At 61.3% G+C, this 113,607-nt stretch carries 102 protein-coding genes and 1 tRNA gene (1 of these 103 running past the window's edge); 55 read left to right on the top strand and 48 right to left on the bottom strand.

Annotated features, from left to right (window positions below):
- Both JKA62_RS10005 and JKA62_RS10000 read left to right on the top strand, forming a co-directional pair.
- Positions 1–306, top strand: partial view of a MerR family transcriptional regulator gene (locus JKA62_RS10005; RefSeq protein WP_003179985.1) — the 3' portion only. Its footprint begins 51 nt before the window's first position; 306 of the gene's 357 nt are visible here — the last part of the coding sequence; its start codon lies off the left edge, out of view; it ends in the stop codon at positions 304–306.
- Between the two features lie 89 nt (positions 307–395).
- Positions 396–472, top strand: a tRNA-Pro gene (locus JKA62_RS10000).
- Positions 473–560: 88 nt separating this feature from the next.
- On the opposite strand, the gene JKA62_RS09995 is transcribed toward JKA62_RS10000, so the two are convergent.
- Together JKA62_RS09995 and rtcR are read right to left on the bottom strand one after the other, a co-directional pair.
- Entirely contained in the window at positions 561–818 is a 258-nt protein-coding gene (locus JKA62_RS09995) for a hypothetical protein (protein ID WP_201817670.1), read from the bottom strand.
- A 339-nt stretch (positions 819–1,157) separates the two neighbouring features.
- The gene (gene rtcR / locus JKA62_RS09990; RefSeq protein WP_201817667.1) at positions 1,158–2,759 is read right to left on the bottom strand and encodes an RNA repair transcriptional activator RtcR; all 1,602 of its coding nucleotides are present in this window, start codon (positions 2,757–2,759) and stop codon (positions 1,158–1,160) included.
- Positions 2,760–2,964: 205 nt separating this feature from the next.
- On the opposite strand from rtcR, the gene JKA62_RS09985 reads away from it, so the two are divergent.
- The 5 genes from JKA62_RS09985 (at position 2,965) to JKA62_RS09965 (ending at position 8,248) form a co-directional block, all read left to right on the top strand.
- Positions 2,965–4,512 carry an RNA-binding protein gene (locus JKA62_RS09985; RefSeq protein WP_201817665.1) on the top strand — a complete coding sequence of 516 codons (1,548 nt, stop codon included), beginning with the start codon at positions 2,965–2,967 and terminating at the stop codon, positions 4,510–4,512.
- Between the two features lie 237 nt (positions 4,513–4,749).
- A complete protein-coding gene (locus JKA62_RS09980) occupies positions 4,750–5,976 on the top strand; it encodes an RtcB family protein (protein WP_201817662.1) in 1,227 nt (408 codons plus the stop codon).
- 39 nt (positions 5,977–6,015) lie between these two features.
- Entirely contained in the window at positions 6,016–6,804 is a 789-nt protein-coding gene (locus tag JKA62_RS09975) for a nucleotidyltransferase domain-containing protein (protein ID WP_201817645.1), read from the top strand.
- 8 nt (positions 6,805–6,812) lie between these two features.
- Complete coding sequence (rtcA, locus tag JKA62_RS09970) at positions 6,813–7,841, top strand: RNA 3'-terminal phosphate cyclase (protein ID WP_011333398.1); 1,029 nt, start codon at positions 6,813–6,815, stop codon at positions 7,839–7,841.
- Positions 7,842–7,918: 77 nt separating this feature from the next.
- Positions 7,919–8,248, top strand: a complete 330-nt coding sequence (locus tag JKA62_RS09965; protein WP_011333399.1) for a hypothetical protein — start codon at positions 7,919–7,921, stop codon at positions 8,246–8,248.
- A gap of 57 nt (positions 8,249–8,305) precedes the next feature.
- Here JKA62_RS09965 and JKA62_RS09960 read toward each other — a convergent pair whose 3' ends face one another.
- The 4 genes from JKA62_RS09960 to JKA62_RS09945 form a co-directional block, all read right to left on the bottom strand.
- Positions 8,306–8,719 carry a VOC family protein gene (locus tag JKA62_RS09960; RefSeq protein ID WP_011333400.1) on the bottom strand — a complete coding sequence of 138 codons (414 nt, stop codon included), beginning with the start codon at positions 8,717–8,719 and terminating at the stop codon, positions 8,306–8,308.
- Between the two features lie 160 nt (positions 8,720–8,879).
- Positions 8,880–9,824 carry an alpha/beta hydrolase gene (locus JKA62_RS09955; RefSeq protein WP_011333401.1) on the bottom strand — a complete coding sequence of 315 codons (945 nt, stop codon included), beginning with the start codon at positions 9,822–9,824 and terminating at the stop codon, positions 8,880–8,882.
- Between the two features lie 112 nt (positions 9,825–9,936).
- Entirely contained in the window at positions 9,937–10,935 is a 999-nt protein-coding gene (locus tag JKA62_RS09950; RefSeq protein WP_201817644.1) for an NAD(P)H-quinone oxidoreductase, read from the bottom strand.
- 63 nt (positions 10,936–10,998) lie between these two features.
- Complete coding sequence (locus JKA62_RS09945; RefSeq protein ID WP_011333403.1) at positions 10,999–12,219, bottom strand: YbfB/YjiJ family MFS transporter; 1,221 nt, start codon at positions 12,217–12,219, stop codon at positions 10,999–11,001.
- Positions 12,220–12,330: 111 nt separating this feature from the next.
- Between JKA62_RS09945 and JKA62_RS09940 the strand changes: the two genes are divergently transcribed.
- A complete protein-coding gene (locus JKA62_RS09940; RefSeq protein WP_011333404.1) occupies positions 12,331–13,206 on the top strand; it encodes a LysR family transcriptional regulator in 876 nt (291 codons plus the stop codon).
- Between the two features lie 65 nt (positions 13,207–13,271).
- Here the strand turns inward: JKA62_RS09940 and JKA62_RS09935 are convergent, their stop codons facing one another.
- Positions 13,272–13,994, bottom strand: a complete 723-nt coding sequence (locus JKA62_RS09935) for a pirin family protein (RefSeq protein ID WP_011333405.1) — start codon at positions 13,992–13,994, stop codon at positions 13,272–13,274.
- Between the two features lie 211 nt (positions 13,995–14,205).
- Here JKA62_RS09935 and JKA62_RS09930 point away from each other — a divergent pair, with 211 nt between their 5' ends.
- The gene (locus JKA62_RS09930) at positions 14,206–15,156 is read left to right on the top strand and encodes a GlxA family transcriptional regulator (protein ID WP_011333406.1); all 951 of its coding nucleotides are present in this window, start codon (positions 14,206–14,208) and stop codon (positions 15,154–15,156) included.
- A gap of 90 nt (positions 15,157–15,246) precedes the next feature.
- Entirely contained in the window at positions 15,247–16,719 is a 1,473-nt protein-coding gene (locus tag JKA62_RS09925; protein ID WP_011333407.1) for an ATP-binding protein, read from the top strand.
- Here the strand turns inward: JKA62_RS09925 and JKA62_RS09920 are convergent.
- Positions 16,681–19,467 (bottom strand): ATP-binding protein, encoded by a 2,787-nt coding sequence (locus JKA62_RS09920; RefSeq protein ID WP_201817641.1) that lies wholly within the window; start codon positions 19,465–19,467, stop codon positions 16,681–16,683. The two genes, JKA62_RS09925 and JKA62_RS09920, sit on opposite strands and share 39 nt — an antisense overlap.
- Before the next feature lie 333 nt (positions 19,468–19,800).
- On the opposite strand from JKA62_RS09920, the gene JKA62_RS09915 reads away from it, so the two are divergent.
- A complete protein-coding gene (locus tag JKA62_RS09915) occupies positions 19,801–20,370 on the top strand; it encodes a flavodoxin family protein (protein WP_064378889.1) in 570 nt (189 codons plus the stop codon).
- Positions 20,371–20,377: 7 nt separating this feature from the next.
- Here the strand turns inward: JKA62_RS09915 and JKA62_RS09910 are convergent, their stop codons facing one another.
- The gene (locus tag JKA62_RS09910) at positions 20,378–20,779 is read right to left on the bottom strand and encodes a helix-turn-helix domain-containing protein (RefSeq protein ID WP_064378890.1); all 402 of its coding nucleotides are present in this window, start codon (positions 20,777–20,779) and stop codon (positions 20,378–20,380) included.
- Positions 20,780–21,028: 249 nt separating this feature from the next.
- On the opposite strand from JKA62_RS09910, the gene JKA62_RS09905 reads away from it, so the two are divergent.
- The 7 genes from JKA62_RS09905 to ycaC all read left to right on the top strand — a co-directional run bounded on the left by JKA62_RS09905 (position 21,029) and on the right by ycaC (position 27,457).
- Entirely contained in the window at positions 21,029–22,012 is a 984-nt protein-coding gene (locus tag JKA62_RS09905; protein WP_201817638.1) for an MBL fold metallo-hydrolase, read from the top strand.
- A 45-nt stretch (positions 22,013–22,057) separates the two neighbouring features.
- The gene (locus tag JKA62_RS09900) at positions 22,058–22,981 is read left to right on the top strand and encodes a LysR family transcriptional regulator (protein WP_011333412.1); all 924 of its coding nucleotides are present in this window, start codon (positions 22,058–22,060) and stop codon (positions 22,979–22,981) included.
- 315 nt (positions 22,982–23,296) lie between these two features.
- Complete coding sequence (locus tag JKA62_RS09895; protein WP_201817635.1) at positions 23,297–23,674, top strand: DUF6124 family protein; 378 nt, start codon at positions 23,297–23,299, stop codon at positions 23,672–23,674.
- A 166-nt stretch (positions 23,675–23,840) separates the two neighbouring features.
- Entirely contained in the window at positions 23,841–24,257 is a 417-nt protein-coding gene (locus tag JKA62_RS09890; protein WP_074687718.1) for a DoxX family protein, read from the top strand.
- Entirely contained in the window at positions 24,250–24,876 is a 627-nt protein-coding gene (locus JKA62_RS09885) for an antibiotic biosynthesis monooxygenase (protein WP_201817634.1), read from the top strand. Before JKA62_RS09890 ends, JKA62_RS09885 begins: the two co-directional genes overlap by 8 nt.
- Before the next feature lie 45 nt (positions 24,877–24,921).
- Positions 24,922–26,760, top strand: a complete 1,839-nt coding sequence (locus tag JKA62_RS09880; protein WP_011333416.1) for an amidohydrolase — start codon at positions 24,922–24,924, stop codon at positions 26,758–26,760.
- A 70-nt stretch (positions 26,761–26,830) separates the two neighbouring features.
- Positions 26,831–27,457 (top strand): isochorismate family cysteine hydrolase YcaC, encoded by a 627-nt coding sequence (gene ycaC / locus JKA62_RS09875; protein ID WP_011333417.1) that lies wholly within the window; start codon positions 26,831–26,833, stop codon positions 27,455–27,457.
- 58 nt (positions 27,458–27,515) lie between these two features.
- On the opposite strand, the gene JKA62_RS09870 is transcribed toward ycaC, so the two are convergent.
- Together JKA62_RS09870 and JKA62_RS09865 are read right to left on the bottom strand one after the other, a co-directional pair.
- Positions 27,516–28,943: a mechanosensitive ion channel family protein gene (locus tag JKA62_RS09870; protein WP_011333418.1), complete on the bottom strand. Its 1,428-nt coding sequence runs from the start codon at positions 28,941–28,943 to the stop codon at positions 27,516–27,518.
- Positions 28,944–29,006: 63 nt separating this feature from the next.
- Positions 29,007–30,023, bottom strand: a complete 1,017-nt coding sequence (locus JKA62_RS09865) for an alpha/beta hydrolase (protein WP_007956098.1) — start codon at positions 30,021–30,023, stop codon at positions 29,007–29,009.
- A gap of 162 nt (positions 30,024–30,185) precedes the next feature.
- Here JKA62_RS09865 and JKA62_RS09860 point away from each other — a divergent pair, with 162 nt between their 5' ends.
- A complete protein-coding gene (locus tag JKA62_RS09860; protein ID WP_011333419.1) occupies positions 30,186–31,085 on the top strand; it encodes a LysR family transcriptional regulator in 900 nt (299 codons plus the stop codon).
- Positions 31,086–31,234: 149 nt separating this feature from the next.
- Here the strand turns inward: JKA62_RS09860 and JKA62_RS09855 are convergent, their stop codons facing one another.
- The 3 genes from JKA62_RS09855 to gspG all read right to left on the bottom strand — a co-directional run bounded on the left by JKA62_RS09855 (position 31,235) and on the right by gspG (position 33,598).
- Entirely contained in the window at positions 31,235–31,891 is a 657-nt protein-coding gene (locus JKA62_RS09855; RefSeq protein ID WP_236676494.1) for a hypothetical protein, read from the bottom strand.
- Positions 31,892–31,967: 76 nt separating this feature from the next.
- Positions 31,968–33,155 (bottom strand): type II secretion system F family protein, encoded by a 1,188-nt coding sequence (locus JKA62_RS09850; RefSeq protein WP_201817631.1) that lies wholly within the window; start codon positions 33,153–33,155, stop codon positions 31,968–31,970.
- A gap of 14 nt (positions 33,156–33,169) precedes the next feature.
- On the bottom strand, positions 33,170–33,598 hold the full coding sequence (gene gspG, locus JKA62_RS09845; protein WP_011333421.1) for a type II secretion system major pseudopilin GspG: 429 nt from the start codon (positions 33,596–33,598) through the stop codon (positions 33,170–33,172).
- 203 nt (positions 33,599–33,801) lie between these two features.
- Here gspG and JKA62_RS09840 point away from each other — a divergent pair, with 203 nt between their 5' ends.
- The 22 genes from JKA62_RS09840 to relB (JKA62_RS09735) all read left to right on the top strand — a co-directional run bounded on the left by JKA62_RS09840 (position 33,802) and on the right by relB (JKA62_RS09735) (position 57,676).
- Positions 33,802–34,413, top strand: a complete 612-nt coding sequence (locus tag JKA62_RS09840) for a lytic transglycosylase domain-containing protein (protein WP_011333422.1) — start codon at positions 33,802–33,804, stop codon at positions 34,411–34,413.
- 201 nt (positions 34,414–34,614) lie between these two features.
- Positions 34,615–40,449, top strand: coding sequence for a manganese-oxidizing multicopper oxidase MnxG (mnxG, locus tag JKA62_RS09835; RefSeq protein WP_201817630.1), 5,835 nt, complete (start codon positions 34,615–34,617; stop codon positions 40,447–40,449).
- 75 nt (positions 40,450–40,524) lie between these two features.
- Positions 40,525–42,447: a YncE family protein gene (locus JKA62_RS09830; protein WP_201817629.1), complete on the top strand. Its 1,923-nt coding sequence runs from the start codon at positions 40,525–40,527 to the stop codon at positions 42,445–42,447.
- A 13-nt stretch (positions 42,448–42,460) separates the two neighbouring features.
- Entirely contained in the window at positions 42,461–43,111 is a 651-nt protein-coding gene (locus JKA62_RS09825; protein WP_011333425.1) for an SCO family protein, read from the top strand.
- Positions 43,108–43,734: an SCO family protein gene (locus tag JKA62_RS09820; RefSeq protein ID WP_011333426.1), complete on the top strand. Its 627-nt coding sequence runs from the start codon at positions 43,108–43,110 to the stop codon at positions 43,732–43,734. Before JKA62_RS09825 ends, JKA62_RS09820 begins: the two co-directional genes overlap by 4 nt.
- Positions 43,735–43,743: 9 nt before the next feature.
- Positions 43,744–45,294, top strand: a complete 1,551-nt coding sequence (locus JKA62_RS09815) for an ABC transporter substrate-binding protein (RefSeq protein WP_085655714.1) — start codon at positions 43,744–43,746, stop codon at positions 45,292–45,294.
- A 15-nt stretch (positions 45,295–45,309) separates the two neighbouring features.
- Entirely contained in the window at positions 45,310–46,263 is a 954-nt protein-coding gene (locus JKA62_RS09810) for a peptidylprolyl isomerase (protein ID WP_201817627.1), read from the top strand.
- Positions 46,264–46,499: 236 nt separating this feature from the next.
- Entirely contained in the window at positions 46,500–47,033 is a 534-nt protein-coding gene (locus JKA62_RS09805) for a response regulator (RefSeq protein ID WP_007956122.1), read from the top strand.
- Between the two features lie 83 nt (positions 47,034–47,116).
- Positions 47,117–48,838 (top strand): GspE/PulE family protein, encoded by a 1,722-nt coding sequence (locus JKA62_RS09800; protein ID WP_011333429.1) that lies wholly within the window; start codon positions 47,117–47,119, stop codon positions 48,836–48,838.
- A complete protein-coding gene (locus JKA62_RS09795; protein ID WP_041475198.1) occupies positions 48,819–49,622 on the top strand; it encodes a hypothetical protein in 804 nt (267 codons plus the stop codon). The genes JKA62_RS09800 and JKA62_RS09795 overlap by 20 nt, the downstream gene beginning before the upstream one ends.
- Position 49,623: 1 nt before the next feature.
- Positions 49,624–50,169, top strand: coding sequence for a PilN domain-containing protein (locus JKA62_RS09790; RefSeq protein WP_011333431.1), 546 nt, complete (start codon positions 49,624–49,626; stop codon positions 50,167–50,169).
- Complete coding sequence (locus JKA62_RS09785) at positions 50,156–50,704, top strand: GspMb/PilO family protein (protein WP_011333432.1); 549 nt, start codon at positions 50,156–50,158, stop codon at positions 50,702–50,704. Before JKA62_RS09790 ends, JKA62_RS09785 begins: the two co-directional genes overlap by 14 nt.
- Complete coding sequence (locus JKA62_RS09780; RefSeq protein WP_007956134.1) at positions 50,704–51,222, top strand: hypothetical protein; 519 nt, start codon at positions 50,704–50,706, stop codon at positions 51,220–51,222. The genes JKA62_RS09785 and JKA62_RS09780 overlap by 1 nt, the downstream gene beginning before the upstream one ends.
- The gene (locus JKA62_RS09775; protein ID WP_011333433.1) at positions 51,219–53,066 is read left to right on the top strand and encodes a secretin N-terminal domain-containing protein; all 1,848 of its coding nucleotides are present in this window, start codon (positions 51,219–51,221) and stop codon (positions 53,064–53,066) included. Before JKA62_RS09780 ends, JKA62_RS09775 begins: the two co-directional genes overlap by 4 nt.
- Positions 53,067–53,068: 2 nt before the next feature.
- The gene (locus tag JKA62_RS09770) at positions 53,069–53,542 is read left to right on the top strand and encodes a type II secretion system protein (protein WP_011333434.1); all 474 of its coding nucleotides are present in this window, start codon (positions 53,069–53,071) and stop codon (positions 53,540–53,542) included.
- A 5-nt stretch (positions 53,543–53,547) separates the two neighbouring features.
- Positions 53,548–53,922 carry a type II secretion system protein gene (locus JKA62_RS09765; protein ID WP_011333435.1) on the top strand — a complete coding sequence of 125 codons (375 nt, stop codon included), beginning with the start codon at positions 53,548–53,550 and terminating at the stop codon, positions 53,920–53,922.
- The gene (locus JKA62_RS09760; protein ID WP_201817625.1) at positions 53,897–54,436 is read left to right on the top strand and encodes a type II secretion system protein; all 540 of its coding nucleotides are present in this window, start codon (positions 53,897–53,899) and stop codon (positions 54,434–54,436) included. Before JKA62_RS09765 ends, JKA62_RS09760 begins: the two co-directional genes overlap by 26 nt.
- Positions 54,433–54,825, top strand: a complete 393-nt coding sequence (gene csgE / locus JKA62_RS09755) for a curli production assembly/transport protein CsgE (protein WP_011333437.1) — start codon at positions 54,433–54,435, stop codon at positions 54,823–54,825. Before JKA62_RS09760 ends, csgE begins: the two co-directional genes overlap by 4 nt.
- Positions 54,822–55,253: a curli assembly protein CsgF gene (locus tag JKA62_RS09750; RefSeq protein WP_007956141.1), complete on the top strand. Its 432-nt coding sequence runs from the start codon at positions 54,822–54,824 to the stop codon at positions 55,251–55,253. Before csgE ends, JKA62_RS09750 begins: the two co-directional genes overlap by 4 nt.
- Positions 55,254–55,282: 29 nt before the next feature.
- Entirely contained in the window at positions 55,283–56,143 is an 861-nt protein-coding gene (locus JKA62_RS09745) for a CsgG/HfaB family protein (RefSeq protein WP_039769045.1), read from the top strand.
- Positions 56,144–57,031: 888 nt separating this feature from the next.
- Positions 57,032–57,412, top strand: a complete 381-nt coding sequence (locus JKA62_RS09740) for a DUF6124 family protein (RefSeq protein ID WP_011333439.1) — start codon at positions 57,032–57,034, stop codon at positions 57,410–57,412.
- Between the two features lie 72 nt (positions 57,413–57,484).
- Positions 57,485–57,676, top strand: a complete 192-nt coding sequence (gene relB / locus JKA62_RS09735; protein ID WP_085748461.1) for a type II toxin-antitoxin system RelB family antitoxin — start codon at positions 57,485–57,487, stop codon at positions 57,674–57,676.
- Positions 57,677–57,756: 80 nt separating this feature from the next.
- On the opposite strand, the gene JKA62_RS09730 is transcribed toward relB (JKA62_RS09735), so the two are convergent.
- The 6 genes from JKA62_RS09730 to JKA62_RS09705 form a co-directional block, all read right to left on the bottom strand.
- A complete protein-coding gene (locus tag JKA62_RS09730) occupies positions 57,757–58,002 on the bottom strand; it encodes a type II toxin-antitoxin system RelE/ParE family toxin (RefSeq protein ID WP_442962196.1) in 246 nt (81 codons plus the stop codon).
- Positions 58,003–58,030: 28 nt separating this feature from the next.
- Complete coding sequence (relB, locus tag JKA62_RS09725) at positions 58,031–58,237, bottom strand: type II toxin-antitoxin system RelB family antitoxin (RefSeq protein ID WP_085712084.1); 207 nt, start codon at positions 58,235–58,237, stop codon at positions 58,031–58,033.
- Positions 58,238–58,504: 267 nt separating this feature from the next.
- Positions 58,505–59,956, bottom strand: coding sequence for a curlin (locus JKA62_RS09720; protein WP_011333441.1), 1,452 nt, complete (start codon positions 59,954–59,956; stop codon positions 58,505–58,507).
- A gap of 26 nt (positions 59,957–59,982) precedes the next feature.
- Positions 59,983–60,447, bottom strand: coding sequence for a curlin (locus tag JKA62_RS09715; protein WP_011333442.1), 465 nt, complete (start codon positions 60,445–60,447; stop codon positions 59,983–59,985).
- 70 nt (positions 60,448–60,517) lie between these two features.
- Entirely contained in the window at positions 60,518–62,752 is a 2,235-nt protein-coding gene (locus JKA62_RS09710; protein WP_201817620.1) for an Ig-like domain-containing protein, read from the bottom strand.
- 35 nt (positions 62,753–62,787) lie between these two features.
- Positions 62,788–64,134, bottom strand: a complete 1,347-nt coding sequence (locus JKA62_RS09705; RefSeq protein WP_011333444.1) for a hypothetical protein — start codon at positions 64,132–64,134, stop codon at positions 62,788–62,790.
- 319 nt (positions 64,135–64,453) lie between these two features.
- Here JKA62_RS09705 and JKA62_RS09700 point away from each other — a divergent pair, with 319 nt between their 5' ends.
- The 5 genes from JKA62_RS09700 to JKA62_RS09680 all read left to right on the top strand — a co-directional run bounded on the left by JKA62_RS09700 (position 64,454) and on the right by JKA62_RS09680 (position 72,962).
- Entirely contained in the window at positions 64,454–65,902 is a 1,449-nt protein-coding gene (locus tag JKA62_RS09700; protein WP_201817618.1) for a sensor histidine kinase, read from the top strand.
- Positions 65,903–66,061: 159 nt separating this feature from the next.
- Positions 66,062–68,869: a multicopper oxidase domain-containing protein gene (locus JKA62_RS09695; protein ID WP_041475523.1), complete on the top strand. Its 2,808-nt coding sequence runs from the start codon at positions 66,062–66,064 to the stop codon at positions 68,867–68,869.
- A 17-nt stretch (positions 68,870–68,886) separates the two neighbouring features.
- Positions 68,887–69,957 (top strand): SCO family protein, encoded by a 1,071-nt coding sequence (locus JKA62_RS09690; protein ID WP_373423142.1) that lies wholly within the window; start codon positions 68,887–68,889, stop codon positions 69,955–69,957.
- A 106-nt stretch (positions 69,958–70,063) separates the two neighbouring features.
- The gene (locus JKA62_RS09685; protein WP_011333448.1) at positions 70,064–71,557 is read left to right on the top strand and encodes a sensor histidine kinase; all 1,494 of its coding nucleotides are present in this window, start codon (positions 70,064–70,066) and stop codon (positions 71,555–71,557) included.
- A complete protein-coding gene (locus tag JKA62_RS09680; protein WP_011333449.1) occupies positions 71,526–72,962 on the top strand; it encodes a sigma-54-dependent transcriptional regulator in 1,437 nt (478 codons plus the stop codon). The genes JKA62_RS09685 and JKA62_RS09680 overlap by 32 nt, the downstream gene beginning before the upstream one ends.
- On the opposite strand, the gene JKA62_RS09675 is transcribed toward JKA62_RS09680, so the two are convergent.
- Positions 72,953–73,321, bottom strand: a complete 369-nt coding sequence (locus JKA62_RS09675) for a hypothetical protein (RefSeq protein WP_011333450.1) — start codon at positions 73,319–73,321, stop codon at positions 72,953–72,955. The genes JKA62_RS09680 and JKA62_RS09675 overlap by 10 nt on opposite strands.
- Before the next feature lie 163 nt (positions 73,322–73,484).
- Between JKA62_RS09675 and JKA62_RS09670 the strand changes: the two genes are divergently transcribed.
- Positions 73,485–74,291 carry a class I SAM-dependent methyltransferase gene (locus tag JKA62_RS09670; protein ID WP_201817614.1) on the top strand — a complete coding sequence of 269 codons (807 nt, stop codon included), beginning with the start codon at positions 73,485–73,487 and terminating at the stop codon, positions 74,289–74,291.
- Between the two features lie 12 nt (positions 74,292–74,303).
- On the opposite strand, the gene JKA62_RS09665 is transcribed toward JKA62_RS09670, so the two are convergent.
- The 18 genes from JKA62_RS09665 to JKA62_RS09580 all read right to left on the bottom strand — a co-directional run bounded on the left by JKA62_RS09665 (position 74,304) and on the right by JKA62_RS09580 (position 92,840).
- A complete protein-coding gene (locus JKA62_RS09665) occupies positions 74,304–74,612 on the bottom strand; it encodes an addiction module antidote protein (RefSeq protein ID WP_011333452.1) in 309 nt (102 codons plus the stop codon).
- Positions 74,613–74,614: 2 nt separating this feature from the next.
- A complete protein-coding gene (locus JKA62_RS09660) occupies positions 74,615–74,908 on the bottom strand; it encodes a type II toxin-antitoxin system RelE/ParE family toxin (protein WP_011333453.1) in 294 nt (97 codons plus the stop codon).
- 148 nt (positions 74,909–75,056) lie between these two features.
- On the bottom strand, positions 75,057–75,749 hold the full coding sequence (locus JKA62_RS09655) for a GNAT family N-acetyltransferase (RefSeq protein ID WP_201817612.1): 693 nt from the start codon (positions 75,747–75,749) through the stop codon (positions 75,057–75,059).
- Positions 75,750–75,866: 117 nt separating this feature from the next.
- Complete coding sequence (locus tag JKA62_RS09650; RefSeq protein WP_041475200.1) at positions 75,867–76,655, bottom strand: ChbG/HpnK family deacetylase; 789 nt, start codon at positions 76,653–76,655, stop codon at positions 75,867–75,869.
- Positions 76,627–77,814 (bottom strand): GNAT family N-acetyltransferase, encoded by a 1,188-nt coding sequence (locus tag JKA62_RS09645; protein WP_201817610.1) that lies wholly within the window; start codon positions 77,812–77,814, stop codon positions 76,627–76,629. Before JKA62_RS09645 ends, JKA62_RS09650 begins: the two co-directional genes overlap by 29 nt.
- 4 nt (positions 77,815–77,818) lie before the next feature.
- Positions 77,819–78,508, bottom strand: coding sequence for a GNAT family N-acetyltransferase (locus tag JKA62_RS09640; protein WP_011333457.1), 690 nt, complete (start codon positions 78,506–78,508; stop codon positions 77,819–77,821).
- 67 nt (positions 78,509–78,575) lie between these two features.
- Positions 78,576–80,495, bottom strand: coding sequence for a hypothetical protein (locus JKA62_RS09635; protein ID WP_201817608.1), 1,920 nt, complete (start codon positions 80,493–80,495; stop codon positions 78,576–78,578).
- Positions 80,492–81,811: a lipopolysaccharide biosynthesis protein gene (locus tag JKA62_RS09630; RefSeq protein WP_201817606.1), complete on the bottom strand. Its 1,320-nt coding sequence runs from the start codon at positions 81,809–81,811 to the stop codon at positions 80,492–80,494. The genes JKA62_RS09635 and JKA62_RS09630 overlap by 4 nt, the downstream gene beginning before the upstream one ends.
- Positions 81,808–82,809, bottom strand: coding sequence for a polysaccharide deacetylase family protein (locus tag JKA62_RS09625; protein ID WP_201817604.1), 1,002 nt, complete (start codon positions 82,807–82,809; stop codon positions 81,808–81,810). The genes JKA62_RS09630 and JKA62_RS09625 overlap by 4 nt, the downstream gene beginning before the upstream one ends.
- Positions 82,810–82,822: 13 nt before the next feature.
- Positions 82,823–83,959, bottom strand: a complete 1,137-nt coding sequence (locus JKA62_RS09620) for a glycosyltransferase (RefSeq protein WP_201817602.1) — start codon at positions 83,957–83,959, stop codon at positions 82,823–82,825.
- Complete coding sequence (locus JKA62_RS09615; RefSeq protein ID WP_011333462.1) at positions 83,952–84,920, bottom strand: glycosyltransferase; 969 nt, start codon at positions 84,918–84,920, stop codon at positions 83,952–83,954. Before JKA62_RS09615 ends, JKA62_RS09620 begins: the two co-directional genes overlap by 8 nt.
- Positions 84,917–86,287 carry an O-antigen ligase family protein gene (locus JKA62_RS09610; RefSeq protein ID WP_011333463.1) on the bottom strand — a complete coding sequence of 457 codons (1,371 nt, stop codon included), beginning with the start codon at positions 86,285–86,287 and terminating at the stop codon, positions 84,917–84,919. Before JKA62_RS09610 ends, JKA62_RS09615 begins: the two co-directional genes overlap by 4 nt.
- On the bottom strand, positions 86,284–87,336 hold the full coding sequence (locus JKA62_RS09605) for a glycosyltransferase family 4 protein (RefSeq protein WP_373423143.1): 1,053 nt from the start codon (positions 87,334–87,336) through the stop codon (positions 86,284–86,286). The genes JKA62_RS09610 and JKA62_RS09605 overlap by 4 nt, the downstream gene beginning before the upstream one ends.
- A 35-nt stretch (positions 87,337–87,371) precedes the next feature.
- Positions 87,372–88,964, bottom strand: coding sequence for a GumC family protein (locus tag JKA62_RS09600; RefSeq protein WP_011333465.1), 1,593 nt, complete (start codon positions 88,962–88,964; stop codon positions 87,372–87,374).
- Between the two features lie 17 nt (positions 88,965–88,981).
- Positions 88,982–90,007, bottom strand: a complete 1,026-nt coding sequence (locus JKA62_RS09595; RefSeq protein ID WP_011333466.1) for a polysaccharide biosynthesis/export family protein — start codon at positions 90,005–90,007, stop codon at positions 88,982–88,984.
- Positions 90,008–90,028: 21 nt separating this feature from the next.
- Positions 90,029–90,676, bottom strand: a complete 648-nt coding sequence (locus tag JKA62_RS09590) for a CpsD/CapB family tyrosine-protein kinase (protein ID WP_011333467.1) — start codon at positions 90,674–90,676, stop codon at positions 90,029–90,031.
- On the bottom strand, positions 90,676–91,422 hold the full coding sequence (locus JKA62_RS09585) for a sugar transferase (RefSeq protein WP_011333468.1): 747 nt from the start codon (positions 91,420–91,422) through the stop codon (positions 90,676–90,678). Before JKA62_RS09585 ends, JKA62_RS09590 begins: the two co-directional genes overlap by 1 nt.
- A gap of 65 nt (positions 91,423–91,487) precedes the next feature.
- Positions 91,488–92,840 carry a UDP-glucose dehydrogenase family protein gene (locus JKA62_RS09580; protein WP_011333469.1) on the bottom strand — a complete coding sequence of 451 codons (1,353 nt, stop codon included), beginning with the start codon at positions 92,838–92,840 and terminating at the stop codon, positions 91,488–91,490.
- A 390-nt stretch (positions 92,841–93,230) separates the two neighbouring features.
- Between JKA62_RS09580 and JKA62_RS09575 the strand changes: the two genes are divergently transcribed.
- The 7 genes from JKA62_RS09575 (at position 93,231) to JKA62_RS09545 (ending at position 100,346) form a co-directional block, all read left to right on the top strand.
- Entirely contained in the window at positions 93,231–94,928 is a 1,698-nt protein-coding gene (locus JKA62_RS09575) for a sulfatase-like hydrolase/transferase (protein WP_011333470.1), read from the top strand.
- A gap of 50 nt (positions 94,929–94,978) precedes the next feature.
- Positions 94,979–95,632: an ABC transporter ATP-binding protein gene (locus JKA62_RS09570; RefSeq protein ID WP_011333471.1), complete on the top strand. Its 654-nt coding sequence runs from the start codon at positions 94,979–94,981 to the stop codon at positions 95,630–95,632.
- 20 nt (positions 95,633–95,652) lie between these two features.
- Entirely contained in the window at positions 95,653–98,100 is a 2,448-nt protein-coding gene (locus tag JKA62_RS09565; RefSeq protein ID WP_236676493.1) for an FtsX-like permease family protein, read from the top strand.
- A complete protein-coding gene (locus JKA62_RS09560) occupies positions 98,090–99,157 on the top strand; it encodes a lipocalin-like domain-containing protein (protein WP_201817596.1) in 1,068 nt (355 codons plus the stop codon). Before JKA62_RS09565 ends, JKA62_RS09560 begins: the two co-directional genes overlap by 11 nt.
- An 87-nt stretch (positions 99,158–99,244) precedes the next feature.
- Positions 99,245–99,487 carry a hypothetical protein gene (locus tag JKA62_RS09555; RefSeq protein WP_041475203.1) on the top strand — a complete coding sequence of 81 codons (243 nt, stop codon included), beginning with the start codon at positions 99,245–99,247 and terminating at the stop codon, positions 99,485–99,487.
- Between the two features lie 11 nt (positions 99,488–99,498).
- On the top strand, positions 99,499–99,678 hold the full coding sequence (locus JKA62_RS09550; RefSeq protein ID WP_064378946.1) for a hypothetical protein: 180 nt from the start codon (positions 99,499–99,501) through the stop codon (positions 99,676–99,678).
- An 83-nt stretch (positions 99,679–99,761) separates the two neighbouring features.
- A complete protein-coding gene (locus tag JKA62_RS09545; protein WP_108560944.1) occupies positions 99,762–100,346 on the top strand; it encodes a hypothetical protein in 585 nt (194 codons plus the stop codon).
- 327 nt (positions 100,347–100,673) lie between these two features.
- Here the strand turns inward: JKA62_RS09545 and JKA62_RS09540 are convergent, their stop codons facing one another.
- Entirely contained in the window at positions 100,674–101,495 is an 822-nt protein-coding gene (locus JKA62_RS09540; protein ID WP_201817593.1) for a glycosyltransferase family 2 protein, read from the bottom strand.
- A 244-nt stretch (positions 101,496–101,739) separates the two neighbouring features.
- Between JKA62_RS09540 and JKA62_RS09535 the strand changes: the two genes are divergently transcribed.
- The gene (locus tag JKA62_RS09535) at positions 101,740–102,561 is read left to right on the top strand and encodes a VanW family protein (protein WP_201817796.1); all 822 of its coding nucleotides are present in this window, start codon (positions 101,740–101,742) and stop codon (positions 102,559–102,561) included.
- 48 nt (positions 102,562–102,609) lie between these two features.
- Here JKA62_RS09535 and JKA62_RS09530 read toward each other — a convergent pair whose 3' ends face one another.
- From JKA62_RS09530 to JKA62_RS09495, 8 genes are all read right to left on the bottom strand, one after another.
- Entirely contained in the window at positions 102,610–103,041 is a 432-nt protein-coding gene (locus JKA62_RS09530; protein ID WP_201817591.1) for a hypothetical protein, read from the bottom strand.
- Between the two features lie 36 nt (positions 103,042–103,077).
- Positions 103,078–103,695: a hypothetical protein gene (locus tag JKA62_RS09525; protein ID WP_201817588.1), complete on the bottom strand. Its 618-nt coding sequence runs from the start codon at positions 103,693–103,695 to the stop codon at positions 103,078–103,080.
- A gap of 60 nt (positions 103,696–103,755) precedes the next feature.
- On the bottom strand, positions 103,756–104,130 hold the full coding sequence (locus JKA62_RS09520; RefSeq protein ID WP_201817585.1) for a hypothetical protein: 375 nt from the start codon (positions 104,128–104,130) through the stop codon (positions 103,756–103,758).
- A gap of 672 nt (positions 104,131–104,802) precedes the next feature.
- A complete protein-coding gene (locus tag JKA62_RS09515) occupies positions 104,803–105,147 on the bottom strand; it encodes a hypothetical protein (RefSeq protein WP_201817582.1) in 345 nt (114 codons plus the stop codon).
- Complete coding sequence (locus tag JKA62_RS09510) at positions 105,144–109,967, bottom strand: RHS repeat-associated core domain-containing protein (protein ID WP_236676492.1); 4,824 nt, start codon at positions 109,965–109,967, stop codon at positions 105,144–105,146. The genes JKA62_RS09515 and JKA62_RS09510 overlap by 4 nt, the downstream gene beginning before the upstream one ends.
- Positions 109,964–110,707, bottom strand: coding sequence for a DUF4123 domain-containing protein (locus JKA62_RS09505; protein ID WP_201817579.1), 744 nt, complete (start codon positions 110,705–110,707; stop codon positions 109,964–109,966). Before JKA62_RS09505 ends, JKA62_RS09510 begins: the two co-directional genes overlap by 4 nt.
- The gene (tssI, locus tag JKA62_RS09500; protein WP_201817570.1) at positions 110,697–112,739 is read right to left on the bottom strand and encodes a type VI secretion system Vgr family protein; all 2,043 of its coding nucleotides are present in this window, start codon (positions 112,737–112,739) and stop codon (positions 110,697–110,699) included. Before tssI ends, JKA62_RS09505 begins: the two co-directional genes overlap by 11 nt.
- 131 nt (positions 112,740–112,870) lie before the next feature.
- Entirely contained in the window at positions 112,871–113,386 is a 516-nt protein-coding gene (locus tag JKA62_RS09495; protein ID WP_003226246.1) for an Hcp family type VI secretion system effector, read from the bottom strand.
- Positions 113,387–113,607: the final 221 nt, after the last annotated feature.

Below are 113,607 nucleotides of genomic sequence, written 5' to 3'. Positions count from 1 at the left end.
TACTTCACCATCGGTGAAGTCAGCGAGCTGTGTGCGGTTAAACCGCATGTGCTGCGCTATTGGGAGCAGGAGTTTCCTCAGCTCAACCCCGTCAAACGGCGCGGAAACCGCCGGTATTATCAGCGCCAGGACGTGCTGATGATCCGGCAGATCCGTGCGCTCCTTTACGATCAGGGGTTCACCATCGGCGGCGCGCGCCTGCGTCTGTCCGGCGATGAAGCCAAAGACGACACCACCCAATACAAGCAAATGATCCGCCAGATGATCGCCGAGCTCGAAGACGTTCTGGTGGTTCTCAAGAAATAATTTCCTGCTTTTAAATACTTCCAGTTTTCAAAAGCTTGCGATATATTCTTGAGCGTTCTTCGAGATGAAGAACGAGTTTCAAACCTAGTCGGGGCGTAGCGCAGTCCGGTAGCGCACTAGCATGGGGTGCTAGGGGTCGAGTGTTCGAATCACTCCGTCCCGACCATTATTCCTGAGTAGAATCAGACACTTAAGCCGATCAGCCAGATCGGCTTTTTTGTGCCTGCGCAAAACTCCTGGTGCAGCAAAATCGTTCAAGGTTTTCTTTCTTCAGCTTCATTCTTAGATCCGCTGGATGTTTGCGCATCCTTCTCGGTCTCATGGGCCTCTGCACCGGAGTTCGACCCCGAGGCTTCTTCACCCTTCTTGTCGGCCTTGTCTATCCTGGATTCGGTGCCTCCCTGGTTGACCCCGGGAATACCCGTAGGCGGAACGGTGCTTCCCGCCATCGCCAACGGTGCGGTGGCAGATAAAAGACTTCCAAGCATGAGGGCTGCAATGGTTCTGTTCATCGTCGGGCTTCCGCGTCAGGTGGATAGACGTTGGAAGTTCTGACGCGGGGTAAAGTGCCGGTCAACTGACGGGCGGGAACTCATAGCTATTTGTTCACGGACGCCCGCTATAGATGTGGTTCAGCAAGAACAGCTCGATGATCGCCACAAAGACGCAGGTCACGACAAATCCGCGGGTGAAGACTCTGCGAGGCTTTTGGCCGGACGTCTCGAAGCTGCACAGTGATAGCAGGTCTGAGAAAAACTCCAGTAAGCTCATCCGTGTCTGTCCTTCGCTTGATGTTTGTATCGCGGTGTGGCGCAGTTTATCTCAACGGCTTAGTCGATTGCGGCCGCGCTTCACTGCTCACGCAACTGGTTCCATTCAATGCCGAACCTTCCAAGATACTTCCTCAATCGGTCCGCATCGTTGGGCTGTGCTTTCGCCTGTCGCGACACGCCGAACAGTCGTCTGCCGGCATCCGACAAGCTGTCTGCCTGTCTGCAAACCTCCAGAACCGCCTTCAATTGCAATCGATCGAACAGGTCCAGCGTCTCGGCATCGCCCGGCAGGTCACTTGTCGCACCGGCCGGTTGCGCCAGGCCCCACGCATACCTCAGCCGATCAATTTCCTCTTCCACTTGCGCTGCATCGATTCGCCCGCTGTCGGCCAGCGTCGCCATGCGCGTGATCGAGGCCGAGAGTTCACGGAAATTACCCAGCCACGCAGCTTCCCGTGAGCTGGCGAAACTCAGGTAGCGCCGTCGGGCTTCAAGATTGAAACGCACCAGTTGGCCGTATTCGCGTGCGTGACGTTCAAGCTCGAAATCGATATTGGGTTCGATGTCTTCGCGGCGTCCGGCCAAGCCTGGCAGGTCGAACGTCCAGAGGTTGATCCGTGCGTAGAGATCTTCCCGGAACAGACCTTCGGCGACGCGACTGCGCAGGTCGCGGTGGGTGCCGGCGATGATCAGGAAGTCGCTGTCGACTTCCTTGTCCGAGCCCAGCGGGAAGAAGCGCTTCTCTTCGATGGCCTTGAGCAGCATCGCTTGTTCATCTGCCCCCAGTTCGCCGATCTCGTCGAGAAACAACATGCCGCCGTCAGCCGCTCGCAGCAGGCCGTCGCGAGCGTTTTGTGCGCCGGTAAAGGCGCCTTTGACGTGGCCGAACAGCGCGGACATTGCGCCGTCGCCACGCAGGGTCGCGCAGTTGACTTCAACGAAACGCCCCTGCATTTGATGGCGACTGCGTTTGAGCTCATAGATGCGTCGGGCAAGAAAGGACTTGCCGGCGCCGGTCGGGCCGATCAGCAGCATCGGCGCTTTGGAGCGCACGGCCACGCGTTCGATCTGCTCGATGGAACGGTTGAACGCGGTGTTGCGAGTGGCGATGCCGGACTTGAGAAACTCCAGGCCTTCCAGACGTTTGTGGGTGAATCGTGAGGCAATCCGGTCGTAGCGCGACAGATCAAGGTCGATCAGGGCGTGGGTGCCGGTGGCCGGCTCTTCTTCGCTCTTGCGACGGGCGGGGGAGGTCTGGATCAGGCGTGCCGGCAGGTAGCGCGCCTCGGTCAGCAAGAACCAGCAGATCTGCGCGACGTGGGTCCCCGTGGTGATGTGCACCAGATAGTCCTCACGCTCGGTATCGAAGGTGTATTCGGAGGTGAAGTCGTGGAGTGCGCCGTAGACCTCTTCGAAATCCCAGGGGTTGCGCAACGCCATCGGGTGCAGGCGTACCTCTGTGTCCGGCGATACCTGACGGATGTCCTCGCGAATGCGTTCGGCCAGGCTTGCGTCCCGTGCATCTGTGCCGTGTATCAGTTCCAAGCGATGGATCAAGACGTCCGGTTGCTGGCACAGGCCGACGCTAGGCCGCCAATGGCTCCAGCGATTGGCGCCTTTGCCGACGCGATCGAGGGTGGCGCCGATGAAACCGATGGCGACAGTGCGCTTGCTGGGCATGGATTATCCTGAAAGATAAATGACGATAACCAATGATAGTATTCGAGGGCGTTATTTGTCGTGGCGAAAATTCAGGGATGCTCGTTGTTAGAACAAAACCCTTTAAAATCAACTAGATAAAAATATTTCGCGAACGTTTTCCAAAACTGGCACAGCGGCTGCAATACCTGTCACAACGAACAGGACAACACAGCGAGACGCCACGATGGCCAACTTCAACCTCTTCAACACGCAATCGAAAAACCTGCCGGCGTGCGACACCTTGAATGCTTCCGGGGCTGCGGCTTATGCCTACACGCCCAAGCATCAGCTGGCCCAGCTGGCAGTCACCGGTTGCCTGAATTCGACCTTTTACGCAACGGCTCAAAGCCAGTTGGATCAGGTGCTGAAGCTGGTGGCGGAGCTGGACAGCCGTTTCGTGGCAAATGCCGCTCTTTATGCTCGCCAGAAAGGACACATGAAAGACATGCCGGCGTTGTTGCTGGCAGCGCTGACGGCTCAGCGTTCGGCTCTGGTGCCGGAGGTGTTCGGGCAGGTCGTGGACAGCGGCAAGATGCTGCGCAATTTCGTGCAGATCCTGCGCAGTGGCGCCACCGGTCGCCGATCCTTGGGCTCCCAACCCAAGCGTCTGGTGCAGAACTGGCTGAACAGCGCGACCGAGCGACAGCTGCTGCAGGCATCGATCGGCAATCAGCCTTCGCTGGCGGATGTGGTGAAGATGGTTCACCCAAAACCGTCCGAGGCCTGGCGTGAAGCGTTTTTTGCCTGGGTGATCGGCAAGCCGGTGGATGCAAAGGCGTTGCCCGCACTGACTCGCGATTTGCTGGCCTTTCGCAGCGGTGCGAGTGAGCAAGTGCCTGAAGTGCCTTTTCAATTGCTCGGTAACGAAACCTTGAGCAAGGAACAATGGGCAGCTCAGGCGCGGAACATGGGCTGGCAGGGACTGCGCATCAACCTCAATACGCTGGCGCGCCATGGTGCTTTTGACGTGCCGGGTTGCACCGAATACGTGGCCGCGCGGTTGGCGGATCCCGAAGCCGTTGCGAAGGCGCGGGTGTATCCGTACCAGTTGCTGGCAGCGTACCGGATGGTCGGCGATGACGTGCCGGCGCTGATACGCGAGGCTTTGCAGGATGCGCTGGAGCTCTCATTGACCAATGTGCCGAAGCTGCAAGGTGCGGTGGTGGTTTGCCCGGATGTTTCCGGCTCGATGGGCAGCCCGCTGACCGGGTATCGTCAGGGCGCGACCACGGCGGTGCGCTGCATCGATGTGGCGGCATTGATTACGGCGGCGGTGTTGCGTAAACAACCGACGGCACGGGTGATGCCATTCGAATGGAAGGTGGTGGATATCACCCTCAACCCGCGCGACAGTGTGATCAGCAATGCCGAAAAGCTTGCAGGCATTTTCGGCGGCGGAACCTGCTGCTCGGCGCCGTTGAAGAAACTGGCGGACAGCAAGGCCAGGGTCGATACGCTGATCATGGTGTCGGACAACGAATCCTGGATCGATGCGCGACGTCAGGGCGCCAGCGAGACGATGCTGCAATGGGAGCGGATAAAGCGCATCAATCCCCAGGCACGCCTGATCTGCATTGACCTGCAACCGGGTTGGGCGACACCGGCGGCGGATCGTGACGACATCCTGAATGTCGGCGGTTTCAGTGACGCGGTGTTTGATGTGATCGAGCAGTTCACTGCCGGTCGGTATGGGCCGCAGCACTGGGTCGAAGCGATTGAACGCATGGGGTGAGGCGATGAGCCGCCCAAAGATTTGATTTGTCACGGGCACTGAATGCCGGTGGGACTACATCCAAGACGTCTCACCAAACCCTTGTCAGTGCGCGTGACGGCACGAATGCCGATGGCTGTACATCTGAGGCCGGCTAACCCCGGTGCGTGGCAACGCGCAACAGTCATCAATCTTTGTCGTGCCACCTTTTTGAATCCGCCGGCGAATGCCGGTGGAACTACCTGAAGAATCGAGATGATGAAAGAACACACTTACCAACTGCTGAAAGTCGCCAACGGCAAACCGATCAAGCTCTGGACCGAAGGCGTCCCGGTGGAAAACGAAGCGCGCGAGCAGTTGATGAACACGGCGAAGATGCCCTTCATCTTCAAGCACCTGGCGGTCATGCCGGACGTCCATCTGGGCAAGGGCTCGACCATCGGCAGCGTGATTCCCACGGTCGGCGCGATCATCCCGGCAGCGGTCGGGGTGGACATCGGTTGCGGCATGATTGCCGCGCGTACCTCGCTGACGGCGGCCGATCTGCCGGACAATCTGCATGGCCTGCGCAGTGCCATCGAACAAGCGGTGCCCCATGGCCGCAGTTCGACCCGCTCGCGCCGTGACAAAGGCGCCTGGGACGAGATTCCGCAACAGGCCGATCAGGCCTGGGCGGCGCTGAATCCACGCTTTAAGGCGATCACCGACAAGTACCCGAAACTGGCCAACACCAACAACCGCGGGCATCTCGGAACACTGGGCAGCGGTAACCACTTCATCGAAGTGTGCCTGGATGAGGTCAACCGGGTCTGGTTCATGTTGCACAGCGGCTCGCGCGGTGTCGGCAACGCCATTGGCAACCTGTTCATCCAGATGGCCCAGGCGGATATGCGTCAGCATATCGCCAACCTGCCGGATCGTGACCTGGCGTACTTCGAAGAAGGCAGTCGGCACTTTGACGATTACGTGGAAGCCGTGGGCTGGGCCCAGGATTTCGCCAAGCAGAACCGTGCGCTGATGATGCAAGCGGTGATTCAGGCCACGCGGCAGATCATCCGCAAGCCGTTCGAAGTCGCGCTGGAAGCGGTGAACTGCCACCACAACTACGTGCAGAAAGAGCGGCATTTCGGCGAGGACATTCTGGTCACCCGCAAAGGTGCGGTGTCGGCGAAGAAGGGCGAGTTGGGGATCATCCCCGGTTCGATGGGCGCCAAGAGTTTCATCGTGCGCGGTCTGGGTAACGAGGAATCGTTTTGCTCCTGCAGCCACGGTGCCGGTCGGACCATGAGCCGTACCAAGGCCAAAAACACCTTCACCGTCGAAGATCAGATCCGCGCCACCGCGCACGTCGAATGTCGCAAGGACGCTGCGGTGATCGATGAAATTCCGATGGCCTACAAGGACATCGACAAAGTCATGCACGCCCAGCGTGAGCTGGTTGAAGTGCTGCACACCCTGCGTCAGGTGGTGTGCGTCAAGGGATAACGCGTGCCGCAAGGCACGCCGGAACAAGGATTGAAGGACATGAAATTCGAAGAGCGTCACCCGCTGTGTAGCGTCATGCGCGGCCGGGTACTGGAAGAACTGGCGCGCATAGAGCGCGAACGCAATGTCACGGTGCTGTATGCCTGCGAATCGGGCAGCCGGGCCTGGGGATTTGCCTCGCCGGACAGTGATTACGATGTGCGCTTCGTTTATGTGGAGAAACCGGAGTGGTTCGTCCAGGTCGATGCACCAAGTGATGTGATCGAGCGCCCGCTGGATGACGAGCTGGATGTCAGTGGCTGGGAGTTGCGCAAGACCCTCGGGCTGTTGCGCAAATCCAACCCGACCTTGCTCGAATGGCTCGACTCCCCGCTGGTTTATCGCAGCGAGACTGCAGCGGTTTCTCAGCTACGGGCACTGGCCGAGGCATTCTACAGCCCGCCAGCCGCGCGCAATCATTATCTGTCGATGGCGAAAAAGAACTTTCGTGGTTATCTGCAAGGCGAAAGCGTGCGGTTCAAGAAGTACTTCTATGTACTGCGGCCCTTGCTGGCGGTGCGCTGGATCGATCAGGGACGGGGTCGGCCGCCGATGACGTTCAGCGATCTGCTGAGTACCGTCGATGACCGAGTCTTGCTCGATGAAGTTGATGAACTGCTCGCGCTCAAGCGCAATGCCGATGAGAGCGCATACGGTCCTCGTCGTCCGGCGCTGCATGCGTTCATCGAGGCGGAGCTTGAGCGTGCGGTGCCGACATTGCCCAGAACCCGGGAGGATTCGCGGCAGCTCGATCGATACCTGCGGGAAACCGTTGGTCTGTACGCCTAAGGAAAAAAATGAAACAGGACGTGATTGAACTGGACGGCGCCATCGGCGGTGGCCAGGTGTTGCGCAGTGCGCTGAGTCTGTCGATGGTGACGGGCCAGGCGTTTCGAATAGTGCGGATTCGGGCCCGGCGCAGTCGTCCGGGCCTGTTGCGCCAGCACCTGACCGCCGTGATGGCGGCGGCGCAGGTCTGCGGTGCAAAGATCCAGGGGGCTGAACTGGGCTCGCAGACATTGAGCTTCGAGCCGGGGCCGATTCGTGGCGGCGATTATCGCTTTGCCATTGGCACCGCCGGCAGTTGCACCCTGGTGTTGCAGACCTTGCTGCCCGCCTTGTTACTGGCGCCGCAAGCCAGCCGCGTGCGGATCAGCGGCGGCACTCATAATCCGCTGGCGCCACCGACCGATTTTCTCAGCCGCAGCTGGTTGCCGCTGCTGCGACGGATGGGCGCGGAGGTTGAACTGACGTTGCTGCGCCACGGGTTTGTACCGGCCGGCGGCGGTGAAATTGACGTCAGGGTGCAACCATCGAAACTGTCAGCACTGCACCTGTGTGAGCGCGGCTTGCCGCTCTCGCAACAGGCGTTTGCGCTAACGGCCGGACTGGCGCCGAGTGTCGGTGTCCGCGAGCTCGAAAGGGTGGCCCAGCGATTGAACATGGCGTCAGCAGAATTGAACACCGTCATCCTTGATCCGGCCTGTGGCCCGGGCAATGTGCTGCTGCTGGAATATTCGTTCGAACACGTCACGGAGGTTTTCAGCGCTTTCGGTCAAGCCTCACTGCGTTCGGAGAAGGTTGCGGACGCCGCGATCGATCAAGCGACCGATTGGCTGCACAGCGGTGCGGCGGTGGCAGAGCATCTGGCCGACCAGTTGCTGTTGCCGATGGTGCTGGCCGGAGGTGGATCGTTCACCACACCCAGGATGACCGAGCATTTGCACAGCAACATTTTGGTCATCGAGCGTTTTGTACCGATCACGATCCAGTGTGAGGAAGAAGGTGCAGACCGGTTGAGGGTTGAAGTTCGAACCAAGGAGTAACAGGCGGCAAATTGCTGGCCCCCGAATGTTTCAAGTCCCGGCAAACTCGCTTTTTTTCAAAAGGTTAGGTGGGCTATATGCGGACGATTGTCATCACCGTAGCAACGCTTTCCCTCGCTCTGTTCGCGGTGCAGGCCCAGGCCAGGGAGCTGAGCAAGAGCCATCGTTTTGCGTGTACCTGGGGTTCGGACATTGCCGCCGGTGCGCAACAGTCGAAGCTGTCCGGGATTTCCCTCTATGGCGCGCGCAAGCGCTTGCAGGCGCGCAAGTTCCAGCAACCGTGGATGCGCATGACCGCCATGGGCATCACCGAGCAGACCTACGACAGCGCGTCGCGGCTCAAACCGGCGGCCGTCAAGCAGACCTATTACGAACAGTGCATTCGCCACGAATTGGCCCAGCGTTGAACGAAAAAGCCCGACCTGAAAAGGTCGGGCTTTTTCATGTCCGGCGCAATGACAGCGTCACTTGTCACTTTCGCAATTGACCATCCACGACACGCCAAAACGATCCACCAGCATGCCGAATCGTGCGGCCCAGAAGGTGGCTTCCAGCGGCATGTCGACGCGACCGTCTCTGGCCAGGGCGTTAAATACCCGCTCGGCCTCGACGATGCTGTCGACATTCAGCGAAATCGAGCAACCGCTCATGCCTTGGGTCGGGCGGTCGGGGGTGGTGTCCGAAGCCATGAGCATCTGATCACCGACTTTCAGGCAGGTGTGAATGATCAGGTTGTGGTGCTCTTTCGGTACATGTTCGGCGGCTGGCGTTTCGCCGAAGGTCATCATCGCTTCGAGCTTGCCTTGCAGGCATTGCTCGTAAAACGTAAAGGCTGCGCGGCAGTCGCCGTTGAAGATCAGGTACGGGTTGATTTTCATGGTGGTGCTCCCGAATAGGCAGTGGAACGCTGCGCGGCCGGGTGTGCCGAAGCAGCGTCATGGATTGACTCCATCCAGCAAAGCGTCAGATCGCCGAATTTCCAGCCGATGCTGCAAGAATTTCCTTTCGGGGTGACCGATGGTCTGCGGGGGAGGGACGTCAGGAATCGCGCGGATTCTTTTGCACCGCAGCGCCGGCCACCCGGGCGGCAGGTCGGGTTTGCATCAGCGCATCGATTGCCTTGCGATAGTTCTGTCCGCCCAGCGCCATGCTGTTGTTGTGCGTTGCGCCGGGCACCAGCAACAGGCGTTTCGGCTGCCGGGCGGCGGCGAACAGTTGTTCGCTGAAGCGTGACGGCACGAATGCGTCGGCCAGGCCGTGTACCACCAGCAACGGCATGTGGATCTCGGCGATCTTGTCGATGGAATCGAATTTCTGCGACAGCAACCAGCGGACTGGAAGGGAGGTGTTGGCCACGGCTGCCGCAACATCCGCCAAGGAGGTGAAGGTGGATTCGATAACCAGTCCGCGCACCGGCAATGGGGTGTGGTTTCTGGTGGCGTCGCGACCGAGTTCGGCAGCCAGATCGATGGCGACCGCGCCACCCAATGAATGCCCGTAGATCAGGCGTTTGTTCGGATCGGGTTGCAACAGCTGGAAGCGTTCCCAGGCTACCCGGGCATCTTCGTACACCGTGCTTTCCGACGGCAGATCGCCACGGCTCTGGCCGAAACCGCGATAGTCGATGGCCAATACCGAATAACCTGCCGCGCGCAATTGTTCGATACGAAACAGTTGCCCTGTCAGATTCCAGCGTACGCCATGCAAATAAAGAATGGCCGGTGCATCGGCGCGCTCTGCCGGCCACCACCAGGCGTGAATGTTTTGCCCGGCCTTGAAGCTTTTCGGTTGCAGGTCGAGTTCCTGCACGCTGCCGGGCAAACCGTGATACCAGCCGGCGGTGCCCGGTTCGATGCGAAACAGAAGCTTGCGCTCTGTGTGTTCCAGCACGGCACAACTCGCCGGCACGCCGACGATCAGGGCGGCCATGCAGGCGAACGCCAGACGGCGGCGTCGAACTCGGGTCATGAAGGCCAGGAACATTAAACGTTTCACCACCGCGTGGACAAAGAACGCTTTTTACCAGAAGCCTGGACACGCGCGTGACATTTTCGACCGCCGCCCACCCGCAACGATTACAAAATGCTGCAACGACTCAGTCGATCTTCAGCACGATCTTGCCGATGTGGTCGCCCGCTTCCATGTGCGCATGGGCCTTGGCTGCTTCGGCGAGCGGATAGACCTTGTCGATGATCGGCAGGCAGCGTCCGGCGGCCAGCACCGGCCAGACGTGTTCGCGCAATTGATCGGCGATGGCGGCTTTTTCCGCCGAGGTACGGGCGCGGAGGAGGGAACCGGTGACCACCGCACGTTTGCCGAGGATCGCCAGCAGATCGATGTCATTGGCTCGCGCGCCGCCGAGGAAACCGAGCATCACCAACCGTCCATCCATTCCCAAGGCGCTGATGTTCCCGTTGAGGTATGAGCCGCCCATGATGTCGAGGATCACATTCACGCCCTGGCCGGCGGTTTTCTCGGCGATGACCGCCGCGAACTCCTGTTCCCGGTAGTTGATCGCGTCGCCGCCCAGATTGCGGATCGCTGCACATTTATCGGCGCTGCCGGCGGTGGCGAAAGCTTCGATGCCAAACTCGCGGCACAGCATGAGCGCGGTGGTGCCGATGCCGCTGGTGCCGCCGTGGATCAAGGCGCGCTGACCACGGCTGGCGCCGCCGAGGCCGAACAGGTTGGCCCACACAGTGAAAAAGGTTTCAGGAATAGCCGCAGCCTGAATCCAGTCGAGCCCGTCGGGAATTGGCAGAGTCTGGCCGGCCGGGACCGTGCAGTATTCGGCGTAACCTCCGCCATTGGTCAGCGCGCAGACCCGGTCACCGACCGCGAATGTGCTGACACCGCTGCCAATCGCCACGACCTCGCCGGCCACTTCAAGGCCCGGAATCGGGTTCATGCCGGGCTTCATCGGGTACTTGCCGGCGCGTTGCAGGGCGTCCGGGCGATTGACGCCGGCGGCGTGCACGCGGATCAGAACTTCGCCTTCGGCGGCGACCGGCAGCGGCACGCGTCGGGATTGCAGAACCTCGGGCCCACCCGGTTCGGTGATTTCGATTCGGGTCATTTCATTGGGCAACGTCATTTTCGATTCCTCTTGAAAAAGTGATCAGTAGATGGGAACGCAGTCAGGGCGCAATGATTCCCGTCATTCGGCGCAGCAGCGTTGTTCGACGGAGGAGGGCAGCAATTTCATGGCGTACTCAAGTATCAGAGCGATCAAGATGGCACCGCCGGCTATCACGAAGAGCAACACATGCTGTCCGCCCGTGGCGTTGAACAGCGCCGAATAGGCGAACCCGGCCAGCGCCTGAAACGTGGCGAACGACACTGTGGCCCGGCTCCACGCCACCTGTTGGCGATGGTGATCCGGCACCAGCTCATGCACCCGAGCCAATGCCAGCGGCACAATGCCCGGTGGAAAGGAACCGAGGACCACCGCCAGCAGCGCCAACGCCAGGAACGAATGCGAAACCGCCAGCAAACCCAGGGTGATCGCCTGCACCACCAGCACCACACGAATGCCGGTCCGCGCGCCGAGGTGGTCGGCGAGAAAGCCATAACTCACCGGGCCGACGATGGCGCCCAGACCGTACATGACCCAGATCAGCGCGCCGACGTGCGCCCCGGCGCCCAGGCCACGGGCGACGTAATCCACCAGAAAGACCATGGCCGGTACCAGCCCGGCAGCCATGAATGCGTACTGGGCAAACAGCAGATAAACAGCGGGCGGTGTCGGCTCGACCGGTTCCACCTGAGCCGTTGCGGTGGTTGCATGGGGCAGCTCCGAGGGCCAGCCGAACCAGCTCAATGCCGTCAGTGCCAGCGACAAAGCGCCCAATCCCAGCCACGTTGCTTGCAAGCCCAGGCTCAACAGCAGCGGAACGATCGTGCCCGAGCCGGCGATGCCCAGACCGATGCCGAGGAAAATCGCCCCACTGGCCAGGCCTTTGCGCGCGGCCGGTACATGGGGCAATACAGTCGCAGCCACCAGCACCATGATCGCGCCGCCCGCGATTCCCGACAGCAGGCGCCAGCCGAAATACCAACTCACCGACACGGGGTACGCACAGGCAAAAAACGCCACGGTCACCGCCAGCATCATCAGGCGCAGAGCGTTTCTCTGGGTAAGCCGGCGTGCCAGCGGGCGGCCGAGGAGGGCGCCGATCAGGTAACCGACCAGATTGGCCGCGCCGAGATAGACCACATCATGGGCGGAAAACCACTGCGCCTGAATCAGCGAAGGGATCAGCGGTGTGTAGGCGAAACGCGCCAGACCGATGCTGACCAGGCTGGCGCAGAGTCCGGCGAAGATCGCCAGCCAGACACTTGTGTCCGGACGTTCGGGCGAAGCAATTGAAGTGTGCATCACGGCAATCCTTTGAAAGGTTTATGGCGCCCAGCATATCGGCTATCGTTGCTGCGTTAATGCAGCGAGTTTTCGTGATAGTGATGCGTTTATGCATCAATGGAGAACGCTATGAACTGGGATGATGCAAGGGTGTTTCTAGCGGTCTGCCGCGAGTCGACATTGCGCGGGGCCGCGCGTGTACTGGGCGTGGATCAGGCGACAGTCGGGCGCCGCATCACGGCACTGGAAAAGTCGCTGGGCGCGACCTTGTTCCTGCGCACCTCCGAGGGCTATGCACTGACGGCAGTCGGCGAAGCGGCGCTCAAGTCGGTGGAAAAAATGGAGCATTCGGCGCTGGAACTGGAGCGGCGTATCCAGGGCCTGGACGACCGCCTGACCGGCAGTGTGCGGGTCAGCACCACCGATTCGCTGGCCATCGACTTTCTGATCCCGGCGATGGCGCAGTTGCACGAACAGCATCCCGACGTGCGCGTGCAACTGGACGCCTCCACACAGATCCTCAGCCTGGCCAAACGCGAAGCGGACATCGCCGTGCGCAATACCCGTCCAGACAATCCGGACTTGATCGCCCGGCGCATCGCGCGTTGGCCGGTGGGGCTGTTTGCCTCGCAGGCTTATGTCGACAGCCATGGCGTACCGGCACCGGGCAGTTCGTTCGAGGGCCACGATCTGGTGGTTTACGAGCCGTATCTGCAGGGCAACAAGGATCTGACCCTGGTGTCCGAGCCCATGACTCGCGGGCGGATCGTCGCCGGTCTGAGTTCCAGTCTGCTGGTGCGGCGCTCGATTGCCGCCGGTCTGGGTGTAGGAGAAATCCCGGTCTACATGGGCGAGCGTGATGGTCTGGTCAGGCTGTGGCCGGAACGTACGCGGCCGTTACCTTATGAAGTGTGGCTGGTGACCCATGCGGATTTACGCCACACCGCGCGGGTCAGGGCGGTGATCGAACACATCGTCGAGGCCTTTATGTCGGAAAACGAGTAGTTGTTCTGCCAATAAAAAACGGCCTTCAGTGAAGGCCGTTTTTTGTGGGCGCCGAAACCTGCCCCTCATGGCATTTCCGGCAGTTCCTGCGGCCGCAGGTCAAACACCAGGACTTCGGCATCCTGGCCATTGCTCAGGGTCAGTGCCTGTTCTTCACGAACCCTTACGCCGTCGCCTTCCTTCAACTGCATGCCGTTCAGTTCAACGCTGCCGCGAGCAACGTGCACATAGGCGTAGCGGTTGGCGGGCAGTTCGAGTGTCGCGCTTTCCTGGCCATCGAACAGTCCGGCATACACCCGTGCGTCCTGCCGTACTTTCAGCGAGCCGTGGCTGCCTTCGGGCGAAATGATCAGTTGCAGGCGACCGCGTTTTTTCTGTTCGCTGAAGTGCTCTTGCTGGTAACGCGGTTTCGCGCCGCTGACGTCCGGCACGATCCAGATCTGCAGAAAGTGCACCGGCTTGGTTGCCGAGTGGTTGAACTCGCTGTGGGCCACGCCGCTGCCGGCGCTCATCAGTTGCACATCGCCGGGGCGGATCACCGAACCGGTGCCGAGGGTGTCCTTGTGTTCCAGCGCACCTTCGAGCACATAGGAGAAAATCTCCATGTCACGGTGCGGGTGCTGGCCGAAGCCTTTGCCAGCGGCGACGCGGTCATCGTTGATGACCAGCAGGTCGGAGAAACCCTGTTCACGCGGGTCACGGTAGCTGGCGAAGGAAAAGGTGTGGAACGACTTCAACCAGCCATGATTGGCCAGACCACGGTCGGAAGCTTTGCGAAGGGTCAGCATGATGAAATCTCCTTTCAGGACGTTGATTCGTCCGAGTGAGGAGAAGGTTACTGGTTACCCTGCGATGCAATAAGTAGATGAAAATTGAAATACTGTCCCTTTATGGTTGACAGTTGTGTGGGCTGGATCACGCATTCTTTTCCAACGATTTCGCCTGTTCCGGCCATAATGCGCAAACTTATGACTTTGCATGGATTTTGGTGATACCCCCATGAAGACCGTGGCCATGGTGCTGTTTCCCGATTTTCTGCTGCTCGACATGGCCGGGCCGCTGGAAGTGTTTTCGGTTGCCAACCGCTACCTGAAACCGCAATCCCACTATCACCTGACCACCCTGGGCACCGAGCGCGGGCCGTTGCGTGCGTCCAATGGCGTGCTCGTGCACACCGATCGGCACATCGACGAAGCCGATGAGCGCTATGACTTGCTGCTGGTACCGGGCGGCCCCGGCGCCTACAACGAAAAACACCCGCCGTTGCTCGCCTGGCTGCAAGGCGCGGTCACGCGCGCCGGGCAATATGGCTCGATCTGTACCGGCGCCTTCGTGCTGGGCCATGCCGGACTGCTCGACGGCTATCGTGTGACCACCCACTGGAATTACACCGAACGCTTGATCAAGGGCTTTCCGAAGGCAAACGTCGCGACCGACCAGATTTTTATTGAAGATCGCAACCTGATCACCTCCGGAGGTGTCACCGCCGGGATCGATATGGCGTTGGCGGTGGTGGCTCGCGATCATGGCAAAAAGATTGCCCAGGATGTGGCCAAGGTGCTGCTGGTCGTCATGAAACGTCAGGGCGGGCAAGCGCAGTTCAGCCCGTTGATGGCGGCAGTGGCGCCCCAGGAAACCCCGATCACCCGGGTGCAGAACCATGTGCTGGAGCACCTTGAAGAAGCTTTTACCGTCGAGCGCATGGCAGGGCTTGCGAACATGAGTGCGCGGCATTTTGCCCGGGTGTTTGCCCGTGAGGTCAACATGACGCCCATGGAATTCCTGCAAAGTGCGCGCATCGATTGCGCGCGCAATCTGCTGGAAACCAGCGATCTGCCGTTGAAAACCGTGGCCTACAAAAGCGGTTTCGGCAGCGTGCGGCACATGCGTTTTCTGTTCGGCGAAAAGCTTGGGCTGACCCCGACGCAGTATCGCGAACAGTTCAGCTAGAGCGGTTCTGTCCGTTACGGGCATCCGGATGTCCGTGCTGGACCCCGCGTGGTGGTTGTACCGTCATCGAGGCCTGCGAAGATAACGGACATGAACAGCCTCAACGAATTGAACTCGGCGTCGGTCCTGCGTTTCGGGCCGTACGCCTTCCATTTGCGCCAACGGCTGATCCTCGAAGGGGATCGGCAATTGCGCATGGGCGGTCGTGCGCTGGACATTCTGCAAGTGCTGGTCGAGCGCGCCGGCCAGGTGGTCAGCAAAGAACAATTGATCGCGCTGGTGTGGCCGACCTCGGTGGTCGAGGAGATCAACCTGCGGGTACACATCGCCGCGCTGCGCAGGGCCCTCGGAGAGGGTGAAAACGGTCAGCGCTACATCGTCAATGTGCCGCAACGCGGGTACAGCTTCGTGGCTCCGGTGCAGGGCGACAGCGTCACCCAAGTGGTGTTCGAAAACCTGCAAGCGCCCCAGCACAATTTGCCTGCACGACTGACGCCGGTCACCGGGCGCGATTCACTGGTCGGCGGTCTGGTGCGGCAACTGCCGTTGTCCCGGCTGCTGACGGTGACGGGGCCTGCCGGTGTCGGTAAGAGCACCGTGGCGCTGCGCGCAGCGGAACTGCTGCTGCAACATTTTCGTGACGGCGTGTGGCAGGTGGATCTGTCGCTGATCGATGAAAACATCCCGCTCCTCGATCACTTGCTGAAAACCCTCGACCTCGATTTCCCCACTCTGGCAGCGCGCCATGCCTTGCTGGTGCTGGACAACTGCGATCACCTGCACCAAGCCTGCCGGAGCCTGCTGCAAACATTGCTTGATGCCGCGCCCCGTCTGTCGATCCTTGCCACCAGCCGCGAGCCGTTGCGTCTCGCTCTGGAAGTCCTGCAGCCGCTGGCGCCCCTGACCCTTCCCAAAGCTTCGGCCCTCAACAGTGTCGCCGAGGTCATGGGCTATTCGGCGGTGCAGCTGTTTGTCAGTCGTGCCCGCGCCCGTCAACACGGCTTCAGTCTGCGTGAGCAGGATCTGGAAACGGTGCGCGATATCTGTCGCCGGCTCGACGGTCTGCCGCTGGCGATCGAGTTGGCAGCCGCGCAGATCGATGCGCTGGCGCTGGTCGGATTGCAGACGCAACTGGACCAAGGCCTGCAAGTCCTGAGTCACGGTCGCCGCACCGCCGTGCCGCGCCACCAGTCAATGAAGGCTGCGCTGGACTGGAGCTATCAACGCTTGAGCGAGCAGGAACAGCGCGTGCTGCAACGCTTGTCGGTGTTCAAGATGGCATTCACCCTGGATGCCGCCATCGGCGTGATCAGTTGCGCGCAATTACCACCCTCGACACTGGTGGCTGTGGTCGAACAGCTCGCGGCCAAGTCGTTGCTGACCACAGATCGATCCAGCGGGACGCTGCGCTACCGAATGCTCAACATCACGCGCCGCTATGCCCGCGAACAGCTGGAGCAGGGCGGCGAACTCAATGATGTCGAGCGTCGGCACGCGCGTTACCTGGGCCGTACCCGACCCGTCTCAAGCGGCCGACTGACCGCGCAGTTCGTCGAGCAGTAAGCGCACTTTGCGCAAGTCCGGGGTGGCATAGCCTTCGGTGAAGCGCTGGTAGACCGGCGCCAGCAATTCGATAGCCTCACGATAACGCGACTGGCGCTGCCACCACTGTGCCAGCGAAGTCGCGCTGCGCAACTCCCAGGCCAGGGCACCTTGAGTCCGGGCAATCTTGAGCGATTGCTGCAAGGCGCTTTCGACCGTGTGATGACAGGGCGATTCACCGGCCAGCAATCGCTCGGCCCGGGCCCGCAAAATCTCCGCAGTACTCCAGCCGGCCGCGCCGCTTTGTGCTCGTTCAAGCAGGGCATCGTCAACGAAGCCTGGATCCAGCGTGACCATGATTTCCCTGACCAGACCGCTGTCGGCGGGCGGGATGGCGGGGGATTTGTCGGCGTCGATCACCTGTGCGTAGTGCCGCGCCCACGTGTAGAACAGCAGCACCGAATGCTTCTGCGCCTGTTCGAGCAACAGTTGCAGCAGCGCCCGGGCGTTCTGTGTATCTCCGTTGTAATGGGCGATCAGGCACGAAGCGAGTGCCAGGGTGTAGCAGATCGAGGTGCCGTGATTGATCTGCACCGCGATGTCCAGCGCCTGCCGTGCTGTACGCCAGGCTTGCTCGGGGAAACCTTGCAACCACAGCACACGGGCAAGGACGGTCAGCGAAGCGACGCTCTGGTCGTATTGCACGCCGAAACCGTGAGTGAAGCGGTTGAGGTGGCCGCTGTGGGCCATGCGCTGAATGACTTGCTCGGCGTGGATTCGCGCCTGGTGCTGATCGCCGGCGTAATGCAGCGCGAGCACCCGCAAGCGGTGGGTACTCAGGGACAGCTGCGCATCGCCGTGCACTCCGAGACTTTCGAATTGCTCGCTCTGCTCCAGTGCCATCCGGTAATGCCCGCAACTGAGATTGACCGCCATGTGCCCCGACACGGCGCGCAACTGACCGGCCATGTCGTCGTGCTGTTGTGCCAGCAGCCGGGCGCTGACGAAGGCCTCGATGGTTTCCGGCGTGCCGCCCCAGGTGTGGTAACAGGCGCTGCCCAGGGCCAGTTTCAAGGCGATTTCCAGTCGCGGGCAGGGCTCGTCGGATGAAGCCAGCAGCGCCAGTGCCCGGCGCACATGAACGCCGTACTCCTTGAGCAAGGACAGTTCCTGCCACAACGGCGCCGAGGTCGCCGTCAGTCGAACGCCGAGCGCGCGCGAGCCTTCGTCATTCAGCGTCCACTCAAGGGCCGCCCGCAAGTCTTCAAGGCCACGGGCGTAACGCTCGATCCAGACTTCAGTCGCCGTGTTCTCCCAATCGGCCTGGGCCTGATACATCAGCGCCAGGCTGCGTTCGGCATGGCGTTCGCGGGTTTCGCCGAGTTCGGCGGCCTGGTCGAGTTTTTCCAGCGCATAGCGGCGGGTGGTGTCGAGCAGGCGATAGAACACTTCTTCATCGCCGACCTCGACGTTGAGCAGCGACTTGGCGACCAGTTGCGTGATCGAAGCGAAGACTTCGTTCGGCTCGATGTGCTGACCGACGATAACCGCCGCCGCCGATTCCAGCGTGAACGCGCCACGGAATACACCCAGTCGGCGCAGGCCGGTCTGTTCGCAGGCATTGAGCAGATTGAAGCTCCAGTCCAGCGTAGCGCGCAGGGTTTCATGCCGACCGAGGCGAGTCTGGTTGCCAGCCGGCAAACGCCCCTGGAGCTGACTCAGCAAACCCTCCAGCCCAAGACCCGCGACCTGCGCAGCGGCCAGTTCCAGTGCCAGCGGGATGCCGTCCAGTCGCCGACAGATGTCGATGATCAAGGGCAGGTCGGCATTACCCGGCTCAAAATGTTCGTGGGCCGCCATCGCCCGTTCGACGAACAACTGCAGCGCGGAGAATTCCATCGCCTGATCGCGATCCAGCACCGCAATCGGCGGCGGGCAGTCGAGGGATTCCAGGCGCTGCACATACTCGCCCTCGGCACGCAGGCTTTCGCGGCTGGTGGCCAGAATGTGCACCTGCGGTGCGCCGCGCAGAATGTTTTCACTCAGCATCGCCACGGCGTCGATCAAGTGCTCGCAGTTATCGATCACCAGCAGCATCTGCCGCTCGCGCAGGCTGTTGATCAGGCAGGCCATCGGTTCACTGTCGTGCAGCGAAAGGTCCAGCAGGGCGGCGAGGTGCGAGCAGATCGAGCCCGGATGTTTGAGCGGGGCCAGATCCAGCAGACGAATACCGTCGCGATAACGGCCGATCAGTTGCTCGGCGACACGCAGGGCCACGGTGGTCTTGCCGATGCCGCCGGGGCCGACCAGGGTGATGCAGCGCTGGCGCGGCAGTTGCGTCATCAGGCTGTCGACCACCGACTGGCGCCCGATCATCCGCGTGCGGCGCAGCGGCAGGTTATGCCGGCCGAGGTTGGCGGTGGTGGGACGTTGTTCAATCGATTGCAGCACGACCGGCGCGACGAAACTGTATCCGCGCTGCGCCACCGTGACGATGTAGCGCTGCCCGGCCTGACCGTCGCCGAGGGCCTTGCGCAGCGCGGCCATGTGCACCCGCAGATTGATGTCTTCCACCACACTGTCCGGCCAGACACCGGCGATCAGCTGCTGCTTGCTCACCACCTCGCCTGCGTGGGCCAGCAGGATCAGCAGAATGTCCATGGCGCGCCGGCCCAGGCGCAAAGGCTGGTCGCCTTCAAGCACCAGCCGCTGGCCGGGGTGGATCCGATAGGGGCCGAAACCGATGGCCTGATTCGGGGAAAGACTCAACCGCTCACTCCTTCGACGCTTTTTATGATCCTGATCCGTCAGGGTGAAGAATCCGTGACGGGCAGGGCGAATAGAGGCTTGAGGGGCACGCAAGCCGTCTGATCCGCAGTATCCGAGCATATTCCTCAGGATTTGACGCCAGCGCAACTTTCGCGAAGGACTCGGGCCTTTGCATCACTCGGCATCCAGTACCGTCACCACTGTATTCAAAGGCCGGAACCCGTGCCGTTTTGCCCGATAGCCGGGGAAAATTAACAACGATTAACTCGTCCGCGTCGGCTTCAGAGCCAAAACTCCACGGCAATGGAATGCATACGTCCGGAGGACGCTGCGATGAGCAAGGTAGTAGTGGTTTATCACAGTGGCTACGGGCACACCCGCGTCATTGCCCAGGCTGTGGCCCAAGGTGTGGAGCGCCACATGGGCAGCACCTGCCTGTTGCTGGCGGTAGAAGACGTGGAAGCCCACTGGGATGACCTGCATCGCGCCGACGCCATCATCTTCGGTGCGCCGACCTACATGGGCAGCGCTTCGGCGGCGTTCAAGCAATTCATGGAGGCCACGGCCTCGTTCTACCTCGCCCGGCCGTGGCGCGACAAACTCGCGGCGGGCTTCACCAACTCCGGCAGCCTGTGCGGCGACAAGCTCAATACCTTGCTGCAAATGGCGGTGTTTGCGGCCCAGCATTCGATGATCTGGGTCGGGCTCGATCTGTTGCCGGCGCGTGCGTGCGCAGGTGTTTTCGACGGGCAATTGAATCGCCTCGGCAGCTCCCTCGGCGCCATGTCCCAGTCCTGTGTCGAGCAACCGCCCGAGCAGGCGCCGCCGCTGGAAGACCAACAAACCGCCGCGCACCTGGGCGAGCGGGTGGCGCGACTGGCCCAGCGGATGGCTCGAGGGTGAAACCGCCTCAGCGGTTTTTCATGACCTGACAACGCCACGCAAACGGGTTGATCCCTTCGCTGCGGGTGAAGATGTGGCAGAAGTGCGCCTGATCGCAAAAGCCGCACTCCAGGCTGATCTGCGTGAGGCTGTGGTTGGTGTGTTGGATCAACTGCTTGGCTCGGGCAATGCGCTGGGTGCGGATCCAGTCTTGCGGCGAGTACCCTGTGCTGCATTTGAACGCCCGGGAAAAATGGCTGCGCGAGAGTGCGCAGGCATTGGCCAGTTCGGTGACTTCAAGGCTGTCGCCGAGGCGTTCGAGAATCAGCTGTTTCACCAGCCGTTCCCGTTGCGGGCTGAGGCCGCCAGTGCTGGGCTTGCGGGGTTCGCTGGCAGGGGCGAGGGCGACGGTTTGCTGTGAGTGAGCCATGGCCAAGGTCCGTGTCGGTGGGGAACGCACGGTCAGCGCTTTCCCTCAGGTCAAAAAAACAACGCTGCGCAGAGGGATTCATTGTTTGGCGAGGGGCGGGTGCTGACGAGTTAAACGTTGTTAATTCCACCGTCGGCTGCAACTCAGCACACCGCTGCAAGTCCCCATGACGGGAACCGGGCAGGATGGCGACGATTGGGGGCGGGCCATAAGGGGCCGCAGAATCGGGCTCGGGCGAGGGGCATGCAGATGAAAGATTTGGTACGCGGCGTAATCGGCTTGGCGTTGGTCGGTGTGATGTCCAGCGCCATGGCGCAGGCACCGCAGGTCGGCACGCAGGCGCCGGGTTATTTCCGGCTGGCGCTGGGCGATTACGAGGTGACGGCGCTGTTCGACGGCTACAACGATTTGTCGCCGAAGCTGTTGCAAGGCATGAGTCAAAGCCAGATTCGCGCGCTGCTGGCCCGGCGCTCGATTGAAACGCCGGGCGTGCAGACCGCGTTCAATGCGTTCCTGGTCAACACCGGCAAACAACTGATTCTCGTGGATACCGGCGCGGGCCAGTGCATCGGCGCCACCGCCGGCCAGCTCTCGGCGAACATGCAGGCAGCGGGTTACAAGCCTGAGCAGGTCGACGCGATTCTGCTGACGCACCTGCACCTGGATCACGTCTGTGGGCTGGTCGACGGCCAGCAACGGCCGATCTTTGCCAATGCCACGGTTTATGCAGCCAAGGCCGAAGCCGATTACTGGCTCGATCCGCAGGCCGAGGCCAAGGCGCCGGCCGGTGCCCGGGAGTTTTTCAAGATCGCCCAGGATTCCACTGCGCCTTACGTGGCGGCCGGGCGCTTCAAGACGTTCGCAGAGGGCCAGTCGCCTTTGCCGGGTGTGGTCGTAGCCACACTGGAAGCCGGGCACACGCCGGGCAGCACCACCTACCGCTTCACTTCGCAGAACCAGAGCATCGTGTTCATGGGCGACCTGGTGCACAACCTGGCGGTGCAGTTCGACCACCCGGAGGTGTCGATCCGCTTCGACGTCAACGGTCAGCAGGCGATCAAGAGTCGTAACGCCGTGTTCAGTGCAGCGGCGGCCAGCAAGACCTGGGTCACGGCCGCGCACTTGCCATTCCCGGGCATCGGCCACATCACGGCGGTCGACAAGCACTTCCAGTGGGTGCCGGTTGAATACGGCCCCTACAAACGCGCGGCCAAAGTGCCGCTGATCGAGTAAAGTTCCCACCTTTCACGTCAGGCTAAAACAAGGAAAACGTGCCCCATGAACCGTAACGATCTGCGCCGCGTCGACATGAACCTGCTGGTGATTTTCGAAGCGCTGATGTTCGAAAAGAACCTGACCCGCGTCGCCGAAAAACTGTTCATGGGCCAACCGGCAGTGAGCGCGGCGCTGGGGCGTCTGCGCGATCTGTTCGATGATCCGCTGTTGCTGCGCAATGGTCGGGGCATGGAACCGACGGCGCGGGCGCTGGCGATTCTCCAGGAGCTGCAACCGGCGATGGACGTGATTTCCGGCGCGGTCAGCCGGGCCAAGGAATTCGATCCGGCGACCAGTTGCGACGTGTTTCGCATCGGCTTGTCGGACGATGCCGAATTCGGTCTGTTCCCGCCGCTGCTGCGCCAGTTGCAGGAAGAGGCGCCGGGGATTGTCGTGGTGGTACGTCGCGCCAATTACCTGCTGATGCCGGGGTTGCTGGCATCGGGGGAGATCTCCGTCGGCGTCAGTTACACCACCGATCTGCCGGCCAACGCCAAGCGCAAGAAACTGCGTGACATTCCCTGCAAGGTCCTGCGCGGCGACAACCGCCCGGGCCCGCTGACGCTCGACGAATACTGCGAGCGGCCTCATGCGATGGTGTCGTTCTCCGGAGACCTGAGCGGCAACATCGACATGGACCTGGCCAAGGTCGGTCGCAGCCGCCGGGTGGTGCTCGGTGTACCTCAGTTCAGTGGCCTGCGCGCGCTGCTGGCCGGCACTGAGATGATCGCGACCGTGCCGGATTATGCGGCGTGTGCATTGGTCGAAGGGTGTGCGTTGCGGGCTGAAGATCCGCCGTTTCCGATTGATGCGGCGCAACTGTCGATGGCGTGGAGCGGGGTGCATGACAACGACCCGGCGGAGAAATGGCTGCGGTCGCGGATCAGTCAGTTCATGTCGGTGACGCTGGATATTCCGGCGGTTTAGCGCGGTGTTGAAAGGTGTTTAGCGTTACTTCCGGTAAGCCACAACGCCTTGCGCCTTTGCCTACGTGTACGCCAGAATCCGCCGGCTTGTGCGCTCTTGGGGTGGGTCTTATCGTTTCCGGGTCGCTGACGAATCAGCGATCGGGTCTCGCAGCCCGCGATCTCTGGACGCACAACATCCTCCGGTTTTATGGCGGCTGTACGTGGGAGACCTTCGGGTCTGCCGGTTCTAGAGTCCCGGTCTGCGACCCGCGTATGGCTGCCACCCCTTCGTATCGCAGCGAATCGTGGCCGCTCAATGACTCTGGAGATTCGCATGATCAAACCTACGCCAAACCCGCCTGAAACCGACACTACCTCGCCCTACGAAACCCTCGACTCCAAGAAATTCCACGAAGCCGCCGAACGCGCCCTCGATCATTACCTCAATCCGCTCCTCCCCAGAAAACCGCTGCTCAAACCCAACGCCCGCTACCTCATCGCTCCCGGCATCGACAGCGAAGAACTGCTGGCCGACGCCTGCGAAACCCTGACCTCGGCCAAGGTCATGGCCAATGACTTCGCCGGGCTGGTGGACGGCCCGCAGCGGCATGTGCTGTTGGGGATTGCGCAACTGATCATGCTGGGGGAACTGGCGGTGAATCGGGTGCTGGATAATCTGGAAGTGAAGACTGAGGCGTCCGCTGTAACCTGATCACCTAGTCACCCTGTTCACTTGCTCACCTGATCGTTCCCACGCAGAGCGTGGGAACGATCTACGTGGGAGCGATCGTTCAAGAGCAAAGAGAGCACACCCATCCAATTTCCCCCCCGGTCAATCGTTGCACCATGGCCTGCAATGATTGATCAAGGGTGGGCCCATGAACGCTGTACAACGCAATGACCAGGCGCAAGATCTCGGCCTGCTGTTCCTGCGGGTCGCCGGCGGACTGTTTCTGCTGTTCGTCCACGGCTTGCCCAAGCTGCTGGACTTCACCGCGCAGCTGCAACTGATCGAAGACCCGTTCCACCTCGGTGCCCACCTCACTTTGATTCTGGCGATCTTTGCCGAAGTCCTCTGCCCGCTGCTGATCGTCGCCGGGGTGCTGGCGCGTCTGGCGTGCTTGCCTATTCTCTTTGTGCTGCTGGTGGCGCTGCTGCTTGTGCATCCGCAATGGAGTGTGGCCGAAGGGCAGTTCGGCTGGTTGCTGTTGATCTTGTTTACCACTGTTTTGATCGCCGGGCCGGGACGGCTGGCGCTCAATGTTCGTTTGCCCGGAGTGCTCCGTTATGCCTGATGCCCAGACCCCGAAAAAACCGGGACCCGAAGAAACCGTGACGCTCATCGTCAAGCACCGGGTCAAGGCCGGTTTCGAACAGCCGTACGAAGCGTGGCTGCGCAATATCGTCAGCGTGGCGGGGCGCGAAGAAGGGCATCTGGGCGTGGACGTGATGCGCAGCCAGCAGGACGGGCTCGCGCTGTTCACCTGCGTGCTGCGTTATTGCTCGACCGACGCGATGCAGCGCTGGCTCGACTCGCCGCAGCGTCAGAAACTGATCGATGAAGCCGCGCCGATGCTCGCCGACGGCGATCAGACCGAAGTCAACGCAGCCAACGAATTCTGGTTCACGCCGACGGCCGAGGCCGGATCGCCGCCACCACGCTGGAAGCAGGCCGTGGTGACGCTGCTGGTGATCCTGCCGCACACCTTGCTGGTGCCGCTGATCTGGGGGCCGCTGCTGCAACTCAACGCCTTTCTCTCCAACTACGTGGTCGCCACGTTCCTGATCACCCTGACCATCGTGGTATCGGTGGTCTACGTGTTCATGCCGCCGGTGACCCGTCTGTTCGCGCCGTGGCTGGAAGCCGGTCAGTCACACAAACACCTCGATTCCAATGCCAATCCGCCGCGCTGAAGCGGCGGGTCCGGGCTCCGTTTCACTTATCTCGAAGGAACTGCGATGAACGCCGATCTGATTCTGTTCAATGGCCAATTTCATACGGTAGACCGCGAAAAACCCCTCGCCAGCGCCGTGGCAATCAAGGACGGGCGCTTCGTCGCCGTCGGTAACGATGCCGAGGCGATGGCGCTCAAGGGCGCCGGCACTCAAGTGGTCGACCTCAAGGGCCGCTGCGTGATTCCCGGCCTCAATGACTCGCACTTGCACTTGATCCGTGGCGGTCTGAACTACAACCTCGAACTGCGTTGGGAAGGCGTGCCGTCGCTGGCTGATGCGCTGCGCATGCTCAAGGATCAGGCCGACCGCACACCGACCCCGCAATGGGTGCGCGTGGTCGGCGGCTGGAACGAATTCCAGTTCGCCGAAAAACGCATGCCGACCCTCGAAGAAATCAACCAGGCCGCGCCGGACACCCCGGTGTTCATCCTGCACCTGTACGACCGTGCGCTGCTCAACCGCGCCGCGCTGCGCGTGGCCGGCTACACCCGCGACACGCCGAACCCGCCGGGTGGCGAGATCGTGCGCGATGCCAACGGCAACCCGACCGGCATGCTGGTGGCGCGGCCGAACGCGATGATTCTGTATTCGACGCTGGCCAAGGGGCCGAAGCTGCCGCTGGAGTATCAGGTCAACTCGACCCGTCAGTTCATGCGCGAACTCAATCGCCTCGGCCTGACCAGCGCCATCGATGCCGGCGGCGGTTTCCAGAATTACCCGGACGATTATCAGGTGATCGAACAGCTGGCCAAAGACGACCAGTTGACCGTGCGCATCGCCTACAACCTGTTCACCCAGAAGCCGAAAGAAGAGCTGACCGACTTCCAGAACTGGACCGGCAGCGTCAAGTTGCATCAGGGCGATGACTTCCTGCGCCACAACGGCGCCGGGGAAATGCTGGTGTTCTCGGCAGCGGACTTCGAAGACTTCCTCGAACCGCGCCCGGACCTGCCGCAGACCATGGAACAGGAATTGGAGCCGGTGGTGCGCCACCTGGTCGAGCAGCGCTGGCCGTTCCGTCTGCACGCCACCTACAACGAATCGATCAGCCGCATGCTCGACGTGTTCGAGAAGGTCAACCGCGACATTCCGTTCAACGGTTTGCCGTGGTTCTTCGATCACGCCGAAACCATCACCCCGCAGAACATCGAGCGGGTGAGGGCGCTGGGCGGCGGCATCGCGATTCAGGATCGCATGGCGTTCCAGGGCGAATACTTCGTTGACCGTTACGGCAAACAAGCCGCCGAAGCCACACCGCCAATCAAGCGCATGCTTGCCGAAGGCGTGCCGGTCGGCGCGGGCACCGATGCCACTCGGGTGTCGAGCTACAACCCGTGGACTTCGCTGTACTGGATGGTCAGCGGTCGCACCGTTGGCGGTCTGGCGCTGTACGAAGAAGGTTTGCCACGCAGCACCGCGCTGGAACTGTTCACCCATGGCAGCGCCTGGTTCTCGTCCGAGCAGGGCAAGAAGGGCCAGATCAAGGTCGGGCAACTGGCGGACCTGGCAGCGCTGAGCGCGGACTTCTTCAGCGTCGAAGAAGAAGCGATCAAGTGGATCGAGTCGGTCATGACCGTGGTTGGCGGCAAGATCGTGTACGCCGCCGGCGACTTCGAAGACCTCGGCCCACGTTCATTGCCGGTGCTGCCGGACTGGTCGCCGGTAGTGAAAGTCCCTGGCCACTGGCGCCCGAATTCGCCCTTGCAGGCCCAGGTGCACCAGTGCAGCGGCCCGTGCGCAGTGCATACCCACAGCCATGAAAAAGCGCGGATGTCGAATGCGCCGGTCAGCGATTTCGCCGGTTTCTGGGGCGCGTTCGGCTGTTCCTGCTTCGCGTTCTGATCCTTTTGAAAAAAGCGCCGCTCTGCGTGAGCGGCGCTCCCCGCAACAACCATCCATCGAGGAGTTTCACATGAGCAACGTTCCTTACAAACGCTTGAACAAAGACGATGCCGTTGTGCTGTTGGTCGACCACCAGACCGGTCTGATCTCGCTGGTGCAGGATTTCTCGCCGAACGAGTTCAAGAACAACGTGCTGGCCCTGGGCGACATCGCCAAGTTCTTTAACCTGCCAACCATCCTCACCACCAGCTTCGATTCCGGCCCGAACGGCCCGATCGTGCCTGAGCTGAAAGAGCAATTCCCGGACGCACCGTTCATTGCCCGTCCTGGCCAGATCAACGCCTGGGACAACGAAGACTTCGTCAAGGCCATCAAGGCTACTGGCCGCAAGCAACTGATCATCGCCGGTGTGGTGACTGACGTGTGCGTGGCGTTCCCGACCCTGTCGGCCATCGCTGAAGGCTTCGAAGTGTTCGTGGTCACCGACGCTTCCGGCACCTTCAACACCACCGTGCAACAAGCGGCGTGGGCGCGTATGTCGGCTGCCGGCGCACACCTGCTGAACTGGTTTGCTGTGGCCTGCGAGCTGCAGGGTGACTGGCGCAACGACATGGAAGGCCTGGCGAATCTGCTGTCGCAGCGCCTGCCGAACTACCGCAACCTGATCAACAGCTACACCAAGTTCACTGCCAAGTAAGCTTGTAACGAAGAGGCCCGCCAAAATGGCGGGCCTCTTTTTGCCTTCAGAAAAGGGCTCAGCGCTTTTGCAACCAGCCCAGAAATCCACCTTTTTTCACCGGTGCCGGTTTGGCCATCAACGCCAGCCGACTGTTCTGCTGCCTTACCGCCTGCAACTTGTTCAACGCCCGACCCACTTCACTGCGCTGTTCCATGCACTGGCGAGTCAGGTTCTTGTCGAGGCGATAAATGATCGAAGACGTCAGTGCGGTAAACGTCGCTTGCGAAGGCGTGTCCGCGAGGATGCTTTGCTCACCCATGACCTCACTCGGCCCCATGCGTCCGGCCTCGGTGAAACCATTGCCATCCGGCACGCTGGCGCTGACCACACCGGTAGCGATCACGAACAGGCTGTCCGGCACTTCCTCCAGATCGAGCACCACCTGCCCGGCGCTGTACTGCTGCGCGACCATCGATTCGGCGAGGCGATCGCGTTCCTCGTGGCTCAGCGAGCGGAAGATTTTCACTTCATCGAGCAACGCGCGAGCGCGGGTAGAAGGTTCGATCACACCGTCCGGGTGCCGCGAAATGCCAGCCGCTTCAAGGTGCCGGTGGGCGAGGTCGAACAATTGATTGCGCACCTCGCTTTTCTTGCCCAGTTCGGCGATGAACCCGCTGGCCACGTATTCCGACATTTCGTCGCCGGCCTCTTTCAGCACCGCTTTCGGCGCGGGCGTCAGCAACAGACTGCTGCTGCCTTGCAGCGTGCGCTCGAGGGCGTCGAGCACCCGGCGCGGGCGGATGTGGTTCGGCACCTTGATGCTGATCGACACGCCGTGCAGGTTGTTCGGGCGGCTGAGGTTGACGATCTTGGCCTTGGCCGCCACCGAGTTCGGCACCACGGCCAGAGTGCCGGTGCTGGACAGCAGGTGCGTGGCACGCCAGTTGATGTCGAGCACCTTGCCTTCGACACCATCGATGACCACCAGATCATCCACCTGATACGGCTTGGTGGTGTTGAGCACGATGCCGGAAAACACGTCGGCCAAGGTGCTTTGCAGCGCCAGACCAATGACGATCGCCACCACCCCGGAAGTCGCCAGCAGGCCTTTGACCGGCAGATCCAGCACATAACCGGCCGCTGCGACGATGGCCGCCAGAAACACCAGCGCACCGATCACGTCCTGCAGCAGGCGGCCGCTGTGACCGATGCGGCGCATCAGGATCAGACCGATGACTTCGGTCAGCACCCGCGCGGCGTACAGCCACCAGAGAATCCCCAGTGCCGTCGCCCCGAGCTGCGCCACCGGGTCGTCGGCAAACAGCGGCGCCTGCAACGGGCTGACGCCGGCGTTGATGGCCAGCGCGTTGAAGGCCAGGAACAGCACCAGTCGCACGGCGACCCGTTGCGCGCGATGCTTGAACGGTGCGAGGTGCCAGAGCAAGGTGTCGAGCACCAGCAGCAGAGCGCTCCAGGACAGCAGGTGGGCAGAAAAAAGGCTCATGAGGTGAACTCCGGCGGACACAAAAGAAAACGCCACACCCGAAGGTGTGGCGAGGGGTTGCACTCAGTTCAGGTGGGTCTTGAGTTCTGCCGCTGCCTGGCGCACGGCGGCCTTCACCTCAGGAATACCGTTCAGCGGGTTGAGCAGGCCGAAGTCGTGAATCATCCCGTTGTAGCGCACCGAGGTCACCGGCACGCCAGCCGCGTCGAGGTGGCGGGCGTAGCCTTCGCCTTCGTCACGCAGCACGTCGAACTCGGCGGTCTGCACCAGCGCGGCGGGCAGGCCCTTGAGCTGTTCGGCGCTGGCGTTGAGCGGCGAGGCATGGATCTGCGCACGCTCGGCCGGGTTGGTGGTGTAGTTGTCCCAGAACCACTGCATCATGCCTTTGGTCAGGAAGTGGCCTTCGGCGAATTGCTGGTACGAGCCGTTATCGAACCCGGCGTTGGTCACCGGCCACATCAGCAACTGAAAGCGCAGGGCCGGGGTTTTCTGTTCCTTGGCCATCAACGCTACAACCGCTGCCATGTTGCCACCGACGCTGTTACCGGCCACCGCCAGACGCTTGCCGTCGACACCGATGTCCTTGCCGTGCTCGGCCACCCATTTCGTCGCGGCGTAAGCCTGATTGATCGCGGTCGGGTACTGCGCTTCCGGCGACGGCGTGTAATCGACGTACACCGCCACCGCGCCAGAGCCCACCACCAGATCACGAATCAGGCGTTGGTGCGTCGGGAAGTCGCCCAACACCCAGCCGCCACCGTGGAAGAACATGAACACCGGCAACTCGCCTTTGACCTTGGCTGGACGCACCACCTTCAGGTTGATCGTCTGGCCGTCGACCTTGATCGCCTTGTCGCTGACTTCAACGCCGGACAGGTCAACCTTCACCGAAGCCTGGGCGCCGGTCAGCACCGCACGGGCGTCTTTCGGGCTCAGTTGCTCGAGCGGTTTGCCACCGCCGGCGGCGAGGGCGTCGAGGAAGGCCTGAGTGTTGTGTTCGACGCCAGTGCTTTCGGCGGCGAAGGCGTTGCCGATGGACAGGGCGAGCAGGGAAGCGGCGAGGGTTTTCTTGATGTTCATGTGCAATTCCTTTTTAAGTCGTTTGAGTTTTTGTATGCCTTGGGATCGGGCTGCTGTGGCGCTGGGCTTCAGGCCTCAGCAACACCGTGAGCACAGATTAATGAGGTGCCGGAAAGTGAAAAAGCGGCTATAAAGCGTTTAACTGTCAACCAGAGAGTGACAATGAACCCGTTCGAAGACATGCGTATTTTTTGCCAGGTGATGGACTCCGGCAGCTTCACGGCGGCGGCCGATCAGTTGGGCCTTTCCAAGCAGTTCGTCAGCCGTCGGTTGATGCAACTGGAGGAGCGCCTCGGCGTGCGATTGCTCAACCGTTCGACCCGGCGCCTGGACGTGACGCCGCTGGGCCAGAGCTATTACGAGTCGGCGCTGCGTTTGCTCGGTGAAGTCGAGTCGGTGGAGCAGGGCATCGCCGGGCAGACTGCCGAGCCGCGCGGGGCGATTCGCGTGAGTGCGCCGCTGTCGTTTGCGTTGGCCCATCTGGGCTGTCTGCTGCCGCCGTTTCTGCAGCGTTATCGCGAGGTCACGGTGGAGGTGGACTTGAGCGACCGGCCGGTGGATCTGCTGGGCGAGGGTTACGACCTGGCGCTGCGCATTGGCGTACTGGAGGACTCGACCCTGATCGCCCGACGCATCGCGTCAATCGAACGGGTGTACTGCGCCAGTCCTGCTTATCTGGCCGAGCGCGGTGCGCCGGTCAGACCGGAAGATCTGCTGGGCCACGACTGTCTGCCTTACGGCCACGGTCGTTCGGTGCAGTGGCGGTTCAACGCGGGGCAGGGCAAGCCGCTGCTGGTGAATGTCACCGGGCGGATGCGCGTCAACAACGGTGAGTTGCTGCGGGATGCGGCGGTGGCGGGGATGGGGATTACCTATCTGCCGACGTTCATTGTCGGCGCGGCGCTGAAGGATGGGCGGCTGGTGCCGGTGCTGGACGAGTTTCGGCCGGAACCGCTGACGCTGTCGGCGGTGTACCCGCAGCATCGTCAGGCATCACGGCCGGTGCAGGCGTTGATCGAGTTTTTGCGCGAGCGGCTGGATCAGAATCATGTCGCTCTCTAGGTTTTTTGGTGAACTGGTGGGCACCGATGAGCCCTGTGGGAGTCGGGCTTGCCCGCGATAGCGGTGGGTCAGTCAGTGATGCTTTAACTGACCAGGCCTCATCGCTGGCAAGCCAGCTTCCACAGGGATTGCGGTGCTTTCAGTTCGGGTCAGTTGGCGCGCTTGTCATCGCCAGGCTCGCCGCCGACATGCACACCGCGATCATCGCCCGGTTGGCCGGCTGCATGCAGGCCATGGTCATCACCGATTTCACCGGCACGATGTACGCCATGGTCATCGCCGACTTCACCGGCACGATGTACGCCATGGTCATCACCGATTTCACCGGCGCGATGCACGCCATGGTCATCACCGACCTCTCCGGACCGATGTACACCATGGTCGTCGCCGGGTTCAGAATGCGTGCCGCTGCGACCCGATGACGCCGTGTTGCCGGAATGGCCCGAGCCGTGGTCACTGCCGCTGTGGCCACTGTTGCCACCGCCGCCACTGCCGCTGTTGCCGCCACTGCCGCTGCCGCCGTGACCACCACCATTGCCACCGCTGCCGCCGCCTCCATTACCGCCAGCACCGCCACCGCTGCCGCCGCCTCCATTACCGCCACCACCGCCTCCGCTACCGCCCCCTCCATTACCGCCGCCACCCCCACCGTTACCACCGCCGCCCCCGCCGCTTCCTCCACCACCACTTCCCCCTTCCTTGGCCTGAACACTCGACACCCCGGACAGGTTGTCCGGAATCAGTACGGTAGACGCCGACAGGACTGCGCCGATGGCCATTGCGAGCACGAGCTTTTGAATGTGCATATCGTTCTCCGTCTTTGTTGTCTTGATTGGGAACGTGGATGTGGCTTGTTGCGTGTGATCCGACCCGTTCCCGAGGTCAGTGGATACTCGAAGCCAGTTCGAAGATCGGGATGTACATCAGGATTACGATCACCCCGATCAACAGGCCGATGAAAGTCATGAGCAGCGGTTCGAACAGACGCACGAACCACTCGATCCAGCGGCTGATTTCCTCGTCGTAGAAATCGGCGCTGCGTTCCATCATTTGCCCGAGGTTGCCCGACTGCTCGCCAGCGCGCAGCAGGCGCAGGGACACGGGCGTCACCAGCCGGTTGAGCTCAAGGGCAGCGGACAACGATTGCCCCTCGCGCACCCGCTCGCAGGCCTGGTCCAGCCGCGCTCGCGAGGCCACGGTGAGCAGGCCACGCACCATGCCCATGGCCGTCACCAGCGGAATTCCGCCTTGCAGCAGAATCCCCAGTGACCGGTAAAACCGCGCCAGCTCATACATGAAAATCCGCTGGTGCACGGCAGGCAGTTTCTCCACCAGCCGATCCAGCCCACGGCGAAACGCCGGTTGTTTCTGCAGCACGGCGAGGGCGATGACGATTGTCGCCAACAGGCCGAAAAACTCACCCTGATGCGCATGCAAAAACATGCCGCTGCTCATCAGGATCTGCGACAGCCACGGCAGGTTCGAGCCCAGCCCTTCGAATACCAGGCTGAAGCGCGGCACCACATAGCCCATCAGAAACAGCACCACGCCACCGCCGACCACCAGCAACAGCAGCGGGTAGATCGAAGCGCTGACGATCTTCTGCCGCACCTCGTCCATGCGCTGGCGATAGCTCACGTAACGGCCCAGCGCATCGCCGACCGCGCCGGTCTTCTCGCTGGACTGTACCAGCGCCACGTACAACGGCGGGAACACCGCCGACAACTGGCCGAGCGCCTGGGAGAACGATTTGCCCTCGTACAGCAGCCGCACCAGCTCACTCAAGGTTTTGCGGGCGGCGGGGGCGGTTTCTTTTTCGGCCAGGCTCTCCAGCGCATCGATCAGCGGCAGGCCGGCGTTGAGCAGGGTAGTCAGTTCCTGGCTGAACAGCACCAGGTTGAAGGTTTCTCGCTTGCTCAGGCGCAACGAACGCCAGTGCCTCTCGGCGTGCAGGCTGACCACACGCAAGCCCTGATCCTCGGCGATGCGCCGCGCTTCGCTCTGGCCGGGCGCCTCGACGCTCAGCGACACCACCCCGGCCTTGCCCACTGCTTTGAGTTGAAATCGCATGCCGTGAGCTCCGCTTATTGCCAGTTGGTGACTTCGGCGTTTTCGCCTTCGCCGCCGGGCTGGCCGTCCTTGCCCATCGAGAGCAGGTCGTACTCGCTGTTTTCGCCGGGATAGCGGTAGGTGTAGTTACGCCCCCACGGATCCTGCGGCAGTTTTTTCTGCAAGTACGGGCCGGTCCATTTGGCTTCGTCGCTCGGTGCGGTCACCAGCGCCTGCAAGCCCTGTTCGGTGGACGGGTAGTGGCCGACCTCCAGTCGATAGAGATCCAGCGCCTTGCTCAGGCCTTCGATCTGCGCCTTGGCGACCTTCACCTCGGAACGCCCCAGCTGGGCGAAATATTTGGGCGCGACGATCCCGGCCAACAGGCCGAGCACCACCAGCACCACGAGCAATTCGAGCAGGGTGAAACCGCGTTGGGCACGCGGACGAAATTGCAGCTTCATGATGACCTCCCGTGAGTGGCAGCCGTGTTGCCACAAGGGCTTATGCAATTGCCATGCTCAGCCTCCGATAAATTCGGCTGTCGGGCTGGAGCCCTTGTATTACGGGCTTTTCCAGAGTCGGCACAGTGCTTGCGTACGGCTGATCAACGACGGGTCAGTGGGGCATTTCCCCCAATTTTTCGGGGCCTGTCAGGGGAGGCCCAATGATCCATTCATTCACTGCAGGACTGCTCGGCTGCGTGCTGTCGGTCGGTGTCGCGCAAGCCGATGTCTTCGTTTCCATGGACGCCAAGGGCAGCTACGTGCTGTCCAACGTCCACCGTCCCGGACGCACTTACGAGCGGGTGATTCGCGAGTCCGATGCGCCGCTGGTCAGCCTTGACCGGCAACCGCAATTGATCGCCAACCAGCCCTACGCCGAGCTGGTGTCAGCGGCGGCCAGCGCCAATCACCTGCCCGAGGCTTTGCTGCACGCGGTGATCAAGTCCGAATCCAATTACAACCCCGGTGCCACCTCGCCCAAGGGCGCCGGCGGACTGATGCAATTGATGCCCGACACCGCCCGCGAGCTGGGGGTGAAAGATGTCTACGACCCCAAGGCCAACATCCAGGGCGGGGCCAAATACCTCAAGCGCCTGATGACCCTGTTCGACAACGACATCGCCCTGGCCGTAGCGGCCTACAACGCCGGGCCTGACGCGGTGCTCAGCCGCGGCCGGGTGATTCCTCCGTTCGCCGAAACCCAGCGCTATGTCCCGAGCGTGCTGCGTCAGTACCGGCGCCTGCAGGGGCTGGCGGTGGATGCACCGTTGTAAAGGATGTCCCCGGTTTCCCCACTTTCGGGGCAAACCCGAGGGCCCGGAAAAGTGGGGAAACGGGTGGGGAATATCCCCCGGATTCTCAAGTGACCTGTGTAACCGTTTGAGTTGGAACGACATTTTTTGTGGCACGCGGATTGCTCCAAGGGGTTTATCGAGAATCGTTCCCTGTGAGCACCCACTACGAGGTTTCCGATCATGGTTGGCATTCACCACGCACCGCCCCTGTTGAACTGGTTGCTGTTGCTGGTCTCGATGCTCAGCGTCGAACTGGCCAGCGCCGCCGTGCGCTGCGAGCGCAATCTGGTGGCCAATGTAGTCGCCTTCGATCAACCGCTGATGTTCAACCGCCTCGGTGCGCAGAATGCCAACGGCATGATGTACGCCTTGCGCCGCGATGTGGTCGATGACCATGACGTCTCGCTGGCCTATGGCGGCAGCGCGGTACCGGGCAAGGTCTCGCTGCGTGCCGACAAGCGTCCACGGCCGCTGGTGCTGCGGGTGGCCGCCGGTGATTGCCTGACGATCAACCTGCAGAACCTGCTCGATTATCAGGCCAACCCGAACAAGCATTTCGAAGGGCCTGAAGGCGAGGAGGGCACCGTGAACCCCGGTGGCGCCGATGCCTTCAAGGTCGACGAGCAGGTCGCCGACCGCCATGTCGGCTTCCAGGTCAACGGCCTGCAAGCGGTGAACAGTATCGATGACATTTCTTCCTACACTGGGCGCAACGCCAACACCCTGGTGCCGCCGGGCGCGAGCCGTTCGTACGTGCTGTACGCCGAGCGCGAAGGGGCGTTTGCCGTCAGCAGCCGTGGTGCGACATTCGGCGGGGAAGGCGCGGCCGGCAACACCGCCAATGGCCTGTTCGGTCAGGTCGTGGTGGTGCCGAAGTCGGGACGCACCTATCGCAATACCCTCACCGAAGAAGAAATGCGTCTGGCCACCACCGGCCGCACACCGGCCGGTCACCCGATCGTCGATTACCAGGCCCGCTACCCGCAGCGCGAACCGTGGCTGCGTGAAGGCAAGGCCGGCACGCCGATCATCAGCATGGTCGACGGCAACGAAATCATCTCCAGCGAAAGCGACGCGATCGTCATGGGCAGCAATGCCGATGGCAGTTTCGCGCCCAGCACCTATCCGCTGGAATCGGTGGGCAAACGCAACCCGGCGATCCCCAATCGCCTCGAGCCGTTTCGCGATTTCGCCTCGCAGTTCCAGGACGAAACCGCCGCCACCCAGGCATTCCCCGCCTACTGGGCCGACCCGGTCATGGCCCATGTGCTGGAGCCGACCCGCGACTCGTTCATGATCAACTACGGTTCCGGCGGCATGGGGGCTGAAGTGGTCGCCAACCGCCTCGGCGTGGGGCCGATGCACGATTGTCTGTCGTGCGCCTACGAAGAATTCTTCCTCAGCTCGCACACCGTCGGTGACGTGGCGATGCTGGTGGATGTGCCGGCCAACACCGGGCTTGAGAACATCGCCCCTGGCCAGACACCGAGCGCCGATCAGGTCGGCGTCAAGGCCACCATGGCCCTGTATCCGTCGGAGCCGTCGAACGTCAACCACAGCTACATCGGTGACTTCGTCAAATTCCGCAACACCCACAACGGCCACGAACAGCACATCTTTCACCTGCACGGCCATCAGTGGCTGTTCAACCCCAACGACGACAACTCCGATTACGTCGATGCCCAAGGCATCGGCCCAGGCGCCGGCTATACCTACGAAATCGCCAACGGCGGCTCCGGCAACCGCAACCGGGTGGCCGGCGATGCGATCTATCACTGCCACTTCTACCCGCATTTCGCCCAAGGCATGTGGTCGATGTGGCGGGTGCACGATGTGTTCGAAGAAGGCACCCGGCTGGAAGTCTCGCAACAGGGCGCCGATGGTTATCACAGCGAACCTTACGCACTGCGCAGCGGTAAACCGGCTGCCGGTGCCCGCGCCTTGCCGGATGGCGAGATCATTGCCGGCACGCCGATTCCTGCCGTCGTGCCGCTGCCCGGCAAAGCGATGGCGCCGATGCCGGGCAAAGTGGTGGTGGTGCCGAAAATCGGTGAAACCCTGGTCGCCGGCCACGATGACGACGATGAGGAAGAAGAGGGCGATGACGACGGCGAACACCATGGCGGCAACGGTGGTTCGCAAGCCATTGGTTCCCTGGCACTGGTCGATCGTAGCGAAGCCAACCGCAACGCCGATGGCAGCCTGAAAAACCCTGGCTATCCGTTCTGGATCGGCGGCATGGAAAGTTCGGTCGGTCAGCGTCCGCCAACCCCACCGCTGGACATGCTCGACGCCGCCACCGCGCAATCGTTGAAAGCCAGCGGCAAAGCGCTGTGGGCGAACCTCGATCCGAATCAGTCCGGCGGCTGGGATGGCGGCTTGCAGCGTCACGCCCTCGACGGGGTGGCGGCCGGAGGCGAGGCGCACACCGTGACCACCGCGCTGGACTTCTCCAAGGAAGTCACCCGCGCCAAGCCGATCTACCTGCCCGAAGAAGGCACGGAAGTGGAACAGGCGGCGATGGCGTTCCACGCGAAAAAGGATCACCCAAGCTTTGCCTTGCTGCCCGGCAACCAGATCGTGGCCAAGGCCTTCCGCACCAACGGCGCCTTGCCGATGGCCGGTGCGCCGTACTACGAACCGTGCATGGACGACCGGCAAAAACGCCTGACCAGCAGCGCCGGCAGCGGTGAATTCGCCAGCGGTGACCGGCTGGACGGCATGTCCTTCGTCGGCGCCTCGACTTTCACCGCCGACCGGCCACGGATCTACAAGGCCGCCAACATCCAGTTCGACGCGGTCTACAACAAGGTCGGTTATCACTTCCCGCAAGCGCGGATTCTGGCGTTGTGGGAAGACGCCTGGCCGGTGATCACCAAGCAGCGTCCGCCAGAGCCGCTGGTGATGCGCATGAACACCTTCGACTGCGTGCAATACCAGCAAACCAACCTGGTGCCCGCCACCTACGAGATGGACGACTATCAGGTGCGCACGCCGACCGACGTGATCGGCCAGCACATTCACCTGCCGAAGTGGGACCTGACGTCCGCCGACGGTTCCTCCAACGGCTGGAACTACGAGGACGGCGTGCTCTCCCCAGGTGCCGTTCAGGAACGCATTCACGCGATCCGTGAATTCAACCAGTGCGAGGGCACCGACCCGCGCGACGGCACCCAGGCGTGCCCGAAAGCCAAGGCGCATCCTTTCTTCGGTCAGTTCGGGCGCAGTGACTGGATGGGCGCGCGCACGGCCATGCAACGCTGGTTCGTCGACCCGGTGGTCAACGCCAAGGGCGTGGATCGGGGGCTGGGCACCATCTTCACCCACGACCACCTCGGCCCATCGACTCACCAGCAGATCGGCCTGTATGCCACGGTGCTGGCGGAACCGGCCGGTTCCACCTGGTTCCACGCCGAAACCGGCGAGCCTCTGTACAGCGGCGCGCGCCAGGACGGCGGGCCGACCTCGTGGCAGGCGGTGATCAACACCGGCGACCTCGACGGCGACGGCAAGAACGACAGCTTCCGTGAGTTCTTCCTCGAATACAGCGACTTCCAGCACGCCTATGAAGCCGGTGTGTACGTGGGCGCCGGCCCCAACGGCGTGCCGAATCCGCAAGCCTTCCCGGCCACCGCCGACAGCTTCCGCTACGCGATCAACCCGCCGGTGCGCAACAACGCCAGCACTCTGCTCGAAGGCGTATTGGAAGTGCAGGGCGGTCAAGTGCCGGGCTGCCCGAGCCGGCCTTGCCCGCAAGCGATCTCCGTGGATGATCCGGGCATGTTCGTCGTCAACTATCGCAACGAGCCGCTGGCCCTGCGGGTCTACGACCCGAACAAGGTCGGTCCGGACGGCAAGCGCGGCATGCAGGCCGACGGCCTCGGCGGCGATTTGGCCTATGCCATGCAAAGCCGTACGGACCGGGCGATCCCGGCGATGAACCTGGCGCCGAACCTGGTGACGGCTGCCACCGGCCCGACCGGCGGCACCACGCTGTTCCCGCCGCACATCAACAAGGGTGGCAGCGAACCGGGCGATCCGTTCACCCCGATGCTGCGCACCTACACCGGCGACAACGTGCGTCTGCGGGTGCATGCCGGCGGCCACGAGGAAGAGCACAACGTCACCCTGCACGGTGTGAAGTGGCTGCAGAGCGGTTCCGGTTTCGGCAACAGCTCCAACTCCGGCTGGCGCGCCTCGCAGATGATCGGCATCTCCGAACAGATGGGCTTCATCGCACCGGTGTCGATGCTGTCCAGCTCTGCGGCGACCACCGGTGACTATCTGTACTCGATGGACGCTTCGATCGAAGGCTACTGGAGCGGGATCTGGGGCGTGATGCGCAACTACACGGCCAAACGCAATGACTTGTTCGCCATCCCCAACAATCCGAATCCGGCCGGCATGCGCAACACCGTGGCGTTCGAAGGCAGTTGCCCACGGATCAGCGCCAACCCCAACGGCATCGGCACCCGGCCGACGGTGCAGCGCAACTATGAAGTGGTGGCGGCGCTGGCCAACGACATCCTCGGCAATTCGCTGGGCCTGAGCATCGGCGATTCGGCCGGGCTCGGTCAGCATGTCGGCGGGCCGCTGAATCCGGCAGGCGGCACCCTGGTGCTGAACTCGCGCACGGTGAGCATCCCGCAAGTCACGGTGACCGATCCGGAGGACGGCGAGACCATCACCATCGGTGGCCAGAGCGGGCCGCTGCATGATCCGACGGCGATCTTGTACGTGCGCAAATCCGACCTCGATCCGGTCAGCGGCAAGCTCAAACCCGGCATTCCGGTCGAACCGCTGGTGCTGCGCGCAGCGGCCGGGGACTGCATCAACATCACCCTGGAGAACCGGCTGCCGAGCGTAATGCCCGACCTGACCCAGACCGCCGTGATGCAGGGCATCGTCAAACGTGATCGCAACAGCGGATTGGGCTCGACCACTTTCAGCAATAACCTGATGCGGCCGTCCAGTCACGTGGGGTTGCACGCCCAACTGCTGGCCTACGACATCACCAAATCCGACGGCACCAACGTCGGCGCCAACCCGACTCAGACCGTGCCGCCACGGGTTGGCAGCAGCGGCGCCTACCCGACCCGTACCTATCAGTACTACGCCGGGCACCTGGAGCGTGAAGGCAAACCGGTCACGCAACTGGGCCGCAGTGTCGACAACATCAACGCCACGGCCGTGGAGTTCGGTGGCCTGAACTTCACCCCGGCGGATGTGATCAAGCAACCGCAAAAAGGTCTGGGTGGGGCGATGAGCATCCTGCCGATCGGCGCGACCTGGGTCGACGATGCGCGCAAGGTCAACGCCACGGTCACCGCACCGGGGCAGACGACTTACCGCGACTTTGCGATGGTCTGGCACAAGGCGCTGAACACCCGCTGGGCCAATGGCCGGCCGGTCGAAGGCATCGCTGCCGAGGGCTTCGGTGTGCCGACCGATCCGCAGGACAACTCGAGCATGGCCATCAACTACAAGACCGAACCGCTGTGGTATCGCTTCGGCCTCGCTCCGGATGCGCCGTTCGGCCATGCCGATGGCGCGGGTTACGGCGACATGACCAACGCGCACATGGCCTACAGCAATGCGCTGGTGGGCGGCGATCCGCAGACGCCGGTGCTGTATGCCAAGCCGGGTCAGCCGTTCCGCACGCACATCCTGATGCCGAGCGGCGGCAGTCGCGGCACGACGTTCCAGCTCGACGGACACGTCTGGTCGCTCAACCCGTTCCAGGCCGAGAAGAGCGACACCGGTGGCTACCCGATGGGCACGCCGGGCGTGGGTTCGGTGCGCTTCGGCTACAACCCGATGTCGATGTACATCGGCGCTCACGAAAGCATCCTGCCGGCGGCGCACTTCAGCTTCATGATCCCGAGCGCCGGGGGCAGCAACGCGATACCGGGGGACTACCTGTTCCGCGATTACGGCGCCTATGGCAACACCTCGGGGCTGTGGGGATTGCTGCGGGTGACCAATGAGCCGGAGCCGGCGCCGCCTGCTCAGTAGGTGCCAATGCGCGACCTGTGGGAACCGGTGAACCCGCTCCCACAGGTGGGGACAGGATTTGTAGGGGAGAGCGACATGAACAGGATCATCAACATCATCGGCGTCTGCCTGCTGGCCATGGCCGGCGCGCTGCTCACGCTGAGCGAGATTGCCTTGGCGCAAACCGGCGCCGGGCAGGTGCTGACCCGCGACGGCGTGTCGATCACCTTCGATCTGAAGCCGCTGGCCAGCGACGGCCAGTTGCGTGAGGGCGAGTTTGCCGACGTGCAATTTCGCGTCACCGACGGCGCCTCCGGCCAGCCGTTGTCCGGTGTGGCACCGGGGGCGTGGATCGATCCGCAAGCCGTCGCCGCCGACCAGGCCCAGGGCCGTGACCAGAGCTGCAAGTCGCGGGTCGGCACGTTCCTCAAGTCCAACATCGGCGCGCGGCCGCTGCTCGACCTCAACAGCTATTTCCTGCTGGTGATGAACCGCGATGCCAGTGTTTCGGTGGTTGATCCGTCCGTCTCGGTCGGCGGCATTACCAGCACCCTGGCGCGGATCGAACTCAAGCAATCGCCGATGGACTGGGTCACGCCCAAGGACAACAAAAAGGTCTTCGTGTCGATGCCGACGGCGGGGGAAGTGGCGGTGATCGACAGCGAGCAATTCAAGGTCATCGACTCGGTGGCCGCCGGCAGCCAACCGGTGCGGGTCGCCCTGCAACCGGACGAGCGCCTGCTGTGGGTCGGCAACAACGCGAGCAAGGCTGAAGAGTCCGGCGTTACGGTGATCGACACCCAGAGCCTCAAGCCGCTGAAACACTTGGCGACCGGACGCGGCCACCATGAAATCACCTTCAGCAAGGACAGCCGTTTCGCCTTCGTCAGCAACCGCGACGACGGCACCCTGAGCGTCATCGACGTCGCCAGCCTGAGCCTGCTGCAACAGATCAAGACCGGCTCCAGCCCGTTGTCGGTGGCGTATTCGCCGTTGTCCGGCGCGGTGTACGTGGCCGATGGCAAGGACGGCACCGTCACCGTGATCGACAGCAACAGCCGCGCCGTGAGGCGGGTGATCAAGCTGCAACAGGGCCTCGGCCCGATGGGCTTCAGCGCCGACGGCCGTTTTGGCGTGGTGCTGAACACGGTGGAAAACCGCGCCACAGTCATCGACGCGGCCAACGATTCGGCGATCCATGACCTGGAGGTTTCAGCCGAACCCTATCAAGTGGTGTTCACCCAGGCGTATGCCTACGTGCGCGGACTGGCCTCGCCGAAAGTCACCATGATCAACCTGTCTTCGCTGGGCGAAGGGCGTCAGCCGATTACTCAGGGTTTTGAAGCCGGGCCGCAGCCGCCACGGCTGGCCGGGGATCTGCCGCTGGCATCGAGCCTCGCGGTATCGCGCGATGACAACGCGGTGTTCGTGGTCAACCCGGTGGACAACACCACCTATTTCTACGCCGAAGGCATGAACGCGCCGATGTCCGGTTACCCCAACCGGGGGCAAATCGCCCGCGCCGCGCTGGTGATCGACCGCAGCCTGCGCGAAGTGTCGCCGGGGCTCTACAGCGCCCGGGTCAAGCTGCCAGCGGCGGGGCGCTTCGACGTGGCGTTCCTGCTCAACCAGCCGAACATCATTCATTGCTTCACCGCCCAGGTAGCGTCCGACGGCGCGCCGGAAAAACACCTGGGGGCGGCAAAAGTCGAGTTCCTGCTGGACAAGACCGCCGTGGCCCTCAACGACCCCTACGTGGTGCGGTTCCGCATCGTCCAAGGCAAACAGAAGACCCAACGCAGCGGCGTGACCGACGTGCAGTTGCGCTACTTCCTCGCGCCGACTTCCCGGCCCCGTGAAGTGGCGGCACTGGAAGTCGCCGACGGCGTGTACGAAGCACCGGTGACCCTCGACCGCAGCGGCGCCTGGTACCTGCACGTGCGCGCGGCCTCGCTGGGCGCCGGTTTCGACGACAAGACCTTTGCCAGTGTCCGGGTGCTGCCCGGCCAGACTCAGTGACGAGGAAACGACCATGAACCGATTTGCATCCCGTGGCCTGCTGACCCTGTGCCTGTTGGCCGTCGGTATCCAGCAGGCCAGCGCCCACTCGGCGGACGAGCATGCCGGCCACACCGCACCGGCCGCCAACAGCCAGGAGCACGCCCAGGTCAAGTTCGCCGACGTGCCGCTGCTCGACCAGAACGGCAAGACCGTGCACCTGGAGCAGGATCTGGTGCACAACAAGATCGTGGTCATGAGTTTCATCTACACCAGTTGCACCACGGTCTGCCCGGTGGTCTCGTCAATCATGGGCAAGGTGCAGAAACAGCTCGGTGCCCGGGTCGGCGCGGAAGTGCAGCTGGTGTCGATCAGCATCGACCCGCAGCGCGACGACCCGAAACGCTTGCAGGATTACGCCCGCACCTTCCAGAAAGGCCCGGGCTGGAGCTGGCTGACCGGTTCGCCGCAATCAATCAGCGCCACCCTCAAGGGCCTCGGCAGTTTCAGCGGCGACTTCAAGAATCACCAGCCGCTGATCCTCGTCGGTGACGGCAACAGTCGCCACTGGACGCGCTATTACGGCTTCACCGACCCGGCATTGCTGGCCAAGGAAGTCGAAAAACTCAGCGGCCTGCGCACTCACGCTAAACACACCGCGATTGCCATGGAGCAACAACCATGAGAACCCTGGACTGGCTCACCCTGACAGTGTGTTTCTGGATTTTCAGCGCCATGGCCCTGGCTCACGAAGGCCACGAACAACCGGCACCGGCAACGACCAGCGCTGTGCCCGCACCGGCGAAAGGCACCCACGACGCGAAAACCTGGTTCACCGACACGCCGCTGCTGGATCAGAACGGCGACGTCCAGCGTTTCTACAGCGATGCGCTGCACAACCGCGTGGTGCTGCTCAACGTGATCTTCACCAGTTGCAATGACGCCTGCCCGCTGATCACCCGCAAGCTCAAGGAAGTCCGCGAGCTGCTGGGCGACAAGGCCGACGGCATCACCTTTATTTCCCTTACCAGTGATCCGCTGCGCGACACGCCGGCGGTGCTCAAGGCTTACACCTTGAAGCAGGGCGCCGATGACCCTCACTGGCTTTTCCTTACCGGCGACAAGGCGCAGATGGACCTGGTGCTGGGCCGCATCGGCCAGATCGTGCCGACGCCCGAGCAGCACTCGACCCAGTTGATCGTCGGCGATGTGGCCAACAAACGCTGGAGCAAAATCCGTCCCGACGCCCCGGCCGCCGCCATTGCCCAGCGCTTGCAGCTGCTGACAATGCCCGTGGCCGGCCGCTGAGTCCGCGCCATGAACCTCGGCCGCGTCCTCGCCCTGATCCTGCTCGCTGGCGTCAGCCTCGGCGCGGCCGCGTTGCCGCTGACCGATGAGGAAAGCGCCGGCAAGCGTCTGTACCGCGAAGGCCTGTCCGCCAGCGGCGAGCCGATCATGGCGCGGGTCGGGGCGGCGGATGTGTTGCTGCCGGCCACCAGCCTGCCGTGCGCCAACTGCCACGGCGCCGACGGTCTCGGCCGGCCCGAGGGCGGGGTGCGTCCGCCGGAACTGAACTGGTCGCGGCTGACCAGCATCCACGGTCAGCAACAGGTCAACGGGCGCAACTACCCGGCCTACACCGACAGCAGTCTGGCGCGGGTGATTCAGCAGGGCCGCGACCCCGGTAACAATCGCCTTGACCCGAGCATGCCGCGCTTCCTGCTGTCGATGAAGGATCAGCGCAATCTCACGGCTTACCTCAAACGCCTGGCCGATGACCGCGATCCGGGGCTCGATGACCAGACCTTGCACTTGGGCACCTTGCTGCCCAGCCAGGGGCCGCTGGCCGAGGAGGGCGCCACCATCGCGGCGGTGCTCAACGGCAGTGTGGCGCGGATCAATCAGGCCGGTGGCATTCACGGCCGGCAGTTGCGCCTGACCGTGGCCGATCCCGGCCCGGATCGCGCCAGCGCCGAACAGGCCCTGCAACGGCTGATCGAGGAAGAGCAAGTCTTTGCCCTGATCGCGCCGCTGGCCCCGGCGCTGGACAGCGAACTGGCGCCGCGTCTGGAGCAGTCCGGCGTGCCGCTGATCGGGGCCCTGTCGTTGCTCGGCCCGGTGCAGGCCAGCCCACAGATTTTCGAACCGCTGCCGGGCCTGCGTGAGCAACTGATCGCATTGGCCGACTACGCCACCGCCAGTCTGCGAGTGCTGCAAGGGCCGACGCTGATTGCCTATCCCGATGACCCGGCCCAGGTGCTGGCGGCACAGGTCCTCGGCCAATATCTACAGGATCACGGCTGGGAAAAAGTCCATCTGCAGGCCTACGACCCGGCGGCGGACAGCTTGCCGCTGGGCTCGCGCTCAGTGTTCTACCTCGGTAGCGGTGGAGGTTTCAGTCGGCTGGCGGCCGGATTGCAGAATGCCGGGCAGGTGCCGTACCTGTTTGCTGCGTCGAGCCAGGTGGCGGGGGATCTGCTGCAAGTGCCGGAGGGTTTTTCCCGGCGGGTGTTTCTGGCGTATCCGTTCGTGCCCAGCGACTGGACCCAGGCCGGGCGCATGGCCCTGACGCTGTTGCGCGAGCATCAAGGCCTCGGCGCCCAGCACGCGGTGCTGCAAGTCGGCGCCTACGCCTCGATGCTGTTGTTCAGCGAAGGCATGAAGCAGGCCGGCCGCGACGCCAGCCGCGAAAAACTGGTGGCGGCGCTCGAAGGCCTGCATGACTTCGACACCGGCCTGACCCCGCGCCTGAGCTTCGGCCCCGGCCGACGATTGGGCCTGAGCGGGGCGCACGTGGTCACCGTTGACTTGCCCGACCAGCGTTTTTATCTGGTCGCTCCCTACAAACCGATTATTGCCACGCCCTGACCGGAGGCCCTGATCATGAAGCTCAAAACCCTGTGTTGGCTGCTGACAGGCTGGTTGTCGGTGGGAATGGCGAACAATGAACCGGTGGCCGCCCGGGTCAACGGCGAGGCGATTTCCGAGTTTCGCCTGGAACGTTTTTTCGCCGAGTACCTGGAAGATCAGGGCCGCGCCGTGGCGAGCATCCGCAACCCCAAGGCCTATAAACAATTGCGTCAGGCCGCGCTGGACACGTTGATCGACAAGGAACTGCTCTGGCAGGAATCGCGCAAGCGCGGGGTCAAGATCGATGAGCAAACCGTGCGCGAACAGGTCGAACGGACTCGCACCGCCATCGGTGGCACCGACAAATTCCTCCAGCGTTTGCAGGACGCCGGTTTCGACGAGGCCTCGTTCACCGAGTACACCCACCGCGAACTGGCGGCGCAGCGGATGTTTGCCGAACTGACCCAAGTCCAGGCCCCGGACGAGCAGACGGTGCGGGCGTTTTTTGCAGAACACCGCGCTGAAATGGCCGCACCGGAGCAGGTCCAGGCCCGGCACATTCTGATCAAGGTTGCTGGCGATGCCGATGCCGCCACGGTTGAAGCGGCACGGCTACGCTTGGAAGAGTTGCGTGCCGCTATCGCAGGGGGGCAAACCTTTGCTAGCGTCGCGCAATCGGGATCGGAAGATGTCACCGCCAGCCAGGGCGGGGATCTGGGGTATTTCGCCCGTGGGCAAATGGTGCCGGCGTTTGAAACGGCGGCGTTTGCCCTCAAGCCTGGTGAAGTCAGCGAAGCGGTGCGCACACCGTTCGGCTGGCATTTGATCTTTGTCGAGAACCACAAGGAGGCGGCCGATGTCCCAGAGGAGCAAGGGCTGGAAACAGTCAGGGCGTACCTCGCCCGACAGCAACAGACCCAGGCTCGTCGTCAGGTGCTCGCGCGATTACGGGCAGAGAACAGGATCGAACGAATTGACGACGACTGAAGGTTCCCCCCCAATAGTGGGGAATGGCTTCGATGCCCATTCAGGTGCTTCCCCGTTTCTGGGGAACGGGGTACCGGGACGAGCGGGCATTTCCATTCAATTCAAGGACATGAAGACAAAAAATTACCGGCATTCAGCCTGGCATGAAGTGTGCGTTACCTCTTGTGAGGCGCACTCCAGCAGGTTCGGGTCATTGAATTTCAATTGCCGGCACTTGAGGTTTCAGGGAGTCCACCTTGGTTAACAAAGTACTGGTTGTCGAAGACGAACAGCTGCTTGCACAGAACCTTCAGGATTATCTGTCGGCGCAAGGGCTGGAAGTCCGGATTGCACATGACGGCGCAGAGGGAATCGGCCTGGCCGAGACTTTCGCCCCCGACGTGCTGGTGTTCGATTACCGCTTGCCCGATATGGAAGGGTTCGAGGTGCTCGACGCGGTCCGCCAGAACAGGACGTGTCATTTCGTGCTGATAACGGGTCACCCGACCGCTGAAGTCTGTGAGCGGGCGCGGCAACTGGGGGTCAGTCACATCCTGTTCAAACCGTTTCCTTTGGCGGAACTGGCCCGAGCTGTCTGCGACCTTCTGGGGATCCAGCGCGAAGCGAAACCCGGTGCGAGCCCATCCGAAGGCTTCGTCGAACGACGCCAGAGCAGGACCGAGAGCTTCCCGTTGCAGTTGTACGATGGCAGTTGGGTGCTGGCGGACCGCCGACGAAACCGGTCGGAGGCCATGGCACCGGACGACGATCAAATGCTCACCGGGGAGTAATGGCGCGATAGACGTTCCGGCACTCGCCGAATTCGCCTCCCGCGCCGTCAGGGCCTCAAGCCCCGGGTGTTGGAGAGCAAGCCATGGATCGTCTGTCCGTTGTCGTCGAACCGCTGTCGGTCAATCCTCCACAGGAGGCACAGACCCCGCCACGCTTTTCCAGTGAGCAACTGGCCCAGGCCCGGGCACGGGCCACCACGTCCGGGGAACGGGTGCTCGATGCACTGGCCGTGCTCTGCGAACTGGCGCCGATGCCGTTCATTGCCAGCCTCGGCGCCACCCTGCATTACCCGGTGCTCGACACCGACACGCTGTTTCTGGCGACCCCGGTGTTCGACCGGGTCACCCTCGCGCAATGCCTCAAACGTGAATTCATCCTGCTGCGCCACAACGACGAAGTCATCGGCGTGTTCGCCGACCCCTTCGACACGTCGCGCCTGGCCTGGATCGACGAATGCCTGCATGGCGCACCGCTGTATCTGGTGCATGCCGACGACCTCAAGGCTTATCTGGCCCGCCACGAAGAAAGTTTCCACGCCGTCGAATCGCTCAACGCCCAGGCCGACGCCGGCAGCGAAACCGACACTCTGCAAAGCCTGTCGTTGACCAGCATCAGCGAAGACTCGAGCGTGGTGGTGAAACTGGTCAACTCGACCCTGTACGACGCGCTGAAAATGCACGCCAGCGATATCCACCTCGGCACCACCGGCCAGGGCCTGGTGATCAAGTACCGGATCGACGGCGTGCTGAACAACATAGGCAAGATCCAGGGCAGCGAGTTCGCCGAGCAGGTGATCTCGCGGGTCAAGGTCATGGCCGAACTGGACATCGGCGAAAAACGCGTGCCCCAGGACGGTCGCTTCAAGATCGGCATCAGCGGCCGGCAGATCGACTTCCGGGTGTCGATCATGCCGAGCATCTTCGGCGAAGACGCGGTGCTGCGGGTGCTGGACAAACAGGACCTGGCCGACAAGGTCTGCGGCGTGCAACTGCAAGCGCTGGGCTTTGAAGACGAAACCCTGCGCCAACTGCGTCGCCTGGCTGCCGAACCCTACGGCATGGTACTGGTGACCGGCCCCACCGGCAGCGGCAAGACCACCACGCTGTACGCGATGATCACCGAGATCAACCACGGCGTGGACAAGATCATCACCATCGAAGACCCGGTGGAATATCAGCTGCCGGGCGTGCTGCAAATCCCGGTCAACGAGAAAAAAGGCCTGACCTTCGCCCGTGGCCTGCGCTCGATCCTGCGCCACGACCCGGACAAGATCATGGTCGGCGAGATCCGCGACCCGGACACCGCACAGATCGCCGTGCAATCGGCGCTCACCGGTCACCTGGTGTTCACCACCATTCACGCCAACAACGTGTTCGACGTGATCGGTCGTTTTACCCAAATGGAAATCGACCCCTACAGCCTGGTCTCGGCGCTCAACGCGATTCTTGCCCAGCGCCTGATCCGGCTGGTGTGCAGCAGCTGCAGCACGCCGGTCAATCCGAGCGATGAAGAGCTGCGCGCCTCGGGCCTCGATCCACAGAAAGTCGATCACTACCACTTCGTCCACGGCAAGGGCTGCGGCCACTGCCGGGGCAGCGGCTATCGCGGCCGCACGGCGATTGCCGAGCTGCTGCACCTGGACGACGAACTGCGTCAGATGATCGTCGAGCGCCAACCCATCACCCAGATCAAAGCCCTGGCCTGCGCCCGTGGTTTGCGCCTGTTGCGCGAATCGGCGCTGGAACTGGTGGAGCACGGTCGGACCACGCTGGAGGAGATCAATCGTGTCACTTTTATCGCGTGATCAATTTATCGCCGTGCTCGGCGCCAGCGGTGTCGGCCTCGGCCAGCGCCGGGGCAGCGACACCCTGTGGCTGGGCAGCGTCGGCTACATCGACGAAGGCTTTCAGAGCTACGCGGTGGCGTTGGACACCCTCGACCGTCTGCTCGGCGAACACACCCGTGCCGGTGCCGAGCTGAGCGTGGTGATCTCCGGCCACTTCAGCCGTTTCTGCCTGGTGCCGTGGAGCGAGCAGATCAGCAGCCCTGAGGAACTGCGCGGCTTCGCCCAACTGTGCTTCGAAGACCTGTTCGGCGCCCCGACCCAACCGTGGAGTCTGGTGTTGTCGGCCGAGCCGGCCGGGCATGACCGGATCGCCAGTGCCTTGCCGCAGGACTTGCTGGAACGCCTGCGCACGCTGGTCACGGGTCGCGGCCTGCGCCTGCGTTCGGTGCAGCCGTACCTGATGACCGCGTTCAACCGCTTCGACAAAAGCCTCGACGCCGGCGACTTCCTGTTCATCGTCGCCGAACCGCAACGCAGCGTGTTGCTGCTGGCGCGCGAAGGGCGCTGGTCGTCGGTGCGTTCGGTGGGTGGCAGCGACAGCGACGCGGCACTCAGCGCACTGATCGGCCGCGAACGGCAACTGCAAGCCTCCACCAGTGAACGCGCCTTCAACGTTTATCTGCACGCCCCGGCGCGCCTCGATGCGCAACCGGATGTGGCGGGGGTGCACCTGCGTACCCTCGAAGACAACTCGATGACCGTGCGTGACGCCTTGTACGTCATGTCCCGGGCGGTGGCCTGACATGCGCGCCTTGAACCTCGACTTCCAGCCTCGTCCGCGCTCAGGCCCGTTGGGCTGGAGCCTGCTCGGCGGCGGTGTGTTACTCGCGCTGGTGTGCTTCGGCCTCCAGCAGCACCTCGGCGAGCAGGCCGAGCAACAACAAGGTCACTTGCAGCACACCCAGCGCCAGCTCACCGGCGACAGCGGCTCCAAGACAACGCTGAGCCCGGCGGAAACCCGCGAGCAGGCGCAGAACCTTGCTGAAATGCGCAAGGTCTCGCAGCAACTGCGCCGCCCCTGGGAACGCCTGTTCGCCATGCTCGAAGCCATGCCGCGCGACGACATAGCCTTGCTGACCCTGACCCCGGATGCGCGCAAGGGCCAGGTGCGGATCAGCGCCGAAGCCCGCGATCTGCAAGCGATGCTGGATTTCCACAAACGGCTGGAGGCCAGTGACGAGCTGTCCGACGTGTCGCTGCTGAGCCACGAAATCGTCGTCAAATCGCCGGAGCAACCGGTGCAATTCAACCTGTCGGCGACCTGGGAGATAGGCGATGCGAATCCCTAGACTGATCGTTCACGAATACCTGCAAGGCCTCGGCGTACCGGGCCTGGCCGGTCTCGCGCTGCTGCTGGTCACGCTGGCCTGGGCACTCGGCGGTTTGCTGCCGGGCTGGCAATCGCTGCAACAGCTCAGCCAGCAGACCCAGGAAGCCACCGAGTACCTGGCCAAGGTCGAAGACGGCAGCATCGCCCCGCCCGTGGTGCCGCAACGTCAGCTGGATGATTTCCGTAACAAGCTGCCGGCCCAGCCGCAAGCCACCGTCGCCATCGACCGCATCTACGCGTTGGCCGCGCAGGAGCACATCACCCTGGCGCGCGGTGAATACGCCCTCGGCGTCGATCCCAAGACCCATCTGGCGCGCTACCAGATCCTGTTACCGGTGCGTGGCAGCTACCCACAACTGCGCCGCTTCCTGCACGCCTTGCTCGGCCAGTTGCCGGCGGTGGTGGTGGAAGACGTCGAGTTTCAACGCAAGAAGATTGCCGACACCGACCTCAGCGGCCGGATCCGTATGACCCTCTACCTGTCGAGGTCGTGATGGACACCAAACGCATAACCGGCTGGGTGGCGTTCTTCGGCGTGGCGGCGGCGCTGGCCTGGTTGCCGGAATATTTCTCGCCGAGCGACGAGGCGGATTCGACCGAAGTCGCCGTGGCCAGCCCGGCGAAAGCCAGCGCCCGTGGCGCCTTGCCCGCCAGCAGCGCCAAGGCGAATGCGGCGCCGATCAAGGACCTGAGCCCGGCCGGCGACCTGTTTGCGAGCAAATCCTGGAAGGCCGCGCCGACTCTGGCGACGGTCACCGAACAAGCGATCAACCCGACCCCGGTGGTGCAAGCCCCGAGCCTGCCACCGGTGCCGTTTCAGTTCGTCGGCAGGCTGCATGACCGCAGCGACCTGCAGGTGTTTTTGCAGGACGGCGAGAAAATCTACGTCGTGCGCAGCGGGGATGTGATCGACGACACCTGGAAGATTGCGGCGATTTCCGATGTGGAACTGAGCCTGGTCTACCTGCCTTTGCATTTGTCGCAGACCTTGTCTGTGGGGAGTACGCAATGAACAGATCCCGTTTGCTGATGAGCCTCGGCCTGTGTGCCGGGCTGGCCGCGTGCAGTTCCGCGCAGGTCGCCAACAAGGAAGCCGCCGACCTGATCGATCAGGGGCAGTACGAGGCGGGCCTGGCCCGGATCGAGGAAGGCTTGCGGGAAAATCCGCGCGACACCGAGCTGCACCTGCTGCTCAACAGCGGCCGGGCCAAGGCGATCACCGCGCTGCTGACCTCCGGCGACACCGACCGCGCCCGCCGCGACTTCGCCTCGGCCCGCACCGCCTACAGCCGGGTGCTGACCATCGAGCCGAACAACCGCCGCGCCCAGGATGCCCTGCGCCAGCTCGACTACCTGCGCAGCATGGATGAGAAACTTGAGCTGGCCCGTGGCGACCTGCGCCGGGGCGACATCTACGGCGCCGACCGTCAGGTCAAACAGATCCTTGAACTCGACCCGAAAAACGACGGCGCGCTGGAGCTGCAAGGCAACATCCGTCTGGTGCAGAGCCGCAACGTGATCCAGTACCCGCAACTGCGCACCCGGCTTGATCGCCCGGTGACCCTGGAATTTCGCGACGCCAACCTCAAGACCATTTTCGAAGTGCTGTCGCAGGTTGCCGGCCTGAATTTCATCTTCGACAAGGACCTGCGTCCGGACATGAAAGCCACGATCTTCGTGCGTGACGTGCGCATCGAAGACGCCGTGCAACTGCTGCTGCAACAGAACCAGCTGCACCAGAAAGTGGTGAACGAAAACACCTTGCTGATCTTTCCGGACTCGCCGCAGAAGCTCAAGGATTACCAAGAGCTGGTGATGCGCACCTTCTATCTGACCAGCATCGACGCCAACACCGCGCTGAACATGATCAAGACCATGCTCAAGACCCGTGACGTGTTCGTCGACGAACGCCTGAACACCCTGACCATGCGCGACACCGAAGACGCCGTGCGCATGGCCGAGAAACTCCTGCAATCGCAAGACCAGTCCAACCCCGAAGTGGTGCTGGAAGTGGAAGTGATGGAAGTCGCCACCCAGCGCATTCTCGACCTCGGCCTGCAATGGCCGAATACCTTCGGCGTGGTCAACAGCGACGGTTCGGCGGTGACCATTCTCGATCAACTGAAAGGCATCAACTCCAGCCGGATTTCGATCTCGCCGTCGCCGCAAGCCAAGATCAATGCGCAGGACAACGACATCAACACCCTGGCCAGCCCGGTGATCCGCGTCAGCAACCGCGAACAGGCGCGTATCCATATCGGTCAGCGGGTGCCGATCATCAGCGCCACCTCAGTGCCATCCACTCAAGGCCCGGTTATCACCGAAAGCGTCACCTACCTCGACGTCGGTCTCAAGCTTGAAGTGCAACCGACCGTGCACTTGAACAACGAAGTAGCAATCAAGATCGCCCTGGAAGTGAGTAACGCCACGCCGCTGGAGCCGACCCGCCAAGGGACGATTCCGGTGCAGGTCGACACCCGCAACGCCCAGACTTCGCTGCGTCTGCATGACGGCGAAACCCAGATCCTTGCCGGCCTGATGCGCAACGACCACGGCGCCACCGGCAACAAGATTCCGGGCCTTGGCGACATTCCGGGTCTGGGTCGGTTGTTCGGCAGCAACAAGGACACTATCGGCAAATCGGAACTGGTGCTCTCGATCACCCCACGGATCGTGCGCAACCTGCCGTACCAGAGCCCGTCGGACATGGAATTCCCCACCGGCACCGAAACCAGCATGCACATCCAGGCGCCGGATCGCTCGCAAAGCTACTCGATGCCAGCGCCTGCCGCGCAGCCTCGTGCAGTCGGTGAAGCGGCCGTGGCCACCACCCGTGTAACCGTCGAGAAGCCTTGATCATGAACGCCTCCCAACGCGGTTTTACCTTGATCGAAGTCGTGGTGACGCTGGCCCTGATCGGCCTGCTGGCCGGCATGGCCGCGCCGCTGACCGAGACCCTGGTACGGCGTGGCAAGGAGCAGGAACTGCGCACCGCGCTGTATCAGATTCGCGATGGCATCGACGCCTACAAGCGTGCCTTCGATGCCGGCTACATCGAGAAATCCCTGAACAGCAGCGGCTATCCGCCGAACCTGAAAGTGCTGGTCGAAGGCGTGCGCGACGTGCGCAGTGCCAAGGGTGCGAAGTTCTATTTTCTGCGCCGGATACCGCGGGATCCGCTGGTGCCGGCCAAACGTGACGACAACGGCGGTTGGGGCCTGCGGGCCTACAACAGTTCGGCCCAGAACCCGCGCGATGGCGAGGACGTGTTCGACGTCTACTCCCTCGCCCGGGGTAAAGGCCTCAACGGCATCGCGTACCGCGAGTGGTGATTCTCATGCGCCGGGAAAAGGGGTTTACCTTGCTTGAGCTGATGGTGGTGATGGCGATCATCGCGACCCTGATGACCATCGCCTTGCCACGCTACTTCAACAGCCTCGAGGCCTCCAAAGAGACCACGTTGCACCAGAGCCTGTCGGCCATGCGCGAGGCGCTCGATCACTACTACGGCGACACCGGGCGCTATCCCGACTCCATCGAGCAACTGGTGGAGATGCGTTACCTGCGCAACGCGCCGCTGGACCCGATCACCGAACGCAATGACCAATGGGTGCTGATCGCACCACCGGACGGTGTGGCGGGCGGCGTCGCCGACATCAAGAGCGGAGCTACCGGGAGGGCGCGTGATGGCAGCCAGTATTCCGAGTGGTAAGCACGCGGAGCAGGGTGGGTTCACCTACCTGGGCGTGCTGTTCCTGATCGTGATCATGGGCATGGGCCTGGCCAGTGCCGGCGAGTTGTGGTCGACCGCGTCGCGCCGCGATCGCGAGAAGCAATTGCTGTGGGTCGGCACCCAGTACGCCCAGGCGCTGCGCAGCTACTACCGCAGTTCGCCGGGCCTGGCGCAGTACCCGAAAGAGCTGGTCGACCTGTTGCAGGACGAACGTTTTCCGGAAGCCCGCCACCATTTGCGTCAGCTGTATCCGGACCCGATCGGCGGCGGCGAATGGGCACTGCAACGGGGTTTCGACGGACGCATCACCGGCATCAACAGTGCCTCCACCGAGGTGCCGTTGAAGCAGGCGGACTTCCCGTCGCAGTGGTCGGATTTCGAAGGCATGCAGCGTTATTCGGACTGGCAGTTCGTGGCTGAAAAAGCCTTTCTCGATGGCACCAACGGCCCGGCGAAGGGCCAGTCGGCATTGCCACAGGCGTTGCAGCCATGAGCCGCCATGTGTGGTGCGCGTTGATCCTCGCGGCCGTGGCGTCTTTCGCCAGTGCCAGCGAACAAGACGAAATGATGGGCTTCATCGTCGACGACACGATCTCGCACATCGGCCACGACTTTTACTACTCGTTCAGCGAGCGCCTGCGCGACACCAGCCGCATGGATTTCAACCTGGTGGTGCGCGAGCGCCCCGACGCGCGCTGGGGGAGCCTTGTGACCGTCGAGTATCAACAACGCCTGGTGTATCGGCGCTTCCTGCCGCCGAACACCGTGGAACTGAAGGACGAGGCCTACGAGGCCGCCGACTCGGTTCGACTGGAGGTCGTCCGGCGCAAGCTGGAAGCCTTGTTGCAGGACACCACCGACCTTGAGAAGGACGAACTATGAACACGACAACGTTCTCACGGCGCAGCGGATTCTGGATCTCGGGGTTGTTGATCGGGCTTGCCAGCGCTGCTGCCGTCCAGGCCACCGAACTGGTCTACACGCCGGTCAACCCGTCGTTCGGCGGCAACCCGCTCAACGGCACCTGGCTGCTCAACAACGCCCAGGCACAAAACGACCACGACGATCCGGACCTCAAGAAACGCTCGACGGTGGCCGGCACTTCGGCGCTCGAACGCTTCACCAGTCAATTGCAGTCACGGTTGCTGGGGCAACTGCTGGACAACATCTCCACCGGCAACACGGGGAGCCTGTCCACCGACGCTTTTATCGTCAACGTCGTTGATGACTCGGGGGCCCTCACGATCGAGGTGACCGACCGAGCGAGCGGCGAAGTTTCCGAAATTCAGGTGAACGGCCTCAACCCATGACGGGATGACGGTTCCGGGGAGTGATGGACATGAAAAAAATAATTGCGCTAGGGCTGATGTTGGCAGCATTACAAGGGTGCAGTCTGCGCGAGCCGATGCCGGCCGAGCAGGACACCGATACCCCGACCCTGACCCCCAGGGCCTCGACCTACTACGACTTGCTGAAAATGCCGCGACCCAAGGGCCGGCTGATGGCGGTGGTGTACGGCTTCCGTGACCAGACCGGGCAGTACAAACCGACGCCGGCGAGTTCGTTTTCCACCAGCGTCACCCAGGGCGCAGCGTCGATGTTGATGGACGCCATGCAGGCCAGCGGCTGGTTTGTGGTGCTTGAGCGGGAAGGGCTGCAGAACCTGCTGACTGAACGCAAGATCATTCGCGCTTCGCAGAAGAAACCGAATACGCCGGTGAACATTCAGGGTGAGCTGCCACCGTTGCAGGCGGCGAACATGATGCTCGAGGGCGGGATCATCGCTTACGACACCAACGTGCGCAGCGGTGGGGAAGGGGCGCGGTATCTGGGGATTGATCTGTCCCGTGAGTATCGGGTGGATCAGGTGACGGTGAATTTGCGTGCGGTGGATGTGCGTAGCGGGCAGGTGCTGGCGAATGTGATGACCAGCAAGACGATTTATTCGGTGGCGCGCAGTGCGGGGATTTTCAAGTTTATCGAGTTCAAGAAGTTGCTTGAGGCTGAGGTCGGGTATACGACCAATGAGCCGGCGCAGTTGTGTGTGCTTTCGGCGATTGAGGCGGCGGTGGGGCATATGGTGGCGCAGGGGATTGAGCGGCGGTTGTGGCAGGTGGCGGGGGATGCTTCTACGCCTTCGCAGGATGATGTTTTGAATCGGTACCTGACTCAGAACAAGATTGATCCGGAGGCTGAGTGAACTTGGCGGCCTTTGGGCCGACCAGGTTCTTTGGTTGTTTTGGGTACATATCCGTTGCTGCGGTAACGGCTTCTTATGGTTTCGCCCTTACGGCGACTCCCTTTGGCAAACGCCCCAAAGGAAGCAAAGGTCTGGGCCCCGGCGTTCGGCCCCTCGCTGGGGCTCGGGGTTCCTTCGCTCCGGGATTCATCCGGGGGCATCGCCTCCGGTTTGCTTCGCTGCACCTCCTCTCGATGCATGCGGCTTCGCCGCACGGTCGCTGCGCTCCCACCCCCGGATGAATCCCTCCACTCCGCCTTCCGAAGGGGCCGGCACGTCAAAAGCGGTACTCGAGCTAACGCTCATTGTTTGGTTTGGTGAGGGCGAAAGGCTGTGTAGATGGGGCTCGTTGTTTAGTTTGGTGTGGGCGCAAGAATGTGTAGATGGGTTTGGTTTTGATTTTTTTGTTCTGAAAGCTTGAGTTCAACTCGATGGTTCAGGCCGATGTAACTTGAATGAACAACTCGGTCGGCTCCCTCTCCCCCCGGGAGAGGGCTGGGGTGAGGGTCGACGTCCTAAAGTCTGTTTAAAAACGTGTCTGAATACACCGAACCTTCCCACAAGGTTTTCAGGTTGTCCGTCGGAAGCGCGGGCTCTAGCCTGTTTCGGTCGCTGCCAATTCAGCGATCGGGTCTGGAAACCCGGATGTGTGAGAAAGCGAAATCGCTTTTCATAACGTATGCTTGCGCACCTTCATTGTGTGCACGCCGTTATGGCGGCTGTGCGCGGGAGACATTTATGTCTGCCGGGTCGCGTTCTCCCCGGATTTCCAGCCCGCGTACAGCTGCCACCCATTCTTCCTGGAAGTCGATTGGGCTGGCTGCGACCATCAATGAGGACGAAATGACCATGAAAAAACCAACACCCAACCCACCCGAAACCCAAGCCAACCCCGAAACCGACCCAACCTCCCCATACACCTCCACCACCTCCAGAAAACTCCACGAAGCCGCCGAACGCGCGCTCGATCATTACCTCTGCCCCGGCGCCCACATCATGGGCAGCGTCAACGAACCCGCCCCGATGTACCTCGCCAACCCGGCCTACAACACCGAATCCCTGCTCGCCAACGCCAGCGAATCCCTGGGCTCGGCCAGCGAAATGCTCAACAACTTCGCCGCCACCCTCGACCCCGCCCACCGCAAGACCGCCCTGGGCATCGCGCAGATCCTCATGCTGGGTGAACTGGCCGTGAATCAGGCCTTGGATCACGTCGAACTGAAGGGCTGATCCAGCACATCCCCAATAAAAAAACGCGGCCCAGTAATGGGTCGCGTTTTTCACATTCGAACTGGAGTCACCATGGATCCCCTGATCTCCCCAATCATTTCAGACTTCGAAAGCGAAGAGCAGGCCGCCAGCTACGACCGCTGGTTGATTGCCAAAATACAGGCTTCAATCGATGACCCACGACCCAGCATTCCGAATGAGCAGGTGATGGCTGATATGTCGGCCCTGATGGAGGACAAACGAAGAAAGCATGAGGCGGGGTGAGGCTCTCGCAGCGGCAATACGAAAAAACCGCGATCCCTGACAGGAGCGCGGTTTTTGTTTGGAACGGAGCGAGCAACGTACTAGAAAAAACGACGTCGCGGGTACTCCTGACGCGTGTGCAGTACGTTCACGATTTCTATTCGATCAGTTACCCGATAGATGATCAGATAACTCGAATGTACAACAGCTTCTCGAGTGCTCGGGATCCGACCGGTTCGATAGAGGCGAGGATGTTCCAGAAGGTTGGATGCAGCTTTTCCAATCGCCCTGACGAGCTCTCTGGCTGCTCTCGGATGTCTTTCTGTTATGAAGTCGATAATTAGCATCAGCTTGGCCCGTGCTTCGGGCCTCCACTCAATCGACCTCGAAACCATTGTCTTTTGCCTTGAGCAAGGCATGTATCTCAGCCATCACCTGGTCATGCGAAATATTCGGACGCGGATCATCGAGAGAAGCCTGTACTTCGGCCCGAAACCAACGGTCATAACTCGCAGCCTGCTCCTCAGGACCAAGATCCGAAACAACCGGGCACAGTGGGTCGATCAAAGACGGGTCGATCATGGAACCTCCGGGTTTGGTGCCTGGAAGTCTATTCGGTAACGGAATCGCTGTCGTCGCTGTCTGGATGAATTGCATGTGGGCCAAGCTCCATGGGGATCAAGTTGTCCCGGCAAATCCTAGAGCCTGCACTTCCGACGGCCAACCGCCAGAATTCGTCAGAAAACTCCCCGAATTTCTGAAAACGTTCCGTTTTCCGTAGGACGCCACTCAAGCGTCAGCGCAAAAAAAACCGCGACCTCAAGATCGCGGTTTTCCAACACCCAACACTTACTGCTGCAAAACCGTCGCCTGGTTAGCCGACCCGAACTGCTGAATATTCGCGGTCTGCGTCATCCCGCTCTGATCCACATTGGCAATGTTCCCGGTGCCGCCCTGGGTTACATACGCCACGTTCATGGTGTCAGCCTGTTTGACGGTGATCATGTTGTCGCTGCCATACAGCTGCGCGGTGTAAGCCTGGTTGCCGGTGCCGGATTGATCGAATTCGGCGCTGTTGCCCGAGCCGTTCGATGAGCCCTGCACCAGGTTGGTGGTGCCGCGTTGGTCGGCGATGAGGATGTTGTCGCTGCCGTTCTGATCGAAGTACAGCTCGTTGTAGGAATCCGCCTGGCTGACCGTGGTTTTGTTGCCAGTGCCGGTCTGATTGGTGGTCATGATCTGGCCGATGCCGTCCTGGGTGAAGCTGGCGATGTTGCCGTTGCCGGTCTGATTGACCGTGGCGCGCTGGTTGCTGCCGAACTGGCCGCCATGTTGCGGGCCTTTCCAGTTGCTGGCGTAGACCTTGTTGTCGTTGCCCACCGAGGTGGCGTTGAGGGTGTGGCTGTCGCCGTTCTGGTAGGTGAAGTGCACGTTGCCGTTGCCGACTTGATACAGGGCCAGGGTCGAGTTGACCGATTCGAACTGGTCGGCATAGATGGCGTTGGTGTTGCCGACCTGGGTGACGGCGGCGGTGTTGTTTTCGCCGAAGCTCTGGTCGACCACGGTTTCGTTGCTGTCGCCGTACTGGTTGACGGTGGCCTGGCTGGCCAGTTGCGAGTCTTGCCAGATTTCGGTGCCGTTGAGGTTGCCGAACTGGTTGATGGTGATGGTGCCGCCGGTGCCGTTGCGCTGGTCGCCGTAGGCGTAGTTGCCTTCGCCGGCCTGGTTGATGCCGATCTGGCCGCCGTTGTGCAGCACTTGTTCGGCGGTGCCGTAGTTGGCGGTGCCGTACTGGGTGATCACCGAGCTGTTGCCGGTGCCTTCGTACAGTTGCTCGATGTTGGCTTCGTTGCTGTCGCCGAACTGGAAGGTCTTGCCTTCGCTGCCGTTCTGCGAGTCCTGGTAGACGAACGAGAAGTTGCCGGTGCCTTGCTGTTGTTGCAGGGCCTGGTTGCCGGCGCCGAAGCCGAGGGACTGGCTGGCGTGGGCGGTGTTGAAGGCACCGGTCTGTTGTTGGGTGATGGTGCTGTTGTCTTCGAAAAGCTGCTCGGCGTAACCGGCGTTGTAATCGCCGACCGCGTCCTGGGTGATGACGCTGGTGGCGGTGTCCTGCACGGCGGCGGCGTTGTTGCCCTGGCCCAGTTGGGTCTGGGTCGCGGTGCTGAACGGGGCCTGGGTCTGCTTCACATCAGCGATGTTGGCCGTACCGAACTGGCTCTGGGTGGAAAGGCTGTCGTCGGCCATGGCCTGGGCACTGATCATGACCAGGATGGCGGCGGTGAGGGGCGTCAGTTTGAACATGATGAACTCTCCGATGATTGCAGTGCTTAGCGATATTGCTTGACCGAAACGCTCATGCCGTTGCCCGACTGGCTCACGGCGCTTTGCAGCCCCGTGCCGGCCTGCTCGATGCTGGCGTCGTTGTTGTTGCCGTTTTGCGAAATCTGCGCACGGTTGTGGCTGCCGGTTTGCGTGATGGACGCGGCGTTGCCGGAGCCGTTTTGCGTGATCAAGGCCATCAGGTCGCTGCCTTGTTGCAGGATGTACGCCTCCTGATTGCTGCCCGACTGCACGATCTTGCCCAGCAGCGACTGACCGTTCTGCGAGAGCAGGGCGAGGTTGACCTGGCCGTTCTGGTCGATCAGGGCTTGCTGGCCCACGGGGGGCGGCAGTTCGCCGAGATCGGCGCTGTTGGGCGCCAGGTCGTCGTTTTCCATCAGGTCGTCGGCGCGCACGCCCGCACTGACGCACAGGGCGAGCAGGCAAAGCAGGGCGGCGGTCGGCGTGTTCATGGCAAATATCCTCTCGGGCGTTAACCGTTGAGCGTTGCCCCGCCTGCCCGAAAGCAGGCGGGGCACTGGCTCAGAGCGTGGTCACCGACACCGTTCGCACGGTGCCCTGGGACGAGCGGATCGTGGCGGTCGGGTTGGCTGATGGCACGACCAGCGTGTTGTTCAGCGTCAGCCGCCAGCGTCCGGTCACCGGTACCGTGGTGGTGCCCAGCGTTACCAGCCCGGTCGGGGTGGTGACCTGCACGGTGATGGTGTTGCCGGTGGTCACCGACGAGGTACCGGCGAAGTCCCAGTTGAAGCGGCCGCCGGAACGGGCCTGCACGGTCGAAGTGGTGATCGTGAAGGTTTCCGCCGCTGGCCGTGGCGACACTTGCACCGTGACGGTCGCCGGCGTCGACTGGGCGCCGAAGCTGTCCCGGGCGATGTAGGTGAAGGTCGTGGTGAAGGCCGTGGTCACGGTGGCCGGTGGGGTGTAGGTGATCACCGTGCCGTCCGTGCTTACCGTGCCGCGTCCTGCCGGCGGTTGGGTCAGGCTGGCGACGCCCAGCGGCACATTGCCCTCCGGATCGGTGTCGTTGGCCAGGACGTTGATCGGGATCGCGACACCGAGGGTGGCGACACTGTCGGCAACGGCGGTCGGTGGCCGGTTCGGCGCGACGCTGATCGTTACCGTGGCCGGGTTCACCGAGGCCAGGCCTTTGTTGTCCTGGGCCTTGTAGGTGAAGGTGGTGGTCAGCGGAGTATTGACCACGGCTGGCGGGGTGTAGACCACCGACGTGGTGCCGTTCAGGGCCACGGTGCCTTGGCCGGCTGCCGGTTGAGTCAGGGCAGTGATGCTCAGCGGCACATTGCCGTCGGGGTCACTGTCGTTGGTCAACAGGCTGAGGGTGATCGGCACGCCGAAGCTGGTGCTGCCGGTGTCGGCGACGGACAGTGGCGCCTGGTTCTCACCGGTGTCCGGTGCTGCACCGACCACTACGACTGGCTCGGTGTCGCTGCCGCCGGCGGCGGATTTCACCGTGACGGTGGCGGGTGGCTGGGTCAGGTCGGCCACGGTGATTTTTTGCAGCGTGCCGGTTTTCGACAGGCGTCCGTAGCCCTGCGCAACCATGTCCGGCACCGCAACTTCATCGGTCGAGGTGGCTTCGATCAGCAGGCTGTGGCTGGCCCAACTGTAGCGGGCGGTCTGGATTTTCACCACGTCGGTGAGTTTGGCCGAGACGGCAGTCGGACGGGTCGTGCCGGCCGGGTTGGTGGCGGTCACGACCACCACCGACGGCAAGGTGCCGGTGCCCAGGCGCTGGCCGAAGAACAGCCCGTTGTTGTCACCCAGCAGACTGGTCTCGCAAGGCGTCGGCGGCGGGCCGGGCAGCAGCGCTACCGTTTCGCGGAAGCACAGGGTCGAGCTGCTGTCGGCCTTGGCAAACACTTCGGCGCGCACACCGGCCGAGGTACGGCGATAGGTGGCGCGGTCGACGGCGACGTGGGTTTGCTGACGATTGTCGAGGACCTTGCCGGCGACGGTGAACAGGTTGGTCTGAATCGAGCCAACACCCGACGGACCGTCGATCCGCAGGAAGTTGGTGTTGAACGGGCTGCCGGTCACCGCTTCGGTGAGGTTCGGGTCGCCGACGAAAGTTTCGATGCCGCCGGTGTCCGGGTTCACTTCGGTGTACGGGCCGTTGATGCTGCGCAGGAACGGTCCGATGGCACCGTTGAGCGCGCCACTGAAGTTGCCCGGCGCACCGATGCCGATGTCTTTGGTGATGTTGATCGCCCGCCGGCCAGGGGTGGTGACGTTGACGGTTTCAACGCCGTACGGGTGGGTGATGGTGTAGGTGCCGGCCACCGGGACGTTCACCCGGATGCGGATCCGCGCGAAGCTTTGCTGATCGCCATCCACCGGATTCCCCGAGGCGAACGCCGCTTCGATCCCCGCCACGTAGGCATCCACGCCGAAACCGGCGCCGTTGTTGGGGATCGCGGTTTCCGCCAGGAACCAGAAAGCTTCCGGCGGCCAGTTGTCCGGGAACACCATCGGCAGGGTGTCATCGAACACGCCCGGTTCCGGCAGCAGGGTGCACATGTACGCCGGCGGGGTGCTGACCGGCACCCGCGAACTGGCGGCGCGCGACTGGCAGAGCTCCATCGACAGTTGATTGTTGTCCTGATACCACATCGGGAATTTCCCGGTGGCGAAGGTGTAGGGGCCGGGATCGACGGCGGCCAGTTGCGCGAACGCACTGCCGGTCAGCGAGATTGTCAGCCCGAGCGCGTTGAGCGCGAAGCGTGGCCACTTGTTCATGATGCCTCCTGATGCGGATCTGGGCATGTGAGCGTTCATTGCACGATGACCACTTCTTCGGTATCGCTGCCGCCGTTGGACGACGTCACCCGAACCTTGGCCGGTGGTATCGGCGTGATCCCGGTGGCCAGGGTTTTCTCCGCACCGTCGCCACCCAGCGCACCGATAGCGGCGCCGGTGTCGGAGGTGGCGGTGAGCACCGGTGGCGAGGTTTCGTCACTGGTCGTGGCCACCACGGTCAATTGCCCGGAACTGAGGCTGTACTCGGCGCGCTGGATCACCACCAGGTCGGTCAGGGTCATGGGCAGGGTGGTCGGCGAGCTGGTGGCGATCGCCAGGTGGTTGTCGGCGGTCACTTGCAACACGGCCGGCAAAGTCGGGTTGACCGCCGATTGCGCATACCAGCTGCCGGTGCTGTCGGCTTCTTTCATGTTCACCACGGGCGTGCTGCTGGTGATGGCCGCGGTGCCCGGTGCCGGCGGGGCTTTGACGAACACGTCTTGTTGGGCCACTGGTGCGCTTTCACCGGGCTTGCGCGAGTAGGTGCTGCGCTCAGTGATCAAAGGCGTTGGCCGCACCACTGTCGACAACTTGCCGGACACGGCGAAAGTCGTGCTGCGCAGGTCGATGCCACCGGGGCCTTCGATGCGTACGAAGTTGGTGTTGAACGGGCTGCCGGTTACGGCCTCATTGAGGTTCGGATCGCCCACGAACTGCTCGGCCGCACCGGTCAACGGGTTGGTCTCGGTGTACGGCCCGTTGACGCTGCGCAGGAACGGGCCGATGTCACCCTTGAGCGCGCCGTCGTAGGTTTGCGGGGTGCCGATGCCGATGTCGCGGGTCATGTTGATCGCGCGCCGGCCGGGGGTGTCGACGGTGAACACATCGACGCCGTAGGGGTGGGTGATGACGTAGGTGCCGGCGGTGGGCACATCGACCCGGATGCGGATCCGCGCGAAGCTGATCTGGTCGCCCTCCACCGGATCACCGGCGGCAAAGGCAGCTTCGACGGCGCTGACGTAAGTCAGATTGATGCCGCGTGCCGCATCGACGATGGAGGTATCGCCAGTGAACCAGAAGGCTTCATCGGGGAAGTTGGTGGGGAATACGAGCGGTTGCGTGTCATCGAACACGCCGGGGGTCGGCAGCAGCGAGCACATGTAAGACGGGGCGCCCGGGGTGCTCGGCACGCGTGAGCTGAGTGCTTTGGACAGGCACAGATCCAGGGTGCGACCGTGGGTGTCCTGATACCAGCTGGCGAAACCGCCATTGGCCGGTGTGTAGGGACCCGGGTCGACGGCGAACAGAGCGGCCTGGGCAATGCCCTGGGCCAAAGCGCTCACGACCAGGACGGTCGCGGTTTTGGACAGTAAAGGGTGCATGAGTTAATCCCTCTATCAAAGTACCTGCCCCTTGGGGATGGGTCAGTTGCTGAGGGGCTTTACAACTTCCATACCAACGACCGGCCAACCGGCGGCAAAGGCCCGTGGCGCAAGGGCTGGAAGCTGGACACGCAGGAAGAGGGCGAACGTCCGGATAGGGCGACTGTCCCCAGCATTGGGGATTGTGGGGGCATGAACGCCTGGCGGTTTTCGCCTGACCGGGAAATCGGCTGAGTGTGGGGCCGTTCACCCCCCGCATCCGGGCAAACACCCAACCGTGGGCTATAACCCTATAGGGACGTATCGGGAAGTCGCCGCCATGAACATGCAGTCACAATCGCTACCGGTCGAGGAGGGCAGCCAGCGGCTGAACTCGCGCAAGCAGCCGTTCAACCTGTTGCGCTGGTTTTCATTGATCAGCATGGCGGTGATCGGCACCGTGGCGGTGGCGCTCGGGGCGGTGTCGACACGGTTCGTGATCGAAGAAAGCGTGCAGCGCGATGCCTTGCTGACCGCGCAGTTCATTCAGGCCATCGCGTCGGCGGAAGTGCGCCACGTCTCGATTCCCAATATCCGCACCATGGGCGAGTTGCTCGACCCTCGTCAGGACAACGATTTTCCCGATGTCGACCCGCAGGCCCGAGCCAGCGCCAGAGGCGAGTTTCTTGATCACATCGAGCATTTGCCAGATGTGATCCTCGCCAACATTTATGCGCCGGACCGTACCGTGATCTGGTCGACCAACCCGGCGCTGGTCAACACCCGCATTCATGCCGACGAAGACCTCGACCGGGCGTTCGATCAAAGGATCCCGGTGTCGGCGAGTTACCACAACGTAGACAAGGGCCGTGAAGAACAGAAGTTCGTGGTGCCGCCGGAATACATCTTCATCGAAAACTACATTCCACTGTTCGACGCCGAGGGCAAGAACGTCACGGCGATGGTCGAGATCTATAAGGAGCCCAAGGACCTGATCGCCCGCATGGAGCGCGGTCTGGCGCTGATCTGGCTGGCCACCGCGCTGGGCGGCGGGCTGATTTACCTGGGGTTGTACTGGATCGTGCGTCGGGCGGCGATTCTGCTGGCAGCCCAGCAGAAACAACTGATCGCCAACGAAACCTTTGTCGCGCTGGGCGAGATGTCTTCGGCGGTGGCCCACAGTCTGCGCAACCCGCTGGCGACCATTCGCTCGAGCGCCGAACTGGCCCTGGAATTCGACGCCGGGCCGGCGCAGAAGAACATCAAGGACATCATCGGCCAGGTCGATCGCATGTCGAAGTGGGTGCGCGAACTGCTGCAATCGCTGCGACCGCTCAATGACGACCCGGAACCGGTGAACCTGGTGGCGGCGCTGCACGACAGCCTGATGGCGTTCGAGCAGCAGATTGCCAAGGCTGGTGTGAACGTGGTGTTTCAACCTCAGCAGACGCCGATGGTGCTGAGCCATCCGGTGCAGCTCACACAAATCCTCAACAGCCTGCTGGCCAACGCGCTGGAAGCGATGGACAAGGGCGGCACACTGACCATCACCCTCGAACCGAGCGACAGCCGTGGCGTGAGCGTCATGCTCAGCGATACCGGCAAAGGCATGAGCGAAGAGCAGCGCAGCATGGCGTTCCGGCCGTTCTTCACCACCAAACAGGGTGGCCTCGGCGTGGGGCTGGTGCTGGTCAAACGGATCATGGAGCGCTTCGGCGGAGGCGTAAGCCTCGACAGCCGGGAAGGCAAGGGCACCACCGTTCGTCTGGCGTTTCAACTCATTCAGTAAATTGGGGTGAACTTCTCCCCAGCAGTGGGTGTCAGGCCCCAGTCACCGGGGAGTGGGGCATGCAACAGCACTCGCAAGCCCCTGTAACAACTGGAAATGATTTTTTGGCGAGTTAATTGCAAAACACCATCACCCCTTCCTTAGATGAGGCGGCTGATGATGGACAGAGCAATGCGTGACCCCAAAAAGCTGTTCCTGTTGACGCCACTGAGCGTCTTCCTGATGTTGGCCCTTGGCCAGATGACCGGGGTCCGAGCGAGCCCGATCGACGACGAGAATCAGCCGGAAGCGTCCGACCCGTCGGCCTATTACGACGAGCCCGAAGACCGCGCTGGCGCGCTCAATGCAATCCTGACGATGCCCGAGGCCAACTTAGACTCCTTCGATCTGCCTGACGGGGTCAAAGGCACGCGCAACACGACGCGCATGGAAAACATCCTGCCGCCCACCGTCCAGACCAGTTTCAATTACCCCACCAACGGCAAGCCAAGCCCGCTGTACGGTGCCCAGCCGTTCACTCAGCAACTGGTGCTGTTCGAAGAGTTCGGCCCGGAAAAACTCGACCCGACCACACCGGCTGCGCCGTTGAGTTTCCCGCCGGCCGCCATCGGCCCGGCGCCGGCGCAAGACCCGAACAACATCGCCCGCAGCGCGCCTCCCGGCACGGCGCTGGATGCGTTTTTGCGTCAACCGGGGCTTACGCCATTTCCGAGCCAGTATGCCAACACGGTTGACCGCAACCCTTGGCAGGCGCAGATCGAACTGTTTCTCAACCGTCACATCGGTTCCTCCGCCGAAGGCCGGCCACCGGGAAAAGGCTGGGCTCATCAGCGCTGGAACGAGTTCTACCCGCAAGTCGCCTACAAGACCGTGCAGACCGGTGCGCGGCTGAACGGTGGTCTGCGTGATAGTCGGCAGATGCACGGTTACGCGGTCGGCGAATTCGGCCCCGGCGGTCTGTACCACAACGTCGCGGGCGTGCCGGCGACCGATGGCACGGCCAAGGGTGTCGACCCACGGTTCCACCCGGCGATGCCGGTGCAGGACCACAACTCGGTGTGGACCTTCGACGGCACGCTGCCGCCGAAACTGTTGATGGTGCGCTACGGCCAACCAGTGCTGATGCGGCACTACAACGGCTTGCCGATCGACCCGTCGGCCAACCGCGGTTTCGGTCTGCACACCATCACCACCCACGAGCACAACGGCCACGCGCCGGCGGAAAGCGACGGTTATGCCAACGCGTTCTTCTTCCCCGGCCAGTACTACGATTATCGCTGGCCGATCCAGCTCGCCGGCTACGACAGCATCAACACCAAGGCTGAAGACCCGCGCGCCGCGTTTCCGTGCGCACCGGGGGAAACCCTGTGGGTCAACGACATGCAACCTGCGAAAAAGACCTGCGACCACGGCACCATCAAGATTCGTGGCGACTGGCGCGAAACCATGAGCACCCACTGGTTCCACGACCACATGCTCGATTTCACCGCGCAGAACGTCTACAAGGGCAACGCGGCGATGATGAACTACTACAGCGCCCTGGACCGTGGCAACGAATCGGTGAACGACGGCGTCAACCTGCGTTTCCCCAGCGGCAGCGCCTTGCCGTGGGGCAACCGCGACTATGACGTCAACCTGGTGTTCGCCGACAAGGCCTGGGATCAGCAGGGCCAGTTGTGGTTCAACCCGTTCAACACCGACGGCTTCATCGGCGATCAGGTGCTGGTCAACTGGCAGTGGAAACCGACCCTCGACGTGCGGGCCCGCAGTTATCGCTTCCGCCTCCTCAACGGTTCGGTGTCGCGCTACTTCAAGCTCGCGCTGGTGCGGGAAGTCAAAGGCACCGGCGGCGAATTCCAGGGGCCGAGAAACTCCGGCGTGTCGTACAGCCGAGTGCCGTTTCACATGATCGCCAACGACGGCAACATCATGGAACACAGCGTGCCGTTCGACGGTTCGATGGACCTCGATGCCGACGGCGACAAACAGAACCACAACGCGATTCTGCCGACCCAGGGCATCGCCGAGCGGTTCGACATCATCGTCAACTTTGCGAAAAACGGCATCAAGCCGGGCGACAAGCTGTTCTTCGTCAACCTGCAAGCCCAGGACGACGGCAAGGGCCCGAAAGAAGTGATCCCGCTGGCCGACGTGCTGTCGGAGAAATACCTGGCAGTCATCAAACAGACCAGCAAGGGTCCGCAATGGGATCGGGGTGACCCGGTGGTGGGCAAGGTCCTGCAACTCAACGTCAAGGCTTATACCGGCCAGGATCTGTCGATGAACCCGGCGGCCTACGAACCGGCCAAACCGGGCAAGGCGGAAGGCCTGGTGATGATTCCGCTGAAGATCCACCGTGACAACGCTGCCGACAAGGCGTTGCTGGCCAAGGCGCTGCACCGGACCTTCACCTTCGGTCGCGCCGACGGCACCGATGAAGCGCCGTGGACGATCAAGACCGATAGCGGTTTCGGCTTCCACATGGACCCACGCCGGTTGAATGCCTCGACCAAACTGGCCAGCGGCCCGACCGACGCCGGGGTCAACGGCATCGGCACCCTGGAAGTCTGGAACATCAGGGCTGGCGGCACGGGCTGGAGCCATCCGGTGCACGTGCACTTCGAGGAGGGGATCATCCTGAGCCGTGGCGGCAAGGCCCCGCCTGAGTGGGAAAAATGGGCGCGCAAGGACGTCTACCGGATCGGTTCGGAGGCCGACGGGCTGGACAACGTCGAGATGGCGATCAACTTCCGCGAGTTCGCCGGGACCTACATGGAGCACTGTCACAACACCCAGCATGAGGACAACTCGATGCTGCTGCGTTGGGACCTCGAGAAACCCGGGCAACTGCAGTTGATGCCGACACCGCTGCCTAGCTGGGATGGCGTGCGCTACGTCAACTCCGCCGCGCTGCCAACCTTCCGCACTGGCGACGGCTTCGGCCCGCAAGTGACCGTGAAACCATGAGCAGGGAGGGAGCCGACATGACCCAGCCAACGCCGCGCTCCCGCGCCCTGGGCATGCACCTGATTCTGGTGCTGATCACCTGCCTGCTCGGCAGTCAGGTGCTCATCGCCCATCAGGCGCAGCCCGAAGGCGCCAGTGAATCCGCCACCCCGTGGGGTGGCGACTATTTCCCCAACACCCTGCTGACCGACCAGGACGGTCGGCAGGTGCGCTTTTTCGATGACCTGATCAAAGACAAGGTGGTGGTGATCAACTTCATCTTCACCTCGTGCAGCGACTCCTGCCCGCTGGAAACCGCGCGCCTGCGCCAGGTGCAGAAACTGCTGGGGGACCGGGTCGGGAACGACATCTTCTTCTACTCGATCACCATCGATCCGCTGAGCGACACCCCCGAAGTGCTCAAGGCCTATGCGCAACGCTTCAAGGTCGGCCCCGGCTGGAAATTCCTCACCGGCGAGTTCGAAGACGTCACCGAACTGCGCAAGAAGCTCGGGCTGTTCATCGAAGGCGTCGACAACGGGCGCACCAAGGACCACAACCTGAGCCTGATCGTCGGCAATCAGAGCACCGGGCGCTGGATGAAAGCCTCGCCGTTCGAGAACCCGTGGATCCTCGCCGACCAACTCGCCAACACGCTGCAGAACTGGAAGCAGGCCAGCAGCGAAGAAAGCTATGCCGATGCCCCGCAGATTCGTCCGCCGAGCAATGGCGAAGAGCTGTTCCGCACCCGCTGCGCTTCCTGTCACAGCCTCGGCCCGCAGGACGGCGAAGGCATCGGCATGCGCAACATCGGCCCGGACCTGATCGGCGTGACCCGTCAGCGTGACGCGGCCTGGCTCAATCGCTGGATCCGCGAACCGGATCGGGTGCTGGCGGAGAAAGACCCGATCGCAGTGCAACTGTTCGAGCAATACGAGCGTATTCCGATGCCCAATCTGCGCCTGGACGAGGCCTCGGCGCAGTCGATCATCGACTTTCTGAGTGCCGAAACCGAGCGTCAGCATCCGTCCGTGCAGCCCTTGGCCGACGGGGCATTGACGCCAGTAAAACCAGCTTCTGCCAGCGAAACGGTGAGTCGTATGCAGTAGCGGCTAAATAGCATCATTGAACCGTGTGTCACGGTCATTGCCACCTACACTCATTCGAGAGAGGGCGGCTGTAACCGGCTCGATACCAGAACGCCAGGGCATCCCCATGCAACGACTGGAAGAACAGAAAACATCGGCACCGAACCTCGCGCTGGCGGCCATCAAGAGCTGGGGCGGGCAGTTCAATCTGCTGCGCTGGTTTTCGCTGGCAAGTTTTTTCATCATCGCGGCCGTGGCGCTGGGGCTGGGGTATATCTCCACGCGCTTCGTGGTCACCGAAAGCGTGGAGCGCGATGCGCTGCTCACCGCGCAATTCGTGCAGGCCATCGGCGATGCAGAAATGCGCCATGCCAACATCACGCCGCAACGGACCATGGGCGAGATGCTCGACCCGCGCCAGGACGAGAACTACCCCGACGTAGATCCGCTGTCCCATGCAATGGCCCGTGCCGAGTTTCTCGATCATGTCGAACATTTGCCGGATGTTCTGCTGGCCACGGTGTACGCCCTGGACCGCACGGTCATCTGGTCGACCAACCCCGAACTGATCAACGTCAAGTTTGAAGACGACGACGAGCTGGATGAGTCGTTCGAGATGAAAGTCCCGGTGTCTTCCAGTTATCACAAGATCGACGATGAAAAACCCGAGCAGCGGCTTTCTCGCGAACCCAAATACCTGTTCATCGAAAACTACATTCCGATGTTCAACGCCGACAAAAGCAAAGTGGTCGCCATGGTCGAGATCTACAAGGAACCGGCGGATCTGGTCGACCGTATCGACCGAGGGTTCGCCTCGATCTGGGCTGCGACGATCCTCGGCGGCGCGGCGATTTACCTCGGCTTGTTCTGGATCGTGCGGCGCGCCTCGACGCTGCTGCAGAGCCAGCAGCAGCAACTGATCAGCAATGAAACCTTTGTCGCTCTGGGCGAGATGTCCTCGGCGGTGGCCCACAGCCTGCGCAACCCGCTGGCGACCATTCGTTCCAGCGCCGAACTGGCCCAGGAAATCGCCAGTCCGGGCGCACAGCGCAACATCGGCGACATCATCAGCCAGGTCGACCGCATGTCGCGCTGGGTTCGCGAACTGCTGGTGTCGTTGCGCCCGATGAGTGACGACGGCGAGGCGGTGGATCTGCTGGCGGCGGTCGAGGACACCCTGGGGGCGTTTGATGCGCTGATCCGGCGCAACGGCGTCGAAGTGCGATTCACGCCACAAGATTGCCCGCCGGTGGTCAGTCAACAGGTGCTGCTCACGCAAATTCTCAATAGCCTGTTTGCCAATGCCCTGGAAGCGATGCCCAGAGGCGGCGTACTCAGTGTCGAGATTGAAACGGCGCAGACCGGTCAGGTGCGCATGACCCTGAGCGACACTGGCAAAGGCATGAGCGCGCAGCAGCAGCAACTGGTGTTCAAACCGTTTTTCACCACCAAGCAGGGCGGCCTCGGGGTCGGCCTGGCGCTGGTCAAGCGAATCATGGAGCGGTTTCAGGGTTCGGTCATGCTGACCAGCCGCGAGCAGGAAGGAACCCGCGTCAGTCTCAACTTTAGAGTGGCATCGGGAGGGGAATATGGAACACAGCATTCTGCTGGTCGAGGATGACGAACTGCTGGCCGAGAATATTCAGACCTACCTGGAGCGCAAAGACTTCGAGGTGACGGTCTGCCACTCGGCCGAGGACGCGCTGGGGCAACTGGAAAGCTTCATGCCGGACATCGTCCTGACCGACAACTCGCTGCCGGGCATGAGCGGTCACGATCTGATCCAGAAGCTGCGCATCAGCGCGCCGGACCTGAAAGTGATCATGATGACCGGTTACGGCAACGTCGAAGACGCGGTGGTCGCGATGAAGGAGGGCGCCTTCCATTACGTCACCAAACCGGTCGCGCTGCCGGAACTCAAACTGCTGCTGGACAAGGCCCTGGCCACCGAACGGATGGAACGCACGCTGTCGTTCTATCAGGAGCGCGAGGCGCAGAAATCCGGAGTGCAGGCGCTGATCGGCGAATCGGCGCCTATGCTGCACCTGAAGAACACCATCGGTCAGTTGCTCGACGCCGAGCGGCGCATGGCCAACGGCGATCTGCCGCCGGTTCTGGTGGAGGGCGAAACCGGTACCGGCAAGGAACTGGTCGCCCGCGCGCTGCATTTCGACGGCGCGCGCAGCAAAGGCCCGTTCATTGAATTCAACTGCGCGTCGATTCCGGCCAACCTGGTGGAGTCAGAGCTGTTCGGTCACGAGAAAGGCGCGTTCACCGATGCCAAGGACCGCCGGGTCGGGCTGGTGGAAGCCGCTGATGGCGGCACGCTGTTTCTCGATGAAATCGGTGAAATGGATCTGGTGCTCCAGGCTAAGCTGCTGAAATTGCTGGAGGATCGCACCATTCGCCGGGTCGGCTCGGTGAAGGAGCGCAAGGTCAACCTGCGGGTGATCAGCGCCACCAATTGCAACCTTGAGCAGATGGTCCAGCAGGGCAAGTTCCGCCGCGATCTGTTTTTCCGGCTGCGGATCATCTCGATCAAGGTCCCGCGCTTGTACGCCCGTGGCGAAGACATCCTGCTGCTGGCCCGGCACTTCCTCGCCAGCCACGGCAAGCGATATGGCAAACCGAACCTGCACTTCAGCGATCAGGCCGAAGAGCTGCTGCTCAGTTACACCTGGCCGGGCAACGTGCGCGAACTGCGCAACATGCTCGAACAGACCGTGCTGCTGGCGCCAAACGACACCATCGCCGCTCATCAACTGAACGTGTGCATGAGCCTGTGCGATGAGCTGCCACCGCAACATCAGCACGAGGTGCCGCACACGCACTTCGAACCGCGCCCGGCGAGCAACACCGAATCGATGAACCTGCCGGAAGTCGAACGCGACATGGTGCGCAAGATGCTCGACAAGACCGACTGGAACGTCACCAAATCGGCGCGCCTGCTGGGCCTGAGCCGCGACATGCTGCGCTACCGCATCGAAAAGCTCGGCCTGGCGCGGCCGGACAAGCGTCAGTGGTAAACGGCGGTGCTGCGTGGATTCGGCGGGCTCAGGCATTCGAGCACGCACGTCGGGTCCAGCACCTCGTCGTTGACGTAAATGCCGCGCTCGGCATCGTAGGTGCGGATAAACACCCGTACCGTCGCATCGGCCACGGTCGGCAGTTGCGAGTCCTGGAATACATGGCGATCCGGGATAACGATGAAATCCTGCGGCGGCGTGTCATCGAACGGCCGGGGCGGCTGGGCCGACAGCGACGGTGGAGCAGGGTGGGCAAAGGGCTGGTCCGCCCCGTAGTAGTTGAAGTTGCTGTCCAGCGCCTGCGCCTGGGCGGCGGCGAGCAGACAGGCGGACAACAGCAGTCGATTGAACATTCCCATGGCAGCACCTGCGGAAGCGGATTTCCCCAAGGCTATTAACTATAGCTGCCCGCGTTGCAGGCGTTGGTGCAGGCGTTGTCGGCTTACAAGTTCGCAACAACCTGTTGCGCGAGGCTGAACTAGACTCGGGCCGCTCAATTGTGAGCATCGCCCGGAGTGCGCCATGGAAGTGCCAAACCATAAAAATGCCGTCGAGAGCAATCGTCAGGCGTGGAACGATTCCGCCCGTCATCACCAGGACTCGCCCGATTGGCAGGCCTTGCTGACCGAAGTCGCGCAGGCTGACTTTTCCTGCCTCGACGACACCCTTCGCGGCTTGCTCGAGCAGGTCGGTGTCGATGGCAAGGACGTCGTGCAGCTGTGTTGCAACAATGGCCGCGAAAGCCTGTCACTGTTCTCCCTCGGCGCACGGAGCGTGGTCGGCATCGATCAATCGAGCGCGTTTCTCGAACAGGCCCGCGAACTGAACAAGCGTTCGCCGCACAACGCCGAGTTCATCGAAGCCGATATTCATCATTTGCCCGAATCGCTGCGCGCCCGTTTCGACGTCGCGCTGATCACCATCGGCGTCTTTGGCTGGATGCCCGACATCGGCGAATTCTTCCGCCACGTCGCCTCGACCCTCAAACCGGGCGGACAACTTGTGATCTACGAGACCCACCCGTTCCTGGAAATGGTCGACCCCGAGGCCGAAGACCCGTTTCGCCTCGCCAGCTCGTATTTCCGCGAAGAACCGTTCGTGCAGGAGGACCCGATCGTCTACGTCGGCAAGGTCGAACAGCCGGCGGCGAAGTCCTACTGGTTCGTGCACACCCTCGGCGCAATCTTCACCGCCGCCCTCGAGGCCGGCCTGAACATCTCGCACTTCAAGGAATACCCGCACTCGAACCGGGAAGAAGTCTATGACCAGTACCAGAACCGCGAGGCGCAGATGCCGATGTGTTTTACGTGGGTGGGGGTGAAGCGCTGAGTAGCGCAGGTTTCAGGACGTGGAGTGATTCAGCACATGTCCCGGTTGCGCGCACAGATCGATGCCAAGGGCATGAATGACTTTAAGTACCGTGTCGAAGCGAGGCTTGGCTCCTGGTGCGAAAGCCTTGTACAGACTTTCGCGACCCATGCCCGAATCCTTCGCGACCTGCGTCATGCCCCGCGCCTTGACGACATAACCGATCGCACGAAGAAACTCCTCGTTGTCTCCGTCGGCCAACACTTGGGATAGGTATTCACTGATGGCTTCATCACTGTCCAGCAGAGCTGCCATATCAAAAGCTGTCAAAGTCTGGCTCATGGTTAAACCTCCTTTGCCATGTTTTTTGCACGTCTGATGTCCGCGCTTTGTGAGGATTTGTCGCCGCCGGCCAGCAAAACGATAACTACACCGTTACGCATCGTGAAGTAGACCCGATACCCGGCGCCGACATCAACGCGCATTTCCGACACACCATCACCTACGGGTTTAATGTCGCCTAGATTACCTGCTGATGCACGATCTATGCGACGGGCAATAGCAACCTTGGCACGGAGATCTCGAATAGAGGCATGCCAGGTCTCGAACACGGATGTTTGTTGCACGAAATAGTTCATGGCTCGACTGTATCCATTTGGATACGGCCGAGCAGTCAGCCGGTTCTGGTATCGGCCTTGGATGTGTCGTCTGCATGTGTAGGCAAGTAGTCTCAGATTACGTAGGAGCTATCGTCTCCGATAGCTCCCACAGTGCTGCGGTGAACCTTTAAGCCTGCGCAGCCGCCGTCACCACCGGCCGTCCCGGTTTGCGCAGCGGGTCAAGGCGTGAGCCTTCGTAGCGGGTTTCACGGAAGAACCGCCATTTGCCGAACAGGCAATAGACGTGGGTGACGCGGCCCTGTTCGTGATAGCCCATGCGGATGTGCAGTTTCAGCGCCGGGATGTTGTGGGTTTCGCACACGTCGACCACCTTGTTGCAGCCCTGGGCGGCCATGGCTTCCCAGAGGGCGACCTGGACGTCCACCGACAGGCTGCTGCCAAAGTAGGCGCGGGTCATTTCGCCGCCGAACTCGAAGAACTCGCCGGGTTTGACCGGGAAGGTGCAGCCGTAATAGTGGCGGTCGTGGTAGTCACGAGTGCTGCCCCAGATAAACCCGACCGCATGGCCGTCGGCGTCCAGGTACATGTGCCCGGTGTGGCCCTCGTCGGCCAGTTCGGCCATGGTCTGCACCCGGTCACCGAAGTGTTTGGCAAACGCGCCGGCATTCTGTGCGGTGATGTCGACTTTGCGTAGACCGTCGTAGGGGCGCAGCTTGTGCGGCGGTACCGGGCTGACCAGGTCGCGCTCCATCCACAACAGTTCCCAATGGAAGAACACGTAGCGTTTCCACAACGTGCCGAAGGTGCGGCCCAGGCCTTTTTGCTTGATACGTTCACGCAGCTTTTCAATGACGCTCATGATGCCCTCCGAGGCCGGAGCCCGGGTGTTGTGGATGACGCTTTTGTGGGTATAGATCAGCCCTGCAAGTTCATGTCAAAGCGCCAGCTTTGAATGTATTGCAAGTTGTGTAACGGTTCAGAGTGCCTCGGCACCGCGTAGAAATTCCTTGTTCAGATCGGCATAGGAAACCCGTGGAACCCCCGCCAGCCGCAGCTCTAGCACGCGGCTCAGGGACTCTCCGGGTTGCAGATAGGCATCACCGAAATCCGCCCCGAGCTGGTTCGGATGGGCGACGATTTCCAGCACGCCGTCGGTCGGCGCGGGGGCGTTGCGCAGGTCCACCGGGGTGCAGACGTAATCGGCAGTGACCCCGGCCAGTCCCTGTAAACGACGGTTGAGCAAGCCTTTGAACACACGTTTGGGCAGGCTGAGGTTTTGCCCCAGGTTGCGCGCCAGGCGCACGGGCACGCCTTGGTGGGCAGCGAAGCGCGCGACGATCTCGCCGATCGGCCAGATGTTGTGCACGTGCTGATGCGAATCGAGGTGGCTGGGACGCACGCCGTGATCGACGCAGCGCTGCCACTGCGCCTGCAATTCTTCCTGCACCGCCTCGCGGTCTTCCCGGCCCAGCCACAAGCTGTGGCGAGGCAGGTTGAGGTCGAACACGCCGTGGCTGTCGCAGAAGGTGCGACGCTGGAGAATGGCCCGGCTCAAGGGCCGACCGTAGGTCAGGTTGAAGTGCAGGCCGATCCGGCCTTCCAGCAGCGGCAGCCGGGCCATGGCGCAGGCCGCTTCGAACGCCGGCATGTTGGCCATGGCGGTGGCGGAGCTGATGACCCCGGCCTGGAACGCGCCGAGGATCACCGCGTTTTCGTTCGGACTGAGGCCGAAATCGTCAGCGTTGACTATGACTTGGCGAGGCATGTTCGCCCTCCTTGGTGGGGTTGATCACAGGTGTCGCAATGACCGCCGCTCTGGCCGCCGCACGCTTCGCCCGCCATTGTTGCAACCCAGGCTTGAGCCGGTGCCAGACGCGCAGCCCCAGTCCCAGCAGCAGCCCGCTCAGGCGCCAGGAGTAGAAGCTCCAGCGCCAGTGTTCCAGTTGCCCGGTCATGCGTTCGTGCAGTTGATGGCTGGAGTTTTCCAGGCTGACCCGCGAGGCATCGATCCAGCGCCAGTTGTCGTCCAGTCCCCAGCGAATCCATTCCTCCAGCAACACCCGGCCGCTGCCAAGGTCGGCGTATTGCGGCAGGAAGGCGAGGTTGTAATCGTAGAGCCGGCCCTGTTCGAACAGGCCGAGCCGATAGCTGATGCAACGCCCGTCCAGTTCCAGCATCACCACGCGCACCCGATCCGAAGCGGCGAGGGCGGTGAAAGCGTTTTCCATGCAACGGCGGCTGCGCTCGCTGGCAAAGATCCCGACGCCTTCGTCACCTTTCCAACTCACCGCTTCGACTTCGCTGATGACCTGCAGCAACGGGCCCATGCTGGTCGCGTCGGGCGTGATCCGCCGGAGTTCGGCGCCGCACGCGGCAATACGCTTGCGCGCCCGGCGCAGTTTGTAGCGCGGGTCGCCCGAGACTTCCTGGCGGTCGGCGTCGCTGATCAGGTGGACCGGCACCCGGCAGCTCAAGCGACGTTCGCCGGTGGAGCTGTGGGCCATCCATTCGGTGAGCATGCTTTCGGCACCGACCGGCTCGGTGATTTCATTGAGTTGCAGCAGGGCGTGGGGCACTCGCTGGCGAATCAGCCGCAGGGCTTGGCGCATGTCGTTGGCGTTCAGCTGTGATAACAACGCCAGGCGATCGGCCAGCGGATAACCCAGGTGATGCATCACCCGAAATGGCAATCCGAAAAACCGTTCACGGCTTGTCACCAGCGGCAGGCACAGGCGCAATTCGTCCGCTTCCCAACCCAGCAAAATGTGCAGGCGGTCGTGCGTGTCGAGCGTCTGCTCTGCCGCACCCAGCCAGTCGAGGCTGTTGAACGGCGTGTGATCCGTCACCCGCAGGCGCAGCGCTTCATAGGCCGCCGCCGGGAAGTCGGGTGCGCACAACGAGGTGCGCCATTCGAATTGCGCCATAGGCTCAGGTCGCCGTTGCTGTGACAGGTGGACGGGAAGGTTTGCGCAACGCGTCCAGGCGCGAGCCGCTGTAGCGGGTTTCGCGATAGAAGCGCCAGCGACCGAACAACTCATACACATTCATGATCCGGCCCTGTTCGGTATAGCCCATGCGCAGATGCAGCTTGAGCGCCGGGATGTTGTGGAACTCACAGACGTCGACGACCTTGTCGCAGCCTTGGGCGGCCATGGCTTTCCACAGTTCCAGTTGCAGGTCCACCGACAGTTCGGTGCCCCAGTAGGCACGGGTCAGTTCGCCGCCGAATTCGAAGAACTCACCGGGTTTCACCGGGAACAGGCAGCCGTAGTAGTGCCGGTCGAAATAGTCTTGAGCGGTGCCCCAGATGAAGGCCACCGCATGGCCCTGATCGTCCAGGTGCATGTGCCCGGTGTGATGTTCCCGGGCAAGCTCCGCCATGGTGCCGACGCGGTCGCCGAAGTGGCGGGCGAAGGCGCTGACGTTGTCCGGGGTGATCTTCACCACCCGCAGTGGCGGGTAGGGCTTGAGGCTGTGGGGTGGCACCGGACTGACAAGGTCGCGCTCCATCCACAGCAGTTCCTGATGAGAAAAGACGTAGTGCTTCCACACCTTGGCCAAGGTGGCCCGCAGGCCTTTGTGTTTGATGTGATCGCGGATTTTTTGCAAAACATTCATGGTCGTGGCTCCTGATGACGAGTCATCGCGCGGCACAGGCCAGCGCGGCCGGACATCAACGGGGCGGTCATGAGGCGCTCCAGCGCAGGGCAAACAGGGTCTGTCCCGGCAGTTCGAATCGCACGCGGCCGTCCTGACAGCGAAAAGGCGCGTCGCGGCTGCGGTTGTCGGCGCCGAAATAGCGCAGTGCGCCGCCGCTTAGCGGGCATTTGGCTCCCGCCAGATCGACATGCTGCAAGCGCGTGCCCTTGTTCACGCCGAGCAGCCCGCGCTGATCGTCGCCGGCCATCGCCAGCACATCGACTTCGAACGCATCGTTCTCCAGCCACAACACCTTGTGCAGCCAGTGCTGCTGGATGAACTGCTGAGCCAGGCCCACCGGTTTCAACTCGAAGCGGTCATCGCCCAGCACCCGCAACATGCCTTTGGGGTACTGCGGCTCGTCGGCGGCCTGAAACCAGTTGAGCATGGTCAACAAACCGTCCTGGGAGGCGTTGATCACCACCGAGGCCCACCACAGCGAAGTGAAATGGGTTTCCTGATCGTAGGGGCTCAGGCTCGAGCCGCTGGACAGGTTGGTCTGGTCCAGCAGCAAGGCTTTGCGCGGTTGACCCTTGGCGTCGAGACCGACCAGATCCGCCGCCCGACGCACGCTGTCGCGGTATACGCGAGTGGCGAGCAGGTCGCGAATCATCCATTCGTGCCAGGCCAGCGCATCGACCTGATCGGCGGCTTCACCGAGCAGGCGTCGGGCCCAGTCGATGCCACGCTTGTTCGCGGCGTTGTCGGCGAACGGGCCGTTGACCAATCGCGAACTGGCCGGCATCGCGATACGCACGCCGGCCTTGGCATTGGCCGGGTCGCTGCGCACTTGCCGGGCCATGCTGGTGAAGATCGAACGGTATTGCTCGTAACTCGAATAATTCAGGTTGGGCTCGTCGGCGAACCCGATGTAGTGCGTGCCTTTGCCGCCCAGCGCACGGGTGCTGGCGAGCCATGCGTCGAGGCCGTTGTTGCTTTGCACGTCGGCGCGCAGATCGGCCTGACGCTGACTGCCGGCGAGCAAGGTGATGTCCTGGCGAATGCCGAAGCGATCCTGATAGACCTGGCGAAACGCATCTTCGAAGTGCGGTTGTCTCGCCGTCACGTCGACAAAACTGTAGTAACTGGCGGCCGTCGGTTTCAGCGCATCGAGCAGCGGATGACTGGCAGGCGGCGGCATCACGTAGGGCAGGGCGATGCCCAGATCCGGGGTGCGGCCGAGGACTTTGTCGTGCAGGGTCAGGCGCGTCTGGCCGTCGTCTTCACGCAGCGGTTTGAGCTGTTGCGGGGTCTGTGCAAACAGATTGGCCGTGCCGTCGAGCCAGAACGCCGCTTTGCCGCTGCCTTGCAGACGCAGGCGCCAGACCTGCTCGCGTTCGTTGACCGGCAACGCCACCTGATCGAACTGCCAATAGGCGCGATAGGGTTTCAGCGCCAGTGTCAGGGGCTGCCCGTCACCGACCCGCTGCGCTTGCAGGGCGCTGACCCCGCCGTGAAACTTGCCCGCCAAGATCGCGTGCTCACCGGCGGCGACCTTGAAATACAGTTCATCGCCGTTATGGGTTTCCGCACTGAAATGCACCTTGGCCGGGGCGAACAGGGCCACGGTGTTTTCGTCGTGTTCGACCCGGTAACTGCGGAAGCTGTAGCCGGGGATTTCCAGCTGATAACTCGCGGCCCCCGGCGCCAATGGCCAGCTCTGACTGCCACGGGTTTCACTGGCCTTGATGAAGCGCTCGCCCTGCAGTTGGCCCCGGCCGTCGAGCAGGAAAATGTGCTCTTCGTTGGCCTCCGCCTGCCACGCCGGCGCCCAGCGCACGGTCACCGTGTCGGGGCGATCTGCTTGCAGGTACAGGCTGCCGTCGCGAATGTCGCCCCAGCGCATCGACGCCGCGAAGGCGTCCAGCGACAGGCCGAGACCGAACAGCAGGGCCAGGCCTTTCATGCTGACTTCCGTTGTAAAAAACAACGCTGCAACATCAGCCACATCGGCGTGAGGTCGCTGGGCAGAATGATCAGGGTTTGCCAGAACGCCACGCCGCTCAATCGGCAGTACAACACCAGCATCGCAACGGTCACCGCCAGATAGGCAATCGACGACGCTGCCGCTGCACCGACGATGCCGTAGGCCGGAATCAGCAGCAGGTTCAGCGCAAGATTGAGCAGCGCACCGAGCCCCATCAGCAGCGACACCGTGCCGGGGCGGTTCTTGCCGATCAGGTCCAGGCGCAGGATGCTGGCATAACACAGGCCCAGCAGCCCCGGCAGCAACGCCAGCAGCGCCGGATACGCCGGTTGGTAGGCGACGCCGAACAGGGTGACGATCAGCCATTCGCCGATCACGGCCATGGTCAGGCAGGCGCCGAGCATCACCGTGGCGGTCAGGCGCAGGGCCAGCGGGGTGACCTTGTCCATGCCTTCGTCCTGTTGCAGCAGGCGTTTCATCAGCGGCGTGGTCACCGCTTCCGGGACGATCAGCAGCAGCTCGGCGGCGGCGCTGGCCATCGCGTAATGCCCCAGGGCTGTGCTGCCGAGCAGGGCGCCAATGAACAGGTAATCGGAACGCAGGATCACTTGCTGGAACAGCAGATCCGGATGGCTGCGCGCACTGAAGCGCAGCAGTTCGTTCTGGCTGGCGCGATCCCATTGCAACCGCAACGGCTGCGCGCGTTTGAGCCACAGCCAGCCGACCAATACCACCAGACTGATGCCGGCCAGCCAACTGATCAGCGCCGCTTCAAGGGCCGCTTCTTTCCACATCCAGAACAACGCGAGAAACAGCAACAGCGGCGCCAGGGATTCCACCAGCCGCAAGGCATTGAACGCGACCACACCGCCGGACGCATTGTGCAAGGTCAGCAGACCGCTTTTGAGCACGGTCAACGGCACCGCCAGCAGCAACAGCCACGCCAGCAGACCGAGTTGCATCGTCACATCCAATTTACTGCCGAACTCGCGCACCAGCGCCACCACGAGCAAGGTCAGCAGCCCCGCCAGCAAACAGCCGAACACCAGCACTTGCGCGAGCAACAAGCCCATCGGCCGTTGCTTGGCCGCTTGATAGCCAACAGCGGAGTTCAAACCGCCGCTGGTGGCCGCGCTGATCAGGTCCGGCAAAGTGCTGAGCAGGGCGAACAGCCCGCGCTCACTGGGCCCGAGAATTCGCGCCAGCAGCACATTCCTCAGCAGGCGCAGGGCGATCATCGCCAATTTGGTGCCCATGCTCAGCGCCAGGTGCTTGAGGTAACTGCCTCGGCTCATGGCCGCGCCCCGCGATAGATCCGCCACGACAGCAGTTCCGGATTGCGCGCGGTACGCTGACTGACTCCGAATCGCGGCAGGTTCAGCGGATCGCCTGTGCCGCGATAGAGGCCGGTGCCGGTGCCGAGGGCGAACGGGTAATCGTGATTGGCAACCTGTTCGCGCACACGCTCATCGTTGTCCCCGTTGGGATAGCAATACACCGGCAACGGCCGGTTGCAGCCGTTGTTCAGGGCATCGCGGCTGCGGCTGAGTTCTTCGCCCAGACGCACATCGTCCAGGCCGGTGAGGATCGCGTGGCTGGCGCCGTGAGGACCGAAACGCACCAGTCCCGAGGCCTCCATTGCCCGCACCTGGTGCCAGTCCAGTGCCTGAGGCAGCGCCTCTTGCGGGCAATCGTCGGTCAGGCGTTCGAGCATCTGCGGCTCGAGTGCCTTGAGGCTTTGCAGGTAGTGCAACAGGGTCAGGCTGCGGCGATCGACATCGATGTCGTCCAGCAGTACTGGCAGCGGCTGGCCGATCGATCGCAGGCATTCGATCAGGTGCGTGCGGGCCTTTTCGCCATGGCTGCCCCACAGGGTTTCGCCGAGGCTTTCCCACCAGAAACGCTGACGACTGCCGATGAAATCGGTGGAGAGGAAAATGCTCGCCGGCACCTGATGTTTCTGCAGCAGCGGGAAGGCGTTGGCGGCGTTGTCGCGCCAGCCGTCGTCGAAGGTCAGCGCCACTTGCGGACGCTCGGTGCGCAAGGCATTGGGTTGCAGGATTTCCATCAGCGGCACGCAATCGAAATGCTTGCGCAGCCACACCAGCAAGTGTTCGAAAGCCTTGGGACCGACGCACAGTTCGTTACGGTGCGGCAGGTCGGCGGCGCGATCATTGGACAACACGCGGTGCAACATCAGGATCACACCTGCGCCTTGCAACTGGTTGCGTCCCACGGACGAGTTTAGATAGAGCCAGCCGCTGGTGCGTTTAATCAGTTGTTTGATCGCCATGGCTCGATCCCTCTCAACGGTTTTGGTCAGGGTTCCACTGGGCATAACGCTGGCCGCGCAGGAACTGCCACAGGCCGATGCTCATGCCCGCCAGTGTCACCAGCAGGAACGCCGCGAGGCGGAACGGCTTGGGCAAGCGGTGCTGCGAATCCAGCAGACCGGCAATCGCAATGGCGTAGCCGATCAGTTGCGCGATCAGGCTCAGGCGATAGAAACCGTGGTCTTCCCACAGCCAGAAATTGCTCAGCAGCAGCGGCAGCAACAGGATCGGCGCCAGACGGCGGATCAGCTTGTGGCTGATCAACGCAATCGAATACAGCCCATGCTTGAACGGATTAAGCAGTTCACTGCGTTGCGCCAGGCTTTGCAGGCCGCCGACCGTGACCCGCTGGCGCCGGCGGAATTGCTTGTCCGCTTCGTCGACGCCGTGGTCGATCACTTGCGCTTCGGGCACGTAGACGATGCGTTTGAATTTCACTGGCGCGCAGGTGCTGATGAAAAAGTCGTCATTGACCTCGGCCGGCACGTTCTCGAACAGTTCGCGGCGCAGGGCGAGCAGGGCGCCGTCGGCGGAGACCATGCAGCCGGTACGGTTCTCGACCCGGCGCAACCAGCCCTCGTAGTGCCGATAAAGGCTGTCGCCGATGCTCAGTCCGCCACCGGTGACCGGAATCACCATGTGCCCGGCGCAGGCGCCGACCTGCGGATCGCTCAGCGGCGCCAGCAGGTAGCCGAGGGTTTCCCGCGACCATTGGTTATCAGCGTCGGTGAACACCAGAATGTCGCCCGTGGCCAGGGCCGCGCCGGCATTCAGCGTGGCGGCTTTGCCCTGGCGGGGCAGGTCGAGCACGGTGATTCGCGGGTCGACGACCTTGTGTGCGCAGGCCACGGTGGCGTCGGTGGAACCGTCGCTGGCCAGAATGATTTGCAGGGTCGCCGGCTGATAATCCTGGGACAGCAGCGAGCGCAGCTTGTGTTCGATGTGCCGTGCTTCATTGTGGGCGGCAATGACGATGCTGACGTTCAGCGGCGGGGCCGGGCTGTGGCGCCACGCCGGAAACAGTGGCGCCAGCAGCGTCAGCAGCAGTGGATAGCCGACATAGGCGTACGCCGGCAGCAGCAGGCACATCCAGAAAATGAATTCAGCCACGGGCAGGCCTCCTGGCGTTCCAATGACACAGACTGAGAATGAACGCCGCGCCCGCCAGGTGCAGGCGCACCCAGTGCAGACCCCACAGTTGCAGGGTCAGGCAGACGTTGCGGTGCTTGGCGCTCTGACGCACGCTGAGCACCAGCCCCGGCACCAGCGTGAGCATCACCATGATCGCGGCGTGATGGGGGAAACCGTCGAGCAGGGCGGATATCGCCAGGAAATCGAGAATCCAGACGAAGATCGACAGCATCGGAAACCGCAACAGGCGCAGGCTGAAACCATGGCTGCGCAGCAGTTGCAGGTGACTGCCCTGGCGCCACAGTTCCTTGCCCATCCACTCGCGCCAGTTCATTTCGTAGCCCCAGTGCAGAGCCACGCTTTCATTGATCGAGAGCAGTCGCGCGCCGTGCTCGCGCAGGCGCAAGGTGAACTCCTTGTCCTCGCCCGTGCGCAGGGTTTCGTTGAAACCGCCGACCTTGTCGAACCAGCGCCGGCGCATCAGCAGGTTGGCGCTGGGCAGCCAGTCGACGACATGGCTGGTGTGGGTGGTCGGGCGCAAGGTCCGGTGCTGCCAGGCAGCGGCGTACCACGGCGCGGCGGCGGGGGTGTGCAGATCGAGACCGAAGACGTCGGCCTGGCCGCTGGCTTCGATGTCGAACAATGGACGCAACCAGTCTTCCGGCATTTCGATGTCGGCATCGATGAACGCCAGCCATTCCCCGGTGGCAATGGCTGTGCCGCGATTGCGCAGCGCACCGATCAGCAGGCCTGGCATCACCAGCACATGGGCGCCGAACTGCCGGGCAATCTGCGGTCCTTCGTCACTCGATCCGTTGTCCACTACGATCAGTTCACACTCGACATCCGCCGCGTGCGCCGCTTTTTGCGCGGCCAGCAAGGTGCGGCCAATGTGCCGGGCCTCGTTGTACATCGGGATGACGATGCTGATCCGGCTCATGTCCTGCTCTCCGTCAGCGGTGCCTGCTCGGCTTTCAGGCGCAAGACGCTGGTCATGGCGAGCATGATCCACAGGTATTTCTGGTTCGGCGCGCTGAGGAACATCAGGAACAGCGTCAGCGACAGAAAACTCACCCCCAGGTGGGTCATCAGATCTGCCTGTTGCCAGTTGCGCCGCAGCATCCATTCCTTGCGTGCGCGCATCAGGTTGTACAGGCCCAGCGCGAGCATGCCGACGAACATCAGGCCGGCAGGAACCCCCAGCTCACTGAAGATTTCCAGGTAGGTGTTATGCGCCCGGCGATACAGGTCGCCGATCTTGCGGTTGGCGGAAAACGCTTTGGCGTAACCGGTGGTGGCGTAGTGCAGCGGGAAGGTGCCGGGGCCGGAGCCGAGCAGCGGGTTCTCGCGGATCATCTGGCCGCCGACCACGATGTACGAAGCGCGGCGGCCGAGGGATTCGTCGTTGTGCCCCTTGGCGCCGGCGCTCAATACGCTGAGCGACTGGATACGGGCGATGTAACCGGCAGGCATCGCATAGATCGCCAGCGGAATCACGATCGCCGCGCCGAGCATGGCAAAGCCCAGATGACGCGGACGAATCCGTGCCAGTTGCGCACGGTAGTGCCAGCAACCGATCACCAGACTCAAGGCCAGCACCACGAGCCCGGAGCGCGATTCGGTCTTGGTCATGCCGCCGAGCAACAGCAGGCAGCAACCGCCCCAGAACAGCCGATGCAACAGGTTCGGGCTGCGGATCACCAGCAGCAGCCCCAGCGGAATGGCGAACGCGATGAGCAGGGCGAAAGCGTTGGGGTCTTCGAGCAGGCCGGCGGCGCGGCCCTGATCCTGGAATTTGGTGGAGAACATGGCCATGGCGCAGGTCGTGCTGACCGCCAGGGTCACCAGCCGGGCGAACAGGTCGAGGTTCAGCTCGCGGCCGATCAGCAGCGTGATGACGAACAGAATCAGGCCGACGCTGATTTCCCGCAGATGACCGAGCGACATGCCCATGTCATCGGTGTTCAATAGACTCAGAAAGTACAGAACCATGAAGGCGATCAGAAAGCGCCAGATATTGCTGCGCAGGCGATCCGAAGGGATCTGGTGCATCGCCAGTTGCAGCATCAGGATCAGGGCCAGCGAAGCACCGATCAGTTTGCTGCCGGACAGCGAACTGTCCTTGAAGAAACCCTCGAACGGTACCAGGGCGGCAATGCCGAGCAGGCCCCAGGTCGGTTTGCGGTACAACACCGCGAACCCCACCAGACCGAGCACTGCACCCGGCGCGAGGTAGGGCCAGGGACTGGCCAGCAGAGCAATGCAGGCCAGCCCCAGCAGACTGACGATCGAGAGCGGGAAAATCATGCGCGTGCCTCCCGTGCCGTGCGGATGTACAGCTGCGACCAGCGTTCGGCCAGGGCCTTGAGGTCGTAGCGGTCCTGTTGCGTGCGTTTTGCGTTATCGCGCAGTTGCCGTGCCAGTCCGGGCTCGGACAGCAAGGTGTCGAGCTGACGGGCGAGGGCGGCGCTGTCGGTCGGGGCAGCGAGCAAGCCGTTGTGGCGGTTCTCCAGTACATCAGGAATTCCGCCGACGCCGAATGCCACCACCGGCACCCCGGCCTGCATCGCTTCCAGCAGAATCATCGGTGTGCCTTCGGTGCGCGAGCTGATCACCAGCGCATCCAGTTGCTGCCACCAGTGCCGCATGTCGGTCTGGTAACCCGGCAAGCGGATGCGCTGCTGCAAACCGGCGGCGTCGATCCGTGCCTGCAAGTCTTCGCGTTCCGGGCCGTCGCCGAGCATTACCGCGTCGAGTTGCGGGTGCTGGTGACACAGCGGGATCAGCGCGTCGAGAAACAGATCCGGGCCTTTCTCACTGCTCAGGCGCCCGACGTAGCCGGCGAGCCAGCGTTGTCTTGGCGCATCGGAAAGCAGCGCGGCGGCTGCCGGCAATCCGTTGGGGATCACCTGCAACTTTTCCGCACGTACGCTGGCCTGACGGTGCAACACCGCGATGCTCTCGGCGACGCACACCACTCGATCCACCGACGCCGTGCGGCACAGTTGCAGACTCAGCCAGGTGTAGAACTTCTGCTTGCGGCTGCGCGGGGTGAAACCGTGTTGAGTGATCACCAGCGGCAGGCGCAACAGCGTGGCGCCGACCCAGCCGAACAACAGGCCTTTGAAATTGTGGGTGTTGATCAACGGCTGTTCACCGCGCCGCTGACGCAAGTGCCGCAGCAGGGCAGCGAGCCCTGCGCAGCCTTGTGCGTCGACGCCGGCCTCGCGAAAGCGCGCGATCAGTTCCGGCGGCGCATCGAGGAACAGCACCTGGTGCTGCCCCGGCGTCGCCAGGCAATGATCGAGCAACATGCGCTCGGCCCCGTAGAAGCCACCGCTGCTGAGCAAATGCATGATCGGCAGGGCGGCGTTCGGGGCGGACGGCGTGTTCAATTGCGCACCCAGTGTACGAAGCTCGGCACGGTCCAGTTCTTGTGCGGGTTGCTCGGCTGCGCGTTCTGGTCGTTGATCACCAGCAGCACCGGCAGGCCCAGCTCGTGGCTGATTTGCGCCGGGTGTTTGAAGCGGTGGTCGAAGAACTCACGCACGTAGACCAGTGCAATTGCCAGCAGCAGACCGGTGAACAACCCGAACGGAATGATCAGCATCGGTTTGGGGAACGCCGCTTCGGTCGGCTCGAACGGCGGGCTCAACACCCGGGCGTTGGACAGGTCATCGCTCAGCGAGCGGGTGGTGCTGCTTTCCGCAAAACGCTGGGCGTAGGTCGAGAACGCGGCGTGCAGGGCATCGATTTCGGTGTCCATCTGCCGCAGCTTGCTCTGGGTTTGCTGCAACTCGTGGATGCGGTTCTTGAACTCGGCGATGCGCGCGGTTTTCTGATCGATCACCTGCTGGACCACCGCCAGATCGTTAGTGCGTTCCTGGATGCGGTTGCTCACCACCTTGAGGAACTGCTGACGGGTGCGGGCAATCTGCTCGCGGGTCAGCAGCATCGGTTCACTGCCGGGCTGGAACACCGCCAGATCGTTCATGTAGCGGCTGACCTGGGTGGTCAGTTGCTCGCCCATCTGTTTGATTTCCCGATCCTCGAACGCCACGTTGTCGACGGTGGTGGTGAAGGTGTAGGGGAAGGTGTAGTCGTTGAGTTTGCTGTTACTGGCAGCGGCCAGCGCGGTCTTGAGGTATTCGAGCCAGCGCTGGCTCTGCAGCAGGCGGTCACGATACAGGTTCAGCGCCTGCTCTTCGGTGTTGATCGCGTTGAGGCGGAAGGTGATTTCCTCCTTCGGATCCGACGCGCCGACGCTTTCCAGCAGCGCCTGACGATTGCCTTCCAGTCCATCGAGGCGCACCTGATAGAGATGCTTCTTGGTTTCGTAGAAGGACTGCGGCAAATCGATCGATTGCAGCGCCTGACGGCTCACCAGGTAGTTCTGCAACAGGGCAGCGACGAAAGTCGTGCCTTGATGCGGGTCGGGGAAGCTGTAGACGATCGAGATCACGTTGGAGCCGGGCAGGGTCTCGATTTTCAGGCTGTCGATGGCTTGCTGGGTCAGCGCATCGAGCGCGGTGTCACGCACCGGATCGGTCTCAAGCCCCAGGGCGTTACGCACCGGGTTGATCACGTACTGGCGCAGCGGCGAGCTGATGTAGCGCTTGAACGGCTCGCTCACCAGTTTGTTGAACATCCCGGGCGACGGGGTGTATTCGCCCTTGTCACGCAGTTCGCTGATGGTCTGCCGGATCAGCGCCGGCGAACGCAGGATATTGCTCTCGGTCTCCATGTCCGCCAGCGACGGCGGAATGAAGGTGGCGTTGTCCACGGTGAGCGACGTGGTGGCGTCGCCCTGCGACAGTTTTTTCGACTGCACGATCACCTGAGCGGTGATATCGAAGCTCTGTTTGAGCAGCAGCGGCAGCACCAGCGCGATCACCGCAAAGATCAGGAACACTCGCTTCACCAGTTGCTTGTTGGCGAAGAAGATCCTGAAGAACTCATGCAGGTAGTTTTCCTTTGGATTCATGATCGGTCACCTGAGAGTCAGTTGTTGTTGCTGTCTTTGTTGTCGACGCGGTAGCCGAAGCTGAAGCCCACGCCCTGGAACAGCACCACGTCGGCCAGTTGCCGGGCGAGTTCGCCAGCGCTGGCCAGCTTGGTTTTCGGCACGTACAGCATGTCGTCCGGTTGCAGATAGGCGATTTGCGGCGCCTCGCCCGACAATGCTTTCTCGACGTCGTAGCGCACGGCCTGCACCTGATTGCCGTTGCGGCGCATGATCACCACCGAATCGAGCCGCGCCTTGACGTTGGTGCCGCGCGCCAGGGTCAGCGCCTCCAGCACCGACACCGGCCGGCGGATCGGGTAGGAACCCGGCTGGCCGACCTCGCCCAGCACGTAGATTTCATTGCCGGCGGTGGATTTGAGCAGCACGTCCACGGTCATCCTTCCTGGCAGTTGCGCGTACTTCTTGTTGAGGAACGCTTCGAGCTGGTTGACGGTCATGCCTTGCAGCGGCACCGCGCCGATTTCCGGGAAGCTGGCGTAGCCGTCGGTGCCGACCGTGATTTCGCGGCTCATGCCGGTGGCCGGGTGGTTGAGGGCGCTTTTCAGGTTCTGCTCGTTGGTCAGCGGGCTGATGATCTGCACCGTCAACTGATTGCGGTTGGGCTGGAACAGTTGTTTGCGCTGATAGGCGCGCTGGATTTCCTGGCGCGCTTCTTCGCTGGTCAGCCCGGCAATTTTCACCGAGGTGTTGGCGCCCGGCAGTTCGATGGTGCCGTCCGGCAGCACCAACTGGTTGCCATTGAGCTGGCTGGCAGCAGTGAAGTTAAGGCCGATCTGGTCCCCCGACTGCACGCGATAAGCGTCCGAGCCGCTGGTGCTGATGTGGAAGATCACGTCCAGCACATCCTGCGGGCGCAGGGTCTGCTCGACCTTCGGCATGTCGGTGGCCTGAGCGTTGGCCGGGGTGGCGGTGAGAATGTTCACCGGCATGTTCTGGGTTTCGGAAGTGCTCGAGCAACCTGCAAGCGGCAGCATCAGCAGAACCAGTATCTTGGCGTTCATGGCGTCATCCCTCGCGTTTGCTTACAGGTTTTTGTAGAGCCATTTGGGCATGTAGTACTTGCGCCGGTTGAACACGCTGCCGACCACTTTTGCCCCGGCCTGGGTCAAGCGCTGCACGGCTGCTTGCGCGACTTCCCAGCGGGTGTCTTCGGCGCGTACCACGAACACCACACCGTCGACCTGGGTGCTGATGACCAGCGTGTCGGCGGCGGAATACACCGCGTCGCCGTCGATCACCACAAAGCGGTACTGAGCGCCCAGTTGATCCAGCAGCGGGCTCAGACGCTCGGCAGTCAGGTGTTCTGTAGTGCGGATCGGACGACCGTTGGGCAGCACGTGAAACGGCAGGCTCGACACCTGCACCACGCAGTCCTGCAACAGCGGCGGGTTGTCCGGGTTGAACAGCAGGTCGCGCAGGCCGCGCTCCTTGCTCAGGTTCAGTTGCTGGGTGAGGTTGCTCGCCGACTGGCTGGCGTCGACGTACAGCACCTGGCCGCTGCTCATTTGCGCCAGTTGACTGGCCAGCGCCAGGGCGCTGGTGGTGGTGCCGGCGCCGGGGTTGGCGGCGGTCAGGAACAGGATCCGCAGATCCAGGTCCAGCACGGTCGAGGTCAGGTTCGACTCGCTGGGGCTGGCGATGCTCAGGCTTTTGTTGGTTGAACCGTCCATTAGCTTGCTCCGTGGCCGCTGAATACTTTGAAGGGGGTTTTCAACAGAATCTTCAGATCAAGCAGAAGGCTCTGCTCGGCGATGTAGCTGAGGTCCAACTCAACGCGCTGGTCGAAGTCGATGTTGCTGCGTCCGGAGATCTGCCACAGCCCGGTCATGCCCGGGTAGATCGCCAGACGGGCGAGGTGACTGTCCTTGTAGCGGTAGGCGTTGAACGAAGTCGGGCGAGGGCCGACCAGGCGCATGTCGCCGGTCACCACGTTGATCAGGTTAGGCAATTCGTCGAGGCTGGTACGCCGCAAAAAACCGCCGATCCGGGTGATGCGCGGGTCCTGGTCGATCTTGAAGTCGATGGCGTCGGCACCGTGCTTGTTCAGGTGGCGCAGCGACTCCTTGAGCTCTTCGGCGTTGGCGACCATGGTCCGGAACTTGTACATGCCGAACTTGCGCCCGCGATAACCGGTGCGCTTCTGCACGAACATCACCGGGCCCTGGCTGGTGAATTTGATGACCAGCGCCAGACCGATCAGCAGCGGCGAAATCATCAGCAGAATCATGAGTGCGCCGAGACAGGCGACCACTCGATTGGTGCGCGACAGTTGCCACGGCCGACCGCCGTCGCGACCGGTCATCCAGCCCTGGCCCTGGCGATGGATTGCCGCGTCCAGGCGCATTCGCTGTTCCGGATCCATGCGTTTGTCACGCACCAATTGTTGGATCGGTACACCTTTCTCATGTCCAGTCATGGAGTCCTCCGCTGGTGGTCAGCCGCGAGCGGCGCGTGGGCGATAGGCAGTGGGTAACAGGAAGTTCATGGTCGCCCCTCGTCGGGCGCGATGTGGCGCAGACCGATACCGCTGTAATGCAGGCCGGCGGCCGCCACTTGTTCCGGGTTGTAAAGGTTGCGCCCGTCGACGATGACCTTCGCGCGCAGCTTCTCGGCGAGCAGTTCAAAGTCCACCACACGAAAGTTTTTCCACTCGGTGCAGATCACTAGTGCATCGGCATCTTCCAGGGTGTCGTCGCGGGTGGCACACAGGTGCAGGTCGTTGCGGTAACCGTAAATGCGCCGGCACTCGGACATCGCTTCCGGATCGTAGGCCTGCACGCTGGCGCCTTCGGCCCACAGCGCTTCCATCAGGTAACGACTCGGGGCTTCACGCATGTCATCGGTATTCGGCTTGAACGCCAGGCCCCAGATCGCGATGGACTTGCCGGCCAGGCCTTGAGGAAATTGCGCCCTGAGTTTGCTGAACAGGATGTGCCGTTGCGCGTCGTTGACGTCGGTGACGCTGCGCAGCAGTTTCAGCGGCATGCCGTTGTGTTCAGCGGTGTGCAGCAGGGCGCGCAGGTCCTTGGGAAAGCACGAGCCACCGAAGCCGCAGCCCGGGTAGATGAAGTGATAGCCGATGCGCGGATCGGAGCCGATGCCTTTGCGCACCGCTTCGATGTCGGCGCCGAGCAGTTCGGTGAGGTTGGCCAGCTCGTTCATGAAGCTGATGCGGGTGGCGAGCATCGCGTTGGCCGCGTACTTGGTCAGCTCGGCGCTGCGGTTGTCCATGAACATCAGTTTTTCGTGGTTGCGGCAGAACGGTGCGTACAGCTCGCTCATCTGCTCCCGGGCTTCAGGGTCCAGAGTGCCGACAATGATCCTGTCCGGACGCATGCAGTCGGCGAGGGCGCTGCCTTCCTTGAGAAACTCGGGGTTGGACACCACCCGCACCGCCAGACCGTTTTTGCCGCGACGCTGCAGTTCTTCTTCAGCGGTGTGCAGCACCTGATCCGCCGTGCCGACCGGCACCGTGGATTTGATGATCAGCGTCCGATCGTCCTCCATGCAGCTTGCGATCTGCCGCGCCACGTTGAGCACATGGCTGAGGTCGGCGGAGCCGTCTTCGTCGGCCGGCGTGCCCACGGCGATGAAGATCAGTCCGGCATGTTCCACCGCATCGCTGGCCTGGGTGCTGAACAACAAACGCCCGGCCTTGATGTTTTCTTCCAAAGTTGCCGAAAGACCCGGTTCGCTAATAGGCGGTACTGCCTGTTGCAGTTGTTTAATCTTGTTCGGGTCAATATCGACGCACAATACGCGATGTCCGACATCGGCAAGTGCGGCTGCTTGTATCAGGCCAACATAGCCCGTACCAAATACGCTCACGTCCATATTGGCGTGCCTCGTAAGACGGTGATGGAAGATCGAAAATGAACTGTCAAAAGGGGTATAGCGCAGCGTGGGGAAAGCGTGTCAGCAAAATGACATGTTGCAAGGGTATAACACCCCCATTTTTGGGGGCGAAAGGCCATCAAGTGCTTGCTGTAGATGGATTTGTCCCGTTCTTGACGGGTTTTTCACATTCCGAAGAAAACGATAAACGGTCGTAAGCCGCGAAATTCAAGGGTTTTAACGACTTGGGTGTGTCAGATTTGAGTCAACAGTTTTTTGACGCTTTTTGATTATGTCCGACATTTCTTGCGCTTTAATGGCCCGGTGCTAGTGTCAGGTTTTGACCGACAAACCCTTGACAATGCCTCGTCGGACACATCCGGAATCGCCATGTTTCGATATCTGAAAGAACTGCTTTTAATTATTTATCTATTGCTTTATTCCGAATATTACCTTGACCGCTTAAGTGCGATGGGTATTGGTCTGGCAGTACTTCTTTTTGGCGCGATGTTTTTGACGCTGACTTTCGCGTTATTACTAACGGCCTATATACGTCAGACTTTCATTCGGCATTTGTTCGCATTAACCCTGTTTGTTTCGGCGGTGTTCTTCGATGTTTATACGAGGGTGACCGCCGATTACCTGACCTATAGCAGTTTTGTCTCGCTGGTGTACTCCGGCGGTTTCATTCAGGAAGCGGCGTATCAGTATCGGGGGGCGATCATTCACGGGCTGCTCAACGGCCTGCTGCTGTTGTTCGGGATCGGTCTCAAGCCACGGCACGCGATCACTGTTCCCAATGCCTTGCGGATCGCTGCGCCGCTCTGCGGTGTGTTGCTGCTCAGCGCGGTGTTGTTCGTGCGGGCCGGCGAGGGCGCGCGCGGCCTGCCGATCATGTACACGCCGCTGGCCTATCTGAACCTGTTCGGCTACGAAGCGTTGCACAACACTGTCGGCCCGCGTGAGCCGGTGACCCTGGCGCGCAATGGCCCGGCGGTCGGCCACGACATCGTGCTGATCATCGACGAGAGCATTTCCGGCAATTACCTGGACATCAACGCGCCGTTCGGCGTGCACAGCAACCTCAAGCAGGCCCGCCCGGGCGTCGACATTTTCAATTACGGCTACGCGGCGTCCATCGCCAATTGCAGCGCCGACACCAACATCACCCTGCGTTACGGCGGCACCCGCGCCGACTACATGCGCATCAACAGCACGCTGCCGTCGATCTGGCAGTACGCGAAAAAGGCCGGCCTGCGCACCGTGTACATCGACGCTCAGCGCACCGGCGGCAATCTGCAGAACCTGATGAACGATGCCGAGAAGAAGGACATCGACGAATTCGTGCAATTCGACCAGACCAGCGTGCGCGAGCGCGACATGGCCGCCGCCGCCAAGCTGATCGAACTGCTCAACGACGGTAAACCGGAGCTGGTGCTGATCAACAAGGTCGGCGCACATTTCCCGGTGCACGACAAATACCCGGACGCCTTCATGGCCTACCGTCCGACCTTGCCCCGCGGGCAGTTCACGGAAGTCGCCGACACCGGCGAGCGCACCGGTTTCAACGGTCAGCCGGATGACTGGCTGCTGTATCGCAATGCCTACAAGAACACCGTGCTGTGGAATGTCGGCGAGTTCTTCGCGCGGGTGTTTGCCCAGGCCAATCTGAACAACGCGCTGCTGATCTACACCTCGGATCACGGCCAGGATCTGCACGAACGCGGTAATCCGGGACTGAACACCCACTGCGGCGGCGATCCGGTGGAAGAAGAAGGGCTGGTGCCGCTGGTGGTGATTCAGGGCGAGCAGTTGCAGACGCTCGACTGGTCGGCGCAACTGGCGGCGAACAAGGATCGCTCCAGTCACTACAACATTTTTCCGACCCTGTTGCAGTTGATGGGCTACGACCTGCCGGGAATCGAAGCGGTGTACGGCAAACCGCTGAGCGTGGCGACGACGGACGAATTCACCTTCAACTACCGCTTCAACGCGCGTCTGGGGGCCAAACCCGAATGGAAGCACATCGATCTGAACAGCATCGTCACACCGGGTGAGGCGCCGACGAGTGTGGCGGTGGGTCAGTAACGCGTCGGTATCCGCTATCCTTGGTCGACACGGATCGATCGGATGGCGGCATGCTCCAGGTTCAAAACGTCTTCAAAAGCTACCTCACCCCGCAAGGCCCGTTGCCGGTGCTGCAAGGCATCGACCTGACGCTCAGGCCCGGCAGCAGTCTGGCACTGATGGGCGAGTCGGGCAGCGGCAAGAGCACGCTGCTGCACCTGATCGCCGGGCTCGACAAAGTCGACAGCGGCAGCATCAGCAGCGGCGAACATCGGCTGGACCGGATGAACGAGGCGCAACTGGCCAACTGGCGGCGCACCGAAATCGGTCTGGTGTTCCAGCAGTACAACCTGATCGGCAGCCTGCGCATCGAAGACAATCTGTCGTTTCAGGCGCGTCTGGCCGGGCGGCATGACCCGCGCTGGCAGCATCATCTGGTGCAGCGTCTGGGGCTGAGCGAATTGCTCAAGCGCTATCCCGAACAACTTTCCGGCGGTCAGCAACAGCGGGTTGCGCTCGGTCGGGCGCTGGCCGCGCAACCGAAACTGCTGCTGGCCGACGAGCCCACCGGCAGCCTCGACGAAGCCACCAGCGACGAAGTGCTGCGACTGTTGCTGGAATTGCTCGACGACACACCCACCACCTTGCTGATGGTCACCCACAGTCAGCGCGTGGCGGCGCGGCTGGCGGAGCGCGTGGTGCTGTCCAGCGGTCGGTTGACGTGAAGGTTTTCCGGCACGCGCTGATGGCGCTGCTCAGTCACTGGCGACGCCATCCGGTGCAGTTTTTCAGTGTGCTGACCGGGTTGTGGCTGGCCACCAGCCTGTTGACCGGAGTCGAAGCCCTCAACAGTCAGGCGCGGGACAGTTACGCCCGGGCCAGCCAGTTGATCGGCGGCGAACCCCAGGCCAGTCTGAGCACGCCGAACGGCGCGACGTTCCCGCAACAATGGTTCATCGACCTGCGGCGACAAGGCTGGCCGGTGTCGCCGATGCTGCAAGGGCGCTTGATACTCAAGGGCCACGAAAACCAGCGCCTGCAATTGATGGGCATCGAGCCTGTGTCGTTGCCCGGCGACAGCGCGGTGGCCGGGCAGGCGATGCCAATCGAGCGCATCGTCGAGTTCTTTAGCCCGCCGGGCAGCACCTGGATTTCTCCCGAGACGTTGCGTGCGCTGAACCTCGCCGAGGGCGCGACCCCGGCCACCGAAACCGGCCAGACGTTGCCGCCGCTGCGAGCGCAAACCGACATGGCCCCCGGCGTGCTGCTGGTGGACATTGGCGTCGCTCAGCGCGTGCTCGAACAGTCCGATCAACTGTCACGTCTGCTGTTGCCGAAGGATTTTCACGCCGACGTCCCGGCCGCGTTCAAGGGCCAGTTGCAGCTCAAGAGCAGTGGCGAGGAAAACAACCTTGCGCGACTGACCGAAAGCTTCCACCTCAACCTCGATGCGCTCGGGTTTCTCTCGTTCATCGTCGGCTTGTTCATTGTTCACGCGGCCATCGGTCTGGCGCTGGAACAGCGCCGGGGATTGCTGCGCACGTTGAGGGCCTGCGGGGTCAGCGCGCGGATGCTGATCGCTTGCCTGATCGTCGAACTCGGCGCGCTGGCGTTGATCGGCGGGTTGTTCGGCGTGGTCAGCGGTTACTGGCTGGCAAGCGTGCTGTTACCGGACGTCGCGGCCAGCCTGCGCGGTCTGTACGGCGCGGAAGTGGCGGGGCAGTTGCGTCTGAGTCCTTGGTGGTGGTTCAGCGGCATTGGCTTGAGCCTGCTCGGCGCGTTGCTGGCCGGGGCCAACAGTCTGCTGCGGGCGGCGCGTCTGCCGTTGCTGGCGGTGGCGGATCCGCAGGCCTGGCATCAGCAACATGCGCGCTGGTTGCGGCGTCAGGGTTGGGTAGCGGGCGTGTGTGCAGTGATTGCGTTGGCCGCGCTGGTGTGGGGCAACAGCCTGGCCAGCGGTTTTGTGTTGATGGCGGGGCTGTTGCTCGGCGCCGCGCTGGCGCTGCCGGTGTTGCTCAGTGCTCTGCTCAACGGGTTGCTCGGGCGTAGCCGCTCGGTGCTCGGGCAGTGGTTTCTCGCCGATTGCCGTCAGCAATTGCCGGCGCTGAGTCTGGCGTTGATGGCGCTGCTGCTGGCGATGGCGGCGAACATCGGCGCCGGCAGCATGACCGCCGGTTTCCGCCAGACCTTCAACGACTGGCTCGAACAACGGCTCACCGCCGAGCTTTATCTGAACCCGAGCAACCCGGCGCAGGCACGAGAGCTGTCCACCTGGCTCAAACAGCAACCGAGCGTCACCGCGATCATGCCCAACTGGCAGGTTTCGGTGACGCTGCAAGGCTGGCCGGCGGACGTGTTCGGCATCATCGATCATCCGCACTATCGCCAGCACTGGCCGTTGCTCGAATCTCGAGGAGACGACCCGTGGGCGGCGCTGGCCAAGGACGATGCGGTGATGCTCAGTGAACAACTGGCGCGTCGCTTGAAAGTGACGTCGGGCGATCACCTGACAATCCCCACGCCGGGCGGGTCGTGGTCGCCGCGCATCGTCGGCATCTACGCCGACTACGGCAATCCCAAGGGCCATGTGCTGGTCAACAGCAATCACCTGTTGCGCGGCTGGCCACAGCTGACGCCAAACCGCTTCAACCTGCGCATCGACCCGCCGAACATCCCGGCGCTGCTCACGGCCTTGCAGGCACGCTTCCAGCTTGATGACAGCCGGATCGTCGATCAGGCGCGGCTCAAGGGCTGGTCGGTGCAAGTCTTCGAACGCACCTTCGCCGCGACCGCCGCGCTGAATAGCCTGACGTTGGCCGTCGCCGGCGTGGCGCTGTTCATCAGCCTGCTGACCCAGAGCCAGAGCCGTCTCGGTCAGCTCGCACCGTTGTGGGCTTTGGGCGTGACGCGACGACAATTGATGCTGCTCAACCTCGGCCAAACCTGGCTGTTGGCGCTGCTGACGCTGGTGTTGGCCTTGCCGCTGGGCATCGGTCTGGCGTGGTGTCTGGACGCGGTGATCAACGTGCAGGCCTTTGGTTGGCGTCTGCCGCTGCGGGTGTTTCCATGGCAGTTGCTGCAACTGATGGGGCTGGCGCTGCTGGCGACCTTGCTGGCCTCGGCGTGGCCGCTGTATTCGCTGTACCGCACGCAACCGGCGGACTTGCTGAGGACGTTTGCTCATGAGGACTAGGTTTGCGCTGGTGTTTTTGGCGTTGTTGCTCGGTGGTTGCGACAACCCCACAGCGGAGCAGAAGGGTTTCGCCGGCATGGGCGCTCAGGCACAGGCGTTTACGCCGGTGGTGCCGGGGCGGGTGTTCAGCTTCCCGGCGGATCACGGCGCCCATGACGGCTTTCGCATCGAATGGTGGTACGTGACGGCCAATCTCAAGGATGCGCAGGGCAACGATTTCGGCGTGCAGTGGACGTTATTCCGCAGCGCCCTGAACGCCTCGCCGCAGCAGCCGGGCTGGGCCAACCAGACGATCTGGCTCGGGCACGCGGCAGTGACCTCGGCCAGCGTCCACCACGCCGCCGAGCGTTATGCCCGTGGCGGCGTCGGGCAGGCCGGGGTGCGTGCGGCGCCGTTCGAGGCGTGGATCGATGACTGGCGTTTCGTCAGTCAGGCGAGCGATCCGCTGAGCGACATGCAACTCAGCGCAATGGACAAAAATTTCAGCTACCAACTGCGCCTGACCTCCAGCCGCCCGCTGGTGCTGCAGGGCGACAAGGGTTTCAGTCAGAAATCCGAACAGGGCCAGGCGTCGTATTACTACAGCCAGCCGTTTTTCCAGGCCAGCGGAACCCTGCAGATCGACGGCCAGACCTACACCGTCAACGGCCCGGCCTGGCTCGACCGCGAATGGAGCAGCCAGCCGCTGACCGCCAACCAGACGGGCTGGGACTGGTTTTCCCTGCATCTGGACAGCGGCGAACACGTCATGCTGTACCGCATGCGCCAGAAGGAAGGGGCGCCGTACCTGACCGGCACGTGGATTGCCGCCGATGGCCAGACCGAAACCCTGCACGCCGAGCAGATCAAGCTGACCCCGCAAGGCACTGCGAAGGTCGCCGGCCGTTCGATGCCGGTGCGTTGGTCGATCGAGATTCCGCAAAAAAATCTGCAGATCACCCTCGATGCAATCAACCCCGATGCCTGGATGAACCTGCGCATTCCGTATTGGGAAGGGCCGGTGCGCCTGAGCGGCAATCGGGGCGGGCAGGGCTATCTGGAGATGACCGGGTACTGATTTCGCGCGCCATGCGTGCGAATGGATCGATTGGAACTCTGTCGAGGATGCTCCCTCTACCGAGAAACATGGCCGAGGATCCGATCCATGAGCGAGGAACTGAAATCTCCAGACCTGACGACCTGGCAGCAGATGTTTGACGATCAGACGTACTGGCAACAATCCCCGGATGCCCATTACTTCGATCTGCAGCGCATTGCTGACGATTTGCTCGGCCAAGGTGCCATCGATCTTGAGCAGTGGCAGATCCTCAGAGCCAAGGCCGATGACCTGCACAAGGACGCACCCGCCGTGAACGTTGCGCGGGAACTCGACGACCCTGAAGCCTGAGGAGGCCCGGCATGAACACTGTCCCTGATAGCGAACACCCTGACGAACCTCGTCCGCCGGGTGAAACCGAGCGCGACAACGACGCGCTACGTCCCACCGATCCCAAACAGCGGCAGAGCTCCGGGAAAGGCACCGCCAGTGGCGAGTCCACGGCGCAGGACACTGCGCAACGATCGCGGAACAAACCCTGAAGGGCGTCTATGCTCACTGGCACATCCGTCGCTGACCACGTTGGCGATGGGTGCTGCCATCCATCACAGGGAACGTATCGCTTATGAAGCTCCAAGCACTGACGCACGCCATAGCACTTGCTACCGTCCTTTCTGCTGCCAGCCTTTCGGCGACGGCCGCCGATATCCCGCTGTCGGCCGCTGTCGAGGCCGACCGTGTCACCACCAAAGTGCTGGCGGTTGACCCGGCCAATCATCAAGTGGTCCTTGAAGGCGCGGAAGGTCGCCAAGTGCACATTCAGCTCAGCGACAAGGCGAAAAACCTCGGTAATTTGAAAGTGGGCGATCTGGTTCAGATCGAAGTAACCCGCTCTGTGGCCGCTTATCTGGATACCGACGTGGATAAAGGTCTGCCTGGCTCCACCGAGCGTACTGGCGAGCTGCGCAACGCCGTGGGCAGCAGCAACCCCGGTGGCGAGGCATTCCGCCAGGTTCAGGTCCAGTTGAAAATCACCAAAATTGATTTGGCGACAAACCAGGTCACCCTGGAAAACCCTTCAGGCCAGTCGAAAACCCTCAACGTAGAAAAGCCTGAGATTCAGGCCAAACTGAAAGATTTGAAAGTCGGGCAAAGCGTCGTGGTCACTTACACCGATGTATTAAAAGTGACCAGTCAGCATGAAAGTTGAGTATTGACTCTACAGAATGGCTGTTCTTGTACAAGTAATTGTATGAGAACAGTCATATGAAGTATTCGGGCGGGTGAGTTCAGAAAGTTTGTCGGGAAAAATCGGTAAGCAACGTCCTTTAACTTTTCAGTACATAAATTTCATCTTCAATTAGCACGACATATCCGCCAACTTCCATTAAAATCCCTCCCGTTCGCCCAGTGTCAGGGCTCTTTACCGGTGCATGGATTGCCAGGCCATTACACTGGGCGAACACCTCCTCGGAGTGGAAACCAAAGAATTCAGAAGCAAAAAAGGGCGACTTTGAAGTCGCCCTTTTTTATTGTCTTACGATTTGGCGGGTCGCATGCCCTGTTGTAACTGAAGGCGCTTGAGCGTTTCCTGATACATGGTGGTGCGGCGGTGCTGTTTGCCGTATCCACCGATCGCGGCCACGGTGCCGGCTTGAATGTGATCCAGGTAGCGGAAAATCGTCCGCGGCGAGAGGCATTTGATGCCGTAGCCAAGGTTGCTTAAACGATCCTGCAGCGTGTATCCCGGGACTCGGTCGTCCATCGAAAAATGCAGCCCGTGAGCCTTGATCAGCCGTGCATTCCACAAGGTGCAGAAGCTTTTCAGGTGAGTTTCCCGGTAGGGTTTTGGATCTCGGGAGGGCAACCCCAAGTGCTGTTTTGCCCGGCGGAAATAGTGTTTGAAATAACGCGAAGACAAACGCCAGGTGTCTCTAAGGACGCCGCGATCCAATTGTTCGACGCAACCGACCGCCGCTGTATCCAAAGATTGCATGCACTCATTCATCATCATCGAAAAGACAGTACTGTCAAAAACGAAAGTGTCGGTGTGCAGCAAAAACAGGTAATCGGTTTCAACTTTCGCAAGTGCCAGATCAAGTGCCTTGCCATGAGCAATATGCCCTGCTTCCTTGCCGGGTGAAGGGCGCTCGATCAAGTTGATCCAGTCCAGAGACCGCAAGTAAATCAGGCTTTCATCGGCAGAATCGTTGTCCACCACCCACACCGGAATTTGATGATCCTTGACGTATTGCTGGAGAAACTCCAGGCACATCCGGGTTATTTCCGGCGTCTTGTAATTGACCAATACAAGACTGAAGGCGGGCAGTTGTTTAGAGGTGGAATCGATCGCACTCATGGTCCGGGCTCACTTCAAGTTGAAGGGTTCTGCTGACGGCAATCAGCCCACAGAACCGCTGCTTTGTGGCCCGGATGGTAGGGACGTAACCTTAGTTCAAGCTTAATTTCCGAGCGCCCGGGCCGGGCGACTTGTTACCGCTTGCGACATCGGCGAGGCGCTTGGCGACCCAGCGCGGTTACACGGTAAGATGCGCCGCCCTTTCAAGCTCAAGGAAGACAACGGCCCGCGCCGTTCGCCACGGATGAAACCACTTTCCCTCTACCACCCGGCCCTCTACTGGCTACGCGTGTGGCAAAAAAGACTGTTCCGCCACATTGCCTGGCACTGCTCGAGCAAACGCTACGCACGGACGGCCACGACGTCCGAGCGCTTGCCTTACCGCTATCTCAAACACACCTCAAAACTGATCCGCAAACTCGGCGAATCCGACCTCGCGCTGCAACACAACAAAGTCATCAACCTCAAACTCGCCGTCGCCGCCATCGATGGCGTCACCATCGCCCCCGGCGAATATTTCTCCTTCTGCCGCCTCGTCGGCCGCCCGACCCGCCAACGCGGCTACGTCGAAGGCATGGAACTCTCATTCGGCGAAGCCCGCACCGGCATCGGCGGCGGCATCTGCCAACTCAGCAACCTCATCCACTGGATGGCCATTCACTCACCCCTGGTCGTCATCGAACGCGCCAACCACAGCTTCGACCCCTTCCCGGACGACGGCCGCGTCCTGCCATTCGGTTCCGGCGCGGCAATCTTCTACAACTACATCGACCTGGTACTGCACAACCCGACGGATCGCAGCTTTCAGCTGAAGTTGAAGGTCGGGGAGACGCAGTTGGAGGGGGAATTGTTGTGTGATCGGGAGCGGGCTTATCGGTATCACGTGTTTGAAGTGGGGCATCGGTTTGTGCGGGAGGGGGAGCGGGTGTATCGCGAGAATGAGATTTGGCGGGAGGTGAGGGAGAAGGGGCAGGTGGGGGCGTTGGTGGAGAGGGAGCGGTTGTATGGGAATCGGGTGGTGGTTAAGTATGAGGTCGGGGAACAAGTCATTGAAAGGCAGCAGTAGTTTGTGTTTTTGCCTTAGGGTTTTGAGTCTGTGACGGAAATAACGCAATTACGGGTTTAGGTAGGGATACGTTTCGCCGCATAGGTAAAACGTATCGTCCAGATAATAAACTCCGGAAATCGAGTTTATTACCAGTTCTAGCTTTCCCTTTGATGGGAATAGCAAATAGAACAGCTCAAAGAATAAATAGTCCTTGATGAGGGTTACTGCTACGTCTGGATTGCTTTTTATAAGGATTGAAAGTGGCGGGTAATTGCAATCTCGTAATTCGGGGATGTCGGCGTAGCCTTGTTTGTCATCGTCTTGTATGCATTCGGCGATGAATGCATTTGTTAACTCGTAGAATTGCTCGGGCAGTTCGTGAATTTTTATTGATAAAGTATATTTTTTGGCATTGTTGGAGAGAGGTTCACCGAAGCCAAGGCTGCGGTAGGTTACAGAGGCTGGGTCAATGATTTTGTTTTCTGATTTGAAGATCATGGTTTTTTAATCGCTGGATAGTTGCGAGGTAATTGCTTATTTGTGAATGCGATATCCAGTTTCAAAGTGGCTAATGGTGTGAGTGTTGCTATATGCGGAATCGAATAGGCCTGTAAGAGGTGGTTGAGAAAATCTTTCTCTTGAATTTAATTTTTCTAAAGATTTCTGGAGGTTGAGATAGTTTTCTATGTATATGTATTCTGATGAGTTGAATTCAAGTGTTATAGTTTTTGGCGAAATGAAGGCGAGGTTGATAGAGATGTCTGGCGTCGAAGAAAGTCTTCCACTGATATCATAAATTCTATCTCCTGTACTTAAATTTTGTCCATGTTGCTCGTGGATTAAATATCCTTCATCTTGATTTGACGAGCGCAAAAGCTTTTCGTAGCCTTTTATTGATTCAAAGGAAATACTGGCATGCTTTATTATCAGAAAGCCGTCTTCGGTCATGTTTTTCAAAAATGTTGAGTTTTGTTTGTTGATCGAGGAGATGACGGGCTTGTCGATTAGGTTTAGTACGAAATTTGATAATGAAAGTCGAAATTTTTCTTGAGGGTTTTCGATGGGTAGAATGCTGATATAAGTTATGACTCCACCTGCGTTATCGGAGTCGATCGCGCCAAAGCACTCTGTGACATCAATTGAGAAAATCATTGCGCTCTCCAGCGAGAACTGAATACACCGGTTTGGAGAAGATGTTGGAGATGGAAGTTTTTAATCTTCTTCATTCCATTCCGTATGGGTCTCAATCGCTATTTTTAGCCATGCGCTAAAGTCAGGATGTTCTCCGTGAAGCTCCCACCCCTCTGAAGCATATGCATGTATTATTAGCACTTTTGGATTGCTGGATAAATCATCGCCGTCAAAGCAAGCAATATCATCATTGGCGTTGAACTTTGCGAAAGGAACTAACGTGCGGTTGGGATACAGATTTTTTAGCGTGTTGTGCCAGTAATTTATTTGTCCCTCTTGATATATTAGTAACCACCAAGGTTCAATGTCCGGTTCAGGTTCCGTAGTCGCGAATTCTATAAATGTACTAGGGAAGTTATAGTTTTTCAGGTTTTCAATGTTGAGAAAAATTTTCATTTTGTTTTTTCGAAAAGGGGATAGATTGTCCCTTTGATTCTGTTTTTTAGTTAAGACCATTCTATGGAAAGGTTGTCTGGCCGATCAGTGGGTACTATTGCTAATGTGCCGCTTGATGATTGAACATGGATGCTGCTGTTGTGAATGATGATTTTTTCAAATGGATTGGTTCCGCTCAATACGATCAGCCAGACTAGTTCGCCGGTGTGTTTTTTGGAAAGTGCAATGAAGCCATCGTCCGCGGAGGCTAGGCATTCGCCGCAAGTAAAAGAATTGTTATTAGACCCTTCTGCTGTATAAATGGTCGAGAGGCCCTCGCATATGTCAGTGTGGTTTAGCAAGAAATCATTTGCCGGAATCCATATTTTTTTAATTTTTCTTCTTTTGCTGAGTGCTCGAAGAAGCAATACAATCCATTGTTGAACGTAATTGAGTTTTGTCGAGGGTATATTTCTTCAAGCCAATATTCTTGAATTTTATTTTTGTCGGTGGTGAAAATTTTTGCTTGCCAATTCGTTTGTCTTTGGTTGGTCTTTCAAGCCTGTTGGTGGTACGGGCTTACCATGTTCCCAATTTCACGAAAAGCGGACAGATTTATTTTTAACGAAAAATAAATCTGTTCGTTTCAATTTATTTGGTTTAATTGTTTTTGTTTTTGTTTTTGTTTTAGTTTTAGTTTTCTAGCATGTAAGTCTCGATTTTTTCGATATACTCTTTTTTATTTTTTGTTTTGAATAGTTCAATCGTTCTAACCGAGTCGCCAATAGGCTCCCCTTTTTTATCATATTCAATTGTTAAAAATTCTACGACAAATTCGCCATTAGGATCACCCTCAGGTTCGACTCTCGAGTCAAAGCAGTAACCAGTGCTTTTCCTGGCACCACCCAGAAGTACTGAACTGCTGAACCAGTGAGCCGTTTCAGATGTGAGTTCTACTTCATATAAGTTATTTATGGTGATCGTCCAGTCGCTTGGTACTCGTATCGGTTGTAGCTCGAACTCTAATTTTCTTTTCATTTAACTTTTCCCATGTATTTCTTAACTTGTTGTGGTGAGGCGGGGAAGCTGTGAATTACAGGCTTATTTCCGCCGTTGGTAAGCTCAATCCTTACCCAGTGAGTAAGTTGGCCTTCGTTGTATCCGACGGGGGTTTCGGCTCTGTAGAACATAAAACGGGTGCCGCCGTGATCGAATACATTTCCCTCTTTGATCGCTCCATATGCAGCTTGTTTTTCAAAGCCTTTGACATTGTTTGCGATGTCAGGGAGGTAGGATGCTTCAGGTTGCCCGCCGCGTGAACCATTACCTAAACTTAACTCTCTCGCTTGGTCAGCAGATCTTGCGTTCAAATGCTTGGTCTTGTGGAAACTGCCCGGTCTTTGAGCATTGTAGACATCGGATCGTAACTCTTTTCGAGTTTGATAGTCCGTAGTGTCAACTTTCTTTGGGCAAGCGTTGCTGCTTAATCCCAATGGATCCACCCACCCCGTAGGGTTAGGCACGTACTGGTAGCTATTCAACCCACCCGCAAGCTTGATCGGATCCGGTGTCAGAAACCGCCCAGTCCCCGGATTGTAGTAGCGGTGCCGGTTGTAGTGTAGGCCCGTCTCTGCATCGAAATACTGACCCTGGAAGCGCAACGGGTTGTCGATTTCACTGACATCCAGCGCAGCGAGGTTGCCGTACGCACGGTACTTCGCGGACCACATGATCTCGCCACTGTAATCAGTGAGTTCCTGTGGTGTGCCCAGATGATCGAGTTGGTAGTAAAACGGCGTTGCCTTGCGCGGGCCTTCGCCGTCGAGCATCGCCAGCGGGCGGAAGCTGCCGGGTTCGTAGATGTAGGTGCGGTAACGGTTGTCGCCACTTTCGGCGATCAGGCGTTCGCCTTGCCACAGGAACTCGGTAGTTTGGCCGTCGACGGTTTTTTCGATGCGGCGCCCGAAGGCGTCGTATTTGTAGGATGCGTTGCTGCCACCCGGCAGGCTGGCGCCAATCAAGCGGTGCTGACAGTCGTAGCGGTATTCGGTGACGAGTTTCTGGCCAGCGCCACGGCGTTCGCGAATCAGGTTGCCAAAGGCGTCGTAGTCGTAATGGCGATCACCCTGCATCAGCAGGCGGTTACCTTTGACGTTTGCGAGATTTGCTGTGCCTTCATTGTTCTGACCGAGCAGGTTGCCGGCCGGGTCGTGGGCGAAGGTTTCCGGTGTTGCGCCACGTACGCTGGTCAAGCGGTCCAGCGGGTCGTAGTGGAAGCTGCGGTTGCCCTTGCGGCTGTCGTCGATACCGGCGAGGTTGCCGTTGGCGTCGTAGTTATAGCGACGCTGGAACAGGTTTTTTTCACGCTGGCTGACGCTGTGCGCTTGCAGGCGACCTTGTTCGTCGTACTGGTATTGGCTGAGCAACAGGCCTTGCTGGCGCTGCTGTTCGCGACCGGCGCTGAATTGGTGGCTGGTCAGGCGTGAGCCGTTGAGGTCGATGCTGCTCAGACGTCCGCCTGACAAATGGCGGTAGTCGAGTGTGCTGCCGTCGGGGAGGCGGCAGTGACTCAGTTGCCCGACGCTGTCGTATTCGTAACGTGTGGTGCCCCAACCCTGGTGTTCGGTGATCAGGCGATCCTGCACGTCGTATTCGTAGGCAAGCGGCCAGTGCCCGTCGTTGACATTCACCAGACGGCCCAGGGCATCGTAGCTGTAGTGAATCTCTTCGCCATCGGCGAGGGTTTTCACCAGCAGTCGACCGGCAGCATCGCGCTGATATTCGGTGATCAGTTCGCTGCCGTCGTCGCCGAATTCGGTTTTCTTCAGCAACTGGCCGTTGAGGTCGTATTCGTACGCGGTGCGGCGGCCGTCGAAACCGGTTTCCTGCTGGATCAGGCCGTTGGCGTAGTAGTCGAGCTTGTAGTGCTCGCCGCGTTCGTTTTCGATTTCAGTGAGTAGCAGGCCGGCGTTGTCGTAGCGATAGCGCAACTGGCTGCCGTCGGGATTGATGCGGCGGCTGACCAGATGCAAGTTGTCGGCGTATTCGTAGCGGGTGATGCGGCCGAGCTCATCGCGTTCGGCGGTGACGCGTCCGTACGGGTTGTAGGTGAAAGCACGGGTGGCGCCGCTGGGGAGGGTGACCTGAGTCAGGCGGTCGACGGCGTCCCATTGGTAATGGGTGATGGCGCCGAATTCGTCCTGGCGGGTGATCTGCCGTCCAAGTGCATCGTAGCGGTACTTGCGCTGACCACCGTCCGGAAGGCGTTCCTCCAGCAATTGACCGAGATTGTTCCAGCCCAGTTGATGGCGGCTGCCGTCAGGGTGATGAATTTCCAGCAGCCGGCCCTGGCGGTCGTAGCTGTAACGGGTTTCGTTGCCCAGTGGGTCGATTTGCTGGGTGATGTCGCCTTGTTGATTGCGGTCGTACTGCCAACGGGCCTTGCCACGTTTGACTTCAATCAGTTGCCCATCGAAGTAGTTGTAGAGGGTCGGTTCTTCTTCCGGCGGGATGACAGCCATCAATCGCCCGGCATCGCTGTATTGATACTCGGTGATGGCTCCCATTGGATCTTTTACAGCTACCAGACGTCCCTCATCGTCATAGGCATTTTGCGTTTCAGCACCATCGGCAGCGGTTTCACTGATCAGGCGTGCATTTTCGTCATGCACGTAAACCTGTTCACTGCCATCGGCGTTGTGAACCGTAACGGTGCCTTTGTCATCCCACTCGTAGCGAGCTTCCAGTTGCGAATAGTTGGCCCAATGACGTACGCAACGGGAGAGTTTGCCTTCACGTTCCCATTCCCAAAAGAAGCTGGCGCCACCGGCCAGTTGCCTCTCAAGAATGACGTGCTGATCGTTGTAGCGGTAATGCTCGGTTTCACCTGCGGCATTGGATGCCGAGACCAATTGGTTGCGAGCGTTGTAGCGGTAGGTGACAAGGTTCTGAATGGTCAGCCAAGGATCCTGACGCTCACCGCTCTCGTCATACTCAGAACGCTGCTGTTGCTGATCAACGGCAACGATATGGCGATCGTCGTAGCGCAACAGTAACGCGCGGCCCGCACCGTTATCGATGCGCTGGATCCGCCCCACCAGGTCATAGCTGATATGCACCTTATTTCCGTACGAGTCACTGACCGTCGTCAGGCGGTCTGCGCGGAAGTGATAAAAGCGTGGTTTTGCTCCTGCTTGGGTGAGGATCAGTTCACCCGGCGCGCTGCCCAAATAAATCGCCGCCTGAGCCAGACTGTTGGTAATGGCTGGACGTTGTTCGGTCGGCATCGGGAAGCGGGTCTGACGGTTTTCGTTATCAGTCCACAACACGCCTTCTTCGTTGATTTGCAGGCGATGGGATAGGGAGTGGCTCCAGCCATGGCCGAGACGCCCGTCGATTTCAACCGCGCTGCTGCGATAGAGACGTGTCCATTCAATGGGTAGCAGCCCACCCAATACGCCGTCAGTGAGCGTCAGCAATTCCTCGCCGGTCACCATCGATACCGGTTCACCGTTAGTGCAGGTCTTATCGGCGCACTGAGCAGGTTGATCCGCTGGGTTTTTGGACTGGTTGGGCGCGTTGTCTACTTTTTCCTGTTGTTGAGCGCGGGTGCTGTTTTCCTTCTTGCCGCGTGCATGAATTTGCGCATCCGTCTCTACAGCACCTCCGGAAACGGGTGTTTTTTTCTTTGGTGGTGTGGCGGTCTCTGCGGGTTTTGGAGGCGCAATTTCTACGCTCGCCTTTCTCGCCTGGTTCAGTGGCGAATTGCCGTTGAGCATCAACGGTTTCGCCGTATCGGCGTGTGCTGTCGCATTCTTCTTGCTGATCTTCATCAGCATCGACGTGAAGTCTTCAATCAGTGTCATGACCTTGCCGCTGTTCCTTGCAGCATTAAGGCCCTTGGTGCCAATACGGACGGCCAAACCGATCCCGCCCGTCAAAACAATACCGATCAGGATGTTCAGCAGTACTTCCGTAGTCAGTTCTGCCAGCACTTCAGTGCAGGTCTGCGGAGGCAGCATTTTGACCCACGCTACGATAGCTGCGACGTAGATCCACATAAGTGGCTCGTCACTGGCGATCAGCAGGGCTGTTTGAATGGCTTCTTTTGAAGCGTTATAGATCTTCTTTATCTGTTCTTCGGTGAAGAATTTTTTGAGTTTTTCGTAGTTTTCCCGCGGGTGTGCAACCAGGTCGTAGAGACTTTTGATGTCCCCCCACAGCCCCATGATCGCCTTGAGGAACCCCTTCCACGCCGACTCCAATTGCTGCAATGCCCGTCCAGCCATGGATGCATTGGTATGCGCTTGCCAAAGTGGCAGAAAGTCGGTGGTCCACTCTGTTTGCAGCCAGCCGCTAAGGTCCCCGATTACGCCTTGATAGGAGTTGAACAGGCTATCGATCTGAGCCTTGGTGGGATTCGGGAAAAAAGTGATTTCATATTGCTGATGCGGTTTGAGGCCGGTGACCTCCAGAATCCCGCTTGGACCGATTTTGACGTTGATCGGTTGACCGACTTCGTTCTTTCCGTAGAGCTTGCCATTCTCCACCGGCACCAGTCGCACCGGCGTATTGCCGATAGGTACAAAACGCGCAGACTCAAAACTATGTACAAGTTTGAGTTTGCCGTTGGCAGGGCAGTTGGCATAAAGGGTATTTTCCTTTTTGCTGTCCTTGTCCGCCGTACCGACTTCGTCACCGACCTTGAACTGTTGCTCCGCATCCAGAATGCCGCCGTACCAGGCTTCGGCATGTTCGCGGTAGTCATTCAGACACTTCTTGAAGTCGCTGATGATGGCCTGAGCATCAGGCTGTTTTGCATTGAGATTGGCAACAATCTCACCCATCAAAATGCTCATACAGCCACCTCACTTTCCAGATGGGCCTTCAGCAGGCCAGTAAAATTTTCTTCCGTGAGTGGCGTGCGTTTTACGAAGCGCGCCACTTTCTTTTGCAGGTTCGATTCCGGGAACGAGAAGTACAGGTCGGCATGCTCATCCAGCAGCCACTGCATCATGTTGCCGATTACGGTCGAGGGGTTTTCGGCCATCAGGCTGTCCAGCAGGTCTTTCGGCACCTCCCACCAAGGCCAATCCTTCGCCTTCGGCACCACCCTCGGCCCGACTTCCAGGCTGCGTCCATTAATCAGATACCGCTGAAACACCGGCAGCACTTCCCCGGCCGTCTCGCCCAGCCCTTCAAGAATCGGATAGATATGCCGCCCATCCCAAAACCGGAAAAACACTTCGGTCCCGTCCGGCATTTTCACTTGGGTCAAACTGCGCAGGTGTTCGAAAACTTCGTTGGGCTCCGAGCGGGAGACCGCCAGCCAGCCCCAGTCGAGGGCGTCGGTTTCGGTGATCCAGGGCAGGAAGGCCGAGTTGGCCTGGAGTTCGGCGACGTATGGCATCACCGGTTGCCAGGTGGAGTAGGGCGTTCCGCCCCAGACGGGAATGGCCTGGACGGACGGTTCGCTCTGATACAAGGCCTTGAGCGCTTCGGCATCGCTGGCAGCGCTGATGACCAGATACAGACGCTCATCTTTTTGCAACGGCTGTTGTGCCAGCCAATCCTTGGGTGTCAGTCGATTAGATGGCACAGGCACCTGCCTTGCATTTTTCACACTCTTCACAGAACGGCGCATTACGTTTGAGGGTGTTGATTTGCGCCGGGGTCAGTACAGCGCCAGCCTTGTCGGCATCCGCCTGCTTCAACACGCCCGGCAGCAGTGGGGCGGCGCCGGTGCCGCTGCCCGGTCCACCACCGGAGTTGATGTTGATCGCCGGCCCGCTCATGGTCACGCCGCCGCCATCGATTTTGATGAAGCTGCCACCGCCGACCAGCGTCAGTTCGGCGCCGGCCTCCAGCACCACTTTCATGCCGCTGCTCAGGTGAATTTCCTGGCCTGCGTCGATGAATTGTCCGGTGCCGATCTTGATGTGTTGGTTCGCGCCCACGGTCAGGTGGTCGTTGGCGCGGGCCTCGACTTTGCGGTCTGCGTAGACGGTGTGGTGTTCTTCGGCCTTGAATTCCGTGTAGCTGTTCTTTTCCACGACGTCGTGGCGTTCGTTGCCGACGCGGATTTTCTGGTCGTGTTCGATGTTCTCGTCCCAGTCGCGCTGGGCGTGGAGGAAGATCTGTTCCTGGCCTTTCTTGTCTTCGATGCGCAGTTCGTTGAAGCCGCCGCCACCCATCGAGCTCAGGGTCTTGAAGGTGGTGCGGGTCTTGTTCGCCGGCAGGGCGTAGGGGACGGTGTTTTCCTTGTGGTACAGGCAGCCGCTGATCAGCGGCTGGTCGGGGTCGCCTTCGAGGAAGGTCACCAGCACTTCCATGCCGATGCGCGGGATGGCGATGCCGCCGTACTGGGCGCCGGCCCAGGCGCTGGAGACGCGCAGCCAGCAGCTGGTCTTGTCGTCGGCCTGACCTTCACGATCCCAGTGGAACTGGACTTTCACCCGGCCGTATTCGTCGCAGTGGATTTCTTCACCTTTAGGGCCGGTGACCACGGCGCTCTGGCTGCCGAGGATGCGCGGTTTCGGGTGGCGCAGGGGCGGGCGGTTCGGCACATCCCACGGGGTGGCCTGAAAGCGGTTGCGGTAGCCCTGATGGAAATCGTCTTTCAGGGCGGTGGTGTCACTGGTGACCGACTCTTCCAGCACCTGCGGCTGTTTGCCTTCGTGATGGACTTCGGTGAGCAGCCACAGGTCATTCCACTTGGCCTTCGGGTGTTCTTTCAGCGCGAGGAAATGGCCGCTGACCAGCAACGGCTGGTCGCTCTTGCCTTCGGCGAGCTGGAAGTCGCTGCGATGGCGTTCAAGGGCGCGTTTGGCCAGGTGCTTGCCGCGTTCGCGGTCGATGAAACGGCCCGGGTAGTCGTAGTCCTCGAGGTCGGGCAGGGCGTCGCCACGGTTTTCGCTTTCGAGGGTGATCCGCGGTTTTTCGAAGTCGTAATCGCGGCGGGTGGTGCGGCTGGTACGGGTTTCCAGGCGCAGGTCGAAGCGCTTGATCACCGGGTCGCTGGCGACCATGCCGGAGTCCTGCTGATAGGCCACCGGCGCCAGTTTCTTAAACACCGTCTGGTCATCGCCAAACACCAGTTTGTGCGCCGTCGCGGTGTGCTGAAAGTGGTAGTGAATGCCTTCTTCTTCGCACAGGCGCTGGATGAAATGCAGGTCCGATTCGTCGTACTGCACGCAGTAGATGCGATCGGGGTAGATCGAACCGGTCTGGAACTCATAGGCGTTGCCCTGGATACCGTGTTCTTCGAGGACCTTGCCGATGATTTTCGGCACGCTGAGGTTCTGGAAGATCCGCTGGTTGATTCGGTGTGCGAGGTACGCCAGTTGCGGGCGCAGGGTCACGGAGTAGCGCGTCAGGCGCTTGCCGGAATCGCCTTGCGCGGCGCGGTAGATCAGGCCGTGGATGCCGCTGCCGTCGGGCGACAGCTGCAGGAAGGCCGGTTTGTGCAGCAGGGTTTCGAGGTCCAGCGACGGCTGCTCACTGACCAGCTCCACCTCGAATACGAAAGGCTGGCTGATGGCTTCCCGGCCGGTCAGGGTAAACACCTGAAAGTCGGCGGAAAGACCTTCGATGGTCAGGGCAAAATGGGTTTCATTGGCCGGCGCGAACATCCCTTGTTCCTCGTGCTGTACAGCGGCGCTCGTCGACGCCCGCAAAGCGGGTCAACGTACGCGAAATTCTGGAGGGGCGTAAACAACATCGACCAGCAGAGCTGGCCGATGCTTGAAACGATCAGCCGTAATTAAACGACTGGAGCACGCCAGTCATCGGAACCCGAAGTACCGGATACTTCGTGGGTCCAGGTGATTTTGCGGTAGGTGAACTGCACTTCTTCCAGGTGGGTGAAGTGCGAGTTGCCTGGATCCTGGCAGTTGTGCATTTTGTTGTTGATGGCGACGATGATCGCGTCTTCCAGTTTGGTGGTGTAGTAGTGCTCTTGGGTACCTTGAGCCGAAGTGCGGTACCACTGGATAACGATTTCGCTCATGCGCTCGCCGGAGGTCAGAGCAGCTTGCAGCAGTGGCGAAGCCTTGTCGTAAACCTTGGTGATGATCACTGGCTTGTGAACGCGCTGACCGGTTGGCTGACCGGATTGCGGGTCACGCGGGATGATCACGTCGTGGCTGAACGCCTGAACCATGACCTGGTCTTCGTGACCTTCCTGGTAGGTGTTGCCAACGGAGTCGGCGGTGAAGGCGCCGGCAGTGATCAGGCCTTGTTTTTCGCCGGTAACCGACATGTACGCTGGTGTTGCCATGGGATGCTCTCCTTGCGGATAAAGTTAGGGTGCCCGGGAGGCGAAATCGCCCGGTGGGTGCCTGACTGTTATCAAGGAGCGTGCCAGCTTTTGCCACGTCCCCGGGAGCCGGGGACTCCACCGCTCTGGATCGCGACTTTGAGCGTTTTTTGATCAGTCAGGTGGCTCGAAGTGGGGGACGAATTGGGGAGTGAATGGGAAAAAAAGTGGGACAGAGAGGG

This window comes from Pseudomonas sp. B7 (assembly GCF_016735645.1).
Classification (GTDB): Bacteria; Pseudomonadota; Gammaproteobacteria; order Pseudomonadales; family Pseudomonadaceae; genus Aquipseudomonas; species Aquipseudomonas glycinae.
The sequence above is the reverse complement of the archived record's forward strand: the minus strand, read 5'-3'. Positions and strand labels throughout refer to the sequence as shown.

What these genes read in the sequence shown, in the direction of transcription:
- JKA62_RS09600 (WP_011333465.1), bottom strand. Translation starts at nt 88,964, where the DNA reads ATGAATCCAAAGGAAAACTACCTGCATGAGTTCTTCAGGATCTTCTTC.
- JKA62_RS09660 (WP_011333453.1), bottom strand. Translation starts at nt 74,908, where the DNA reads ATGAACTATTTCGTGCAACAAACATCCGTGTTCGAGACCTGGCATGCC.
- JKA62_RS09685 (WP_011333448.1), top strand. Translation starts at nt 70,064, where the DNA reads ATGCAACGACTGGAAGAACAGAAAACATCGGCACCGAACCTCGCGCTG.
- JKA62_RS09530 (WP_201817591.1), bottom strand. Translation starts at nt 103,041, where the DNA reads ATGATCTTCAAATCAGAAAACAAAATCATTGACCCAGCCTCTGTAACC.
- JKA62_RS09540 (WP_201817593.1), bottom strand. Translation starts at nt 101,495, where the DNA reads ATGAGTGCGATCGATTCCACCTCTAAACAACTGCCCGCCTTCAGTCTT.
- JKA62_RS09720 (WP_011333441.1), bottom strand. Translation starts at nt 59,956, where the DNA reads ATGTTCAAACTGACGCCCCTCACCGCCGCCATCCTGGTCATGATCAGT.
- JKA62_RS09730 (WP_442962196.1), bottom strand. Translation starts at nt 58,002, where the DNA reads ATGCTAATTATCGACTTCATAACAGAAAGACATCCGAGAGCAGCCAGA.
- csgE (WP_011333437.1), top strand. Translation starts at nt 54,433, where the DNA reads ATGAGCCGCCATGTGTGGTGCGCGTTGATCCTCGCGGCCGTGGCGTCT.
- JKA62_RS09915 (WP_064378889.1), top strand. Translation starts at nt 19,801, where the DNA reads ATGAGCAAGGTAGTAGTGGTTTATCACAGTGGCTACGGGCACACCCGC.
- JKA62_RS09555 (WP_041475203.1), top strand. Translation starts at nt 99,245, where the DNA reads ATGAGCGAGGAACTGAAATCTCCAGACCTGACGACCTGGCAGCAGATG.
- JKA62_RS09855 (WP_236676494.1), bottom strand. Translation starts at nt 31,891, where the DNA reads ATGCACATTCAAAAGCTCGTGCTCGCAATGGCCATCGGCGCAGTCCTG.
- JKA62_RS09810 (WP_201817627.1), top strand. Translation starts at nt 45,310, where the DNA reads ATGAAGCTCAAAACCCTGTGTTGGCTGCTGACAGGCTGGTTGTCGGTG.
- JKA62_RS09520 (WP_201817585.1), bottom strand. Translation starts at nt 104,130, where the DNA reads ATGAAAATTTTTCTCAACATTGAAAACCTGAAAAACTATAACTTCCCT.
- JKA62_RS09935 (WP_011333405.1), bottom strand. Translation starts at nt 13,994, where the DNA reads ATGCTGACCCTTCGCAAAGCTTCCGACCGTGGTCTGGCCAATCATGGC.
- JKA62_RS09670 (WP_201817614.1), top strand. Translation starts at nt 73,485, where the DNA reads ATGGAAGTGCCAAACCATAAAAATGCCGTCGAGAGCAATCGTCAGGCG.
- gspG (WP_011333421.1), bottom strand. Translation starts at nt 33,598, where the DNA reads ATGAAGCTGCAATTTCGTCCGCGTGCCCAACGCGGTTTCACCCTGCTC.
- JKA62_RS09885 (WP_201817634.1), top strand. Translation starts at nt 24,250, where the DNA reads ATGCCTGATGCCCAGACCCCGAAAAAACCGGGACCCGAAGAAACCGTG.
- JKA62_RS09775 (WP_011333433.1), top strand. Translation starts at nt 51,219, where the DNA reads ATGAACAGATCCCGTTTGCTGATGAGCCTCGGCCTGTGTGCCGGGCTG.
- JKA62_RS09980 (WP_201817662.1), top strand. Translation starts at nt 4,750, where the DNA reads ATGAAAGAACACACTTACCAACTGCTGAAAGTCGCCAACGGCAAACCG.
- JKA62_RS09635 (WP_201817608.1), bottom strand. Translation starts at nt 80,495, where the DNA reads ATGAAAGGCCTGGCCCTGCTGTTCGGTCTCGGCCTGTCGCTGGACGCC.
- JKA62_RS09880 (WP_011333416.1), top strand. Translation starts at nt 24,922, where the DNA reads ATGAACGCCGATCTGATTCTGTTCAATGGCCAATTTCATACGGTAGAC.
- JKA62_RS09575 (WP_011333470.1), top strand. Translation starts at nt 93,231, where the DNA reads ATGTTTCGATATCTGAAAGAACTGCTTTTAATTATTTATCTATTGCTT.
- JKA62_RS09655 (WP_201817612.1), bottom strand. Translation starts at nt 75,749, where the DNA reads ATGAGCGTCATTGAAAAGCTGCGTGAACGTATCAAGCAAAAAGGCCTG.
- JKA62_RS09945 (WP_011333403.1), bottom strand. Translation starts at nt 12,219, where the DNA reads ATGCACACTTCAATTGCTTCGCCCGAACGTCCGGACACAAGTGTCTGG.
- JKA62_RS09535 (WP_201817796.1), top strand. Translation starts at nt 101,740, where the DNA reads ATGAAACCACTTTCCCTCTACCACCCGGCCCTCTACTGGCTACGCGTG.
- JKA62_RS09925 (WP_011333407.1), top strand. Translation starts at nt 15,247, where the DNA reads ATGAACAGCCTCAACGAATTGAACTCGGCGTCGGTCCTGCGTTTCGGG.
- JKA62_RS09995 (WP_201817670.1), bottom strand. Translation starts at nt 818, where the DNA reads ATGAACAGAACCATTGCAGCCCTCATGCTTGGAAGTCTTTTATCTGCC.
- JKA62_RS09510 (WP_236676492.1), bottom strand. Translation starts at nt 109,967, where the DNA reads ATGAGCATTTTGATGGGTGAGATTGTTGCCAATCTCAATGCAAAACAG.
- JKA62_RS09985 (WP_201817665.1), top strand. Translation starts at nt 2,965, where the DNA reads ATGGCCAACTTCAACCTCTTCAACACGCAATCGAAAAACCTGCCGGCG.
- JKA62_RS09625 (WP_201817604.1), bottom strand. Translation starts at nt 82,809, where the DNA reads ATGGCGATCAAACAACTGATTAAACGCACCAGCGGCTGGCTCTATCTA.
- JKA62_RS09965 (WP_011333399.1), top strand. Translation starts at nt 7,919, where the DNA reads ATGCGGACGATTGTCATCACCGTAGCAACGCTTTCCCTCGCTCTGTTC.
- JKA62_RS09580 (WP_011333469.1), bottom strand. Translation starts at nt 92,840, where the DNA reads ATGGACGTGAGCGTATTTGGTACGGGCTATGTTGGCCTGATACAAGCA.
- JKA62_RS09850 (WP_201817631.1), bottom strand. Translation starts at nt 33,155, where the DNA reads ATGCGATTTCAACTCAAAGCAGTGGGCAAGGCCGGGGTGGTGTCGCTG.
- JKA62_RS09645 (WP_201817610.1), bottom strand. Translation starts at nt 77,814, where the DNA reads ATGGCGCAATTCGAATGGCGCACCTCGTTGTGCGCACCCGACTTCCCG.
- JKA62_RS09615 (WP_011333462.1), bottom strand. Translation starts at nt 84,920, where the DNA reads ATGAGCCGGATCAGCATCGTCATCCCGATGTACAACGAGGCCCGGCAC.
- JKA62_RS09960 (WP_011333400.1), bottom strand. Translation starts at nt 8,719, where the DNA reads ATGAAAATCAACCCGTACCTGATCTTCAACGGCGACTGCCGCGCAGCC.
- JKA62_RS09955 (WP_011333401.1), bottom strand. Translation starts at nt 9,824, where the DNA reads ATGTTCCTGGCCTTCATGACCCGAGTTCGACGCCGCCGTCTGGCGTTC.
- JKA62_RS09820 (WP_011333426.1), top strand. Translation starts at nt 43,108, where the DNA reads ATGAGAACCCTGGACTGGCTCACCCTGACAGTGTGTTTCTGGATTTTC.
- JKA62_RS09860 (WP_011333419.1), top strand. Translation starts at nt 30,186, where the DNA reads ATGAACCCGTTCGAAGACATGCGTATTTTTTGCCAGGTGATGGACTCC.
- JKA62_RS09830 (WP_201817629.1), top strand. Translation starts at nt 40,525, where the DNA reads ATGAACAGGATCATCAACATCATCGGCGTCTGCCTGCTGGCCATGGCC.
- JKA62_RS09695 (WP_041475523.1), top strand. Translation starts at nt 66,062, where the DNA reads ATGGACAGAGCAATGCGTGACCCCAAAAAGCTGTTCCTGTTGACGCCA.
- JKA62_RS09840 (WP_011333422.1), top strand. Translation starts at nt 33,802, where the DNA reads ATGATCCATTCATTCACTGCAGGACTGCTCGGCTGCGTGCTGTCGGTC.
- JKA62_RS09690 (WP_373423142.1), top strand. Translation starts at nt 68,887, where the DNA reads ATGACCCAGCCAACGCCGCGCTCCCGCGCCCTGGGCATGCACCTGATT.
- JKA62_RS09610 (WP_011333463.1), bottom strand. Translation starts at nt 86,287, where the DNA reads ATGATTTTCCCGCTCTCGATCGTCAGTCTGCTGGGGCTGGCCTGCATT.
- JKA62_RS09705 (WP_011333444.1), bottom strand. Translation starts at nt 64,134, where the DNA reads ATGCACCCTTTACTGTCCAAAACCGCGACCGTCCTGGTCGTGAGCGCT.
- JKA62_RS09905 (WP_201817638.1), top strand. Translation starts at nt 21,029, where the DNA reads ATGAAAGATTTGGTACGCGGCGTAATCGGCTTGGCGTTGGTCGGTGTG.
- JKA62_RS09710 (WP_201817620.1), bottom strand. Translation starts at nt 62,752, where the DNA reads ATGAACAAGTGGCCACGCTTCGCGCTCAACGCGCTCGGGCTGACAATC.
- JKA62_RS09595 (WP_011333466.1), bottom strand. Translation starts at nt 90,007, where the DNA reads ATGAACGCCAAGATACTGGTTCTGCTGATGCTGCCGCTTGCAGGTTGC.
- JKA62_RS09665 (WP_011333452.1), bottom strand. Translation starts at nt 74,612, where the DNA reads ATGAGCCAGACTTTGACAGCTTTTGATATGGCAGCTCTGCTGGACAGT.
- JKA62_RS09975 (WP_201817645.1), top strand. Translation starts at nt 6,016, where the DNA reads ATGAAATTCGAAGAGCGTCACCCGCTGTGTAGCGTCATGCGCGGCCGG.
- JKA62_RS09825 (WP_011333425.1), top strand. Translation starts at nt 42,461, where the DNA reads ATGAACCGATTTGCATCCCGTGGCCTGCTGACCCTGTGCCTGTTGGCC.
- relB (WP_085748461.1), top strand. Translation starts at nt 57,485, where the DNA reads ATGGATCCCCTGATCTCCCCAATCATTTCAGACTTCGAAAGCGAAGAG.
- JKA62_RS09800 (WP_011333429.1), top strand. Translation starts at nt 47,117, where the DNA reads ATGGATCGTCTGTCCGTTGTCGTCGAACCGCTGTCGGTCAATCCTCCA.
- JKA62_RS09590 (WP_011333467.1), bottom strand. Translation starts at nt 90,676, where the DNA reads ATGGACGGTTCAACCAACAAAAGCCTGAGCATCGCCAGCCCCAGCGAG.
- JKA62_RS09680 (WP_011333449.1), top strand. Translation starts at nt 71,526, where the DNA reads ATGGAACACAGCATTCTGCTGGTCGAGGATGACGAACTGCTGGCCGAG.
- relB (WP_085712084.1), bottom strand. Translation starts at nt 58,237, where the DNA reads ATGATCGACCCGTCTTTGATCGACCCACTGTGCCCGGTTGTTTCGGAT.
- JKA62_RS09790 (WP_011333431.1), top strand. Translation starts at nt 49,624, where the DNA reads ATGCGCGCCTTGAACCTCGACTTCCAGCCTCGTCCGCGCTCAGGCCCG.
- JKA62_RS09495 (WP_003226246.1), bottom strand. Translation starts at nt 113,386, where the DNA reads ATGGCAACACCAGCGTACATGTCGGTTACCGGCGAAAAACAAGGCCTG.
- mnxG (WP_201817630.1), top strand. Translation starts at nt 34,615, where the DNA reads ATGGTTGGCATTCACCACGCACCGCCCCTGTTGAACTGGTTGCTGTTG.
- JKA62_RS09785 (WP_011333432.1), top strand. Translation starts at nt 50,156, where the DNA reads ATGCGAATCCCTAGACTGATCGTTCACGAATACCTGCAAGGCCTCGGC.
- JKA62_RS09780 (WP_007956134.1), top strand. Translation starts at nt 50,704, where the DNA reads ATGGACACCAAACGCATAACCGGCTGGGTGGCGTTCTTCGGCGTGGCG.
- JKA62_RS09550 (WP_064378946.1), top strand. Translation starts at nt 99,499, where the DNA reads ATGAACACTGTCCCTGATAGCGAACACCCTGACGAACCTCGTCCGCCG.
- JKA62_RS09640 (WP_011333457.1), bottom strand. Translation starts at nt 78,508, where the DNA reads ATGAATGTTTTGCAAAAAATCCGCGATCACATCAAACACAAAGGCCTG.
- JKA62_RS09895 (WP_201817635.1), top strand. Translation starts at nt 23,297, where the DNA reads ATGATCAAACCTACGCCAAACCCGCCTGAAACCGACACTACCTCGCCC.
- JKA62_RS09950 (WP_201817644.1), bottom strand. Translation starts at nt 10,935, where the DNA reads ATGACGTTGCCCAATGAAATGACCCGAATCGAAATCACCGAACCGGGT.
- JKA62_RS09750 (WP_007956141.1), top strand. Translation starts at nt 54,822, where the DNA reads ATGAACACGACAACGTTCTCACGGCGCAGCGGATTCTGGATCTCGGGG.
- JKA62_RS09630 (WP_201817606.1), bottom strand. Translation starts at nt 81,811, where the DNA reads ATGAGCCGAGGCAGTTACCTCAAGCACCTGGCGCTGAGCATGGGCACC.
- JKA62_RS09570 (WP_011333471.1), top strand. Translation starts at nt 94,979, where the DNA reads ATGCTCCAGGTTCAAAACGTCTTCAAAAGCTACCTCACCCCGCAAGGC.
- JKA62_RS09605 (WP_373423143.1), bottom strand. Translation starts at nt 87,336, where the DNA reads ATGCATTTGCTCAGCAGCGGTGGCTTCTACGGGGCCGAGCGCATGTTG.
- JKA62_RS09525 (WP_201817588.1), bottom strand. Translation starts at nt 103,695, where the DNA reads ATGATTTTCTCAATTGATGTCACAGAGTGCTTTGGCGCGATCGACTCC.
- JKA62_RS09515 (WP_201817582.1), bottom strand. Translation starts at nt 105,147, where the DNA reads ATGAAAAGAAAATTAGAGTTCGAGCTACAACCGATACGAGTACCAAGC.
- JKA62_RS09715 (WP_011333442.1), bottom strand. Translation starts at nt 60,447, where the DNA reads ATGAACACGCCGACCGCCGCCCTGCTTTGCCTGCTCGCCCTGTGCGTC.
- JKA62_RS09740 (WP_011333439.1), top strand. Translation starts at nt 57,032, where the DNA reads ATGAAAAAACCAACACCCAACCCACCCGAAACCCAAGCCAACCCCGAA.
- JKA62_RS09560 (WP_201817596.1), top strand. Translation starts at nt 98,090, where the DNA reads ATGAGGACTAGGTTTGCGCTGGTGTTTTTGGCGTTGTTGCTCGGTGGT.
- JKA62_RS09930 (WP_011333406.1), top strand. Translation starts at nt 14,206, where the DNA reads ATGAAGACCGTGGCCATGGTGCTGTTTCCCGATTTTCTGCTGCTCGAC.
- JKA62_RS09675 (WP_011333450.1), bottom strand. Translation starts at nt 73,321, where the DNA reads ATGGGAATGTTCAATCGACTGCTGTTGTCCGCCTGTCTGCTCGCCGCC.
- JKA62_RS09745 (WP_039769045.1), top strand. Translation starts at nt 55,283, where the DNA reads ATGAAAAAAATAATTGCGCTAGGGCTGATGTTGGCAGCATTACAAGGG.
- JKA62_RS09940 (WP_011333404.1), top strand. Translation starts at nt 12,331, where the DNA reads ATGAACTGGGATGATGCAAGGGTGTTTCTAGCGGTCTGCCGCGAGTCG.
- JKA62_RS09870 (WP_011333418.1), bottom strand. Translation starts at nt 28,943, where the DNA reads ATGAGCCTTTTTTCTGCCCACCTGCTGTCCTGGAGCGCTCTGCTGCTG.
- JKA62_RS09900 (WP_011333412.1), top strand. Translation starts at nt 22,058, where the DNA reads ATGAACCGTAACGATCTGCGCCGCGTCGACATGAACCTGCTGGTGATT.
- JKA62_RS09545 (WP_108560944.1), top strand. Translation starts at nt 99,762, where the DNA reads ATGAAGCTCCAAGCACTGACGCACGCCATAGCACTTGCTACCGTCCTT.
- rtcA (WP_011333398.1), top strand. Translation starts at nt 6,813, where the DNA reads ATGAAACAGGACGTGATTGAACTGGACGGCGCCATCGGCGGTGGCCAG.
- JKA62_RS09815 (WP_085655714.1), top strand. Translation starts at nt 43,744, where the DNA reads ATGAACCTCGGCCGCGTCCTCGCCCTGATCCTGCTCGCTGGCGTCAGC.
- JKA62_RS09765 (WP_011333435.1), top strand. Translation starts at nt 53,548, where the DNA reads ATGCGCCGGGAAAAGGGGTTTACCTTGCTTGAGCTGATGGTGGTGATG.
- JKA62_RS09890 (WP_074687718.1), top strand. Translation starts at nt 23,841, where the DNA reads ATGAACGCTGTACAACGCAATGACCAGGCGCAAGATCTCGGCCTGCTG.
- ycaC (WP_011333417.1), top strand. Translation starts at nt 26,831, where the DNA reads ATGAGCAACGTTCCTTACAAACGCTTGAACAAAGACGATGCCGTTGTG.
- JKA62_RS09650 (WP_041475200.1), bottom strand. Translation starts at nt 76,655, where the DNA reads ATGCCTCGCCAAGTCATAGTCAACGCTGACGATTTCGGCCTCAGTCCG.
- JKA62_RS09760 (WP_201817625.1), top strand. Translation starts at nt 53,897, where the DNA reads ATGGCAGCCAGTATTCCGAGTGGTAAGCACGCGGAGCAGGGTGGGTTC.
- JKA62_RS09700 (WP_201817618.1), top strand. Translation starts at nt 64,454, where the DNA reads ATGAACATGCAGTCACAATCGCTACCGGTCGAGGAGGGCAGCCAGCGG.
- JKA62_RS09910 (WP_064378890.1), bottom strand. Translation starts at nt 20,779, where the DNA reads ATGGCTCACTCACAGCAAACCGTCGCCCTCGCCCCTGCCAGCGAACCC.
- JKA62_RS09865 (WP_007956098.1), bottom strand. Translation starts at nt 30,023, where the DNA reads ATGAACATCAAGAAAACCCTCGCCGCTTCCCTGCTCGCCCTGTCCATC.
- JKA62_RS09770 (WP_011333434.1), top strand. Translation starts at nt 53,069, where the DNA reads ATGAACGCCTCCCAACGCGGTTTTACCTTGATCGAAGTCGTGGTGACG.
- JKA62_RS09565 (WP_236676493.1), top strand. Translation starts at nt 95,653, where the DNA reads ATGGCGCTGCTCAGTCACTGGCGACGCCATCCGGTGCAGTTTTTCAGT.
- rtcR (WP_201817667.1), bottom strand. Translation starts at nt 2,759, where the DNA reads ATGCCCAGCAAGCGCACTGTCGCCATCGGTTTCATCGGCGCCACCCTC.
- tssI (WP_201817570.1), bottom strand. Translation starts at nt 112,739, where the DNA reads ATGTTCGCGCCGGCCAATGAAACCCATTTTGCCCTGACCATCGAAGGT.
- JKA62_RS09585 (WP_011333468.1), bottom strand. Translation starts at nt 91,422, where the DNA reads ATGACTGGACATGAGAAAGGTGTACCGATCCAACAATTGGTGCGTGAC.